At 68.6% G+C, this 109,418-nt stretch carries 112 protein-coding genes and 1 tRNA gene (2 of these 113 cut by a window edge); 55 read left to right on the top strand and 58 right to left on the bottom strand.

Going from position 1 to position 109,418, the window contains the following annotated elements:
• On the bottom strand, positions 1-2,035 hold the 5' portion of the coding sequence (locus tag ACIQTU_RS01575; protein WP_400541320.1) for a M13 family metallopeptidase. The gene continues 104 nt to the left of window position 1, outside the view; 2,035 of the gene's 2,139 nt are visible here — the first part of the coding sequence; it begins with the start codon at positions 2,033-2,035; its stop codon lies off the left edge, out of view.
• Positions 2,036-2,187: 152 nt separating this feature from the next.
• On the opposite strand from ACIQTU_RS01575, the gene ACIQTU_RS01570 reads away from it, so the two are divergent.
• Positions 2,188-4,059 (top strand): cation:proton antiporter, encoded by a 1,872-nt coding sequence (locus ACIQTU_RS01570; RefSeq protein WP_400541317.1) that lies wholly within the window; start codon positions 2,188-2,190, stop codon positions 4,057-4,059.
• A gap of 228 nt (positions 4,060-4,287) precedes the next feature.
• Complete coding sequence (locus ACIQTU_RS01565; RefSeq protein ID WP_400541314.1) at positions 4,288-4,947, top strand: TetR/AcrR family transcriptional regulator; 660 nt, start codon at positions 4,288-4,290, stop codon at positions 4,945-4,947.
• A 119-nt stretch (positions 4,948-5,066) separates the two neighbouring features.
• Here ACIQTU_RS01565 and ACIQTU_RS01560 read toward each other — a convergent pair whose 3' ends face one another.
• A complete protein-coding gene (locus ACIQTU_RS01560) occupies positions 5,067-6,182 on the bottom strand; it encodes a Rieske 2Fe-2S domain-containing protein (RefSeq protein WP_400541311.1) in 1,116 nt (371 codons plus the stop codon).
• 96 nt (positions 6,183-6,278) lie between these two features.
• Between ACIQTU_RS01560 and ACIQTU_RS01555 the strand changes: the two genes are divergently transcribed.
• Positions 6,279-7,232 carry an alpha/beta fold hydrolase gene (locus ACIQTU_RS01555; protein WP_400541308.1) on the top strand — a complete coding sequence of 318 codons (954 nt, stop codon included), beginning with the start codon at positions 6,279-6,281 and terminating at the stop codon, positions 7,230-7,232.
• Positions 7,233-7,318: 86 nt separating this feature from the next.
• Entirely contained in the window at positions 7,319-9,397 is a 2,079-nt protein-coding gene (locus tag ACIQTU_RS01550) for a transglycosylase domain-containing protein (RefSeq protein ID WP_400541305.1), read from the top strand.
• Between the two features lie 9 nt (positions 9,398-9,406).
• Here ACIQTU_RS01550 and ACIQTU_RS01545 read toward each other — a convergent pair whose 3' ends face one another.
• The 3 genes from ACIQTU_RS01545 to ACIQTU_RS01535 form a co-directional block, all read right to left on the bottom strand.
• Positions 9,407-10,120, bottom strand: a complete 714-nt coding sequence (locus ACIQTU_RS01545) for a M48 family metallopeptidase (RefSeq protein ID WP_400541302.1) — start codon at positions 10,118-10,120, stop codon at positions 9,407-9,409.
• Entirely contained in the window at positions 10,086-11,366 is a 1,281-nt protein-coding gene (locus ACIQTU_RS01540) for a polyhydroxyalkanoate depolymerase (protein WP_400541299.1), read from the bottom strand. Before ACIQTU_RS01540 ends, ACIQTU_RS01545 begins: the two co-directional genes overlap by 35 nt.
• 110 nt (positions 11,367-11,476) lie before the next feature.
• On the bottom strand, positions 11,477-12,097 hold the full coding sequence (locus ACIQTU_RS01535; RefSeq protein WP_400541296.1) for an SCO family protein: 621 nt from the start codon (positions 12,095-12,097) through the stop codon (positions 11,477-11,479).
• A gap of 64 nt (positions 12,098-12,161) precedes the next feature.
• Between ACIQTU_RS01535 and ACIQTU_RS01530 the strand changes: the two genes are divergently transcribed.
• Together ACIQTU_RS01530 and ACIQTU_RS01525 are read left to right on the top strand one after the other, a co-directional pair.
• Complete coding sequence (locus ACIQTU_RS01530) at positions 12,162-13,673, top strand: ActS/PrrB/RegB family redox-sensitive histidine kinase (protein ID WP_400541293.1); 1,512 nt, start codon at positions 12,162-12,164, stop codon at positions 13,671-13,673.
• 69 nt (positions 13,674-13,742) lie between these two features.
• Positions 13,743-14,297 carry an ActR/PrrA/RegA family redox response regulator transcription factor gene (locus tag ACIQTU_RS01525; RefSeq protein ID WP_400541290.1) on the top strand — a complete coding sequence of 185 codons (555 nt, stop codon included), beginning with the start codon at positions 13,743-13,745 and terminating at the stop codon, positions 14,295-14,297.
• 60 nt (positions 14,298-14,357) lie between these two features.
• On the opposite strand, the gene mmcB is transcribed toward ACIQTU_RS01525, so the two are convergent.
• The 3 genes from mmcB to thpR are packed head-to-tail and all read right to left on the bottom strand — an operon-like array spanning position 14,358 to position 15,933.
• Entirely contained in the window at positions 14,358-14,804 is a 447-nt protein-coding gene (gene mmcB, locus ACIQTU_RS01520) for a DNA repair putative endonuclease MmcB (RefSeq protein ID WP_400541287.1), read from the bottom strand.
• A 26-nt stretch (positions 14,805-14,830) separates the two neighbouring features.
• A complete protein-coding gene (locus ACIQTU_RS01515; RefSeq protein ID WP_400541284.1) occupies positions 14,831-15,397 on the bottom strand; it encodes a GNAT family N-acetyltransferase in 567 nt (188 codons plus the stop codon).
• Positions 15,394-15,933 (bottom strand): RNA 2',3'-cyclic phosphodiesterase, encoded by a 540-nt coding sequence (gene thpR / locus ACIQTU_RS01510; protein ID WP_400541281.1) that lies wholly within the window; start codon positions 15,931-15,933, stop codon positions 15,394-15,396. Before thpR ends, ACIQTU_RS01515 begins: the two co-directional genes overlap by 4 nt.
• 125 nt (positions 15,934-16,058) lie before the next feature.
• On the opposite strand from thpR, the gene ACIQTU_RS01505 reads away from it, so the two are divergent.
• The gene (locus ACIQTU_RS01505; RefSeq protein ID WP_400541278.1) at positions 16,059-16,808 is read left to right on the top strand and encodes a Bax inhibitor-1/YccA family protein; all 750 of its coding nucleotides are present in this window, start codon (positions 16,059-16,061) and stop codon (positions 16,806-16,808) included.
• Between the two features lie 117 nt (positions 16,809-16,925).
• Here the strand turns inward: ACIQTU_RS01505 and ACIQTU_RS01500 are convergent, their stop codons facing one another.
• Positions 16,926-17,264, bottom strand: coding sequence for a DUF2794 domain-containing protein (locus ACIQTU_RS01500; protein WP_400541275.1), 339 nt, complete (start codon positions 17,262-17,264; stop codon positions 16,926-16,928).
• 133 nt (positions 17,265-17,397) lie between these two features.
• On the opposite strand from ACIQTU_RS01500, the gene ACIQTU_RS01495 reads away from it, so the two are divergent.
• From ACIQTU_RS01495 to ACIQTU_RS01485, 3 genes are all read left to right on the top strand, one after another.
• Positions 17,398-18,195 carry an enoyl-ACP reductase gene (locus ACIQTU_RS01495; RefSeq protein ID WP_162200520.1) on the top strand — a complete coding sequence of 266 codons (798 nt, stop codon included), beginning with the start codon at positions 17,398-17,400 and terminating at the stop codon, positions 18,193-18,195.
• Between the two features lie 93 nt (positions 18,196-18,288).
• On the top strand, positions 18,289-19,461 hold the full coding sequence (locus tag ACIQTU_RS01490; RefSeq protein ID WP_400541272.1) for a benzoate/H(+) symporter BenE family transporter: 1,173 nt from the start codon (positions 18,289-18,291) through the stop codon (positions 19,459-19,461).
• 89 nt (positions 19,462-19,550) lie between these two features.
• Entirely contained in the window at positions 19,551-19,724 is a 174-nt protein-coding gene (locus ACIQTU_RS01485) for a DUF1508 domain-containing protein (RefSeq protein WP_114817138.1), read from the top strand.
• 45 nt (positions 19,725-19,769) lie between these two features.
• Here ACIQTU_RS01485 and ACIQTU_RS01480 read toward each other — a convergent pair whose 3' ends face one another.
• The 4 genes from ACIQTU_RS01480 to ffh all read right to left on the bottom strand — a co-directional run bounded on the left by ACIQTU_RS01480 (position 19,770) and on the right by ffh (position 23,300).
• On the bottom strand, positions 19,770-20,474 hold the full coding sequence (locus tag ACIQTU_RS01480; protein ID WP_400541268.1) for a glutathione binding-like protein: 705 nt from the start codon (positions 20,472-20,474) through the stop codon (positions 19,770-19,772).
• Positions 20,475-20,555: 81 nt separating this feature from the next.
• Positions 20,556-21,089 (bottom strand): ribosome maturation factor RimM, encoded by a 534-nt coding sequence (gene rimM, locus ACIQTU_RS01475; RefSeq protein WP_400543720.1) that lies wholly within the window; start codon positions 21,087-21,089, stop codon positions 20,556-20,558.
• 105 nt (positions 21,090-21,194) lie between these two features.
• A complete protein-coding gene (gene rpsP / locus ACIQTU_RS01470; RefSeq protein ID WP_400541265.1) occupies positions 21,195-21,725 on the bottom strand; it encodes a 30S ribosomal protein S16 in 531 nt (176 codons plus the stop codon).
• Between the two features lie 27 nt (positions 21,726-21,752).
• Positions 21,753-23,300: a signal recognition particle protein gene (ffh, locus tag ACIQTU_RS01465; RefSeq protein WP_400541262.1), complete on the bottom strand. Its 1,548-nt coding sequence runs from the start codon at positions 23,298-23,300 to the stop codon at positions 21,753-21,755.
• A 383-nt stretch (positions 23,301-23,683) separates the two neighbouring features.
• Between ffh and ppc the strand changes: the two genes are divergently transcribed.
• Entirely contained in the window at positions 23,684-26,380 is a 2,697-nt protein-coding gene (gene ppc / locus ACIQTU_RS01460; RefSeq protein ID WP_400541260.1) for a phosphoenolpyruvate carboxylase, read from the top strand.
• Here the strand turns inward: ppc and ACIQTU_RS01455 are convergent, their stop codons facing one another.
• Together ACIQTU_RS01455 and ACIQTU_RS01450 are read right to left on the bottom strand one after the other, a co-directional pair.
• Positions 26,381-27,346 (bottom strand): magnesium and cobalt transport protein CorA, encoded by a 966-nt coding sequence (locus ACIQTU_RS01455; protein WP_400541257.1) that lies wholly within the window; start codon positions 27,344-27,346, stop codon positions 26,381-26,383. It lies immediately after the preceding gene.
• 284 nt (positions 27,347-27,630) lie between these two features.
• Positions 27,631-29,817, bottom strand: a complete 2,187-nt coding sequence (locus tag ACIQTU_RS01450) for a M3 family metallopeptidase (RefSeq protein WP_400541254.1) — start codon at positions 29,815-29,817, stop codon at positions 27,631-27,633.
• A gap of 120 nt (positions 29,818-29,937) precedes the next feature.
• Between ACIQTU_RS01450 and ACIQTU_RS01445 the strand changes: the two genes are divergently transcribed.
• Complete coding sequence (locus ACIQTU_RS01445) at positions 29,938-30,795, top strand: glutamate racemase (protein WP_400541251.1); 858 nt, start codon at positions 29,938-29,940, stop codon at positions 30,793-30,795.
• Here the strand turns inward: ACIQTU_RS01445 and ACIQTU_RS01440 are convergent, their stop codons facing one another.
• Complete coding sequence (locus ACIQTU_RS01440; RefSeq protein ID WP_400541248.1) at positions 30,796-31,293, bottom strand: S-type pyocin family protein; 498 nt, start codon at positions 31,291-31,293, stop codon at positions 30,796-30,798.
• A gap of 133 nt (positions 31,294-31,426) precedes the next feature.
• Here ACIQTU_RS01440 and coaBC point away from each other — a divergent pair, with 133 nt between their 5' ends.
• Both coaBC and dut read left to right on the top strand, forming a co-directional pair.
• Entirely contained in the window at positions 31,427-32,650 is a 1,224-nt protein-coding gene (coaBC, locus tag ACIQTU_RS01435; RefSeq protein ID WP_400541245.1) for a bifunctional phosphopantothenoylcysteine decarboxylase/phosphopantothenate--cysteine ligase CoaBC, read from the top strand.
• Between the two features lie 9 nt (positions 32,651-32,659).
• Positions 32,660-33,109, top strand: a complete 450-nt coding sequence (gene dut, locus ACIQTU_RS01430) for a dUTP diphosphatase (protein WP_400541242.1) — start codon at positions 32,660-32,662, stop codon at positions 33,107-33,109.
• 8 nt (positions 33,110-33,117) lie between these two features.
• Here the strand turns inward: dut and ACIQTU_RS01425 are convergent, their stop codons facing one another.
• The 4 genes from ACIQTU_RS01425 to dnaK all read right to left on the bottom strand — a co-directional run bounded on the left by ACIQTU_RS01425 (position 33,118) and on the right by dnaK (position 38,081).
• Entirely contained in the window at positions 33,118-34,029 is a 912-nt protein-coding gene (locus ACIQTU_RS01425) for a DMT family transporter (protein ID WP_400541239.1), read from the bottom strand.
• 8 nt (positions 34,030-34,037) lie between these two features.
• Positions 34,038-34,787: a 4-hydroxy-tetrahydrodipicolinate reductase gene (gene dapB, locus ACIQTU_RS01420; RefSeq protein WP_400541236.1), complete on the bottom strand. Its 750-nt coding sequence runs from the start codon at positions 34,785-34,787 to the stop codon at positions 34,038-34,040.
• A complete protein-coding gene (dnaJ, locus tag ACIQTU_RS01415) occupies positions 34,784-35,989 on the bottom strand; it encodes a molecular chaperone DnaJ (RefSeq protein ID WP_400541233.1) in 1,206 nt (401 codons plus the stop codon). Before dnaJ ends, dapB begins: the two co-directional genes overlap by 4 nt.
• 184 nt (positions 35,990-36,173) lie before the next feature.
• On the bottom strand, positions 36,174-38,081 hold the full coding sequence (gene dnaK, locus ACIQTU_RS01410; protein ID WP_400541230.1) for a molecular chaperone DnaK: 1,908 nt from the start codon (positions 38,079-38,081) through the stop codon (positions 36,174-36,176).
• 269 nt (positions 38,082-38,350) lie between these two features.
• Here dnaK and ACIQTU_RS01405 point away from each other — a divergent pair, with 269 nt between their 5' ends.
• Together ACIQTU_RS01405 and ACIQTU_RS01400 are read left to right on the top strand one after the other, a co-directional pair.
• Positions 38,351-38,974, top strand: coding sequence for an alpha-ketoglutarate-dependent dioxygenase AlkB (locus ACIQTU_RS01405; protein WP_400541227.1), 624 nt, complete (start codon positions 38,351-38,353; stop codon positions 38,972-38,974).
• Between the two features lie 66 nt (positions 38,975-39,040).
• On the top strand, positions 39,041-39,940 hold the full coding sequence (locus tag ACIQTU_RS01400) for a dienelactone hydrolase family protein (RefSeq protein ID WP_400541224.1): 900 nt from the start codon (positions 39,041-39,043) through the stop codon (positions 39,938-39,940).
• Positions 39,941-40,054: 114 nt separating this feature from the next.
• Here ACIQTU_RS01400 and grpE read toward each other — a convergent pair whose 3' ends face one another.
• Both grpE and hrcA read right to left on the bottom strand, forming a co-directional pair.
• Entirely contained in the window at positions 40,055-40,636 is a 582-nt protein-coding gene (gene grpE, locus ACIQTU_RS01395; protein ID WP_400543717.1) for a nucleotide exchange factor GrpE, read from the bottom strand.
• 41 nt (positions 40,637-40,677) lie between these two features.
• Complete coding sequence (hrcA, locus tag ACIQTU_RS01390; RefSeq protein ID WP_400543714.1) at positions 40,678-41,766, bottom strand: heat-inducible transcriptional repressor HrcA; 1,089 nt, start codon at positions 41,764-41,766, stop codon at positions 40,678-40,680.
• A gap of 50 nt (positions 41,767-41,816) precedes the next feature.
• On the opposite strand from hrcA, the gene rph reads away from it, so the two are divergent.
• Positions 41,817-42,533: a ribonuclease PH gene (rph, locus tag ACIQTU_RS01385; protein WP_400541221.1), complete on the top strand. Its 717-nt coding sequence runs from the start codon at positions 41,817-41,819 to the stop codon at positions 42,531-42,533.
• 81 nt (positions 42,534-42,614) lie between these two features.
• Positions 42,615-43,070: a hypothetical protein gene (locus ACIQTU_RS01380; RefSeq protein ID WP_400541218.1), complete on the top strand. Its 456-nt coding sequence runs from the start codon at positions 42,615-42,617 to the stop codon at positions 43,068-43,070.
• Positions 43,071-43,317: 247 nt separating this feature from the next.
• On the opposite strand, the gene pnp is transcribed toward ACIQTU_RS01380, so the two are convergent.
• The 13 genes from pnp to htpX form a co-directional block, all read right to left on the bottom strand.
• Entirely contained in the window at positions 43,318-45,552 is a 2,235-nt protein-coding gene (gene pnp, locus ACIQTU_RS01375; protein WP_400541215.1) for a polyribonucleotide nucleotidyltransferase, read from the bottom strand.
• Between the two features lie 297 nt (positions 45,553-45,849).
• The gene (gene rpsO / locus ACIQTU_RS01370; protein ID WP_400541211.1) at positions 45,850-46,119 is read right to left on the bottom strand and encodes a 30S ribosomal protein S15; all 270 of its coding nucleotides are present in this window, start codon (positions 46,117-46,119) and stop codon (positions 45,850-45,852) included.
• A gap of 47 nt (positions 46,120-46,166) precedes the next feature.
• Positions 46,167-47,099, bottom strand: a complete 933-nt coding sequence (truB, locus tag ACIQTU_RS01365) for a tRNA pseudouridine(55) synthase TruB (RefSeq protein WP_400541208.1) — start codon at positions 47,097-47,099, stop codon at positions 46,167-46,169.
• Positions 47,099-47,554, bottom strand: coding sequence for a 30S ribosome-binding factor RbfA (gene rbfA, locus ACIQTU_RS01360; protein ID WP_400541205.1), 456 nt, complete (start codon positions 47,552-47,554; stop codon positions 47,099-47,101). Before rbfA ends, truB begins: the two co-directional genes overlap by 1 nt.
• Positions 47,555-47,616: 62 nt before the next feature.
• Entirely contained in the window at positions 47,617-48,321 is a 705-nt protein-coding gene (locus tag ACIQTU_RS01355; RefSeq protein WP_400541202.1) for a DUF2459 domain-containing protein, read from the bottom strand.
• A gap of 7 nt (positions 48,322-48,328) precedes the next feature.
• Positions 48,329-48,853, bottom strand: a complete 525-nt coding sequence (locus tag ACIQTU_RS01350; RefSeq protein ID WP_400541199.1) for a hypothetical protein — start codon at positions 48,851-48,853, stop codon at positions 48,329-48,331.
• Positions 48,854-48,994: 141 nt separating this feature from the next.
• Positions 48,995-52,030, bottom strand: coding sequence for a translation initiation factor IF-2 (infB, locus tag ACIQTU_RS01345; protein WP_400541196.1), 3,036 nt, complete (start codon positions 52,028-52,030; stop codon positions 48,995-48,997).
• Between the two features lie 79 nt (positions 52,031-52,109).
• Entirely contained in the window at positions 52,110-52,814 is a 705-nt protein-coding gene (locus ACIQTU_RS01340; protein ID WP_400541193.1) for an RNA-binding protein, read from the bottom strand.
• Between the two features lie 18 nt (positions 52,815-52,832).
• Positions 52,833-54,557, bottom strand: coding sequence for a transcription termination factor NusA (gene nusA, locus ACIQTU_RS01335; RefSeq protein WP_400541190.1), 1,725 nt, complete (start codon positions 54,555-54,557; stop codon positions 52,833-52,835).
• A complete protein-coding gene (gene rimP, locus ACIQTU_RS01330) occupies positions 54,557-55,153 on the bottom strand; it encodes a ribosome maturation factor RimP (RefSeq protein ID WP_400541187.1) in 597 nt (198 codons plus the stop codon). The genes nusA and rimP overlap by 1 nt, the downstream gene beginning before the upstream one ends.
• A 139-nt stretch (positions 55,154-55,292) precedes the next feature.
• Positions 55,293-57,227: a methyl-accepting chemotaxis protein gene (locus tag ACIQTU_RS01325; RefSeq protein ID WP_400541184.1), complete on the bottom strand. Its 1,935-nt coding sequence runs from the start codon at positions 57,225-57,227 to the stop codon at positions 55,293-55,295.
• 334 nt (positions 57,228-57,561) lie between these two features.
• Complete coding sequence (gene trmB, locus ACIQTU_RS01320) at positions 57,562-58,311, bottom strand: tRNA (guanosine(46)-N7)-methyltransferase TrmB (protein WP_400541181.1); 750 nt, start codon at positions 58,309-58,311, stop codon at positions 57,562-57,564.
• Between the two features lie 53 nt (positions 58,312-58,364).
• A complete protein-coding gene (gene htpX, locus ACIQTU_RS01315) occupies positions 58,365-59,348 on the bottom strand; it encodes a zinc metalloprotease HtpX (protein ID WP_400541178.1) in 984 nt (327 codons plus the stop codon).
• A gap of 85 nt (positions 59,349-59,433) precedes the next feature.
• Between htpX and ACIQTU_RS01310 the strand changes: the two genes are divergently transcribed.
• Positions 59,434-59,694: a DUF1674 domain-containing protein gene (locus tag ACIQTU_RS01310; protein ID WP_400541175.1), complete on the top strand. Its 261-nt coding sequence runs from the start codon at positions 59,434-59,436 to the stop codon at positions 59,692-59,694.
• A gap of 84 nt (positions 59,695-59,778) precedes the next feature.
• A complete protein-coding gene (locus ACIQTU_RS01305) occupies positions 59,779-60,525 on the top strand; it encodes a hypothetical protein (RefSeq protein ID WP_400541172.1) in 747 nt (248 codons plus the stop codon).
• A 71-nt stretch (positions 60,526-60,596) separates the two neighbouring features.
• Here ACIQTU_RS01305 and pyrF read toward each other — a convergent pair whose 3' ends face one another.
• Positions 60,597-61,331: an orotidine-5'-phosphate decarboxylase gene (gene pyrF, locus ACIQTU_RS01300; RefSeq protein ID WP_400541169.1), complete on the bottom strand. Its 735-nt coding sequence runs from the start codon at positions 61,329-61,331 to the stop codon at positions 60,597-60,599.
• Between the two features lie 99 nt (positions 61,332-61,430).
• On the opposite strand from pyrF, the gene ACIQTU_RS01295 reads away from it, so the two are divergent.
• A complete protein-coding gene (locus tag ACIQTU_RS01295) occupies positions 61,431-62,129 on the top strand; it encodes a MarC family protein (RefSeq protein ID WP_400541166.1) in 699 nt (232 codons plus the stop codon).
• Between the two features lie 3 nt (positions 62,130-62,132).
• Here the strand turns inward: ACIQTU_RS01295 and ACIQTU_RS01290 are convergent, their stop codons facing one another.
• The 4 genes from ACIQTU_RS01290 to glpK form a co-directional block, all read right to left on the bottom strand.
• Entirely contained in the window at positions 62,133-62,915 is a 783-nt protein-coding gene (locus ACIQTU_RS01290) for an SDR family NAD(P)-dependent oxidoreductase (RefSeq protein WP_400541163.1), read from the bottom strand.
• Between the two features lie 34 nt (positions 62,916-62,949).
• Positions 62,950-63,423 carry an Rrf2 family transcriptional regulator gene (locus ACIQTU_RS01285; RefSeq protein ID WP_400541160.1) on the bottom strand — a complete coding sequence of 158 codons (474 nt, stop codon included), beginning with the start codon at positions 63,421-63,423 and terminating at the stop codon, positions 62,950-62,952.
• A 91-nt stretch (positions 63,424-63,514) separates the two neighbouring features.
• Positions 63,515-64,588: a phosphotransferase family protein gene (locus ACIQTU_RS01280; protein WP_400541157.1), complete on the bottom strand. Its 1,074-nt coding sequence runs from the start codon at positions 64,586-64,588 to the stop codon at positions 63,515-63,517.
• A complete protein-coding gene (glpK, locus tag ACIQTU_RS01275) occupies positions 64,585-66,081 on the bottom strand; it encodes a glycerol kinase GlpK (RefSeq protein ID WP_400541154.1) in 1,497 nt (498 codons plus the stop codon). Before glpK ends, ACIQTU_RS01280 begins: the two co-directional genes overlap by 4 nt.
• A gap of 57 nt (positions 66,082-66,138) precedes the next feature.
• Here glpK and ACIQTU_RS01270 point away from each other — a divergent pair, with 57 nt between their 5' ends.
• From ACIQTU_RS01270 to ACIQTU_RS01260, 3 genes are all read left to right on the top strand, one after another.
• Positions 66,139-67,113 carry a threonine/serine dehydratase gene (locus ACIQTU_RS01270; protein ID WP_400541151.1) on the top strand — a complete coding sequence of 325 codons (975 nt, stop codon included), beginning with the start codon at positions 66,139-66,141 and terminating at the stop codon, positions 67,111-67,113.
• A gap of 57 nt (positions 67,114-67,170) precedes the next feature.
• Entirely contained in the window at positions 67,171-67,638 is a 468-nt protein-coding gene (locus ACIQTU_RS01265; RefSeq protein ID WP_400541148.1) for a MaoC family dehydratase, read from the top strand.
• A 91-nt stretch (positions 67,639-67,729) separates the two neighbouring features.
• Positions 67,730-69,403, top strand: a complete 1,674-nt coding sequence (locus ACIQTU_RS01260) for an MHYT domain-containing protein (protein WP_400541145.1) — start codon at positions 67,730-67,732, stop codon at positions 69,401-69,403.
• Here ACIQTU_RS01260 and ACIQTU_RS01255 read toward each other — a convergent pair.
• Together ACIQTU_RS01255 and ACIQTU_RS01250 are read right to left on the bottom strand one after the other, a co-directional pair.
• Positions 69,400-70,332, bottom strand: a complete 933-nt coding sequence (locus ACIQTU_RS01255; RefSeq protein WP_400541142.1) for a Gfo/Idh/MocA family oxidoreductase — start codon at positions 70,330-70,332, stop codon at positions 69,400-69,402. The two genes, ACIQTU_RS01260 and ACIQTU_RS01255, sit on opposite strands and share 4 nt — an antisense overlap.
• Before the next feature lie 5 nt (positions 70,333-70,337).
• Positions 70,338-71,498 (bottom strand): DegT/DnrJ/EryC1/StrS family aminotransferase, encoded by a 1,161-nt coding sequence (locus ACIQTU_RS01250; RefSeq protein ID WP_400541139.1) that lies wholly within the window; start codon positions 71,496-71,498, stop codon positions 70,338-70,340.
• Between the two features lie 200 nt (positions 71,499-71,698).
• Here ACIQTU_RS01250 and ACIQTU_RS01245 point away from each other — a divergent pair, with 200 nt between their 5' ends.
• The 3 genes from ACIQTU_RS01245 (at position 71,699) to ACIQTU_RS01235 (ending at position 74,248) form a co-directional block, all read left to right on the top strand.
• Positions 71,699-72,805 (top strand): AGE family epimerase/isomerase, encoded by a 1,107-nt coding sequence (locus ACIQTU_RS01245; protein ID WP_400541136.1) that lies wholly within the window; start codon positions 71,699-71,701, stop codon positions 72,803-72,805.
• Positions 72,802-73,311 (top strand): D-glycero-alpha-D-manno-heptose-1,7-bisphosphate 7-phosphatase, encoded by a 510-nt coding sequence (locus ACIQTU_RS01240; protein ID WP_400541133.1) that lies wholly within the window; start codon positions 72,802-72,804, stop codon positions 73,309-73,311. The genes ACIQTU_RS01245 and ACIQTU_RS01240 overlap by 4 nt, the downstream gene beginning before the upstream one ends.
• A 67-nt stretch (positions 73,312-73,378) precedes the next feature.
• Positions 73,379-74,248 carry an alpha/beta fold hydrolase gene (locus ACIQTU_RS01235; protein ID WP_400541131.1) on the top strand — a complete coding sequence of 290 codons (870 nt, stop codon included), beginning with the start codon at positions 73,379-73,381 and terminating at the stop codon, positions 74,246-74,248.
• A 124-nt stretch (positions 74,249-74,372) separates the two neighbouring features.
• On the opposite strand, the gene ACIQTU_RS01230 is transcribed toward ACIQTU_RS01235, so the two are convergent.
• Together ACIQTU_RS01230 and ACIQTU_RS01225 are read right to left on the bottom strand one after the other, a co-directional pair.
• Positions 74,373-74,597, bottom strand: a complete 225-nt coding sequence (locus tag ACIQTU_RS01230; RefSeq protein ID WP_207824154.1) for an alkylphosphonate utilization protein — start codon at positions 74,595-74,597, stop codon at positions 74,373-74,375.
• A gap of 50 nt (positions 74,598-74,647) precedes the next feature.
• The gene (locus ACIQTU_RS01225; protein WP_400541129.1) at positions 74,648-76,696 is read right to left on the bottom strand and encodes an NAD(+) synthase; all 2,049 of its coding nucleotides are present in this window, start codon (positions 76,694-76,696) and stop codon (positions 74,648-74,650) included.
• A 134-nt stretch (positions 76,697-76,830) separates the two neighbouring features.
• On the opposite strand from ACIQTU_RS01225, the gene ftsY reads away from it, so the two are divergent.
• The 3 genes from ftsY (at position 76,831) to ACIQTU_RS01210 (ending at position 79,295) form a co-directional block, all read left to right on the top strand.
• Complete coding sequence (gene ftsY, locus ACIQTU_RS01220; protein ID WP_400541126.1) at positions 76,831-77,766, top strand: signal recognition particle-docking protein FtsY; 936 nt, start codon at positions 76,831-76,833, stop codon at positions 77,764-77,766.
• A gap of 5 nt (positions 77,767-77,771) precedes the next feature.
• A complete protein-coding gene (locus tag ACIQTU_RS01215) occupies positions 77,772-78,416 on the top strand; it encodes an inner membrane-spanning protein YciB (protein WP_400541123.1) in 645 nt (214 codons plus the stop codon).
• Positions 78,417-78,647: 231 nt separating this feature from the next.
• Positions 78,648-79,295, top strand: coding sequence for a MarR family winged helix-turn-helix transcriptional regulator (locus ACIQTU_RS01210; RefSeq protein WP_400543711.1), 648 nt, complete (start codon positions 78,648-78,650; stop codon positions 79,293-79,295).
• On the opposite strand, the gene ACIQTU_RS01205 is transcribed toward ACIQTU_RS01210, so the two are convergent.
• The 5 genes from ACIQTU_RS01205 to ACIQTU_RS01185 form a co-directional block, all read right to left on the bottom strand.
• Positions 79,292-79,531, bottom strand: coding sequence for a hypothetical protein (locus tag ACIQTU_RS01205; RefSeq protein WP_400541120.1), 240 nt, complete (start codon positions 79,529-79,531; stop codon positions 79,292-79,294). The two genes, ACIQTU_RS01210 and ACIQTU_RS01205, sit on opposite strands and share 4 nt — an antisense overlap.
• Before the next feature lie 72 nt (positions 79,532-79,603).
• A complete protein-coding gene (locus tag ACIQTU_RS01200; protein ID WP_400541117.1) occupies positions 79,604-80,164 on the bottom strand; it encodes a DsbE family thiol:disulfide interchange protein in 561 nt (186 codons plus the stop codon).
• Complete coding sequence (gene ccmD / locus ACIQTU_RS01195) at positions 80,161-80,313, bottom strand: heme exporter protein CcmD (RefSeq protein ID WP_400541114.1); 153 nt, start codon at positions 80,311-80,313, stop codon at positions 80,161-80,163. Before ccmD ends, ACIQTU_RS01200 begins: the two co-directional genes overlap by 4 nt.
• Positions 80,314-80,334: 21 nt before the next feature.
• Entirely contained in the window at positions 80,335-81,054 is a 720-nt protein-coding gene (locus ACIQTU_RS01190; RefSeq protein WP_400541111.1) for a heme ABC transporter permease, read from the bottom strand.
• 84 nt (positions 81,055-81,138) lie between these two features.
• Positions 81,139-82,164, bottom strand: coding sequence for an adenosine kinase (locus ACIQTU_RS01185; RefSeq protein ID WP_400541108.1), 1,026 nt, complete (start codon positions 82,162-82,164; stop codon positions 81,139-81,141).
• A 97-nt stretch (positions 82,165-82,261) separates the two neighbouring features.
• Between ACIQTU_RS01185 and ACIQTU_RS01180 the strand changes: the two genes are divergently transcribed.
• The gene (locus ACIQTU_RS01180) at positions 82,262-83,152 is read left to right on the top strand and encodes a RimK family alpha-L-glutamate ligase (protein ID WP_400541105.1); all 891 of its coding nucleotides are present in this window, start codon (positions 82,262-82,264) and stop codon (positions 83,150-83,152) included.
• Here the strand turns inward: ACIQTU_RS01180 and nth are convergent.
• Complete coding sequence (gene nth / locus ACIQTU_RS01175) at positions 83,149-83,904, bottom strand: endonuclease III (protein WP_400541102.1); 756 nt, start codon at positions 83,902-83,904, stop codon at positions 83,149-83,151. The genes ACIQTU_RS01180 and nth overlap by 4 nt on opposite strands.
• Positions 83,905-84,007: 103 nt before the next feature.
• Between nth and ACIQTU_RS01170 the strand changes: the two genes are divergently transcribed.
• From ACIQTU_RS01170 to ACIQTU_RS01140, 7 genes are all read left to right on the top strand, one after another.
• Entirely contained in the window at positions 84,008-85,405 is a 1,398-nt protein-coding gene (locus ACIQTU_RS01170; RefSeq protein ID WP_400541099.1) for an amidohydrolase family protein, read from the top strand.
• A gap of 109 nt (positions 85,406-85,514) precedes the next feature.
• The gene (locus ACIQTU_RS01165) at positions 85,515-86,627 is read left to right on the top strand and encodes an HlyD family secretion protein (RefSeq protein WP_400541096.1); all 1,113 of its coding nucleotides are present in this window, start codon (positions 85,515-85,517) and stop codon (positions 86,625-86,627) included.
• Complete coding sequence (locus ACIQTU_RS01160) at positions 86,624-88,225, top strand: DHA2 family efflux MFS transporter permease subunit (protein ID WP_400541093.1); 1,602 nt, start codon at positions 86,624-86,626, stop codon at positions 88,223-88,225. Before ACIQTU_RS01165 ends, ACIQTU_RS01160 begins: the two co-directional genes overlap by 4 nt.
• Positions 88,225-88,824, top strand: coding sequence for a TetR/AcrR family transcriptional regulator (locus ACIQTU_RS01155; protein WP_400541090.1), 600 nt, complete (start codon positions 88,225-88,227; stop codon positions 88,822-88,824). The genes ACIQTU_RS01160 and ACIQTU_RS01155 overlap by 1 nt, the downstream gene beginning before the upstream one ends.
• Before the next feature lie 88 nt (positions 88,825-88,912).
• Positions 88,913-89,674 carry a creatininase family protein gene (locus tag ACIQTU_RS01150; protein ID WP_400541087.1) on the top strand — a complete coding sequence of 254 codons (762 nt, stop codon included), beginning with the start codon at positions 88,913-88,915 and terminating at the stop codon, positions 89,672-89,674.
• A 58-nt stretch (positions 89,675-89,732) separates the two neighbouring features.
• Complete coding sequence (locus ACIQTU_RS01145) at positions 89,733-90,194, top strand: phasin family protein (protein WP_400541084.1); 462 nt, start codon at positions 89,733-89,735, stop codon at positions 90,192-90,194.
• 73 nt (positions 90,195-90,267) lie between these two features.
• Positions 90,268-90,429 carry a hypothetical protein gene (locus ACIQTU_RS01140; RefSeq protein ID WP_300197888.1) on the top strand — a complete coding sequence of 54 codons (162 nt, stop codon included), beginning with the start codon at positions 90,268-90,270 and terminating at the stop codon, positions 90,427-90,429.
• 6 nt (positions 90,430-90,435) lie between these two features.
• Here the strand turns inward: ACIQTU_RS01140 and ACIQTU_RS01135 are convergent, their stop codons facing one another.
• The 3 genes from ACIQTU_RS01135 to tsaD are packed head-to-tail and all read right to left on the bottom strand — an operon-like array spanning position 90,436 to position 93,031.
• Positions 90,436-90,822, bottom strand: a complete 387-nt coding sequence (locus ACIQTU_RS01135; RefSeq protein WP_400541081.1) for a Rieske (2Fe-2S) protein — start codon at positions 90,820-90,822, stop codon at positions 90,436-90,438.
• The gene (locus ACIQTU_RS01130; RefSeq protein ID WP_400541078.1) at positions 90,822-91,820 is read right to left on the bottom strand and encodes an NAD(P)H-dependent glycerol-3-phosphate dehydrogenase; all 999 of its coding nucleotides are present in this window, start codon (positions 91,818-91,820) and stop codon (positions 90,822-90,824) included. The genes ACIQTU_RS01135 and ACIQTU_RS01130 overlap by 1 nt, the downstream gene beginning before the upstream one ends.
• A gap of 41 nt (positions 91,821-91,861) precedes the next feature.
• The gene (tsaD, locus tag ACIQTU_RS01125; protein ID WP_400541075.1) at positions 91,862-93,031 is read right to left on the bottom strand and encodes a tRNA (adenosine(37)-N6)-threonylcarbamoyltransferase complex transferase subunit TsaD; all 1,170 of its coding nucleotides are present in this window, start codon (positions 93,029-93,031) and stop codon (positions 91,862-91,864) included.
• 50 nt (positions 93,032-93,081) lie between these two features.
• Here tsaD and hemC point away from each other — a divergent pair, with 50 nt between their 5' ends.
• The 5 genes from hemC (at position 93,082) to ACIQTU_RS01100 (ending at position 97,611) form a co-directional block, all read left to right on the top strand.
• Positions 93,082-94,023 (top strand): hydroxymethylbilane synthase, encoded by a 942-nt coding sequence (gene hemC, locus ACIQTU_RS01120; RefSeq protein ID WP_400541072.1) that lies wholly within the window; start codon positions 93,082-93,084, stop codon positions 94,021-94,023.
• Positions 94,024-94,026: 3 nt separating this feature from the next.
• A complete protein-coding gene (locus ACIQTU_RS01115; protein ID WP_400541069.1) occupies positions 94,027-94,722 on the top strand; it encodes a uroporphyrinogen-III synthase in 696 nt (231 codons plus the stop codon).
• 50 nt (positions 94,723-94,772) lie between these two features.
• Positions 94,773-94,848: transfer RNA gene (locus tag ACIQTU_RS01110), tRNA-Thr, on the top strand.
• A 172-nt stretch (positions 94,849-95,020) separates the two neighbouring features.
• Complete coding sequence (metK, locus tag ACIQTU_RS01105; RefSeq protein WP_400541066.1) at positions 95,021-96,217, top strand: methionine adenosyltransferase; 1,197 nt, start codon at positions 95,021-95,023, stop codon at positions 96,215-96,217.
• 161 nt (positions 96,218-96,378) lie between these two features.
• A complete protein-coding gene (locus ACIQTU_RS01100) occupies positions 96,379-97,611 on the top strand; it encodes an argininosuccinate synthase (RefSeq protein WP_400541063.1) in 1,233 nt (410 codons plus the stop codon).
• A gap of 10 nt (positions 97,612-97,621) precedes the next feature.
• Here the strand turns inward: ACIQTU_RS01100 and ACIQTU_RS01095 are convergent, their stop codons facing one another.
• Positions 97,622-98,917, bottom strand: a complete 1,296-nt coding sequence (locus ACIQTU_RS01095; protein ID WP_400541060.1) for a PQQ-dependent sugar dehydrogenase — start codon at positions 98,915-98,917, stop codon at positions 97,622-97,624.
• A 123-nt stretch (positions 98,918-99,040) separates the two neighbouring features.
• Between ACIQTU_RS01095 and ACIQTU_RS01090 the strand changes: the two genes are divergently transcribed.
• The 4 genes from ACIQTU_RS01090 (at position 99,041) to ACIQTU_RS01075 (ending at position 101,476) form a co-directional block, all read left to right on the top strand.
• On the top strand, positions 99,041-99,517 hold the full coding sequence (locus ACIQTU_RS01090; protein ID WP_400541057.1) for a translation initiation factor IF-2: 477 nt from the start codon (positions 99,041-99,043) through the stop codon (positions 99,515-99,517).
• A 91-nt stretch (positions 99,518-99,608) separates the two neighbouring features.
• Positions 99,609-100,139 carry a hypothetical protein gene (locus ACIQTU_RS01085; protein WP_400541054.1) on the top strand — a complete coding sequence of 177 codons (531 nt, stop codon included), beginning with the start codon at positions 99,609-99,611 and terminating at the stop codon, positions 100,137-100,139.
• Between the two features lie 53 nt (positions 100,140-100,192).
• On the top strand, positions 100,193-100,831 hold the full coding sequence (locus tag ACIQTU_RS01080; protein ID WP_400541051.1) for a LysE family translocator: 639 nt from the start codon (positions 100,193-100,195) through the stop codon (positions 100,829-100,831).
• A gap of 87 nt (positions 100,832-100,918) precedes the next feature.
• Positions 100,919-101,476 (top strand): CC0125/CC1285 family lipoprotein, encoded by a 558-nt coding sequence (locus tag ACIQTU_RS01075; RefSeq protein WP_400541048.1) that lies wholly within the window; start codon positions 100,919-100,921, stop codon positions 101,474-101,476.
• Positions 101,477-101,676: 200 nt separating this feature from the next.
• Here the strand turns inward: ACIQTU_RS01075 and ACIQTU_RS01070 are convergent, their stop codons facing one another.
• The gene (locus ACIQTU_RS01070; RefSeq protein WP_400541045.1) at positions 101,677-102,417 is read right to left on the bottom strand and encodes a DUF6065 family protein; all 741 of its coding nucleotides are present in this window, start codon (positions 102,415-102,417) and stop codon (positions 101,677-101,679) included.
• 86 nt (positions 102,418-102,503) lie between these two features.
• On the opposite strand from ACIQTU_RS01070, the gene ACIQTU_RS01065 reads away from it, so the two are divergent.
• On the top strand, positions 102,504-103,046 hold the full coding sequence (locus tag ACIQTU_RS01065) for a prolyl-tRNA synthetase associated domain-containing protein (protein WP_400541042.1): 543 nt from the start codon (positions 102,504-102,506) through the stop codon (positions 103,044-103,046).
• Here the strand turns inward: ACIQTU_RS01065 and ACIQTU_RS01060 are convergent.
• Positions 103,043-104,170, bottom strand: coding sequence for an FUSC family protein (locus tag ACIQTU_RS01060; RefSeq protein WP_400541039.1), 1,128 nt, complete (start codon positions 104,168-104,170; stop codon positions 103,043-103,045). The two genes, ACIQTU_RS01065 and ACIQTU_RS01060, sit on opposite strands and share 4 nt — an antisense overlap.
• The gene (locus tag ACIQTU_RS01055) at positions 104,167-104,637 is read right to left on the bottom strand and encodes a MarR family winged helix-turn-helix transcriptional regulator (protein ID WP_400541036.1); all 471 of its coding nucleotides are present in this window, start codon (positions 104,635-104,637) and stop codon (positions 104,167-104,169) included. The genes ACIQTU_RS01060 and ACIQTU_RS01055 overlap by 4 nt, the downstream gene beginning before the upstream one ends.
• A 178-nt stretch (positions 104,638-104,815) precedes the next feature.
• On the opposite strand from ACIQTU_RS01055, the gene ACIQTU_RS01050 reads away from it, so the two are divergent.
• From ACIQTU_RS01050 to ACIQTU_RS01020, 7 genes are all read left to right on the top strand, one after another.
• Positions 104,816-106,579, top strand: coding sequence for a tetratricopeptide repeat protein (locus ACIQTU_RS01050; RefSeq protein WP_400541033.1), 1,764 nt, complete (start codon positions 104,816-104,818; stop codon positions 106,577-106,579).
• 229 nt (positions 106,580-106,808) lie between these two features.
• A complete protein-coding gene (locus tag ACIQTU_RS01045) occupies positions 106,809-107,702 on the top strand; it encodes a tetratricopeptide repeat protein (RefSeq protein WP_400541030.1) in 894 nt (297 codons plus the stop codon).
• A 13-nt stretch (positions 107,703-107,715) separates the two neighbouring features.
• The gene (locus ACIQTU_RS01040) at positions 107,716-108,375 is read left to right on the top strand and encodes an LON peptidase substrate-binding domain-containing protein (protein ID WP_400541027.1); all 660 of its coding nucleotides are present in this window, start codon (positions 107,716-107,718) and stop codon (positions 108,373-108,375) included.
• 112 nt (positions 108,376-108,487) lie between these two features.
• Positions 108,488-108,682, top strand: a complete 195-nt coding sequence (locus ACIQTU_RS01035) for a Trm112 family protein (RefSeq protein WP_003166576.1) — start codon at positions 108,488-108,490, stop codon at positions 108,680-108,682.
• A 105-nt stretch (positions 108,683-108,787) separates the two neighbouring features.
• The gene (locus ACIQTU_RS01030; protein WP_400541023.1) at positions 108,788-108,916 is read left to right on the top strand and encodes a hypothetical protein; all 129 of its coding nucleotides are present in this window, start codon (positions 108,788-108,790) and stop codon (positions 108,914-108,916) included.
• On the top strand, positions 108,916-109,116 hold the full coding sequence (locus tag ACIQTU_RS01025) for a hypothetical protein (protein WP_400541020.1): 201 nt from the start codon (positions 108,916-108,918) through the stop codon (positions 109,114-109,116). Before ACIQTU_RS01030 ends, ACIQTU_RS01025 begins: the two co-directional genes overlap by 1 nt.
• Complete coding sequence (locus tag ACIQTU_RS01020; RefSeq protein ID WP_400541017.1) at positions 109,113-109,289, top strand: hypothetical protein; 177 nt, start codon at positions 109,113-109,115, stop codon at positions 109,287-109,289. The genes ACIQTU_RS01025 and ACIQTU_RS01020 overlap by 4 nt, the downstream gene beginning before the upstream one ends.
• Positions 109,290-109,341: 52 nt before the next feature.
• On the opposite strand, the gene ACIQTU_RS01015 is transcribed toward ACIQTU_RS01020, so the two are convergent.
• Positions 109,342-109,418, bottom strand: partial view of a UbiH/UbiF/VisC/COQ6 family ubiquinone biosynthesis hydroxylase gene (locus tag ACIQTU_RS01015; protein ID WP_400541014.1) — the 3' portion only. Its footprint extends 1,174 nt past the window's final position; the window shows 77 of its 1,251 coding nt (coding positions 1,175-1,251); its start codon lies off the right edge, out of view; its stop codon occupies positions 109,342-109,344.

The following is a 109,418-nucleotide window of genomic DNA, read 5'->3' as shown; positions in this document are numbered from 1 at the left end:
CGCGGAACTCGGCCGGGCTGTGCGGATCGGTGGCGATCTGCTGCTTCAGCGCCTCTTCGCGGTACTTCGACTGCCAGACCTGGGCCCAGCCGTAGAAGAAGCGCTGGTCGCCGGTCGTGCCGTCGATCACCGGCGCCGGCTGGCCGTTCAGCGACAGGTGATAGGCCTCCAGACCCACCGCCGTGCCGGCGGCGTCGCCGATGTTTTCGCCCATGGTCAGACCGCCCTGGACCGGGTGGCCCGGCAGAGGTTCGAACTGGTCGTACTGGGCGCCCAGGCGGGTGGTCAGGGCCTGGAAGTTGGCCTTGTCCGCATCGGTCCACCAGTTGCGCAGCACGCCGTCGCCGTCGGACTTGGAGCCCTGGTCGTCGAAACCGTGGCCGATCTCGTGACCGATGACGCCGCCGATGCCTCCGTAGTTGACGGCCGGATCGGCGTTCGGATCGAAGAAGGGCGGCTGCAGGATGGCGGCCGGGAAGACGATCTCGTTATTGGCGGAGTTGTAGTAGGCGTTGACCGTTTGCGGCGTCATTCCCCACTCGGCCTTGTCGACCGGCTGGTTCAGGCGGTTCAGCTGATAGTTCCACTGGAACTGGCCCAGACGCTGGCTGTTGCCGAACAGGTCGTCGGCGCGGACCTCCAGGGCGGAATAGTCGCGCCACTTGTCGGGATAGCCGATCTTGACGGTGAACTTGCGCAGCTTCTCCTGCGCCGCCGCCTTGGTCTCCGCGCCCATCCAGGTCAGGTTGTCGATGCGGTGCGACAGGGCGATGCGAAGGTTGGCGACCAGCTCTTCCATCTTGGCCTTGGACTCGGCCGGGAAGTACTCGGCGACGTACAGGCGACCGGCGGCTTCGCCCAGCGAGCCCTCGGCGAAGCTAATGGCGCGCTTCTCGCGAGTGCGCTGCTCGGGCTGACCCGACAGGTCGCGCGAACGGAACTCCCACTGAGCGTCCGAAAAACGCTTCGACAGGGTCGAGGCGGCGTCATCGGTCGTGTGGAAGGCCTGCCAGGCCTGCAGGGTGTCGATCGGCGCCTCGGCGAAGATCGCGGCGATCTTGGGCATGGCCGTGTTCTGGCGCACGATCAGGCGGTCGATCGAGCCCAGGCCGGCGGCGTTGAAATAGCCGGTCCAGTCAAAGCCGGGCGCCTCGGCGGCCAGGGTCTGGATGGTGTATTCGTTATAGGTCTTGTCGCGGTTGCGATTTTCGATCGGGGTCCAGTGAGCCTCGGCGATCTTGGTCTCCAGGGCGACGATCGCTGCGGCGTGGCCAGCCGGATCGGCCCAGCCGATGTTGGTCAACATCCGCTCGATATAGGCCTGGTACTTCTCTTTCTTGTCCGCGAAGCGGGCGTCCAGATAGTAGTCGCGGTTCGGCAGGCCGATGCCCGACTGGCCCGTCGTGACGGCGTAGCGGGTCGGCTGCTTCTGATCGATGGTGATGCCGGTGCCGAAGAAGGAAGAACCGACGCGGCCCTGGGTCTGACCCATGTAGGCGGCGATCTTTTCGTGCGTGTCGGCCGCGCGGATGGCGGCCAGGAAGGGCTGCAGCGGCTGGGCGTCCAGCGCCTCGATGCGCGCCTCGTCCATATAGCTGCGATAGGCGTCGGCCACCTTGGCTTCGTCAGAGCCCGGCGTCAGATCGGTGCGCGCGGCCAGGCCCTGAACCAGGGCCTTCATGCGGTTGTCCGACAGTTCGCGCAGCAGGGCGAAGGAGCCATAGGACGTACGGTCAGACGGGATCTCCAGCTTGTCGAAGGCCGCGCCGTTGGCGTAGCGGAAGAAGCTGTCGCCCGGCGACACCGAGGTGTCCCGACCCGACAGGTCGAAGCCCCAGGTTCCGTACTTGGGAGCATCGGTACCCGACCAGCCGGCCGTCGCCGCACCGCCCTCAGGCGCCGCGACGCCGTGGAACAATTCCATGACGGTGCAGGTTTCATCGACGCAGGCGTGGTCGTGACCATCTTGTGCGGCCGCGATGCTCGCGGGCAACAACAGGGCGCCAACGGCGGCCCCGATCAGCAATTTCTTCATAAGCATTCCCTCGACTGACCCGTGCTCAGGTTCGGCGCGGACCCTAATCCCGCCGTGAGCGCCGAAGCGTCTTAAAAAAAGTTCATGAAAGACGCGAGCGCTATCGCCAGAACGTGATCGTCTGCATCACAGTGCGGCGCTAGGGAGGATCGATGGGCGAAGGACATAGCGGCGAGTATCGGGATCTGGTGGTCTTTCTGGCCGCGGCGGGGGTCGTCGTTCCCCTGTTCAACCGCCTCAGGATCAGCCCCGTCCTCGGCTTTCTGGCCGCGGGCGTGCTGCTGGGGCCCGACGGCCTGGGCCGGTTCGCCCAAACGCATGGCTGGCTCAGCTGGCTGACCATCGGCGACCAGGCCCAGATCCGTCAGCTTTCGGAACTGGGCGTCGCCTTCCTGTTGTTCATGATCGGGCTGGAGCTGTCGTGGGAACGGCTGAAGGCCATGCGGCGGCTGGTCTTCGGCCTGGGGATGCTGCAGGTCGCGGTCTGCACTCTCGCCATCGCCGTCGTCTTCATGGCCCTGGGCCAGCCTCTGGCCGGGGCCGCTGTTCTGGGCATGGGCCTGGCCCTGTCCTCAACCGCCGTCGTCATGCCGGTGCTGGCGGCCCAGGGGCGGATCAATAGCGAAACGGGCCGCGCCACCTTCGCCGTCCTTCTGGCTCAGGACGTGGCCGTCGCCCCCATCCTCATCACTGTCACTGTCCTGGCGACCCTGGCCCAGGCGAGCGGAGCCGGCGGCGGCGTCGAGCCCGCCGCCCTCGGCCGCGCCCTGTTCACCCTGGTTCCGGCGGCGGGCGGCCTGTTCCTGATGGTGCTGCTGGGGCGACTGGTGCTGCGCCCCATGTTCCGCTCGGTCGCGCGCGCCCAGCATCGCGGCGAGGGCCGCGAACTGTTCGTCGCCGCCTGCCTCCTGGTCGTGGTCGTTTCCGGCCTGACCGCCCAGGCGGTCGGCCTGTCGATGAGCCTGGGGGCCCTGGTCGCCGGCGTCCTGCTGGCCGAGACCGAGTTCCGACGCGAAGTCGAAGTGGCGATCGATCCCTTCAAGGGCCTGCTGCTCGGCGTCTTCTTCATCGGCGTCGGCATCGGCCTGGATGTGGACGCCGTCGCCGCCGATCCAGTGACGGTGCTGGGTCTGGCCGGCGGCCTGATCCTGCTGAAGGCCCTCATTATCTTCATCCTGGCCCGCGCCTGGGGTTTGGCGGCGCGGTCGGCCATAGAGGCCGCCCTCGTGCTGGGCCCTGCGGGCGAGTTCGCCTTCGTCGTCCTGACGACCGGCATGGTCGAGGGGCTGGCGTCGCCCGATCTGACCCGCAAGGCCATGCTAGCCGCCACCCTCAGCATGTTCGCCGTGCCCGTCCTGGCGGTGCTGGCGCGCGTGCTGACAAAGCGCGCCACCCTTCCAGCGGAGGTCGAACCCAAAGGCCTGTCGCCCGACACCGCAGTCCTGTCGCCAGACGGCGCCGTTCTGGTCGTCGGGTTCGGCCGGGTCGGGCGTCTGGTCGGCGAACTGCTGGCCGAGCACGATCAGCGCTTCATCGCCCTGGACGCTGACCCCGTCTCGGTCCGCGCGGGCCGCGCCGAGGGCTTCGAAGTCTATTACGGCGACGCCGCCCGGCCCGAGATGCTGACCGCCTGCGGTCTGGAATCAGCCCGCGCCCTGATCGTCACCATGGATAGCCCGACCAAAGTCGATGAGGTGGTGAAGGCCGCCCGCGCCTTGCGGCCCGACCTGATCCTGATCGCCCGCGCGCGCGACGATCATCACGCGGCGCGTCTTTACGCCCTGGGCGTCACCGACGCCGTGCCCGAGACCACCGAGGCCAGTCTGCAGTTGGCCGAAAACACCCTGGTCGACCTCGGCGTGCCCATGGGGCTTGTGCTGGCCTCGATCCACGAGCGTCGCGACGGGTTTCGCAAGGCTTTTCAGGCGGCGGCGCCGGACGGTCGCGGCGCCCGACCCGCACGTGCCTTCCGCACCGCGCGTCAGGTTGCTCAGCCTTCACCGCCACGGCCAGAAAGTACGTAGAAACCCCTAGCTTTATTGACCTTACGGCCAAGGTTAAGCAAGATTCGAGACTGGATCATGACCCATTTTGGTCAATGTTCGGTGATGAAAGTTCGCCTCCCCCCACGGGACGTCCGCTGTCGTCTTATCGTGGTCCACGCCGAGGCGGCGTCGGATCCGATCTGACGCAACTAGCGTCCTTCACGACCGGCGGGCGTTAAGCCCTTCCCGAGCCAGAGTATTTACCTGATGCGTGAGACTACAACGTCCGCCCCCGAGACTGTCGAAACCGAGGGCCAACCCCGTCTGAACCGTCGTCAGGCGGCCAAGATCCGCACCCGCCAGAAGGTGCTGGACGCTGCGCGCGCCCTGTTCGCCGAGCGTGGCTACGACGCGGCCACCATCCGCGACATCGCCAAGGGCGCCGGAATGTCGACGGGCGCGGTCTTCGCCAACTTCCAGGACAAGGCGGAACTCTTCGAGTGCGTCTTCGCCGAGGAAATGGCTGGCCTGCTGCAAGACATCCAGACCGCCGCCGGCCATGAAGGTCGTGTCGCCGAGCGTCTGGCCGAGGGCCTGACCGCCGGCTACCACCGCTCGCTGGAGCACCTGCCGCTGATGCAGGCGATGATCGCCCGCTCGTGGTTCCAGCCCGAAGCCGCCGATGTGCGTTCGCGCACCTTCGTCAAGCCGATCGTGGAAGCCATCATCGCCGTCCTGCAAGGCGGCATCCGCGAAGGCGAACTGCGTCAGGACCTGGACCAGCTTCTGATGGCCCGCATGATCTGGGACGTCTTCATCGCCAACTTCCGCTACGCCGCCTACGACCAGTGGGGCATCGAGGAACTGACGCCGCACATCCGCAAGCAGCTGGACCTGATCCTGTCCAGCCAGCTGTCGCGTCAATAAGCGGCGGGGGCCGACGCCGCCCCTTCTCACCAAAAACAAAAAGGCCTCTCCCCGGCGCGGGGAGAGGCCTTTTTCTTGGCCTCAGACTCGGAACCGGTTGACCCTGGCCAGCCCTGCGATCAGCTCTTCCAGCGCAGAACCACTTCCTTGATCGGGTTGACGAAGGCGCGGTCCTCAGCGCGGCTCCTGGTCCATTCGCGCTTGAGCTGCTGGTACCACTTGGCCTGCTTGTCGGCGTCGTCGATCCAGATCAGGGCCGGGTCGTACTTCAGCCCTTCGTTCTGCAGGTTCACCATGCCGCCGTCCTGTTTCAGGAAGGCGACCACGCCCATACGCAAGAAGGGCTTGGCGATGGCGAACACCCAGTGGTCGGACCAGAAGATCTGGGTGATGCGGGTCTTGTTTTCCGTCACCGGCGTCAGGCAGGTCAGGGCCAGCACCTGTTTGGCGCCCACCTGGATATGTTCCCAGCGATAGCCCGGCAGACGGAAGGTGATCTCGGTCGCCGGCGCCCCGCCCAGGACCTTGTAGAGACGGCTGTTCGACGAGGGAGCGTGGCGCACCATGGCCCAGCCATAGTCGCGCGGCGCAAAGGTCTTGGCCTTCTCGTGCATCGAGTGTTCGGAACGCCACCACCATTGCTGGTGGACGAAGGGACCGTGGGCCGGGTCCATCAGGCCGATGACGGCGTGGTCGATATGGCTGTCGAAATCCATGGCCTCGACCAGCTTGGCCTCACCCTCGGCGCCGGGGAAGAGCGGCGGCTCGTGGTCCGGTTCCGACGGGGTCCGCGCGTCCGACGCCATCCAGACGAAGACCAGACCCTGGCTCTCGCGCACCGGATAGGACCGCACCTTGATACGGTTCGCCTCGAAGGCCTGATCCTCGACCAGGGAGGGAATAGCGGCGCAGACGCCGTCGGGACGGAAACGCCAGCCGTGATAGGGACATTCAATCGTCTCGCCCTCGCCCGGCTTGTCCACCAGACGCCCGGCCGACAGGGGCGCGGCGCGGTGCGGACAGATGTCGCGCATGGCGTAGACCTCGCCCGCGCGCGTCCGACCGATCAGCACCGGCTCGTCCATCACCTCGTAGCGCTTCAGGCTGGCCACCGGCACGTCGCGCGCCAGGGCGACGAAATACCAGGCGTCGCGCACGAAGCCCTTGCCGAAGGCGGTCGGCGGAGCCTTGGCCTCGGGAGCGGTCGAAGAGGAAGGAGCAGCGTCAGCAGTCATGGCCGCTATCTAGCAGCAGGGACCGCCGCCCGTCCAAAGCCCATTCCCTTCTGCAACCGATGAATTAATCTGGGTCAAAATCCGGGAGAGACGCCTTTGATCCGCACCGCCTCCATTTTCGCTTCCGGGGCCGCCGCCCTTCTGCTGGCCGCCGCCCAGCCCGCCCTGGCCCAGGACGGCCATGTGAACCACGCCGAGGGCCACGCCGCTCATGGCCATGCCCACGCCGCCTTCGCCTCGGACCGCCTGCACGTTCGCGTCGACGGCCCTGAAGGCGCACCTGACCTGATCCTCATCCCCGGCCTGTCGTCCTCGCCCGAGATCTGGCAGGGCGTGGTCGATCATCTGGGGGACCGCTACCGTGTCCACCGCATCCATGTTCAAGGCTTCGCCGGCGCCCCGGCCGAAGGCAATGCGAGCGGCCCGGTCGCCGCCCCGGTGGCCGAGGAGATCGCCCGCTACATTCGTGAACAGGGCCTGCGAAAACCCGCCGTCGTCGGCCACTCCATGGGCGGCACCATGGGCATGATGCTGGCCGCCCGGCATCCCGATCTGGTCGGCAAGCTGATGGTCGTGGACATGATCCCCTTCATGGGCGCCATGTTCGGCCCGCCCGGAACCACGGCCGAGAGCATCGCCCCCGTCGCCGATCAGGTCTTCACCGCCCAGTCGACCGCGCCCCGCGACCAGTATCTGATCCAGGCCAAGGCCTCGGTTACCGGCATGATCAAGACCGAAGCCGCGCGCCCCGGCCCGCTGGGTGATGTCGAAACCAGCGACCAGCAGGTCTCGGCCGCCGCCTTCCGCGAACTGATCCTCACCGATCTGCGCCCGGAACTGGGCAAGATCACCGCCCCGACCGAGGTCCTCTATGTGAAGTTCAACGACCCGCGCATGACCGACGCCATCACCGACACCATCTATCAGATGTCGTTCGCCAACCTGCCGGGCGCCAAGCTGAAGCGCATCGACGACAGCGCCCACTTCATCATGCTGGACCAGCCGACGGCCTTCTACGGCGATCTGGACGCCTTTCTTTCGGCGAAATAAGTCCTCACGCTCCTGTGATTAGAGACGACGGCGTTTTCTGCGGCGGCGTGACCCGCTAGGGTCGCCTCGCTGCAAGAGGGACTTTCATGGCGCGTAAAGACGGCGGACCGGACCGCAATGAGCAGGGCGGCGGCAAGAAGCCGCGCCGGTCCTTCCTCGGCAACCTCTTTTACTGGGGCGCGGTGCTGGCCGTCTGGGGCCTGATCTTCGCGGTCGTCTTCTTCGCCGTCTTCGCGCGCGACCTGCCCGACACTTCGACCCTGTATGATGTCGAGCGCCAGCCCTCGATCACCTATCTGGACCGTTCCGGCGCCCTGATCGCGGTTCGCGGCACCCAGATGGCCCCGCCGGTCGATCTGGACGCTTTGCCCGACTATGTCCCCGCCGCCTTCGTGGCCATCGAGGACCGCCGCTTCTATCACCACCCCGGCTTCGACCCCATCGGCATGAGCCGGGCCATGGCGCTGAACCTCAAGGCCGGGCGCGTGGTCCAGGGCGGTTCGACCATCACCCAGCAGCTGGCGAAGAACCTGTTCCTGACGCCCGATCAGAACATGAAGCGCAAGGTCCAGGAGCTGATGCTGGCCGTCTGGCTGGAGATGAAGTTCACCAAGAAAGAGATCCTCGCCCTCTATCTGAACCGCGTCTATTTCGGCGCCGGTGCCTATGGCATCGAGGCGGCCTCGCAGCGCTATTTCGACAAGAGCGCCGACAAGCTGACGGTCGGCGAATCCGCCCTGCTGGCCGGCCTGCTCAAGGCCCCGTCGCGCTATTCGCCGGTGTCCGAGAGCGAGCGCGCCGCCACCCGCGCCACCGTGGTCCTCAATGAAATGGTCGAGGCCGGCGTCATCACCCCGGCCCAGCGCGACGCCGCCGTGGCCGAGCCGGTCCGCGTCTCGCGCACCCTGGCCAGCCAGCACGCCCAGTACTTCATCGACTGGCTGGACAAGCAGATCCGCGGCCTGGTCGGCGAGCCCACCGAGGACATGGTGGTCGAGACCACCCTGGACCTGACCCTGCAGACCGACGCCGAGCGCGCCGTGCGCCGCATCCTCGACCGCGACAAGGGCCGGGGCGTCGAACAGGCGGCTCTGGTGGCGCTGGACGGCGAAGGCCGGGTCCGCGCCATGATCGGCGGCGCCTCCTACGCCGACAGCCAGTTCAACCGCGCGACCGACGCCCGCCGTCAGGCCGGCTCGGCGTGGAAGCCCTTCGTCTATCTGGCGGCGGTCGAGGCCGGTTACACGCCGGCGACCCCCGTCGTGGACCAGCCCGTGACCATCGGCGGCTGGTCGCCGAAGAACTACTCGGGCAATTTCTCGGGTCAGATGACCCTGGCCCAGGCCGTGGCCCAGTCGACCAATACGGTCGCCGCCTATGTCGCCGATCAGGTCGGACGCGACGCCGTGGCCCGCGCCGCGCGCCGCCTCGGCATCACCAGCGAGATCGGCCTGCAGCCCTCCATGGCGCTCGGCGCCGTCGAGGTCAGCCCGCTGGAGATGGCCCAGGCCTATGACGCCTTCGCCAACGGCGGCAAGCGGGTCGAGGCCTATGGCATCAGTCGCATCCGCACCCCCTCGGGCCGCGTCATCTACAGCCACGGCACGGGCGAGAACGGTCAGGCCATCAACAACCCGCCGCTCTACTACATGAACCAGATGCTGCGCGGGGTGATCACCTCGGGCAGCGGGCGCTCCGCCGCCATCGGCGGGCGCGACATCGCCGGCAAGACCGGCACCACCTCGGACTACAAGGACGCCTGGTTCGTCGGCTACACCGGCGGCTTCGTCGCCGCCGTCTGGGTCGGCAAGGACGACAACAAGGCCATGCGCGGCGTGACCGGCGGCTCCTCGCCCGCCGCCATCTGGCGCGGCTTCATGGAGGCCGCCCTGCCCAAGCTGGCGGTCCAGCCCATTCCCAACGGCCCGCCCCTGCCCGAAGGCTGGGTCGCGCCCGATCCCGTCGGCGACATGATGGGTCAGGTTCAGGACCCCTACGCCCAACCCACGGACGGCGAACCCGGCCCGGCCATCGTCGACGGCCAGCCGGTCCCGACGCCCGCGCCCCTGCCCAATGATCAGCCGGTCGTCCGCCCCACCTCGCCCCAGCCGTCGGCCAAGGAGGCCCCGCGCAGCGAGAAGAAGCCCGAGGCCGTCTTCTTCTAGAGGGTAACCTCAGCGCCCCACGGCGTGCAGCGCCGCGCCGTGGTCGCGCAGCCACTGACGATAGGGCCGATGGTCGCCGACCAGGCGATGCACCACCGCCCAGTAGGCCGGGCTGTGGTCGGCGTGGACCAGGTGGGCGACCTCGTGCGCGGCCAGGTAGTCGGCCACCTCGGGCGGGGCCATGATCACGCGCCACGAATAGCGGATCGACCGGTTGTGCGGGCTGCATGAACCCCAGCGCGAGCGGGTGTCGACGATCGACACCTTTACCGGCTTTTGTCCGAGTGACTTCAGGTGAACCTCGGTGCGGGCGAGCAGAAACTCTCGCGCGGCCCGCTTGAACCAGTTCTCGACCCGGCGCGAAAAGGCCTCGCCCTCGCCGCCCGAACGGATCACCGGCCCGTCCGTCGTCTCGACCAGACGCGCTGCGCCCGCCCCGCCGACCGCTTCCAGCCGCACGGTTCGGCCCAGCCAGGACACCGCGCCGCCGGGTTCAAGCGGCCTTCCCGCGACCCGCGCCGCCAGCCGGTCGGCGATCCATCCGGACCTGGTGCGGGCGAAGGCCACGACCTCGCCCAGACGCCGTTCAGAGGGCGCCACGGCCACGGCCTCGCCGGCGCGGGCGTCGATGCGGATCGACAGCCGTCGCGCACGAGGGTTCACCGACAGGCGAAGGGCGCCCCCGCCCTCAAGCGGCAGCCGCTGGCCGTTCCGGTACTGCACTCAGGGACTCGTTCTGGGCGATGAAGTCGCGCACGCGCGGATAGATCTCGTCGCGGAAGCGGCGGCCGTTGAAGACGCCGTAGTGGCCCACGCCGGGCTGGACATAGAGCAGGCGGCGGTCATCAGGGATATGGGGCGTCAGACCGTGCGCGGCCTGGGTCTGGCCCACGCCCGAGATATCGTCCTTCTCGCCCTCGACCGTGGCCAGGCCGATGTCGGTAATCGCCGTCAGATCGACCGTCTGTCCGCGATGTTCCAGCAGGCCGCGCGCCAGCAGGTGCTGCTGGAAGACGATGTCGATGGTCTGGAGATAGAACTCTTCGGTCAGGTCCAGCACCGACAGGTATTCGTCGTAGAACTGCTCGTGCTTCTCGACGCCGTCGCCGTCGCCGTCGACGAGGCTCTCGAAATAGCGGCGGTGGGCGTCGATGTGCTTGTCCTCGTTCATCGACATGAAGCTGTAGAGCTGGACAAAGCCCGGATAGACCCTTCGTCCAAACCCTGGATAGGGCCAGGGCACAGTGTGGATCATGTTCGACTTGAACCAGGTGAAAGGCTTTTCCTCGGCCAGTTGGTTGGTCACCGTCGGCGACAACCGGGCGTCGATGGGCGAGCCCATGAAGGTCATGGAGGCGGGCCGGTTGGGGTCCTTCTCGGCAGCCATGACGGCGCAGGCCGCCAGCACCGGCGGTCCCGGCTGACAGACGCCGACGACGTGGGCGCGCGGGCCGATGGCCGTCAGCATGGCGCGGACGTGGTCGATGTAGTCGTTGAAGTCGAAGCGGCCTTCCAGCACCGGCACCTGGCGGGCGTTCTCCCAGTCGCTGACATAGACGTCGTGGTCCTGAAGGAAGCCCTCGACCGTGCCGCGCAGCAGGGTGGCGTAGTGACCCGACAGGGGCGCCACGATCAGGACGGCCGGCGCATCAACGGGCTTGCCCGCCTTCTTCAGATCGCCCGCGTCGCGCTGGAAGCGCACCAGCCTGCACCAGGGCGAGGACCAGACGACCTGCTCGGTCGTGCGCACCGCGTGGCCGTCGATGTCGAGGGTCTCAAGCCCCCAGGCGGGCTTTCCATAGCGGCGAGTCAGACTCTCGAACACCTCGGCCGAGGCGTAGGCGGTGCGGCCAATGGCCGTGTCCGAGACCGGATTGAAGGGCGACGTCCAGAACTGACGGGCCATCTGGGCCCCGATCCGGAACGGCGTCGCTGAATGATAGGCAAGCTCGTGAAATGCGTAGAGCATGAAACCCCGACTGCGGCCCCCGCCGATGCGGCAGTGCAGCATAGAAGCTTTCCGGACGCAAAGAAGCCCGCGGCGCCCCCAATCAGGGAAAGGTGATCAGCGAAAGGTGATCAGCCCCGCTCCATCGCCCGTTCGATCAGCTTGGCGGTCTTGTCCGGACCCAGGTCGTGGGCCACGGCGCTGCGGAACTGGCCGTCCGGCCCCATCAGATAAACGGTCAGGCTGTGGTTCATCGTATAGCCCTCACCCTCGCCGACCTTCTGGTAGAAGGCGCGATATTCTTTCGCCACCTGGGCCGTCTGCTCGGGCGTACCGGTCAGACCGATGACGCCGGTGGGGAAGCCGTCCGACGACAGATAGTCCTTCAGCAGCTTGGGCGTGTCGCGCTCGGGGTCGATGCTGATGAAGACGATCTGCAGGTCCCTGGCCTTGTCGCCCATGCGTTCCTGCACCGCGTTCAGCACGCCCAGCGTCGTCGGGCAGTAGTCAGGACAGTAGGTGAAGCCGAAGAAGACCAGGGTCCACTTGTCCTTCAGGATCGACTGGTCGACCACCTGTCCGTTTTGATTGGTCAGGGTGAAGGGACCGCCGACCGTGGGCTGGCCCGTGCCCGTTTCCGCAACCTGGGCCGACTGCTCGCGTCCCTTGACCACGACCATGGTGATCAGGCCCAGGGCCAGGGCGATGACCGCACAGGCGGCGGCGAACAGAATGACGGGACGACGCGGCATCGACTTCTCCTCAGGGCCCGGCGACGGGTGTGCAGCCGCCAGCGTCGCGGTCTATAGAAGAGGCGTGAGCAGCACAGAAGCCCCCACCCTGTCGCAGGCCGTCAAGGTCGCCGCCGGTCCTTCCGGTTCGATGGAGGCCCTGCGCGAGCGGCCCCGGCGCGGGCGCGGCCTGTCGCTGCGGACCCTGATCGTGCTGCGCTGGCTGGCCGTCTTCGGCCAGACCTGCGCCATCCTGACCGCCTATTTCGCCCTGCACTTCCCCCTGCCTTTGTGGGAATGCCTGCTGACCATCGGCGCCGGGGTGGTGATGAACCTGGCCACCATGGCGCGGGCGCGGCGCATCGACGGCAGCCTGCCCAACGGCCCGCAGACGGCGGCCCAGCTGGGCTTCGACATCCTGCAACTGGCCACCCTGCTGGCCCTGACCGGCGGCCTCGACAACCCCTTCTGTCTGCTGCTGGTCGCGCCGGTGACCATTGCGGCGGCCTCCCTGCCCTCGCGTCAGGCCCTGGTGCTGGGGGTCATGGCCCTGATCGCCCTGGCCGTCCTCTTCTCCTGGTCCCTGCCCCTGCCGTGGCGCCTGCATGAGCATCTGGTCCTGCCGCCCCTCTATCGCTTCGGCATGGGTCTGGCCCTCGCCACCGGCGTCCTCTTCACCTCCGGCTACGCCTGGAAGGTGGCCGCCGACGCCGAGAAGCTGGAGCTGGCCCTGGCCACCACCCAGGACGTGCTGCAACGCGAGCAGAGGCTGGCGGCGCTCGGCGGTCTGGCCGCCGCCGCCGCGCATGAGCTGGGCACCCCGCTGGCGACCATCCAGGTGGTGGCCAAGGAGTTGCTGCGCGCCTCGCCGCCCGGCAGCCCGACCGCCGAAGACGCGGCCCTGATGCTGCAACAGGCGGAGCGCTGCCGCGACATCCTGAAACAGCTGTCGGCCCAGCCCGAGGATGGCGACCCCCTCTACGCCGACGTCGACCTGAAAGCCCTGCTGGAAGAGGTGGTCGAGCCGCATCGGGGCTTTGATCTGGACTTCCAGACTGCGGTGAAGGCCCCGCCCGGCCAGCCCCTGCCGCGTGTCCACCGCCTACCCGAGGTCATCCACGGTCTGTCGACCCTGATCGAGAACGCCGCCGACTTCGCCAACAGCCGGGTGCGGGTGACGGCCATCGTCGACGCCGGCTGGATCGAGATCGACATCGTCGACGACGGCCCCGGCTTCGCCTCCGAAATCCTGCCGCGACTGGGCGAGCCCTATGTCACCAGCCGCCCCCAGGCCAAGGCGCGCCGGGCGCTCGCGGCCCAGATCGCCGCCGCCTCGAACGCCCCGCGCAAGGCGGGCCGCAAGGCCGCCGCCCCGCCGCCGATCACCGCCCCCATCGCCCCCAGCCAGGGCGGCATGGGGCTGGGCTTCTTCATCGCCCGCACCCTGCTGGAACGCAGCGGCGGCAAGGTCTCGGTCGGATCCGGCGACGGCGAGAAGGGCCAGCCCAGGGGCGCGCGCGTCACCGTCCGTTGGCCGCGACAGGCGCTGGAAGTCGCCGATCCCGCCCTGGAACCCCACGCCGCAGATGGAACCTGATGTCGCAGTCGGGAGCTAAAACCTTGACCATGCGGCGCAGACGCACGACCTGAGCATCAGGAGAACCGAATGTCCGAACTCGAAGCCCGCATCGCCACCCTGGCCGACAAGACCCTGCTGTTGCTCGACGACGACGCGGCGCTGCGCACGCGGATGGGCCGGGCGCTGGAAGCGCGCGGCTTCGACGTCACCCTGGCCGGTTCCGTGGCCGAGGCCGGCGACGCCCTGCGCGTCTCCGTCCCCGCCTTCGCCGTGCTGGACATGCGGCTGGAGGACGGCAACGGCCTGAAGGTGGTCGAAGCCATCCGTGAGCGCCGCGAGGATGCCCGCATCGTCATGCTGACCGGCTATGGCGCCATCGCCACGGCGGTCGCGGCGGTCAAGGCCGGCGCCGTCGACTATATGCAGAAGCCCGCCGATGCCGACGACGTGGTCAAGGCCCTGCTCTCGGTCGGCGAAGCCCCCGAACCGCCGGAAAACCCGATGAGCGCCGACCGGGTGCGTTGGGAGCATATCCAGCGCGTCTATGAGCTGTGCGACCACAATGTCTCGGAAACCGCCCGTCGCCTGGGCATGCATCGCCGGACCCTGCAGCGCATCCTGGCGAAAAGAGCGCCGAAATAGGCTTCGCCGATTTGGTCTTTGCTGGGGCCTATCGCGCTTCGCGCTGCTTGAGGCCCGCGTCTAGTCCCGCATCATCCTGAGCGCGCCCAGCCTTGCAAACGCCAGGGTCAGCGCCTTCCTGCGCGCCGGGGCCAGCGGCGTGACGGCGGCCTCGCGCACCACCGCCCCGCCGAAGCCGTCGGCGACGATCAGACCGGGCTCGTCCGGCAGCACGTCTTGCGGAAACTCCGGCGCGACGGCGAAGTAGAAGGCGTCGCAGAAGGGCCCGTACTCCTGCCATTTGCGGTCGACGCGATAGTCGTCGATCCCCGACTTCACCTCGCAGATGACCACGTCGCCCTTGGGCCCCAGGGCCATGACGTCGGCGCGCCGCCCATTGGGCAGGCAGACCTCCAGCAGCGGCGCATAGCCCAGGTCCCGCATCAGCCGCGCCGCTCCGCGCGTCACCGACAGCGTCGTCTCCGGGCGACTGAAGACCAGTTCGAGATGGAGCGAAGCGGCGGCCATGCCGCCTTTATGTTCCGCCTATGTTCCTATCGCAAGCGCAGCCGGTTGGTGCGCCATTCATCGCGCGTCTGGCCCCACAGATTGACGACGTGATCCTGGAAGGGCGGCGGGATCCGGCCAAGCCCGCGATTGCGCGACCCCAGCCGCTCAGCCACCTTTTCCGAGGCGCGATTTTCGGGGTCGATGCAGTGGATGATATCGGGCCAGTCCAGCACGTCGAAGGCGTAGTCCATGGTCGCGACGGCGGCCTCGACAGCATAGCCCTTGCCCGTGGCGTCGCGGTGCAGGCTCCAGCCCACCTCGCGGCCGGGCCAGTCATAGGGATGCAGAGGGCCGATGCGGCCCATCCAGTTTCCGGTGGCCTTCTCGATCAGCGAGAACATGCCCTCGCCCTGCAGGGCCCACATGCCGGCGACCGCGGCCATGCCGCGCCAGACCTCATGCTTCGACTGCACCCCGCCGATGAAGCGGGTCGTTTCAGCGTCGCTCATGAAGTCGGCCCAGCGGGGAAAATCATCGTGGGTCGGCGGGCGCAGGAACAGGCGCTCGGTCTCCAGGGTGGGGCCCAGCGGCGAGGTCGGACGTTCGATCACAACAGATACTCCCGCTCGAGGCTGTAGACGCTGCCGTCCCCGGTCAGGACGCTGGAATAGAGGCCGAAGCGGTCCACCCGGATGGGCGGCGATTTCAACAGGTTATGGCCAGTGATCCAGGCCCCGATGCGGTCCGGGTTCGCCTGGGGCTTCAGATAGGCCAGGGTGACGTGGGGCCGGTATTCCCGCTTCTCCGGCGGCACGCCCGCCCGCTCGCCCGCCGAGCGACAGCGCCCGGCCAGGACGTTCAGCGACTCCGACCTTTCCAGCCCGGCCCAAAGGGTATGGGTACGGTGCGCGTCGCCGAAGGCCCCGACGCCGTTCAGCGTGATTTCGAAAGCCCCGCCGCCCTCGGCCCGGCTCAGCTCAGAGGCCAGGTCGTCAGCGGTCCGTTCGGACGCCTCGCCATAGAAGGCCAGGGTGACGTGCAGGGCGTCCAGCGGTCGCCAGCGCGCGCCGGGCAGGCCGGATTGACGGCGTTGAAGCGTCTCGGCGACGTCTTCCGGGATCGAAATGGCGGTGAACAGGCGCAGCATGCGACCCTTGGTAGCGGGCGGAACGCGCGTCCGGAAGACGGGTTTTCCTTGCAAGGCGGGCCGTCCGTCCCGATATTTCCCGTCAAGGTCGGCATTTGCCGTCCACTCAGGAGACTTCTTTCGCGATGAGCGACTTCAACAACGGTTATGCGCGCCCGCTTCCGCAGTCGGCGGACATGTCCGTCGACGCCGGTCTGCGCGCCTTCATGCTCGGCGTCTACAACAAGCTGGCTCTCGGCCTCGTGGTCGCCGGCGCCCTCGCCTATGTCACCGGCAATGTGCCCGCCGTGCAGCAACTGCTGTTCGCCCGCACCGATGACGGCCGCATCGGCCTGACCCTGCTGGGGATGATCATCCAGTTCTCGCCGCTGGTCATGCTGTTCGGCTCGATGTTCTTCATGAAGAACCCGACGGCCAAGGGCGTGAACATGCTCTACTGGGCCGTGGTGTCGACCATCGGCGCCGGTCTGGGCATTCTGTTCCTGCGCTACACCGGCGGCTCGCTGGCTTCGACCTTCTTCGTCACGGCGGCCGCCTTCGGCGGTCTCAGCCTGGTCGGCTACACGACCAAGAAGGACCTGACGGCCATGGGCAGCTTCCTGATCATGGGCGTGATCGGCCTGGTCATCGCCTCGATCGTCAACATCTTCATGCAGTCGGGTACGATGTACCTGATCATCTCGGGCCTCGGCGTGCTGATCTTCTCGGGTCTGATCGCCTATGACACCCAGCGCCTGAAGATGACCTACTACGCGCTCGGCGGTAATCAGGAAGCCATGGGCGTGGCTACAGGCTTCGGCGCCCTGAGCCTGTTCATCAACTTCATCAACCTGTTCCAGTTCCTGCTGGCCTTCATGGGCGGCAGCCGGGAATAAAGGCCTCAAGAGCGCGCAAGCGCGATAGGCTCAAGAAATGAAGGCCCCGGCGGAAACGTCGGGGCCTTTTCTTTGGCAACGCCACAACTCCATCCCCGAACGGAGTCGGGGAAGCCCCTACTCCACCACGCTGAACTTGCGGCTGTCGAACACGCGCAGCACCTGGGCCAGGTCGCGCCCGCGTTTCAGCACATGGCCGCCCTCGCCGATCACGGCCCACTGGCCCTGCTTCAGACGCAGCGCCGGGCGCTTCTCGATCCGATAGAGCGGCGCGTCGCCCGAGCGGCGGAAGACGGCGAACTCGGCCACCTCCTTGTGGCCGATCATGGCGTAGTCGCGCCATTCCCCGGCGGCGACCATGCGGCCATAGACCCGCAGCATCAGCCCCAGCTCCTGCCGATCAAAGAAGACCGGACCGGGCTGCGCGGCGTCGGAACTGTACGGATCGAGGCTCATTGTTTTCCAACTTAGGAGGCTCCGCGCCGAACGCCAGCGGCGCCGCGACTTGTCACCCGCTCGCCACGCGTCCAAAAGGCGGGTCAAGTTCAGATACGGAGACGAACCCATGGCGACGAGCGAAGGCTGGGATATGCCCACCGGCGACCTGATGAAGGGCAAGAAGGGCCTGATCATGGGGGTGGCCAACTCCAGTTCCATCGCCTGGGGCATCGCCTCGCAGCTGGCCGCCCAGGGCGCCGAACTGGCCTTCACCTACCTCGGCGAGGGTCTTGAGCGCCGCGTGCGCCCCCTGGCCGAAAGCGTCGGCGCCAAGCTGCTGATCCAGGCCGACGTCACCGACGACGCCTCGATGGACGCCGCCTTCGCCGAGCTGGAAAAGGAATTCGGCACAATCGACTTCGTCGTCCATTCGGTGGCCTTCGCCAACAAGGACGAGCTGAAGGGCTCCTTCGTCGACAACACCACCCGCGACAGCTTCCTGCTGGCCATGAACATCTCGGCCTTCAGCTTCGTCGACGTGGCCAAGCGTTCGGCCAGGCTGATGCCCAACGGCGGCTCGATGATCACCCTGACCTATCTCGGGTCAGAACGCGTCATCCCCAACTACAACACCATGGGCGTGGCCAAGGCCGCCCTGGAAGCCGCGACCCGCTACATCGCGCGCGACCTGGGTCCGAAGAACATCCGCGTCAACGCCATCTCGGCGGGCGCGATGCGCACCCTGTCGCTGGCCGGCATCTCGGGCGGGCGCGGCCTGCACTCCAAGTCGGCGCAGTTCTCGCTGATCAAGGAAGAGACCTCAATGGAAGGCGTCGCCGGCGCCGCCCTGTGGCTGTGCTCGGACCTGGGCCGCTCGACCACGGGCGAAGTCGTCCACGTCGACGCCGGCTTCCACGCCGTCGGCCTGCCGGACGACATGGAGGGCTGATCTCTCCGGGCTCAGAACAAGATCAAGGGCCGCCGGGCGCACCGGCGGCCCTTTTTGCTTTCAGGGTGCCGTCGCCCAGCCTAGCCTGACCATATGAGTTCGTCGCGCCTGCCGCCCCCCGCCAGCTTCTCCGCCGCCGCCGTGGCGACCGTCATCGGTTTCGGCGGCACGGTGGCCCTGATCGTTCAGGCGGGTCAGACGCTGGGCGCCTCGCCCGCGCAGATCATCTCCATGGTTACGGCGCTGTGCCTCGGCATCGGCCTGCCGGGCGCGGTGTTGAGCTGGCGGCTGAAGATACCGGTCGTCCTGGCCTGGTCGACGCCGGGCGCGGCCCTGCTGGCGGCCTCGACGCTCGGCCTCGGCTGGTCCACCGCCGTCGGGGCCTTCGTCATCGCCGGCCTGCTGATGGTGCTGACCGGCCTGGTCCCGGCCCTGGGGCGGCTGGCTGAGCGCATCCCGGCAGCCGTCGCCTCGGCCATGCTGGCCGGGGTGCTGCTGCCCTTCTGTCTGAAGCTGTTTCTGGTCTTCCCGAGCGACATGGGGCTGGCGGCGGGCCTGCTGGCCGTCTTCCTGATCATGCGACGGGTCGCCGCCGCCTGGGCCCTGCCGGCGGTTCTGGTCGCGGCCTTCGCGGTTCTGGCCCTGCGCGGTCAGGTCGGCCTGCCCGCCGGGACCGGCCTGTTCGGCGAGTTGTCGCCGGTCATGCCCGCCTTTGACTGGAAGGCGGCGATCAGCCTGGCCCTGCCCCTCTATCTGGTGACCCTGGCCTCGCAGAACCTGCCCGGTCTGGTGGTGCTGCGGGCCGCAGGCTACGCGCCGCCCGCCGGCAAGCTGATCTTCTGGGGCGGGCTGACCAGCACGGTCCTGGCCCCCTTCGGCGCCCACGGCGTCAACCTGGCCGCCATCACGGCCGCCATCTGCACCGGTCCCGAGGCCCATCCCGATCAGGAGCGACGCTGGACCGTCGGCGTCATCTACGGCCTGATCTATCTGATTGTGGCCCTGTTCGCGGCGCCGCTGGCGGGCCTGTTCATCGCCATGCCGACGGGGGCGCTGGCGGTGATCACCGGCCTGGCCCTGATCGCGCCGCTGACGGGCTCCCTGACCGGCATGATGAGCGTGGTCGAGGATCGCGAGGCGGCGGTGCTGACCTTCGCCGCCACGGCGTCGGGCGTGGCCCTGTTCGGGGTCGGCTCGGCGTTCTGGGGGCTGGCGGTCGGCTTCGTCGCCCTGGCGGCGCGCCGCTGGATCAAGACCCGCGCCTGAACTGGTTTTACATTCACGCCCTTCCGTCCCCAGCGGGACTGTGAGAGCCTGCCCCCCGGCCGACTGGCGGCCGTCTGAGCGAGGCGATCATGGCGCACAAGTTCGAAGTCTATCAGGACAAGGCCGGCGAGTTCCGCGTCCGGTTCAAGTACAACTCCGAGATCATCTTCTCGACCGAAGGCTATTCCGACAAGTCGGGCGCCAAGCGCGCGATCGAGTCGATCAAGAAGCACGTCGGCGACGCCCCGACCGAAGAAGTCTGAGTTTCGCGGGGGCGCGGCCCTTTCACCCGCCCCCGCACCCTCGCCTTAAGGCCGCGCCGGGATGGTCAGACCCCGCTGCACCGCCGGCCGCGCCAGACCCCGCTCCAGCCAGGCGGCTACGTACGGGAAGTCGGCAAACCCGACCAGATCGCCCGCCTCATAGAAGCCGATCAGGTTGCGCACCCAGCCCAGGCTGGCGATGTCGGCGATGGTGTAGTCCTCGCCCATGATCCAGTCCCTGCCTTCCAAACGCCCTTCCAGCACCCCCAGCAGACGTCGGGACTCGGCGACGTAGCGGTCGCGCGGACGCTTGTCCTCATACTCGCGCCCGGCGAACTTGTGGAAGAAGCCGACCTGGCCGAACATCGGGCCGATTGAGGCCATCTGGAAGAAGACCCACTGCAGGGTCTCGTAGCGCGCCGCCGGATCGGCCGGCAGGAAGCGCCCGGTCTTCTCGGCCAGATAGACCAGGATGGCGCCGGATTCGAACAGGGGCAGGGGTTTGCCGCCGGGACCGTCGGGATCGATGATGGCCGGGATCTTGCCGTTGGGGTTCAGCGACAGATAGTCGGGCGTCCAGGTCTCGTTCTTGCCGATGTCCACCAGATGCGGCTCATAGGCCAGACCCAGCTCCTCCAGCAGGATGGAGATCTTCACGCCATTCGGCGTCGGCAGGGAATAGAGCTGCAGCCGGTCGGGATGGGCCGGCGGATACTGGCGGGTGATCGGGAAGGCGGACAGGTCGGCCATGGGGCGCTCCGGGCGGGTTGAACCTCCCATGTTGGAAGCCTTCCCCTCCGCCGCAATAGCCACCGCGTCGGTGGCGGTCGGTCAGGCCTCGTCGCGCTCGTCCACCTCGGTCGGGCGCACGATGCGAAGCCAGCCCTCGGTGATGTGCAGGTCCGGCGCGGCCTCGCGGGTGAAGGGCAGGTACCAGGTCGGACCGCCTTCCTTCGGGCTGATCTCCAGCATGTCCGAGGCGCCGAAATTCTGCACAGACTTGACCGTGCCGACGACGGCGTCGTCCAGATCACGGGCCTGCAGACCGACCAGATCGGTCAGATAGAACTCGTCCTCGTCCGGCTCGGGCAGGCGGTCGCGCGGCACGAACAGCTTTTGCCCGCGCATGGCGTCGGCCTGTTCCTTGGTGGCGATCTCCTTGACCCGGGCCACCACGCCCGCCTTGTCCGGCCGCGCCGAGAGCAGGGTCAGGGCCGGGGTTCCGTCCGCCTTCAGCAGGGGCTGATAGGTCATCAGGGCCATGGGGTCGGCGGTGAAGGCGGTGATGCGCACCTCGCCCTTCACGCCGAAGGCGCCGCCGATCTGGGCGACGAGGATCATCTTGTTTTCGTCGCTCATCGACAGGCTCCGTTTCGCAATTCCATGCGCCAGATAGCAGAAAAGCAGCGCCCGGGATCGGACGCTGCTTTCCATTTCCGCATCCCGGCCGAAACCGGGAAACCGAAGGGTTTAGCCCTCGGCGTTTTCTTCGGCGGCCGGAGCTTCTTCAGCAGCGGCTTCGACCGGGGCTTCTTCAGCAGCCGGAGCGTTCTTGGCGGCTTCAGCAGCAGCGGCCGCTTCCTCCTTGGCGCGGGCGGCGGCTTCGGCAGCCTCGACCTTGGCGGCGGCTTCGGCTTCCAGACGGTCGGCTTCGCGCTGGGCGCGTTCGGCGGCGCGTTCCTGGGCCTTCTTGCCCGGCGTGCCCTTGTTCGGGTTGTTCGACTGGGTCCACTTGACCTTGCCGACCAGAACTTCGTCTTGCGACTGGCTGATGAAGCGGGCGACGCGGTCGGTCGGCTGGGCGCCCTTGCCCAGCCACTCGGCGATGCGGTCGGCCTTCAGGGTGACGCGCGGCTGGGCGCTGTCCTTGGGCAGCATGGGGTTGTACGAACCCACGCGCTCCAGGAACTTGCCGTCGCGCGGAGCGTGCGAGTCAGCAACGACGATGTAGTAGTAGGGACGCTTCTTGGCGCCGCCGCGGGCCAGACGAATCTTCAGCATTTTCAGTCTCTTTCTAGAAAATCGAAATCAGTTCTTTTTCGGGAAGCCCGGCAGGCCCGGAAGGCCCCCCGGAAGTTGTCCGCCGCCCAGTCCGGCGAGCCGGTCCTGAATGGCTTTCATTTCGTCGGCGCTGGGTTCGGCCATCTTGCCGCCGCCCAGAGCCTTGAGGCGGGCCATGTCGGGGCCGCCCATGCCGGGAAGGCCCGGCATGCCGCCGCCGCCTCCGCCGAGACCGCCCATCATGGCGGCCATCTTCTGCAGGTTCTTGCCGCCGCCCTTGGACAGGGACTTGACCATGTCGGCCATCTGCCGGTGCTGTTTCAGCAGGCGGTTGATGTCCTGGACCTCGACGCCGGCGCCGGCGGCGACGCGCTTCTTGCGGCTGGCGTTGAGCAGGTCGGGCTTCTTGCGCTCGGCCTTGGTCATGGAGCTGATGATGGCTTCCTGACGGGCGATCATCTTGTCGTTGACATTGCTGTCGGCCATCTGGGCCTTCAGCTTGGCCACGCCGGGCAGCATGCCCATGATGCCCTGAAGCCCGCCCATCTTCTTCATCTGCTGCAGCTGGGCGGCCAGATCGTCCAGATCAAACTGACCCTTGGCCAGTTTGCGGGCCATCTTCTCGGCCTTGGCCTGGTCCAGCTCGGTCGCGGCCTTTTCGACCAGGGCGACGATGTCGCCCTGACCCAGGATGCGGCCGGCGACGCGGCGGGCGTCGAAGACGTCGAGGGCGTCGACCTTTTCACCGGCGCCCAGATACTTGATCGGCAGGCCCGTGACGGCGCGCATCGACAGCATGGCGCCGCCGCGACCGTCGCCGTCAGCGCGGGTCAGCACCAGACCGGTCAACGGCAGACGCTCGTGGAAGGCGGCGGCGGTGCGAACCGCGTCCTGACCCGTCAGGCTGTCGGCGACCAGCAGGGTCTCGACCGGTTTGGCGATCGAGGCGACCTCGGCCACCTCGTTCATCAGGGCTTCGTCCAGCGTGATGCGGCCGGCGGTGTCGAGGATCAGGACGTCGAAGCCCTGCAGCTTGGCCGACTGAAGCGCGCGGCGGGTGATCTGGACCGCGCTCTCGCCCGCCACGATGGGCAAGGTCGCGACCTCGATCTGCTGACCCAGGGTCGCCAACTGCTCCATGGCCGCCGGACGACGCGTGTCCAGCGAGGCCATCATGACCTTCTTGCGGTCGAACTTGGTCAGACGCAGCGCCAGCTTGGCCGAGGTCGTGGTCTTGCCCGAGCCCTGCAGGCCGGCCATCAGGATCACGGCGGGCGGCGTGGCGTTGGTGTTCAGCGGAACCGGCTCTTCGCCGCCCAGCATCTCGACCAGACCGTCATAAACGATCTTGACCACCTGATCGGCCGGCTTGACCGAACGGATGACCTCTTCGCCGGTCGCCTGTTCCTTCGCGCGGCTGATGAAGTCCTTGACCACCGGCAGGGCGACGTCGGCCTCGAGCAGGGCGACGCGGACTTCGCGCAGCGCTTCCTCGACATCCTTTTCGGACAGGGCGCCGCGGCCGGTGATCCGGTCGAATACGCCTGTCAGCCGCTCGTTCAGAGCCTCGAACATTCAAAACCTTTCATGCGCGAACCCTGACCTCCATAGAGAAACGGCCTCTGGCGACGATCACGTCGGCAGAGGGTCCTCGCCATCCTCGTTCTTTTTTGGGGCTATCGGCCGGTCAGCCTACTTGAGCCCGAAGGGACTGTGCTCAAGTAGCGCTCAGCGCGGTAGCACGACCAAGAAAGCTGTCGTGATGGAGGAGGCGCAGGTTCAATTGCGCCGGAAGCGGCGGCTTATGCCTCATCGGCAAGCCAGAGTCGATAGTTTGTTGAAAGCCGCTCGACACATGCCAACCACACAAAGGGTTTCAGCGTTGTGCATGGGGCTGGCCGGTTCGGATTCCGCTGATACGGTTCCGCTTCCAGCCCCCCCCGCTGAAGGACAATGCGATGATCCAGGCCGCCGACGACCGACTGCGCGACGAGGTTCGCCTGCTGGGCGCCCTGCTCGGCGAGGTGATCCGCGACGAGGGCGGTCAGGAACTCTACGACCGGATCGAGGCGGTGCGTCAGGCCTCCGTGGCCTATCACCGCGACCCGGCCTCGCACGACGCCGACGAACTGGAAGGTCTGCTGAAGGACCTGTCGCTGGATCAGGCCATCGGCCTGACTCACGGCTTCGCCGCCTTCTCCTTGCTGGCCAATGTCGCCGAGGACCGGGCAGGCAAACGCCGCGCCCGCGAACAGGCCGAGGCCGGCGAACGCGCCGATACGCCCGAGGGCGCGCTGAAGCGGCTGGATGCGGCAGGGGTGGACCGGGCGGCGGTGCGCGACCTGCTGAGCCAGGCCCTGATCTCACCCGTCCTGACCGCTCACCCTTCCGAGGTGCGCAGGAAGAGCGTCATCGACCGCATCGCCGCCGTCGGCGCCCTGCTGGACAGCTGCGACCGCGACGGGATCGCCTGTTCGCCGACGGCGCTGAAGGCCGGTCTGCGGCGTCAGATCGTCATCCTCTGGGCCACACGCCTGACGCGGGCCTCAGGACTGGTGGTTCAGGACGAGATCAACACCGTCACCGACTGGCTGCAGCGCATCTTCCTGCACGTCGCCCCGGCCCAGCTGGCCGAGTGGCGCGCCCTGCTGGACGCGCCCGACCTGCCGCCCTTCCTGCGCATCGGCACCTGGGTCGGCGGCGACCGCGACGGCAATCCCAATGTCGACGCCACGGTGATGAGCGCCGCCTTCCGCACCCAGACGCGCGCCGTGCTTCGCTTCTATCTGGAGGAGACGAACGGGCTCGGCGAAGAGCTCAGTCTGTCCGCAGACCTGACCACCGTCACGCCCGAGCTGGCGGCTCTGGCAGCGACCTCGGGCGACGCCTCGATCCAGCGCGCGGACGAGCCCTATCGCCGGGCGCTGAGCCAGATCTACGCCCGACTGTCGGCGACCCATCTGGCCCTGACCGGCGGCCCCGCCCCCCTGCCGGCGTCGTTCGAGGCCCCGGTCTATGAAGGCCCTGACGCCTTCCGCGCCGATCTGGCCGTGCTGCATGACAGCCTGATCCGCACCCACGGCGCCGTCTTCGCCGATGACCGGCTGGCGCGGCTGATCACGGCGGCCGACGTCTTCGGCTTCCACATGGCGACCCTGGACCTGCGCCAGAACTCCGACGTGCACGAAAGGGTCGTGGCCGACCTGCTGAAGGTCGCCGACGTCTGTCCCGACTACGCCGCCCTGAACGAGGAGGCGCGCCTGACCCTGCTGGCCCGCGAGCTGGCCAATCCCCGCCCATTGTTCTCGCCCTACGCCGACTATGCCCCCGAGACCCTGAAGGAGCGCGCCATCCTGCAGGCGGCGGCGAGTGCTTTGGCCGCCTTCGGCCCCCAGGCCATCCGCACCCATATCGTCTCCAAGACCGATGCGGCCTCGGACATGCTGGAGGTCTATCTGCTGCTCAAGGAGGTCGGCCTCTACGACCCCGCCGATCCCGCCGCCTGCCCCATCCAGGCCGCCCCCCTGTTCGAGACCATCGACGACCTGCGCGCCTCGCAGCCGACGCTGGAACGGGTGCTGGCCGAGCCCTCGGCCCGCGCCGTGGCGACCGCGCGCGGGGTGCAGGAGGTGATGATCGGCTATTCGGACAGCAACAAGGACGGCTCCTACCTGACCTCGGGCTGGGAACTGCACGAGGCCTCGCGCGCCCTGCTGGAGGTGACCCGCGCGGCGGGGGTGCGGCTGCAACTGTTCCATGGTCGCGGCGGCGCCGTGGGGCGCGGCGGCGGCTCATCCTTCTCGGCGGTGCTGGGCCAGCCGGCGGGCACCGTCGCGGGCCGCATCCGCGTCACCGAACAGGGCGAGGTCATCGCCAACAAATACGGCGAGCCCGAAGTGGCGCAGCGCAACCTCGACGCCCTGACCTGCGGCGCCCTGCTGGCCTCGCTGGGGCCGCAGACCGACAGCGGCTACAGCGCCGAACACGGCGCCACGGCGGCACGCCTGTCGGCGGCCTCGATGAAGGCCTATCGCGCCCTGGTCTATGAGACGCCCGGCTTCGTCGACTATTTCCGCGCCGCCACCCCCATCGCCGAGATCGCCGACCTGAAGATCGGCTCACGCCCGGCCAGCCGCTCGACCTCGACCGCCATCGAGGACCTGCGCGCCATTCCCTGGGTGTTCAGTTGGTCGCAGTCGCGGGTCATGCTGCCCGGCTGGTTCGGCTTCGGCTCGGCGGTCCAGGGCGAGGACACGGACGAACTGCGCGACATGGCCGCCGCCTGGCCCTTCTTCCGCACCGTGGTCCAGAACATGGAGATGGTGATGGCCAAGGCCGACATGGCCATCGCGCGGCGCTACGCCGGGCTGGTCCCCGACACGGCCCTGGCCGAGCGCATCTACGGCGCCATCCTTGAGGAGTGGCGGCGCACCAAGGCTGCCGTCCTGTCGATCACCGGCCACGACGACCTGCTGGGCGGCCAGCCAGAACTGGACCGGCTGATCCGTCAGCGCATGCCCTATGTCGAGCCGCTGAACCACGTCCAGATCGAGCTGATCCGCCGCCGCCGCGCCGGCGACGACGACCCGCGCGTGAGCAACGGCATCCTTCTGGCCATCAACGGCGTGGCGGCGGGCCTCCGAAACAGCGGCTGATCACAGCCACCTGGTCCGCTTGAAGGTGACGTAAAGGCCCAGGCAGATGGCGACGATCAGCCCCATCACAGCCGGATAGCCGTAGACCCAGCGCAGCTCCGGCATGTGGTCGAAATTCATGCCGTAGATGCCGGCCACCGCCGTCGGCGTCGCCAGGATGGCGGCCCAGGCGGCCAGCTTGCGGGTGATGACGCCCTGACGCTGTTGCTCCAGCAGGTTAGAGACTTCGAACACCGACGACAGGATGTCGCGCAGCGCCGCCGCCCGGCTGGAGACCCGCCGCACATGGTCGGCCACGTCGCGGAAATAGGGACGGACCTCGCGGTCGATGCAGGGCAGGTCCAGCGACTGTAGCTTGACCGCCACCTCCTCCATCGGGCCCAGCACCCGGCTGAACTTGAGCAGTTCGCGGCGCAGCTGGAACAGGCGCTTGATGTCGGCGCGTGACAGGAAGCTGTCCAGCGCCCGCTGCTCCATCTCCAGCACGCTGTCCTCGATCTCATCGACGATGGGCACATAGCCGTCGACGATGAAGTCCAGCACCCCGTGCAGAATGAAGTCGGCGCCGTGCCGCAGCTGCAGCGGGGAGGCTTCCAGCTGGGCGCGCAGCTGGGTGTGCGCCCGGGCCGAGCCATGGCGGATGGTGATGACGTAGCGCGGCCCGACGAAGACGTGAGTCTCGCCGTAGAGGATGGCGTCATCCACTGCCTGGGCCGTGCGGGCGACGATGAAGAGCTCGGAGCCATAGACCTCGATCTTGGGCATCTGGTGCGCCGACAGCGCATCCTCGACGGCCAGGGGGTGCAGACGAAAGCGCCGCACCAGTCCCTCGAACTCCTCGTCCGTCGGTTCGTAGAGGCCGATCCACAGGTACTCGCCCGGCTTGAGCCGCAGCCCCGCGTCGGTCAGCGGCGCCTCACGCACGCGCTTGCCGTCCTTGTAGACATAGGAGGCGACGACCGACATCCGAACCTCATTCCTGTTGGGCCGCGGTCAGAAGGCTCCGCCTTCTCGACCCGACGCAGACTTCATTCTTGTTGGGCCGCGGTCAGAAGGCTCCGCCTTCTCGACCCGACGCGACCCGCGACACAGCCAAGGCTTACGCCACATCGCGCTCGAAGCCAAAGGACTGGATCCCGGCCTCCGCCAGGATGAGCGGGAAAGAAAAAGGCCCGGCGGATCGCTCCACCGGGCCCTCTCAACTTTCATCGCCTAACGGGCCTCAAGTAGGCCGAAGGCCGATAGGCCCCTCAGGAAACCGGGAACCCGCGCACCTTCAGCAGGGCCGCCACGTCGGGGTTGCGGCCGCGGAACTGGCGATAGGCGTCGCCGCGGTCCGTGGTGTTGCCCGGGGCCAGGATAATCGACTTGAAGCGGCCGCCGATGTCCGGGTTGAAGACGTCGCCCGACTCCTCGAAGTAGGCCCAGGTGTCGGCGTCCATCACTTCCGACCACAGGTAGGAATAGTAGCCGGCCGAGTAGGCGTCCGAGGTGAAGAGGTGGTTGAACTGCGGCAGGCGGTGCCGCATCACGATCTCCTTCGGCATGCCCAGACGGTCCAGCGAAGCCTTCTCGAAGGCCGCGATGTCGGTCGGCGGCGTGGCCTGGGTGTGCAGGTCCATGTCGACCAGGGCCGACGACAGGTAGCTGACGGTGGCGTAGCCCTGGTTGAAGGTCGAGGAGGCCTCGATCTTGTCCACCAGCGCCTGCGGCATCGGCTGGCCGGTCTCGACGTGCTTCATGTAGCCGTCGAGGATCGGGCGGCTCAGCACCCAGTGCTCGTGCACCTGCGACGGATATTCCACGAAGTCACGCGGCGTATTGCCGAACGACGGATAGGTCACCACCGACGAGAAGTAGTGCAGGGCGTGGCCGAACTCGTGGAACAGGGTCTCGGCGTCGTCCAGCGAGATCAGCAGGGGTTGACCGGCCTCGGCCTTGACGAAGTTGTTGTTGTTCGAGGCCAGGATCGGCTTCGAACCCGTCAGTTGCGAGAAGGACCGGTAGGTGGTCATCCAGGCGCCCGAACGCTTGCCCGGACGGGCGAAGTCGTCGGCGTAGTAGAGGCCGATCAGCTTGCCGGTGGCCTTGTCGGTGACCTCATAGGTGGTCACGTCCGGCTCGAAGGTCGAGACCGTGCCCTTGGGCAGTTGCTTGAAGACGAAGCCGTACAGGCGCTCGGCCATGTAGAAGGACGCCGCGCGCACCGCGTGCAGTTCGAAGTAGGGCTTCAGCTCGTTCTGATCGAGGTCGTACTTGGCCTTGCGGACCTTCTCGGCGAAGTAGAGGTAGTCCCAGGGCTCGATGTCGAAGCCGGCGATCGCCTTCATGTCGGCGACCTCTTCGGCCACACGGGCCTTGGCCGGGGCCCAGACGCGCATCATCAGTTCGGACGCGGCGGCCGGGGTCTTGGCCATGGTGTCCTGCATGCGCCATTCGGCGTGGTTGCCGAAGCCGAGCAGCCTGGCGCGCTGCTGACGCAGGGCGACGATCTGGGCGATGGTCGACTTGGTGTCGTTGGCGTCGTTGTTGTCGCCGCGCTTGACGAACTTCTTCCACACCTGCTCACGCAGGGCGCGGTCGTCAGCGAAGGTCAGGAAGGGATCAACGCTGGAGCGTGTGTTGACGATGGCCCAGCCCTGGACGTTGCGCGCGCGGGCGGCGGCGGCGGCGGCGGCCTTGTTGGAGGCGGGCAGGCCCTTCAGGCCGGCTTCGCTCGAGATGACGGTCCAGGTGTTCTCGTCGGCCACCACCTTCTGGCCGAAGCCGGTGAAGGCGTTCGACAGGGCGGTGTTGATGCGGCCCAGTTCGGCCTTGCCGGCGGCGTCCAGGGCGGCGCCGTTGCGCACGAAGGCGTCGCGGCTGCGCTCGGCCAGACGGGTCTGCTGGGCGTTAAGGCCGCTGGTCTCGGCGCCGTCGGCCACGGCCTTGATGCGCTGGAACAGCTTCTCGTTGAAGGTGATCTCGTCCGAGGCGGCCGACAGGATCGGCGACAGCTCGGTCTCCAGCGCGTCCCATTCGTCACCGCCGATGTTCGACGTCATGACGCTGAAGACGTTCATGGCGCGGTCCAGCGGCTCGCCAATCAGCTCCATCGCCACCAGGGTGTTGGCGAAGGTCGGGGCGTCCGGGCTATTGGCGATCGCGGCCACGTCGGCGCGTTGCAGTTCGATGCCTTCCAGGATGGCGTCACGCATCTTGGGCGCGGTCACCTTGTCCCACGGCGGCACGCCTTCATAGGGACCGGTCCAGGGCTGCAGCAGCTCGGCGCGCGGCGCAGTCGTCGGCAGGACGGCGCGGGCGATGCGGGCTTCATCGGCGGTCGAAAGCGAGGCGGCGGTCGGTCCCGTCATTCCGTTCTCCAGAGCGCCGGCGGAGGCGCAGCCCGTCAGGGCGAAGAGGCTCGCGCCCCCGATGAGAAGATGGCGTCTGTGCATCCAGGTCTCCCAACCATAGCTGTTTCGGACTTCCCCCGGCGTGCTCGCCCGGACCGTCGCATGCGTCGATGTAATCCTAACTATTGGACGACGGAACCCCACGGGTCTAAAGGCCGCTGCATGGCGATAGGCGTTTTCGACTCCGGCGTGGGCGGGCTGACGGTCCACCGCGAACTTGTGGCCCGCTTTCCGACGCGGGACTTCATCTACCTGGGCGACCAGGGACACGCCCCCTATGGCGGGCGCGGCGGCGAGGACATCGTCGAACTGACGCGCGCCGGGTGCGAGCGCCTGTTCGAGGCGGGCGCCTCGGTCGTCGTCCTGGCCTGCAACACGGCCTCGGCCATCGCGCTGCGCCGTCTGCAGCAGACCTGGATTCCGGCGATGCGCGAGAAGCTGGGCCGTCCGGTCAACGTCCTGGGCATCATCGTGCCGACCATCGAGGCGGCCACCGGCCTGCCCTGGTCCTATGAGCACAACGGTCGCCTGGAAGGCCAGAAGAAGGAGGCGATCGACATCACCGGCGTCTTCTGCACCGCCGCCACCGCCATGAGCCGGGTCTACGAGATCGAGATCGACAAGCGCCGCGAGGACCTGGCCGTCTTCACCGAAGCCTGTCCCGGCCTGGCCGGTCTGATCGAACTGGGCGCCCCGGCCGAGGAGCTGAAGGTGGTGGTCGACGACCACGTCGACGCCCTGCGCCGCCGCATCGGCCGTCACCCGGACAAGGCCATCCTGGGCTGCACCCACTACGAGATCGTCGCCGACCTGTTCGCCGCCGCCCTGCCTGCCGGGGTCCAGGTGATCAGCCAGCCAGCCGCCGTGGCCGACTCGCTGGAGCGCTATTTCGCGCGCCATCCTGAATACGAACTCGGGAACTCGGCCCGCCGCGACTTCCTGACCACCGGCACACCCGGTCCGCAATCGGACCTGGTGGCACGGTTCTGGGGCGCGCCCCTGACCTTCGTCGCCGCCTGATTACTCGGACGACGCCGAGCGGCGCTGGCCGAAGGTCGGCGCCCGCTCCTTCTGCTGCGCCCAGTAGGCCGGACCGTCATCCGGCTTGAACATGGTGCGCGGCACGCCGTTGCGGTCCACCACCGCGAAAGTGTTGGTCGAGGCCTGATAATAGAGGGTGTCGCCGTTCGGGCGTTTGACCGTCTCTGTCCCCTTCGGCGTCGTCTCGGTGAAAGCCCGCACCTTCTGCAGGTATTCGTCCGCCGACTTCGCCCCGAAGGCCGCGCCGTTGCGTTCATAGAGCCGCTGCACCTTGGCGTCAGCGGTTTCACGCCGGTTGGCCGTGACCGGCGGCTTGGCCTCGGGGGTCGCCCCCATTTCGCCCTCCGGCGCCGCCGTCGAGATCAGGGCCGCCGGCTCGGCCGCCGCCCGTTCGCGCGTTTCGACCGCCGAGCCGCCGCTGTCGCACGCTCCCAGAACCAGCGCCGTGAACGCCGCCGCCGCCACCTGAATCCGCATGGGTCGTCCTCCCTGAAGCACCCGTCGAACGCAGGTATGCACAGAGCAAACGTTCGCGCAATGTTCTTACTGACATTTATGTTTGAATTGAGCTTGTCTCGACGCCGTCATGCGGCCCCGCTAGAGATTCCCCATGACCGCATCCTCGCTTTCGGGCCGCAAGGTCCTGCTGATCGTCGGCGGCGGCATCGCCGCCTACAAGGCGCTGGAGCTGACGCGCCTACTGAAGAAGGCCGGGGCCGAGGTGATGAGCCTGCTGACCCCCGCCGGGGCCGAGTTCGTCACCCCCATGTCTCTGGCGGCCCTGACCGGCCATCCGGTGCGCCAGGCCCTGTTCATGCCCGAGGACGAGACGGCCATGGGCCATATCGAGCTGTCGCGCTGGGCCGATCTGGTGGTGGTGGCGCCGGCGACCGCGGGCCTGATCGCCAAAGCCGCCAATGGTCTGGCCGACGACCTGGCCTCGACCACGCTGCTGGCCACCGACAAGAAGGTGCTGCTGGCCCCGGCCATGAACGTGCGCATGTGGCTGCACCCGGCGGTTCAGGCCAATGTCGCGCGGCTCAAGGGCTTTGACGGCTTCCACGGCGTGGCCGTGGTCGGGCCTGATGAGGGCGAGATGGCCTGCGGCGAGTTCGGTCCCGGCCGCATGGCCGAGCCCGCCGTCATCTTCGACGAGATCGCCCGCCTGCTGACTGGCCCTGACGGTCGCCCCCTGACCGGCAAGACCGCCGTTGTCACCGCCGGGCCGACCTTCGAGCCCATTGACCCGGTGCGCGGCCTGACCAACCGGTCCAGCGGCAAGCAGGGCTACGCCATCGCCGCCGCCCTGGCTGATCTGGGAGCGGATGTGACCCTGATCTCCGGCCCCGTGGCCCTGGACGCCCCCGTCGGCGTAAGCCGCGTCTGGGTCGAGGCGGCGACCGAAATGAAGGCCGCCGTGGAGGCCCGTCTGCCCGCCGACATCGCCGTCATGAGCGCCGCCGTCGCCGACTGGCGCGTGGACGGCGTGGCCTCGGGCAAGATCAAGAAGAAGCCGGGCGGCCCGCCGTCCCTGGCCCTGATCGAGAACCCCGACATCCTGGCCGGCGTCTCCGCGCCCGGCCCGAAGCGCCCGAAACTGGTGGTCGGCTTCGCCGCCGAGACCAGCGACCTGGAGGCCAACGCCCGCGCCAAGCTGTCGCGCAAGGGCTGCGACTGGATCGTCGGCAATGACGTGTCCAGCGAGGTCTTCGGCTCCGACGGCAACGCCGTGACCCTGTTCACCCGCAACGGCGCCGAGCCCTGGCCGCGCCAGTCCAAGACCGAGGTGGCGAGGAAGCTCGCCGCCCGCATCGCCGATCACTTCAAGGCCTGAGAGAACTTCATGACCACCGTCCGCGTCGAACGCCTGCCCCACGCCGAGGGCCTGGCCCTGCCCGCCTATGAGACGACGGGCTCGGCGGGCATGGACCTGCGCGCCGCTCTGCCGGCGTTCGAGCCGGTCGTGCTGCATCCCGGCGAGCGCAAGCTGATCCCGACCGGCCTGAAGATCGCGCTGGAGCCCGGCTATGAGGCCCAGGTCCGCCCCCGTTCGGGTCTGGCCCTGAAGCACGGCGTCACCTGCCTGAACTCGCCCGGCACCATCGACAGCGACTATCGCGGCGAGGTCGGGGTCATCCTGATCAACCATGGCCAGCTGGCCTTCGAGATCAACCGCGGCGAGCGCATCGCCCAGATGGTCATTGCGCCCTACGCCCAGGCCGTCATGGCCGAGGTCGAAGCCCTGGATGAGACCGCGCGCGGCGCCGGCGGCTTCGGCTCGACGGGGAAATAGACCGGGAGTCAGACCGTCGAACTGGGCGACGGCGGGGTGATCTCGCGCCTCAGCACGCGCTCGCGCCAGGCGGTGTAGAGGCCGCTGCCGGCGATCAGGGCGGCCCCGATCAGGGTCGCCCCCGTCGGCGCGTCGTTCATCAGCAGCCAGCCCAGGACGACCGCGCCGACCATCTGCAGATAGTCCAGCGGGGCCAGAACCGAGACCGGGGCGTGCTGCAGCGAACTGGTCATCAGCAGTTGCGCCAGCCCTCCCGCCAGTCCGCCCGCCGCCAGCACGGCCAGCACCGGCCAGCTGTGACCATGGCCGTCCATCAGGGCCAGCGCCCCGCCCACCAGGGCGCAGGCGACGAAGAACCAGAAGACGATGGCGGTCGCCGATTCCGTCTTGCCCAGTTGGCGCAGGGTGACGGTGACGGAGGCCGCAATGAAAGCCCCGCCGAGCGCAAACAGCAGCCCGCCCAGCGGCGGCGCGCCCTCGGCGCCGGGGCGCACCAGGACCAGAACACCGACGAAGCCCAGGATGACCGCCGTCCAGCGGTGGCGCCCCACCTTCTCCTTCAGAACGAGGATGGACAGCAGTGTGGCGAAGATGGGGGCGGTGAAGCCGATGGTGGTGGCGTCGGCCAGGGGCAGCAACCTCAGCCCCTGGAAGATCAGCAGGATACCCGTCACCCCCAGGGCGCAGCGCCAGACGTGAACCATGGGCCGCCGGGTCGAGATCGCGGCCAGTCCCCCGCCGCTGTTCAGCACCCAGAACAGCACCACCGGCAGGCCGAAGATCGAGCGGTAGAAGACCATCTCGCCGGCCGAGACGGGCTCCAGCGTCGCCGCCCACTTCATCAGGGCGTACATCAGGGAGAAGCTGAGGGCGGCGGCCGCCCGTAGCATCATGCCGTAGCTGGTCCCCTGCCGGCTCATCCGCCGCGTCAGGCCTGACGGAAGCCGAGCACGTCCTGCATGTCGTAGAGGCCGGGGCGGCGATTACGCACCCAGGCGGCGGCGGCCACGGCGCCCTTGGCGAACAGGGAGCGGTCGATGGCCGAATGCGACAGGGTCAGCAGTTCATCGTCCGACCCGAACAGCACCGTATGCTCGCCGATGACGCCGCCGGCGCGCAGGGAGGCGAAGCCGATCTTGCCAGGTTCGCGCGGGCCGGTGATGCCGTCGTAAGGGGGGGTCTTCAGATCTTCCAGATCGCGGCCCCGGCCGTTGGCGGCGGCTTCGCCCAGCATCAGGGCGGTGCCCGACGGCGCGTCCACCTTGCGCCGATGATGGGTCTCCAGCACCTCGATGTCCCAGTCGCGGCCGTCCAGACGCTGGGCGGCGTGCTCAACCAGACCAATCAGGATGTTGAGGCCCAGCGAGAAGTTGCCGCTGCGGACGATGGCGATCTTCTCCGCCGCCGCCTCAAGCTCCGCGTCCTGCTCCGGCGACAGGCCGGTGGAGCCGATGACCAGGGCCGGACCGCCGCGCGCGGCGCAGGCCCTGGCCAGGTCGACCGAGGCCTCGGGCGTCGAGAAGTCGATGATGACGTCGCACAGGTTCAGGTCGGGCGTCTCGCCCCGGTCGAAACGGGCGGCGACCACCACATCCTCGCGGGCGTCCAGAACCTGTGAAACGGCGCGGCCCATGCGGCCCCGGGCGCCGGAGATGCCGGCGTGGAAGATGTCGCTCACGCGGTCTCTTTCGGATTGTCGGCGTCGCCGCCCAGGATGTCGGCCCAGAAGCGCTTGGCCTTGCCGGCGAAGCTGGTGTTGCGCGGGGTCTGGGTCTCGCCCAGCGACGCGGCCAGCTCGGTCAGCAGTTCCTTCTGACGCGGGGTCAGATCGGTCGGGGTCTCGACGAACAGCTCGACCACCAGATCGCCGCGCTGGCGGCCGTTCAGGTGGGGCATGCCCTTGCCCTTGATGCGGACGGTCTTGCCGGTCTGGGCGCCGGCCGGCACCTCGACCGAAGCCTTGCACTTGCCGTCGCAGGCGTCGGAGACCAGGCAGGGGGCGTCGACGATGCCGCCCAGCGCCGCCACCGTCATCGGCACCGGCACCGTGACCAGCAGGTCCAGGTTGTCGCGCTCGAACAGTTCGTGGTCATGCACCGACAGGAAGACATAGAGGTCGCCGCGCGGGCCGCCGCGCTGACCGGCCTCGCCCTCGCCCGACAGGCGGATGCGCGAGCCGTCGTCGACGCCGGCCGGGATCTTGAGGCTGAGCTGGCGGTTCTTGCGGACCTGGCCGTGGCCGTGGCACGTCCCGCAGGGGTCGGCGATCATCTCGCCCGAGCCGCCGCAGCGGGGGCAGGTGCGCTCGACCTGGAAGAAGCCGTTGGCCTGGCGCACGCGCCCGGCGCCGCCGCAGGTCGAGCAGATGGTCGGCTTGGTCCCGGCCTTGGCGCCCGACCCGTCGCAGACCTCGCAGGTCATGGTGGTGGGGACCGAGATCTCGACCTCGGCGCCCTTGTAGGCCTGCTCAAGGGTGATCTCGAGGTCGTAGCGCAGGTCCGAGCCGCGACGCGGGCCGCCCTGCTGCTGACGTCCGCCCCGGCCGCCGAACGCATCGCCAAAGGCGTCGCCGAAGACCTGGGAGAAGATGTCGTTGATGTCGTGGAAGCCCTGGCCGCCGCCGCGTCCGAACGGGTCGCCGCCGCCGGCGCCGCCGTTCACGCCCGCATGACCGAACCGGTCATAGGCCGCGCGCTTCTGATCGTCCGACAGCACGGTATAGGCCTCGGAGATTTCCTTGAACTTGGCGAGGGATTCCTCCGAGCCGCCGTTGCGGTCGGGGTGGTGGGTCATGGCCAGCTTGCGATAGGCCGACTTCAGGCCCGCGGCGTCGATGGTCCGCTCGACCCCCAGAATTTCGTAATAGTCACGCTGCGCCATCAGGCGTTCGTCCTCTTACTTTCTCGCTGCGCCCGCCGTCCCGGTTGAGCCGAGGATCGTGCGTTCGCGGATGACCATTGACCATGCCTGCTGACATGGGCGCCCGGTCGAATGATGCAAGTTTTATGAAACGGCCCCGCCTGCCGTCTGGCAAGCGGGGCCGATCGTCTTCAGTCGCGTTTCGTTACGCGTTCTTCTTGTCGTCTTCGTCCGAGACTTCCTCGAACTCGGCGTCGACCACGCCGTCGTCGGCCGGAGCCTCCGACGCGCCGTCTTCACCGGCGCCCTGCTGGGCGGCGTACATGGCCTCGCCCAGCTTCATCGAAGCCTGGGCCAGGGTGTTGGTCTTCTCGCGGATGGCCTCGGGGTCCGTGCCGTCCTTGGCCGATTTCAGGTCGTCCAGAGCCGACTGGATGGCCGACTTGGTGGCCTCGTCGATCTTGTCGCCGTGCTCCGACAGGGCCTTCTCGGTCGAGTGGATCAGGCTGTCGGCGCCGTTCTGGGCCTCGACCAGGTCCTTGCGGGCCTTGTCGGCGGCGGCATTGGCCTCGGCTTCCTTGACCATCTTGTCGATGTCCGCGTCCGACAGGCCGCCGTTGGCCTGGATGCGGATCGACTGCTCCTTGTTGGTCGCCTTGTCCTTGGCGGTGACGTGGACGATGCCGTTGGCGTCGATGTCGAAGGCGACCTCGATCTGCGGCATGCCGCGCGGCGCCGGCGGGATGCCCATCAGGTCGAACTGACCCAGGACCTTGTTGTCGGCGGCCATCGGACGCTCGCCCTGGAAGACCCGGATCGTCACGGCCGACTGGTTGTCGTCGGCGGTCGAGAAGACCTGGCTCTTCTTGGTCGGGATGGTAGTGTTGCGCTCGATCAGCGGTGTGAAGACGCCGCCCAGGGTTTCGATGCCCAGGGTCAGCGGGGTCACGTCCAGCAGCAGCACGTCCTTGACGTCGCCTTGCAGAACGCCGGCCTGAACGGCGGCGCCCAGGGCCACGACTTCGTCAGGGTTCACGCCCTTGTGCGGCTCCTTGCCGAAGAAGGCCTTCACGGCTTCCACGACCTTGGGCATGCGGGTCATGCCGCCGACCAGGACGACCTCGTCGATGTCGCCGGCCTTCAGACCGGCGTCGGCCAGGGCCTTCTTGCAGGGCTCGATCGTGCGCTGGATCAGATCATCGACCAGAGCTTCCAGCTTGGCGCGCGATAGCTTGATGTTCAGGTGCAGCGGGCCCGAGGCGTTCATGGTGATGAACGGCAGGTTGACCTCGTACTGCGACGTCGAGGACAGCTCCTTCTTGGCCTTTTCGGCCTCTTCCTTCAGGCGCTGCAGGGCCAGCTTGTCGGTCCGCAGATCGACGCCCTGTTCCTTCTTGAACTCGTCGGCCAGGTAGTCGACCAGACGCAGGTCGAAGTCCTCGCCGCCCAGGAAGGTGTCGCCGTTGGTCGACTTCACCTCGAAGACGCCGTCGCCGATCTCCAGGATCGAGACGTCGAAGGTGCCGCCGCCCAGGTCATAGACAGCGATCTTCTGGCCTTCGTTCTTCTCCAGGCCATAGGCCAGAGCAGCGGCGGTCGGCTCGTTGATGATGCGCAGGACTTCCAGGCCGGCGATCTTGCCGGCGTCCTTGGTGGCCTGACGCTGGGCGTCGTTGAAGTAGGCCGGAACGGTGATGACGGCCTGGGTCACGGTCTCGCCGAGGTAGGCCTCCGCGGCCTCCTTCATCTTGCCGAGGGTGAAGGCCGAGACCTGCTGGGGCGAATAGTCCTTGCCGTGGGCGCGCACCCAGGCGTCGCCGTTCGGGCCCTTGACGATCTCATAGGGCACCATGCCCTTGTCCTTGGCCACCACCGGGTCATCGAAGTTGCGGCCGATCAGGCGCTTGATGGCGAAGAAGGTGTTGGTCGGGTTGGTGACCGCCTGGCGACGCGCAGGCTGGCCGACGAGCACTTCGCCGCTGTCCTGGATCGCCACGACCGACGGGGTCGTGCGGTTGCCTTCGGCGTTTTCGATGACCTTGGGGTTCTTGCCGTCCATGACGGCGACGCACGAGTTGGTCGTGCCGAGGTCGATGCCGATGATCTTGGCCATGAGCTTGTCTTTTCACTCCTTGCGGCGGGCGATGCGGCGGCCTTCGAAAAGCGCCGCGCGTGACCGCCCCCAGTTGGGCTGAAAGCCGTTCCGGTCGTCCGGTCGGGCGGGTTGAATGGTTGCGGTCGAAAGCCCCAGGAACTTCGGGGTTTCTTCCAGACTGGCCCGGATATGGGAAAGACCGCAGGGGCTGCAAGGGTTTCGTGCGGTTCGGGCCGGATTCGGTCGAGTTTCGTGACGCTCAAGGCGCGAAGGGCTAGATCAGGGCCATGAACCGCCCTGTCTTTCGCGAAACCCCGACCGGCCTGCCCGGCTTTCGCCTGTGGCCCGGTGCCTTGGACGCAGCGACGCAGACGGCCCTGCTGGATCAAGTTCTGGCTGCAGCGGAACACGCCCCCTTCTATCGCCCGATGACGCCGGGCGGTCGGCCCTTTTCGGTCGAGATGACGGGGCTGGGGCCTCTGGCCTGGGTCTCGGACCGGGCGGGCTATCGCTATCAGCCGACGCATCCCATGACCGGCCAGCCTTGGCCGTCCATGCCCCAGACCCTGCTCGACCTGTGGGACGCCCTAACCGATTGGCCCGCCCGGCCCGACGCCTGCCTGGTCAACCTCTATCGCCATGAGGCGAAGATGGGTCTGCATCAGGATCGCGACGAAGCCGACCTGACCGCCCCGGTCCTGTCGGTGTCGCTGGGGGACACGGCGGTCTTCCGCATCGGCGCGGCCGAGGGCGGCAGGACCCACAGCCTGAAACTGGCCTCCGGCGACGTCTGCGCCCTGACCGGACCGGCCCGGCTGGCGCGGCACGGGATCGACCGGCTGTTGGCCGGCTCGTCGCAGCTGGTTCCGGGTGGCGGGCGGATCAATCTGACGCTGCGGCGCGCTCGCTGATCGAGACTCGACGAAACCGTAAAAGCCGGGCCACAGTCACGCCTTCAAACCTGTCGGAGAGCCTTGATGACCCTGATCACCCGGCCCGAGGGCCTGAGCGCCGACCAGATCGCCCCCAGCCGCCGCAGCCTTGGAGTCGCAGCCCTCGGCGGCGTCGCCTTCGCCGCCTACGCCCCCGCCGCCCTCAGTCAGGCCGCCAGCCCGATCACCACCGACAGCGCCGGACTGATCGCCCACACCGTCTCCTTCCCTTCGCCCGACGGCTTCGAACTGCCCGCCTATGTGGCCCGGCCCGAGGGCGACGGCCCCTTTCCCGTGGTCATCGTCGTGTCCGAGATCTTCGGCGTGCACGAATACATCCGCGACGTCTGCCGCCGTCTGGCCAAGGCCGGTTACGCCGCCGTCGCCCCCGCCTTCTTCGTCCGCGTCGAGGACCCGGCTCCGCTCAGCGACATGACGCGCATCCAGCAGATCGTCGCCGCCGCCAAGTACGAACAGGTCATGGGCGACATCGCCGCCACGCTGGAGTGGATCGGTCTTCAGTCCTGGGCCAACCCAGACAAGGTCGGCATCACCGGCTTCTGCTGGGGCGGCAAGGTGGTGTGGCAGGCCTGCGCCCGCTTCCCCTCCCTGGACGCCGGTGTGGCCTGGTACGGCCGCCTGGCCCCCGCCGCCAACGCCACCGACGAGCAAAAGACGGCGGGCCGCCCCTGGCCGGTCGATCTGGCGCCTGATCTGAAAGCCCCGGTGCTGGGCCTCTACGGCGGACAGGACGGCGGCATCCCGGTCGCCAGCGTCGAGGCCATGCGCGCCGCCCTGGCCGGTACGACCGGCAGCGAGATCATCCTCTACGACGACGCCCCGCACGGCTTCCACGCCGACTACCGCGCCAGCTACCGCGAGGCCGACGCCAGGGACGGTTGGCGGCGGCTGCTGGGCTTCTTCGAGGCCCGTCTGAAACACTAACCTAAAGCCCGCTCATCCCGGCGGACGCCGGGGTGAGCGGGAAATGAGAAACGCCCAAATGAAAAAGGCCCGGAGCGTCTGCCCCGGGCCTTTCCAATTCTCAATCAGTCGACCTCACGCCTTGGCGTCGAAATTCCCGCCGGTCGTATTGGCTTCCGAATAGGCGCCGCCCGCCGGGCCTGAGCCCTTGGCCGCGACCACCACCATGGCGGCGCGCACCGTGCGGCCGAAAAGGGCGTAGCCCGGTTGCAGGGTCTGGATCACCGTGCCGCCCGGCACCGTGTCCGAGGGCTGTTCCATCATGGCCTGATGCAGATGCGGATCGAAGGCGTCGCCCGGCGCCGGGTCGACACGCGTCAGCCCGTTGGATTCAAAGGCCGACAGCAGCGACTTCTGCGTCAGCTCAAGACCCGTCACCATGGCGGCGGCGGGGCCCTCGGCGTCCTTGGGCGCTGTCGCCAGGCCGCGCTCCAGGGTGTCGGCCACGCTCAGCAGGTCCTTGGCGAAGCGCTGGATGGCGTAGGCGCGGGCGTCGTTGGCCTGGGTCTCGGCGCGGCGCTTGACGTTCTCCGTCTCGGCCACGGCGCGCAGGGCGCGATCCTTCCACTGGTCGCGCTCGGCGATCAGGGCGTCGACCACGGCCATGTCGCCGTCTTCGGCGGCTTCCTGTGCGGCGTCGATGGCGGCCTCTCCCATGTCCTGTTCGAGTTGGTCCCGGGTCTCGTCGTTGATGTCGTTCACGTCTCTTGTCCGTCCAGAATCCGGCCCAGCACCCGGGCGGTATAGTCCACCAACGGGATGACACGGGCATAGTTCAGTCTTGCAGGGCCGATGACGCCGATGGCGCCCAGCACTCGCTGCCGGCCCGTCATATAGGGCGCCGCGATCACGGCGGAACCCGAAAGCGAAAACAAGCGTGTTTCGGCGCCGATGAAGATGCGCACCCCCTGCGCCGCCCCGACCCCGTCGAGCAGGCCGATCAGCTGTTCCTTCTGCTCCAGATCGTCGAACAGGACGCGCACCCGCTCCAGATCCTCGACTGCCTGGGCGTCCTGCAACAGGTTGGCCCGGCCCCGCACGATCAGGGCCCGGTCGCGCTCGCCCCCGCCGGACCAGGCGGCCAGGCCGTCCTCGACCAGACGGGCAGCGGCGGCGTCCAGCTCGCGCCGGGCGTCGGCCAGTTCGGCGCTCATCTCGGTGCGCGCCTCAGCCAGAGGACGACCCTTGAGCCGGGCGTTGAGGAAGTTGGAAGCCTCAGACAGCGTCGAGGGCGTCACCCCCGCCGACAGCGGCATCAGCCGGTTCTCGACCGTGCCGTCGTCGCCGACCAGCACCGCCAGGGCCTGATCGTGGCCCAGGGCCACGAACTCGACGTGCTTGACGCCCGCGTCGCGCACCGGGCTGGCGACGATGCCCGCGCCGCCCGCCAGACCCGATAGCAGGTTGGTGGCGGCGTCCAGCGCCTCTTCGAAATTGCGCCCCTTTCCGGCGAGCCTTGCGTCGATCTCGCGCCGCTCGTCCTGACCGATATCGCCGACCTCCAGCAGGCCGTCGACGAACAGACGCAGGCCCGCATGGGTCGGCACCCTTCCTGCCGAGGTGTGCGGCGAGGCCAGCAGACCCGCCAGCGTCAAGTCCTGCATGGTGTTGCGGATCGAGGCCGGCGACAGGGCCAGCCCCCCGCGCGAGATGGTGCGCGACCCGACCGGCTCGCCCGTCTCCAGATAGGTCTCGACAATGCGACGGAAGATGTCGCGCGCGCGCGCGTCCAGCGTCCCCAGGCCAGCGGGGGCGCTTCCGAACGGCGACGGATGGGGGGCATACAGGCTCACGCTTTCAGGATAAGCACGCCCCACCCAGGTTCCAAGGAAATCCCATGCGCCCGTCTGAACGCACCCCCGAACAACTCCGCGCCGTCACGCTGGAGACCGGCGTCAACCGCTACGCCGAGGGCTCGTGCCTGGTCAGCTTCGGCCACACCAAGGTCCTGTGCACCGCCTCGGTCGAGGAAAAGGTGCCGGGCTGGATGCGCAACACCGGCCAGGGCTGGGTTACCGCCGAATACGGCATGCTGCCGCGCGCCACCCACACGCGCGGCCGTCGTGAAGCCGCCGCCGGCAAGCAGTCGGGCCGCACGCAAGAGATTCAGCGCCTGATCGGCCGCAGCCTGCGCGCCGTGGTCGACCTCAAAGCCCTGGGAGAGCGTCAGGTCCTGATCGACTGCGACGTCATCCAGGCCGACGGCGGCACCCGCACCGCCTCGATCACCGGCGCCTGGGTGGCCATGGCCACGGCCCTCAACTACCTGACCGACGAAGGCGTGCTGAAGACCAACCCGATCATCGATCAGGTCGCGGCTGTTTCGTGCGGCATCTTCAACGACCTGCCGGTGCTGGACCTCGACTATGAGGAAGACTCCACCGCCGAGGCCGATTCCAACTTCGTCCTGACCGGCGCCGGCGGCATCGTCGAGATCCAGGCCACGGGCGAGAAGCGCGGCTTCTCGCGCCCCGAGTTCGACCGCCTGTTCGAACTGGCCGGCATCGGCTGCGGCGAACTGTTCGCCCTGCAGCGCGCGGCGCTTGCCAAGTAACCTAGGCCGCTAAACACCAAAGACTAGGCCGCGAGGGCCGATCGGGGCATGGTGGCGTCTTCTGCGAACGGAGACTGCCTCATGCGCCCCGCCCTCGCCGCCTCGCTTCTGGCCCTGACGGCCGCCCTGCTGACCGGATGCGGCCAACCGCAGTCCGCGCCCGTCGAGACCCCGCCTGCAGGCGTCAACACGCCTCTGACGCAAGAACCGATCGACGCCGTGCCGCTGAAAGACGCGCCCGTCGCGCCGCCCAAGCCCAAGACCGAGCCCAAGCCCAAGCCTGAAGCCGTCGCGTCCGAACCCGAAGCCCCCGCGGTCGAGCCCGCCGTCACACCCGTCGGCGACCCCGGCTCCTGCCTGGCCGAGATCGGCGAGGCCCGATCCAAACGTCTGGTCGAGCGCTGTATCAAGGTCAGCCCGGCCACCCGCCCGCCCTGCAACAGCGCCAACCCCTGCGAGATGATCCAGGGCGAAATCGACCGGTCGTGCGCCATGTACGGCCCGGACGAGGCCAAGCCCAAGGAATGCGCGGCCTGACCTACTCACTCCCCTTCATGGGGAGGGTGGTCGCGCAGCGACCGGGTGGGGCAGGCGTCGTGATGCTGGGAGCCGCGCTTGAACCGCTAAGCGCCCCCACCTGCCTCGCCCTCCGGGCTCAGCCACCCTCCCCACAAGGGGGAGGGAGCAGCCATGCTCAAGCGACCCGCGATAGCGCCCCAAAAGAAAAAAGCCCCGGCGGATCACTCCGCCGGGGCCTTCTTCATTTCAGCCGTAAGGCCGTAGCTTAGTCGCGACGACGACGGCCGCGATCGCCACCGCGATCACCGCCTTCGCGCTTCGGACGGCCGCCGGTGTCTTCCGACAGCGGGGCTTCACCGCGTTCAGCGCGCTCGGCGTTGATCTTGTCGGTGATGTCTTCGCCCGTGGCCTGATCAACGACCTTCATCGACAGCTTGGTCTTGCCGCGATCGTCGAAGCCCAGGAACTTGACCTTGACCTCCTGGCCTTCCGACAGGACGTCGGCCGGGTTGGCGACGCGTTCCAGAGCGATCTGGGACACGTGGACCAGGCCGTCCTTGGCGCCGAAGAAGTTCACGAAGGCGCCGAAGTCGACGACCTTGACCACCTTGCCGGTGTAGATCGCGCCCATTTCCGGCTCAGCGGCGATGGAGTTGATCCAGTTCTTGGCGGCGTCGATCTTCTCCTGGTCGTTGGCGGCGACCTTGATGGTGCCGTCATCGCCGATGTCGATCTTGGCGCCGGTCTTCTCGACGATCTCGCGGATCACCTTGCCGCCCGAACCGATCACTTCACGGATCTTGTCGACCGGGATCTTGATGGTTTCGATCTTCGGCGCGTGCTCGCCGAGTTCGGCGCGCGGGGCGTCCATGGCCTTCGACATTTCGTCGAGGATGTGCAGACGACCGGCCGAAGCCTGGGTCAGGGCCTGCTCCATGATCTCCTTGGTGATGCCGGCGACCTTGATGTCCATCTGAAGGCTGGTGATGCCTTCCGAGGTGCCCGCGACCTTGAAGTCCATGTCGCCCAGGTGGTCTTCGTCACCCAGGATGTCCGACAGGATGGCGAACTCGCCCGACGGCTCCAGGATCAGACCCATGGCGATGCCCGAGACCGGACGGACCAGCGGCACGCCGGCGTCCATCAGGGCCAGCGACGAACCGCAGACCGTGGCCATCGAGGACGAGCCGTTGGACTCGGTGATCTCGGAGACCAGACGGATGGTGTAGGGGAAGTCTTCCTTGGTCGGCAGCATCGGACGGATCGCGCGCCAGGCCAGCTTGCCGTGACCGATTTCGCGACGGCCGGGCGAACCCATGCGGCCGGCTTCACCCACCGAATAGGGGGGGAAGTTGTAGTGCAGCAGGAAGGACTCTTTGTACGTGCCCTGCAGGCTGTCGATGTACTGCTCGTCCTCGCCGGTGCCGAGCGTGGCGACGACCAGGGCCTGGGTTTCGCCGCGCGTGAACAGCGACGAGCCGTGGGTGCGCGGCAGGACGCCGACTTCCGAGACGATGGCGCGGACCTTGTCGAGGGCGCGGCCGTCGACGCGGTGAGCGTTCTCGATGATGTCGCGACGCAGGACGTCGGCTTCGCATTCCTTGAAGGCGGCCGAGAACTTGGAGCTGTCGACGCCTTCGGGGTTCTCGTCGGTCTTCACCAGGGCGGCGGCGGCGGTCTTCTTGGCCGCGTCGACGCCCGAACGGCGCTCATACTTGCCCGGATGGGCGTAGGCGGCCTTGATGTCCTCGCCGACCAGCTTCTTGATCGAGGCGACCACGTCCGAGTGATCCTCGGCCTGGAAGTCGAACGGCTCCTTGGCGGCGTGCTCGGCCAGATCGATGATGGCGTCGATGACCGGCTGCATGCCCGCGTGCGCGAACATCAGGGCCTCGAGCATCCTCTCTTCCGACAGCTCCTTGGCTTCGGATTCAACCATCATCAGGGCGTCTTGCGTGCCGGCGACGACCAGGTCCAGGGCGCTTTCGCCCATCTGGTCGATAGCCGGGTTCAGCACCAGCTCGCCGTCGATCATGCCGACGCGGGCGGCGCCGATCGGGCCCATGAAGGGCACGCCCGAGATGGTCAGGGCGGCCGAGGCGGCGACCATGCCCAGGACGTCCGGGTCGTTCTCCATGTCGTGCTGCAGCACGGTGATGACGACCTGAGTCTCGTTCTTGAAGCCCTTGACGAACAGGGGGCGGATCGGACGGTCGATCAGGCGCGAGACCAGAGTCTCTTTTTCCGACGGACGGCCTTCACGCTTGAAGTAGCCGCCCGGGATCTTGCCGGCGGCGAACGTCTTCTCTTGGTAGTTGACGGTCAGCGGGAAGAAATCCAGGCCCGGCTTGGGCTGGCGGCCATAGACGACGGTGGCCAGGACCACGGTCTCGCCGTAGGTCGCCAGAACGGCGCCGTCAGCCTGACGGGCGATGCGGCCGGTTTCCAGCGTCAGCGGGCGGCCGGCCCACTCGATCGTCTTGCGTTTAATGTCGAACATTTTTCTTCTTTCGTCTCCCGCGGGCGTATTCCCGGCGGGGGTGTGTGGAGCCTCGGGCTGTTCAGTCCCTCGGTCCCCGAGAACCCGGTCGCGCCATCGCGTCCGGGCGGATGGAGCAAGGACCGTCCTGGCCCTCGCGTCTGCGTCGATGAAGACCTGCGACGCGCAGGAAGCTCACTGTCGGCAGTTCCGGAAGCGAACGACAGCCGCTCCGTCAGGAAATGCTCTAGGTGCGGAACGAGGCGCGGACGTGTCCGCCCGCGCCTCGAGAATTCTTTCCGCTGCTGGTCGGCCGCCTTAGCGACGCAGGCCCAGCTTGGTGATCAGAGCGACATAACGCTCGCGATCGGTCTTGATCAGGTGGTCAAGAAGACGACGACGCTGCGAGACCATCTTCAGAAGGCCGCGACGCGAGTGGTTGTCTTTCTTGTGGGTCTTGAAGTGCTCGGTCAGGTTGGCGATGCGTTCCGAGAGGATCGCGACCTGGACCTCGGCCGAGCCGGTGTCTGCAGCCGAACGAGCGTTGTCAGCGATGACTTCGCCCTTGCGTTGAGCCGTAATCGACATCGAGAGTCTCCATGTTGGAGCCCTGTCGCGCCGTCCGAAAACGAGCGCTAGGGGAGATTGAAAACGCGGTCGGGTTCTAGCCGACCGGCCCGCAGGGTGCAGAGGGCGACCAGGGTCTCTCCCACGAAGGCCGACACCGTGCGCGAACCGGCGGAAAGCTGGCTCTTCAAGGTCTCAACCTGACGGGGGAGCAGAACGATCGGCCGTCCCTGCCTCAGCGAGAAGGCGTCCTGTTCCGTGACGGCCAGATCCGGGATGTCGTCCAGAGCGGTCGAAACGGGCAGCAAGCCCTCCAAGGCGGCGCCCTTATGCGCCAGATCGGCGAGAAAATCCAGAGTGACGGCGTTCTCGGTCGAGAACGGCCCCACCCGCTCGCGCCGCAGGGCCGAAACGTGTCCCTCGGCGCCCAGCATGGCGGCCAGGTCGCGCGCCAGCGAGCGGACATAGACGCCCTTGCCGGTCCGCATGGTGATTTCGACGTGGTCGGCGTCCGGGGCGTCGGTCACCGCCGCCTCATGGATCATGACCTTGCGGGCTTCCAGCTCGAACTCGGCGCCGTCACGCGCCAGATCATAGGCGCGCTCGCCGTTGACGCGGATGGCCGAGAACTGGGGCGGGACCTGATCGATCTCGCCGACGAAGGCCGGCAGGGCCGCCTTCACCGCCTCGACCGAGGGCCGCACGTCCGAGCGGGCGATGATCTCGCCCTCACGGTCGATGCTGTCGGTCGAGATACCCCAGTGGATGGTGAAGCGATAGACCTTCTCGGCGTCCATCATGAAGGGCACGGTCTTGGTCGCCTCGCCCAGCGCGATGGGCAGGATGCCCGAGGCCAGGGGGTCCAAGGTCCCGGCGTGGCCGGCCTTCTGGGCGTCGAACAGGCGGCGGACCTTGGTCACCGCCTCGGTCGAGCCCATCTCATAGGCCTTGTCCAGGCAGACCCAGCCGTTGACGATCTCGCCCTTCTTGCGGCGGCCCATCAGGCCTGACCTTCGTCTTCGTCCGCACGTTCAACGTCGGCGCGGACGCGCGGATCGTCCATCAACCGATCCATGTAGCTGGCCGCCTCGAAGCTCTCGTCGTGGCGGAACTTCAGGTCCGGCGTGTACTTCATGTCAATGTGGCGTCCCAACTGGCCGCGCAGGAATTTGGCGTGGGTGTTCAGCGCCTTGATGATGGTCGACTCCTGCCCCGCCGTCACGGCCGCCTCGACGCCCGCGCCCAGGGGCTCGACGAAGCAGGTAGCGTGGCGCAGGTCCGGCGACAGCCGCACCTCGGTCACGGTGATCGACACGCCCAGCAGGGCTTCGTCGTGGATCTCCTGCTCGCGCAGCACGTCGACCAGGGCGTGGCGGATCAGTTCGCCGGCGCGCAGTTGGCGCTGCGACGGGCCCATCGGTCCGGTGGCGTTGCGGGTATGTTGTTTGCGGCTCATGGCGCGCCTCCCTTGTCGCTCGCCGGGGATCGGACGCCGGCTGAAAAAGCGAAGGGCGCGGTCTAGTCGCGGACGGGCTGCAAGTCCAGCTTGGCCGCATCGGCCTGACCGCGGGCGGCGGTCCGCATCACCTCGCCCGAGGTCACCGCGCGGAAGGGTCGGACCGGCAGTCCCGCGGCCGACAGCAGCTCCGCCGTCCAGTGGTTGCACAGGTGGCCGATCCAGAAGGTCTCGCGGCTCTTGAAGAAGCGGGCGTCGTCGCCGGGCCGGGCCGCCGCCAGGATCGGACGCCCCGTCGCGTCCCTCTCCAGCGAGACCTCGACCCGCGTTCGAAGCGCCGCCATGCCCGCCGCCGACAACCTCAGCGCCTGCCGGTCCTCAGGTCGGAACCGCCGCGTCGGATCGCGCGCCTCGGGGTCCAGCATGACGACCGAGGCGTTGCCCGGCGCAAAGAAGGCGCGAGCGCCATCGGCCAGCCGGCCCGGGATCGGGCTCTGATCGACATAGAAGGTCGCGTCGCCCCAGCCGACCAGAACCCAGTCGCCGGGGGCCAGACCCGCCGTCGCTGCGGCCAGGGCCCCTCCCCCGTCCATCAGGGCCGCGCGCGGCACGGCCAGGTCGGTGTGGAAACCGTTGTCGAGCAGATAGACGGTTACGCCCGGCTCGCCCGGCGCCCCAGGGAAAAGAGCCGGATCGCCGGGCCGTGTCAGCGTCCACAGGGCGGCGATCAGGCCGATCAGGGCCGCGATCAAAAACCGGCCCGGCACGCGATCTTCAGTTCGGGCCAAAGGCCAGGGGGGCGTCCTTGGCCGGGCCGGCCCCCTGCTGCGTCGCCCATTCGCCGCGATAGTCGTAATTCAGTTGAACGCAGTGGCGGTACTGACCGTCGCTCCAACGTCCCACGGCGTGCATGGTCATGGGGCGGCCGGCCTTGACCCGCCCGATCACGACCCAGCTTTCATCCGCGCCAGGGCACAGGGCGCGGGCCAGGCCCCGACCGTCGCCTTCCTGCACGATGGCATAGACGCCGCTCTCGCTGGCCCCCGCCGGCAAGGCGCGTCGCACGGCGTCGGGTCCGCCCCGCTCGAACCGCGCCGACCCGCGAGAGGTGCTGGAAAACAGATTGCGCACCGCCACGGCCCCGAACAGGCCCCGCTCGACCTCCAGGGTCACGCCGCGCGTCAGAGCCTGGGTCGTGCGGTCGCGCGCGTCAAAAGCCAGAAAGCGGGTGTCGGCGGCGGCCGCGCCAGAGACGGCGGAGGCGGCGACAAGCACCAAGATCAGGATGTGGCGGCGCATGGCGACCCTTGCTTGAACGCCCCCCGGCGACGCCGCGACCCTAAAGGCCTCCGCGCTCGCCGTGAAGCCTTGGCGCCAAAAGACAAAGGGCGCGGTCCCTTTCGAGACCGCGCCCTGACGCCTTGAGCGAACTCAGACGTATTAGTCGAGGGTGCGCTTGACCGATTCCACGGTGAAGCACTCGATGTAGTCACCTTCCTTGATGTCCTGGAAGCCCTGGAACTGCATGCCGCATTCCTGGCCCGAGGGCACCTCGTTGACCTCGTCCTTGAAGCGCTTGAGCGTGTTGAGAACGCCCAGTTCCAGCACCACCACGTCGTCGCGGATGATGCGGACGCGCGCGCCCTTGCGGACCACGCCTTCCGACACCCGGCAGCCGGCGATCTTGCCGACCTTGGTGATGTCGAAGACCTGCAGCACCTTGGCGTTGCCGAGGAAGGTTTCGCGCTGGAGCGGCGCCAGCATGCCCGAGAGCACGCCCTTAATGTCATCCAGCAGGTCGTAGATGATCGAGTAGTAGCGGATTTCGACGCCTTCGCGGTCGGCCAGTTCGCGCGCCTGCTTGGACGCACGAACGTTGAAGCCAAGGATCGGCGCCCCGGCCGACTTGGCCAGGTTGACGTCGCTCTCGGTGATGCCGCCGGCGCCCGTATAGACGACACGGGCGCGCACTTCCTCGTTGCCCATCTTCTCCAGCGAGGCCGAGATGGCCTCGCCCGAACCCTGGACGTCCGACTTGATGACGACCGGCAGCTCGTTGACCTTCTTGGACTGGAGCTTGGACATCATGTCGGCCAGCGACAGGCTGCCGCCCGAGACCTGGGCCTTTTCGCGCTTCACGCGCTCACGGTATTCCGTCAGCTCGCGGGCGCGGGCCTCGCTCTCCACCACGGCGAAGACGTCGCCCGGCGAGGGCGCTTCCGACAGGCCGAGGATCTCGACCGGCACGGACGGACCGGCTTCGGTCAGTTGCGTGTTGCGTTCGTCCAGCAGGGCGCGCGCCTTACCCCAGGCGGAGCCGGCCACGACGATGTCGCCACGCTTCAGCGTGCCGCGCTTGACCAGGACGGTGGCGACCGGGCCGCGGCCCTTGTCCAGCTTGGCCTCGATGACCACGCCTTCGGCCGAACGGTCCGGGTTGGCGCGAAGGTCCATGACCTCGGCCTGCAGCAGGATGGCATTGATCAGACCGTCAAGATTGATGCGGTTCTTGGCCGACACCTCGATGATCTGGGTGTCGCCGCCCAGGCTTTCGGCGATGACCTCGTGCTGCAGCAGCTCGTTGACCACCTTCTGGGAGTTGGCCTCGGGCTTGTCGATCTTGTTGACCGCGACGATCAGGGGCGCGTTGGCCGCCTTGGCGTGACGGATGGCTTCGATCGTCTGCGGCATGACGCCGTCGTCGGCGGCCACGACCAGGACCACGATGTCGGTGACGTTGGCGCCGCGCGCCCGCATCGCCGAGAAGGCGGCGTGGCCCGGAGTGTCAAGGAAGGTGACGCGTTGGCCGTCTTCCAGACGCACCTGATAGGCGCCGATGTGCTGGGTGATGCCGCCGGCTTCACCGCCGGCGACGTCGGTCGTCCGCAGTGCGTCCAGCAGCGAGGTCTTGCCGTGGTCGACGTGGCCCATGATGGCCACGACCGGGGCGCGCAGCGTGGTGGCTTCCTCGTCGTCGGCCTCGGCGATGAAGCCGGTTTCGACGTCGGATTCCGACACGCGCTTGACCGTCATGCCGAACTCTTCGGCCACCAGTTCGGCGGTGTCGGAGTCGATCACGTCGTTGATCTTCATCATCATGCCCTGACGCATCAGGAACTTGATGATGTCGACGCCGCGGACGGCCATCCGGTTGGACAGCTCCTGCACGGTGATGACGTCGGGGATGACCACTTCGCGCGCCGTGCGCGGCTCGTCCGTGGACCCGCCCTTGCGCTTTTCCTTCTCGCGTTCGCGCGCCCGGCGGACCGAGGCCAGCGAGCGCATACGCTCGGCGGTGTCGCCGTCGCCGGCGACCGACTGAATGGTCAGGCGGCCTTCACGGCGCTTCGGCTCGCCACGGGTGCGGCTGACCGCCTTGCCGGCGTCCGAGAAACGCTTGTCACGATCATCGTCACGACCGACCGGACGACCGAAGCCGACGCCCGGAGCGCGGCTGGGACGGGCGACGTCGGGCGTGGCGGGCGGAGCGTTCGGAGCCGGACGGCCGCCGGGGCCGGTGCGGGCGGCGCCAGGACGAGCGGCGCCGGGCGCCGGTTTCGGGTTCAGGGCCGAATAGCGGACGGTCTGGCTGGCGGCCGGACGGGCGCCCTGCGGACGATCACCCTGGGGGCGACCGCCTTGCGGACGATCCGAAGCCTGCGAACGGTCGGATTGCGGACGATCGCCGTCGCCCATGGCCTGTTCGCGGGCCGAGCGGCCGCCGAAGGCGGGACGCTCGATCGGCGCACGACCGGTCGGGATCTTGGGGGCGCGTTGGCCGAAGTTGACCACCGGACGCGCAGGCGCTGCCGGACGCGGGGCCGGCGCGGCCGGAGCCGGGGTCGGCGCGGGCGTCGGGGCCGGCACGATCGGCTTGGGCAGCTCGACCTTGGGCAGTTCAACCCTGGGCGCGGCAGGCTTGACCGGAGCGGCCGGCGGCGCGGCGGCCGTCAGCTTGGCCGCTTCGGCGCGGGCGGCGTCGGCAGCAGCCTTGGCGGCGGCGGCTTCGGCGCGGGCGGCTTCCGCGGCCTTCTCGGCGGCGGCGGCCTGATCGCGCTGGGCGGCTTCGCGCGCGGCCTTTTCAGCCACGGCGGCGCGTTCGCGCTCAGCCTGAGCCTGGGTGGCCAGGGCGATGGCGCGGCGACGGGCCTCCTGTTCCTCGACCGACAGGGCGCCGCCGGCCGGACCGCCGCGAGGCGCATTGCCGCGCGGCGCGTTGGAACCGCCCTGATCGGCGCGCGGACGCGACACGTCGAAGCCCTGCGGACGCTGATGTCCGGGAGCAGCGCCGGCGCGACGCTTCGTCTCGACGACCACGGTCTTGGACCGTCCATGGCTGAAGCTCTGCTTCACGGTGCCGGTCGAGACCGATCCCGCGGCGCGCGGCTTCAGGCTCAGCGGAGCGCGCGGCCCCGTTTGAGAAGGCGCGTTGGCAGGGGTCTTACCGTCTTCGGTCTTGTCGTTTTCGTCGCTCATCCGGTCGCTTTACTCGGGGCGGAGAATTCCGCCATCGTCTCGTCAAACACCCATAGCCGGGCGTGGTCCCGCTCCCTGGTCAGGAAACAGGTCCTCGCCCGCCAAAAGCCTCAGGCTCTCGTTCCGGGGTCTCGCCCCGGTCGTCCTCGGCGCCGTCGCCGGGACCGTCCCGGCGCCAGCTCTCTGGACGCAGAGGCCGAAATCCCGCCAATCGCTCGACCTCGATGGTCCAGCGATCGGCTCGCCCGCCTTTCAGCAGGACGGCGTGTATCGCATTTTCCAGCCCAAGGGCCAAACTCAAATCGTCCGCGCTGAAAGCACCGCAAATTTTGGGCGCCGGGGACGGATGTTTCGCCAAGGCCAGAAGCTTGCCCCGACCGTCGGCGGCGCCGTCAGCGGCCTCGATGACCCAAGCGGCGCGTCCGCCACGAATGGCGGCGGCGCTCTTTTCAAAGCCAGAGATAAGCACGCCTTCGCGCCGGGCAAGGCCCAGTTGGTCGAGACAGCGCCGAACCAGCAGCTTCTCGACCATGTCGGCCAGGTCCGGGGCGGGTTTCAGCGGCGCCTTGGCCGACCGCGCGAACAGGTTCTTCTTCACCGCCGTCTCGACCGAAGCCCGCGAGGCTTCGACCCAGAGGCCGCGGCCCGGCAGCTTGCGCGCCAGGTCGGGAGCGACCGAGCCGTCCGGCGCCGGCACGAAGCGGATCAGGCGAGATTCATCGAGAACCTGGCGGGTCACCAGGTCCTGACGGTCTCTATCGATCAGCGCCTCGGTCGAAGTCATGGACGGCTGCGGCTCCCATCAGTCTTGCGAAGGCTCGAGGTCTTCAGCGAAGACCTCCGCATCGACATCAACGGCTTCAGCCTCGTACTCGGCGCCGTCTTCACCGGCTTCGGCGAAGATTTCTTCCTCGTACTCGGGCTCTTCGACCTGCGGCAGCTCCGAGGCGTCGATCCAGCCGGCGGCCACGCGGGCCTGCAGGATCAGCAGCTCGGCGTCCTGCTGCGACAGGTTGAAGCTCTCCAGAACGCCCGGAACCTTCACGCGCTCACCGTTGCGGACTTCATAGCCCCCGCGGATCTCGTCGGTGGCCAGGTCGGCCAGGTCCTCGACCGTCTTCACCCCGCCTTCGCCCAGGGCGACGGCGATGGCGCCGGTGACGCCCGGCACGTCCAGAACCGCATCCTCGACGCCCAGGGCGACGCGCTTGGCGTCCAGCTCGGCGGCCTTGCGGTCCAGGTATTCGCGGGCGCGGGTCTGCAGCTCTTCTGCGGTGTCCTCGTCGAAGCCTTCGATCTCGGCGACTTCGTAGGATTCCACGAAGGCAAGGTCTTCGATGGTGGCGAAGCCTTCAGTGACCAGCAACTGGGCGATGGTTTCGTCGACGTCCAGGGCTTCCTGGAACAGGGCGGTCCGCTCGGCGAACTCCTTCTGGCGACGCTCCGAGTCCTGCGACTCGGTGATGATGTCGATCTGCCAGCCGGTCAGCTGCGAGGCCAGGCGCACGTTCTGGCCGCGACGGCCGATGGCCAGCGACAGTTGCTCGTCCGGCACCACGACTTCAACGCGGTCAGCGTCTTCGTCCATGACCACCTTGGCCACTTCGGCCGGGGCCAGGGCGTTGACGATGAAGGTGGGCTCGTCGTCGTTCCACTGGATGATGTCGATCTTCTCGCCCTGCAGTTCGGCGACGACCGCCTGAACGCGCGAGCCGCGCATGCCGACGCAGGCGCCGACGGGGTCGATCGAGCTGTCGTTCGACAGGACGGCCATCTTGGCGCGCGAACCGGCGTCGCGGGCGGCGGCGCGGATCTCGATCACGCCGTCATAGACTTCCGGCACTTCCTGGGCGAACAGCTTGGCCATGAAGCCCGGGTGGGCGCGCGACAGCATGACCTGCGGGCCCTTGGCCTCGGGACGCACGTCGTAGATGTAGGTGCGGACGCGGTCGCCGACGTTGAACACTTCGCGCGGGATCGACTGATCGCGACGCATAATGCCTTCGCCACGGCCCAGGTCGACGATGGTGTTGCCGTATTCGACGCGCTTGACCGTGCCGTTGACGATCTCGCCGACGCGATCCTTGAATTCTTCGTACTGGTTGGCGCGCTCGGCCTCGCGGACCTTGCCGGTCACGACCTGGCGGGCCATCTGGGTCTGGACGCGGCCGAACTCGAACGGCGGCAAGACCTCGACGTATTCCTTGCCGACCTCGGCTTCCGGGTCGCGCTTGGAGGCGTCGCGCAGGCGCACCATGGCGCTGTCGTTGAACTCTTCCAGCTCGTCTTCCGGCTGCCAGTCGTCCGGTACGATGGTGACGTGGCGGGTCAGCGACAGTTCGCCGGTCTTGTGGTCGATCTTGGCGCGGATGTCGTGATGGGCGCCGTAACGCGACTTGGCGCCCTTCTGGATCGCCTCCTCGATCGCCTCGATGACGATTTCCTTGTCGATGTTCTTCTCACGCGCGACGGCGTCGGCGATCGAGAGCAGTTCGAGACGGTTGGCGGAAATACCGGTGACGGCCATCAGGCGTTGTCCTTGGTCGAGGTCGGGGTGGTTTGTTCGTCTTCAGCCGCGCCTTCCGGCAGGCCGTCGTCTTCGGGTTCGCCGCGCGCCGCGCGCAGGGCCGCGCCCCGCTTCAGCAGCTCGTCGGTGAGCACCAGCTTGGCGTCCGCGATCCACTCGAAGGGGATCAGGGCCGTGTCTTCCTCGCCGTCCAGATCGATGGCGACGTTGTCGCCCTCGGTCCCGGCCAGGATTCCCTTGAAGCGCTTGCGCCCCTCGACCATGCGGTCGGTTTCAAGGCGGGCCTCATAGCCTTCGAAAAGGTCGAAATCGATCAGTCGGGTCAGCGGCCGGTCGATGCCGGGCGACGAGACTTCCAGCAGGTATTCGCCGCTGATGGGGTCGGCGGCGTCGAACACTTCCGACACGGCGCGCGACAGACGGGCGCATTCCTCGACCGAGATGTCGTGGTCAGTCACGCGCTCGGCCATGATCTGCAGGCGACGACGCAGGGTGCCGCCCATCAGGCGCACGCGCACGACGGCCAGCCCCAGGCTCTCGGCCACGGGGTCGATCATCTCCAGCAGGGCGCGGTCTTCAGCGGTCTTGGCGCGCAAGGGTCAGGTCCAAATACAAAAGCGGCGGTCCGTCCGGGCCGCCGCTTGAAACGACGCCGTTGGACGCCGGTCTAACGATGTGAGCGGTCATATAGGCGAAAGCGGGGGCCGTGTCAGCCCCCGCCGTCGTCAGACCCGATCAGAACTCCTCCCAGCCGTCGGTGACCACCGCCAGGGCGGGCTTGCGGGCGGCGCCGCCGGCGCGCAGGGCAGCGACCGTCTGGGCCACTGGCTGCGGCGCGCGAACTGGCGCCGAAGCCGGCTTCTTCACAGCGACCGGGGCCGCGGCATGGCCGGTGCGGAAGCGCGACACCGAGGCGGCCAGGACGTCGGCCTCCTGCGACAGCGAGTGGCTGGCGGCGGTCGACTGCTCGACCATCGCCGCGTTCTGCTGGGTCACCTGATCCATCTGGTTCACGGCGGTGTTGACCTGTTGCAGGCCGGTGGCCTGTTCCTGGGCCGAGGCCGAGATTTCCGAGACCAGGCCGTCGATTTCGGCCACGCGGCTGACGATGCGCTGCAGGGCCTCGCCCGTCTGGCCGACCAGGCTGACGCCCGCGCCGACCTGCTGGCCCGAGGCCGAGATCAGGGTCTTGATCTCCTTGGCGGCTTCGGCCGAGCGCTGGGCCAGGGCCCGGACTTCCGAGGCGACCACGGCGAAGCCGCGACCGGCGTCGCCCGCACGGGCGGCCTCGACCCCGGCGTTCAGGGCCAGAAGATTGGTCTGGAAGGCGATCTCGTCGATGACGCCGATGATGTTGCCGATCTGGGCCGAGGACTGCTCGATGGCGTTCATGGCCTCGACGGCGTCGCGGACGATGACGCCGCTCTTCTCGGCGTCGCCGCGCGCGGACTGGACCACGCCCGAAGCTTGCCGTGCGCCGTCGGCGGTGCGGTTCACCGTGGCGGTGATCTCGTCCAGGGCGGCGGCGGTTTCCTCAAGACTGGCGGCTTGCTGCTCGGTGCGGCGCGACAGGTCGTCGGAGGCCTGGCTGATCTCGCTGGAGCCCGAACGGATGGCGGCGACGTTGTCGACGACCACGGCGACCGCCTGCTCCAGCTGTGCGATGGCGGTGTTGAAGTCGGTCTTCAACTGTTCCGAACGCGCAGCCACCTGGGCCGTCATGCGGTGCGTCAGGTCGCCATTGGCCATGGCCTGCAGGCCCTGCCCCAGAGCCGTCACAGCGATACGGTCTTCCTCGGCGGTGCGGGCCTTCTCGGCCTCGACGCGGGCGCGTTCTTCCTCGGCGGCGGCGCGCTGGGCGGCGGCCTCGGCTTCCAGTCGCTCATTGGCGATGGCGGCGTCCTTGAAGGCCAGCAGGGCGCTCGCCATCTCGCCAACCTCGTCCTTGCGGCCCACGGCGGGCACCACGATGGTCTTGTCGCCGCCGGCCAGACGACGCATGGCCGAGGTCATGGCGGCGATCGGCGCAGCGATCATCCGGGCCAGTCCAAAGCCGAACAGAATCGACAGGCCGAGTGCAGCCAGAACGCCGACGCCGAGGGCGATCTTGGTGGTGGCGAAGGCCTGGCTCTGATCCTCGACAGCCGCCGCCTTGCGAGCGGCCTGGGCCTGAACAATCGTATCGAAAGCGGCGTCGATCGGCTCCATCATCTGGGTCGGAATATTGCTTTCCGTCAGGGCCAGGGCCTCGGCACGGGTTGCAGGATTGCCGGCCAGACGGATTTCGGGATCAATGACGGCGTCCTGATAGGCCTTCACGGCCACCTCCAGGGCGTCGATACGCGTGCCAGCCCCATCGATATGGGCCGTCAGCGCCCTCATCTCGGCTATGCCGTCACGGAACAACGCCTTATGCGCCTCGACCCGCTGCAGATGCTCGGGCTTGGCGGTCAGGAGATAGGCGCGCACCCGGCTTTCCTGCTGGTCCACCGACCGCTTCAGCTGGCTGGTCTTGGCCGTGACGGTCTCGGCCAGGGCGACCGTTTCCTTGGCCTTCTCCAACTCGCGGACCTGCATGAAGACCACCGCGCCCAAGGCGACGATCACCGCCACGATCAGGGCGAAGGCGCCGGCCAGCTTTCGAGAAATTCGTACGTTGTCCAAGTTCACCGGGGGGAGGTCCTGTTACTGCAGTCGACGCACGCCGGCGAAACCGGCGCGAAATCAGGCATGGGGGTGGAAGGGGATCAGGCGGATCGACGGCCGGGGTCGGCGACGGATCTCACGGGACCCTGGACATGCGTGATCGACGGCGCAGTCGCCGCCTCCAGAGACGACGGCCGGTTCAACCCGCCGCCGATCATCTTCATCCGCATCACCGCGCACCCCTCGAGAAATCGAGGGGAAAATCCTTGATACGGGTAAACGTCAGGCGAAGCGCCGCCTGCGGACAATTCCTGAGCGTAATTACACGTAACGCCGGAACCTCACGACGCCCCTGACCCTAGGCGTCGCGCGCGAACTCCAGGAAGATCGGCGTGGTGTCGCCCAGCTTCTTTTCCTCATAGCGGGTGACGACGTGGTCGGCTGGGACGACGAACCAGTCTTCGCCCTCGGCCATGATGCGCGTCAGGCCCGGCGTGCGCGCCAGCCGCTCCAGCGCCCACTCGGCGTAGTCCAGCCAGTCGGTGACGAAGCGCACCCGGCCGCCCGGCTTCAACAGGCGGGCGATCTCGACCGCCGTCTCGTCCTGAAGCAGGCGGCGCTTGTTATGGCGGGCCTTGTGCCAGGGGTCGGGGAAGAGGATCATCACCCGGTCCAGCGAGGCGTCCGGCAGAGCCGCCATCACGGCGCGGGCGTCGTCGGCGTGCAGGCGCACGTTCTTCAGATCGCCCTCCTCGACATGGCGCAGAGCCGAGGCCACGCCGTTAAGGAAGGGCTCGCAGCCGATCATCAGGGCGTCGGGGTTGCGCGTCGCCTGTTCGGCCAGATGCTCGCCGCCGCCGAAGCCGATTTCGAGCCAGACCTCCCTGGCCTCGGGCATCAGGGCCAAGGGATCGATCGGACCCTTGCTCGGGTCCGGCACGGCGATCTGGGGCATCAGGGTGTCGAACAGGGCCGCCTGACGCGCCTTGATCGGCCGCGACTTGATCCGTCCGAACGAGCGCAGCGGGCCGTGGGCCTGGGCCCACTCGGGGCGGTCCTGATCAAAAGCGGGCTGATCGGCGGGCGGAAAGTCGGACTTGTCGGTCATGGCGCGCGCTCTAACCCCTTAAGGCCGCGCACGCAAAGGCGATCCGTGTGAGATCAACCCCAGGGGCCTCGCGGAGCGCTCGGCGCCGAAGGCGTCGTCGGCACGCTGGTCCGGGGCGCACTCGCGGTCGGAGCCGGCGCGGGCGCCACAGGGATAGAGGCCGCAGGTCGGCTCATGCCCATGCTTGCCCCCAGCTCCATCAGGGCGCGGACGCGATTACCCGTCGCCGGATGGGTCGAGAACAGGTTGTCGGCCCCCCTCCCGTTCAGCGGATTGATGATGAACATATGGGCCGTGGCCGGATTGCGCTCGGCCGGGGCGTTCACAGCCCCCCGGGCATAGGCCTCGATCTTCTGCAGGGCCGAGGCCAGGGCGTGGGGGTCCTTGGCGATCTCGGCGCCGACGCGGTCCGCCTCGTATTCGCGGGCGCGGCTGATGGCCATCTGCACCAGACCCGCCGCCATGGGCGCCAACAGCATCAGGGCGATGGTCCCGATCATGCCGCCCGGCCGCTCGCGGTCGTCGCCGCCGCCGCCGAAGAACATGGCGAAGTTGGCCAGCATGGCGATGGCGCCGGCCACCGTGGCCGTCACCGTCATGGTCAGGGTGTCGCGGTTCTTCACATGGGCCAGTTCGTGCGCCATCACCCCGCGCACCTCCTCGCGCGTCAGCATGTCCAGCAGGCCGCTGGTGGCGGCCACGGCGGCGTTCTGCGGATTGCGGCCGGTGGCGAAGGCGTTGGGCTGGTCGTTGGGGATGATGGTGATGGTCGGCAGGGGCAGACCCGCATCGCTCGCCATCTGCTTGACGTCGGCGACATAGGCCCGGACCACGGCGTTGGGGTGGGTCTCGTCCACCACCTGGGCCTTGTACATCTTCAGCACGATCTTGTCGGCGTTCCAGTAGCTGAACAGGTTCATCCCCGCCGCCACGAGCAGGGCGATCACCATGCCGGTCGCGCCGCCGATCAGATAGCCGATCCCCATGAACAGGGCGGTCATCACGGCCAGCAGGGCGAAGGTCTTGAGGTGGTTCATCGGGTCCGGGCGTCGTCAGGGGTGGCGAAGAAGTCCTGAACGTCTATGTGAGGCCCCGTATCCCCGCCCTCAAGGCAGTCCCCCTGTGACCGAACAGCCCACCCCGCCCCCCGCTGACGATGTAGACGGCGCCGCCGAACAGGCCCCCGCCTTCAACGCCGACGTGCCCCACGCGACGCCGGAGCGCCCCCTGAGCGAGGTCGCGCGCCGCGCCCTGCTGGAAGCGGCCGAACGTCGCAAGGCGAGCGAGGACCCGGTTCTGGACGCGGAGCACGGCGGTCCGCGCGGCCCCGAACCGACCCGCTACGGCGATTGGGAGAAGAAGGGCCTAGCCGTCGACTTCTGAGCGCGCCATTCGCGCAACGGGAGAAAATTGAACGCTTGCACCGAAACCGCATTAACCTTTGCGGCTGAAAAAAGGAGCGCGACCATGAAGGCTGTTCTGTCCATCGCTATCGGCGCGGCCTTGCTCGCCGCCGGAACCGCCGAGGCGCAAACGCGCCATGTCCGCCACAACGCCGCCTCCGGCCACGCCCGACAGGTCCATGTCGCGCGCGGCCCCATGGTCGAGAGCCGGGTCCAGACCTGGTACAGCGACACCGGCTGGCAGGGCGGTTACGGCCCGGTCGAGGCCTATGGCTATGGCTACGGTTACGGCGGCGCCGGTCAGCGCCCGCCCGTCGTGGTCGTCGCCCCGCAAGAGCCGATCCGTTCCGGATACAGCTACGGCGTCACCCGCTCCATGCCCTTCGGCTATGTCGTCGACGGCTATGGCCGCTATCCCTGGGCGCGCGGCTACGGATACGGCCAATACCCGCAGGGCCAGTATCAACAGGGCTATTATCAGGGCGGCTATGCTGCCGCGCCTCAACCGACCTACTACCAACCGGCTCCCGTCCATGTGAGCCAGCCCCCGGTCTATGTCTCGCAGCCGCCCATCTACGTGGCGCCACCGCCGGTCTATGTGCAGCCCGCCGAGGTCCGCGTTGCGCCCCCGCAGGTGAACGTGGCCCCGCCCCAGGTCTATGTCGAACCGCCGCGTGTCGAGACGGCGCCGCCGCAGGTGCATTTCGAACAGGGCTACTACGCCATGCCCGACGCGCCCCCTCCCCCGCCGCCGGCGCCGCGCTCGCCGACCGAGCGGCCTTATCTGCAGGAGCCGGGCGAGCGGGGCTGATCAGGACAAAGGGCGGTCCGCGCAAGGAGATCGCCCTTGTTGTTTCACGTGGATCAAAGGCTTGAGGGCGCTCAGATCAGGGCGATCTCCGCCGAGATCGCTTGCGCCGCCGCGCGCGGATCGGCCGAGGCGGTGATCGGACGGCCGATCACCAGATGGGTCGCGCCCGACTGCAGGGCGCTGGCCGGGGTCGCCGCGCGCGCTTGATCGTCCAGGGCCGCGCCCGTGGGCCTGACGCCCGGAGTCACGATCAGGAAGTCGTCGCGGCCCGCCGCCAGGGCGATCTCGCGCACGCGGCCCGCCTCATGCGGGCTGGAGACCACCCCGTGGATGCCGGCGTCCAGCGCCTGACGCACCCGCAGCTCGACCAGATCCGCCGCCGACAGGCTGTGATCGTCTGCCTTCAGATCATCTTCGGTCAGACTGGTCAGGACGGTGACGCCCAGAATCTTCAGGTCCGAACCCGCCGCGCCGCGCGCCGCCGCCGCCATGACCTGGGGCCGGGCGTGGACGGTCAGCAGGTCGCAGCCCGCATGGGCCAGCACCGCCGTCGCCTTCTCCACCGTCGCGCCGATGTCGTGCAGCTTCCAGTCCAGAAACACCTGATGGCCCGCCGCCTTCAGTTCGCGCGCCAGCCCCATGCCGTCGGAGGCGAACAGCTGCAGCCCGACCTTGTAGAAGCCGACCGCGTCGCCGATCCGCTCGACCAGAGCCCGCGCCTCGTCGGTCGTCGGCACGTCCAGGGCGCAGATGACGCGCGGATCAAACGGGCGATTGGCCAGGTCAATTGGATGGGCTTCGGACATTTCCGGCTCTCGGCGGGTTGCAGGCGCGCGCGGATGCCCCGATAGGTGGGACCAAGGGTCGCGGGGTCGCGCGGCGGGTTTTAAGGGCGGGACGAAGCAATGAACGCGGTCGATCTGGGGGTCAACCTGTTCGTGGCGCTGTTCGCGCTGCTGGACCCCATCGGCAATGTGCCGATCTTCGCCGCCGCCACCGCCGGGGCCTCGCTGCGTCAGCGCATCACGGTCTCGGCCATGATCTGCGGTTTTGCGGTCGCCTTCCTGGCCTTCTTCTTCTTCACCGGCCTGGGCCTGCTGCAGTTCTTCGGCATCTCCCTGGCCGCCTTCCGCATCGCCGGCGGCATCCTGCTGCTGCTACTGGGCCTGGACATGGCGCGCGAGGACTTCCTCAAGATCTTCGCCGACGCCGACGCCGTGACCGACGCCAAGGACGTGCGCGGCTACGCCAAGCGCCGCTTCAAGCGCCTGATCGTGCCCTTCGCCATCCCCCTGATGATCGGCCCCGGCGCCATCTCGGCCATCATCATCAACGCCGGCGAGGCCCAGAAGCTGGGCGCCGCGGGCTCGGCCGCCTCGTTGACCGCCATGGTCGCCGCCTGCGTCGTCACCTTCCTCTGCTTCGCCGCCACCGGCCCGATCAGCCGCATTCTCGGCGACGTCGGCATGGCCATCGTGGTCCGGGTTCTCGGCCTGATCCTGTGCGCCCTGGCCATCCAGTTCATCATCGCCGGCCTGGGCGAGGCCATCCCCGGCATGTTCAGCAGCGTCGTCACCGCCCCCTACCCCGCCGGCGGCCACTAGGTCCTAGAGGCGGTCCAGCCGTTTGGCGTGACCGCCGACCATCTTCAGCGCCAGGCTGTCGGGCAGCATCCCGCCCAGGGCCGCCAGCACATTATTGGCTGCGCCCGGCGTGACGCGCGGCCGGTTGGCCTCGACCGCCGCCCAGCCGATGCGGGCCACACGGTCGGCCTCCATCCACATCCATTTCGGATAGGCGCTCGACACCTGCTCGCGCGAGCCATTGACGTCGTGGAACTCGGTATATGTGTAGCCGGGGCACAGGGCGGTGACGTGGACGCCCGTCCCCTGGGTCTCCAGCCACAGGCCCTGCGAGGCCTTGATCAGGAAGCTCTTGATCGGCCCGTACAGGGTGTCGCCGCCGGTCGCGGGCATCTGTCCGGCCAGCGAGGCCACGTTCAGCACCCGACCCCAGCCGCGCGCCACCATGCCGGGCAGCAGCAGACGCGACAGCTCGACCGGCGCGGTCAGCATGACGCGAATCATGGCGGCGTGGTCGGCGGGATCGGTGGCGAGAAAGCCCGTGGTGCGGCTGAAGCCCGCATTGTTGATCAAGCCGTCGGCCTTGAGGCCTCGCGCGGTGATCGCCTCAAGCAGAGCGGCGGGCGCGCCCGGTTCGGCCAAATCGGCGACGACGACGCTGACCACAACGCCATGCTGCGCCGTCAACTCTTCCGCCAGGGCCGTCAGCGGCCCTTCGCGCCGCGCGGTCAGGATCAGGTCATGGCCCCGCCCCGCGCATTCGCGCGCCAAGGCCGCGCCGATGCCGGCGCTGGCCCCCGTGATCAAAATGGTCCTGCGGTGCTCCCCCAAGCGACGTCCGTCAGGCGGCGACGCTGGGACAGGCGGGGTGCGGCGCGAAATCGCGCAGCGAGACCGGATCGGCCTCCAGCAGGTCGGCGATGGTGATCTTGGCCAGGGCCGCGCCTGCGGCCTGATCGGCGGCGGTCAGGGCCTTGGCCACCTGACGCGGGATGTGCTCGCCGACGGGGCAGCCCTTGGCTCCGGCGGGGGTCGAACCCAGGTGGGCGCAACCGTTCACCGCCTTCAGCACCTCGTCCAGACGAATGGTCTCGGGCTGACGCAGCAGCCAGGACCCGCCCGAGGCGCCGGGGCGCGTGGCGATCAGTCCCGCCTTGGCCAGCAGGGCCGTCACCCGGCGGATGACCACCGGATTGGTCGGCACCGAGGCGGCCAGAACGGCACTGGGCGCGGCGTCGGCGGCCGAATAGGCGCCCTTGTGGGCCAGATAGGCCAGGGCGTGGGCGGCGACGGGGAATCTTTGGCTGTCAGACATCTTGATCAATGCTCCAGACTGGAAGGTAGGGCTTCCGGCGCCGTTTCACAAATCCATCCGCAACAAAAACTGTTTTAATTATCGCCAAGCTTCACGCCCCGGCCTGTTTGGCGAAGCTCCAGGCCGCGTCCGACAGGGGTCCGATCTGGGCCGCCATGGTCTTGGCGTGGGCGCTGGCGGCGGTGCCGTCGCGCACCCGACCGGCGATTCCCTGACAGATGGCCGCCAGCCGGAACAGGTTGTAGGCGAACAGCCAGTCCAGGTTCTGCGGCGCCGCCGTGCCGGTCTTTTCGGCGTACCGCGCGACCGCCTCCTCGACCGAGGGAATGCCCAGGGCCTTCAGGTCCGCCCCCGCCAGACCGTTGCGCAAGGACGCCGGAATGACCCAGGCGATCAGCAGATAGGAGAAATCGGCCATGGGATCGCCCAGCGTCGACAGCTCCCAGTCCAGCACCGCCCTCACCTTCGCCTCATCGGGCGCGAGGATCATGTTGTCGAGGCGGAAATCGCCGTGAACGATCCGCGTCGGCCCCTCCGGCGGCAGGCTGTCCGGCAGAAAGGCGATCAGGCGGTCCATGGCCGGGATCGGCTCGATCTCCGAGGCGCGATACTGCTTGGTCCAGCGCCCGACCTGACGGCCGAAATAATTGCCCGGCTTGCCGTAGTCGCCCAACCCGATGGCGGCGGGATCAAAGGCGTGCAGAGCCGCCAGCGTGTCCGTCTGCGCCTCATAGATGGCGCGGCGCTCTGCCGGAGCCAGACCCGGCAGCTTCAGGTCCCAGAAGACCCGGCCCTCGACCTTGTCCATGACATAGAAGATCGAACCGATGACGCCTTCGTCTGTACACAGAGCATGGGGCCGCGCCACCGGAAAGCCGTGGGCGTGCAGGGCCGAGATGACGGTGAATTCGCGGTCCACGGCGTGGGCGCTGGCCAGCAGGACCCCCGGCGGCTTGCGACGCAGGACATAGGTCCGACCCGGCGTGGTCAGCTCATAGGTGGGGTTGGACTGGCCGCCCTTGAACTGGCGGATCGTCAGCGGCCCGGCGTAGCCCTCAACATGGGCCGACAGCCAGACGTCCAGCGCCGCCTCGTCCAGCCGATAGCGTTCATCCACCTCGCGCGTGCCGGAAAAGGCGGATTGCGCGTCCAGAGTGTCGGTCATGTCTCGTCTCCCCCAGCGGCGATGATGGCGGCCTTCACCGCCCCGCGCCAGCCTTTCAGCAGCCGCGCCCGCTCCTCGTCCCCCATGTGCGGACGCCAGACGGCGGGAGCCTCAGCCGGGGCGGTCCACAGTTCCGGCGTCAGGCCGACGCCGAAGGCCGCCAGGCGCGCCGCGCCCATGGCCGTCATCTCCTGGAAGGCCGGGCGCTCGACCTCGACCTCGCAGATGTCGGCGACGAACTGCATGGCGAAGGCGTTGGCGGTGACCCCACCGTCGACCTTCAACCGCGTCAGCGCCGGCGCCCCGTCCTTCTTCAGGGCGTCGAGCAGATCGCGGGTCTGATAGGCCAGGCTCTCCAGCGCCGCGCGGACGAAGTGGGCCGGGCCGCTGTCGCGGGTCAGGCCGATGACCGTCCCCCTCGCCTCGGGCTGCCACCAGGGCGCGCCCAGACCGGTGAAGCCCGGCACCAGATAGACCCCGCCATTGTCCTTGAGCGTCTGGGCCATGGCCTCGGATTGGCGCGAATCCGAGACGACCTTCAACCCGTCGCGCAGCCACTGGATCGCCGACCCGGCCGAGAAGATCGACCCCTCCAGTGCATAGGCGACCTGACCATCCGCGGCATAGCCGAGCGTCCCCAGCAGCCGCGAGGTCGAGGCCACCGGTTGATGCCCGACATTGGCGACCAGAAAGGCCCCGGTGCCATAGGTGATCTTGGCGTCGCCCGCCGCCAGCGCCCCATGCCCGACCAGAGCCGCCTGCTGGTCCCCCGCCGCGCCGTGAATCGGCAAGGCCCGCCCGAACAGGCTGGCGTCGCAGTCGCCCAGATGATCGGCGCAGCCCCGGATCTCGGGCAGGGCCTTCATCGGCACATTAAACAGCTCGCACAGGTCCTCGCGCCATTGCAGCGTCTTCAGGTCCATCAGACTGGTGCGGCTGGCGTTGGTGGCGTCGGTGACGTGGCTCTGCCCGCCCGTCAGCTTCCAGATCAGCCAGGCGTCGATGGTGCCCAGCTTGACCTCGCCCCTGGCCGCCCGCTCGCGCGCTCCCGGCGCCGCGTCCAGCAGCCAGGCGTATTTCGAGGCCGAGAAATAGGGGTCGAGGATCAGGCCGGTCGCGCCCTGCACCATGGCCTCATGCCCGTCCGCCGCCAGCCGTGCGGTCACGTCCGAGGTGCGCCGGTCCTGCCAGACGATGGCGCGATGCAAGGGCTCGCCGGTCGTCGCGTCCCACAGCACCGAGGTCTCGCGCTGGTTGGTGATGCCCACGGCGGCGAAGCGGCCGACGCCCCCCGCCTTTCGCACCACCTCGCGACAGGTCTGCAGGGTCGCGCGCCAGACCTCGGCCGCGTCATGCTCGACCCAGCCCGACTGCGGGAAGTGCTGCGCCAGCTCGATCTGGCTGACGGCGACGGAATGGAACGCCCCCTCGGGCGACACCTCGAACGCGATGGCCCGCGTCGAAGTGGTGCCCTGGTCGATGGCGAGGATCATGTTCGCTTGCATGATGGGAGTTATGCAGAGCCCGCGCCCGCGCGTAAGAGGGAACCTATGCATACGCCCAGCTTCGAAGGCGTCCTCGACGCCGCCCGCCAGATCGCCCCCGCCGCCGTCCGCACGCCGCTGATCGAGCATCCAGCCCTGAACGAGGCCGTCGGCGGGCGCGTCCTGATGAAGGCCGAGACCCTGCAGGTGGCGGGCGCCTTCAAGTTTCGCGGGGCCTACAACCGCATCAGCCGCCTGAGCGCCGACGAGAAGACGCGCGGCGTGGTGGCCTATTCCTCGGGCAATCACGCGCAAGGCGTGGCGGCGGCGGCGCAGGCCGTGGGAACCCGCGCCCTGATCGTCATGCCCTCGGACAGCCCGGCGGTGAAGGTCGAGGGCGTGCGCGCCTTCGGCGGCGAAGTGCGCTTCTATGACCGCTGGAGCGAGAGCCGCGAGGCCATCGGCGCCGAGATCGCCGCCGAGCGCGGCTCCATCCTGGTCCCGCCCTTCGACGATCCCTTCATCATCGAGGGCCAGGGCACGGTCGGCCTGGAGATGCTGGAGCAGGCCGGCATCGAAATGGACCAGCTGCTGTGCGGCGCCTCGGGCGGCGGCCTGATCGCCGGGCTCAATCTGGTCATGGCCGAACAGAGCCCCGAGACCCGCGTCATCGTCGTCGAGCCCGAGGCCTTCGACGACACCCGCCGCTCGCTGGAAGCCGGGGAACGCACGGCCCATCCGCAGGGCGCCCCGTCCATCTGCGACGCCCTGATGTCGCCCATGCCGGGCGAGATCACCTGGCCGATCAACCGACGGCTGTCGGGCGCCGCGACCGTCACCGACGCCGAGGTCGCCGACGCCATGCGCTTCGCCTTCCGCTGGCTGAAGCTGGTGATCGAACCCGGCGGCGCCGTGTCCCTGGCCGCGCTTCTGTCCGGCAAGGTCGCGGCCAAGGGCCTGACCACGGGCGTCGTCCTGTCGGGCGGCAATGTCGATCCGGGCCTGTTCAGCGCCATCATTGAAGGGCGGTTCGCGGCCTGACCGCCTCTTGCGCCCACCCGCGACGCACGCAAGGCTGCGTCAAACGGAGGGGCCCCGATGACGAAACCGAGCGATCTGCCATCCCTGATCGGACAGGAGGTCGGCGTCAGCCGCTGGATCACGGTCGACCAGGCCCGCATCGACACCTTCGCCCGCACCACCGAAGACGAACAGTTCATCCACGTCGATCCCGAAGCGGCCAAGGCAACCCCCTTCGGCGGGACCATCGCGCATGGATTCCTGACCCTCAGCCTGGCCTCGGCCATGAGCTATGACGCCCTGCCCCCGCTGGACGGCGTGGTGATGGGGGTCAACTACGGCTTCGACAAGCTGCGATTCCTCGCCCCGGTTCCGGCCGGATCGAAAGTGCGCGGCCGCTTCAAGCTGCTATCCGCCGAGGCCAAGGGCGCCGAGGGCGGCGTGACCCGCTGGCTGCTGAAGCACGAACTGACCGTCGAGATCGAGGGCGCCGACAAGCCGGCCCTGATCGCCGAATGGCTGACGATGCAGATGGTGAAGGCCTGAGCCTCACCCGTTTCCGGTGCTGGACAAGAACGAGATAACGGCGCTCCAGTAACCATAGTCCGCGCACGGTCAGATCGAGGGAGGCTGGACAGTGCACCTACACGCCGTTTCCATCTTCGACGGCCTGTCCTTTCTGGTGGCGGTCTTCGCGGCCTGGACGGCGCTGGACCTGTTCCAGCAGGTGCGGTCCCATCAGGGCGGCGCGCGTCTGGCCTGGCTGGCCACGGCGGCGACGGCCATGGGCGGCGGCATATGGTCGATGCATTTCATCGCCATGCTGGGTTTCGATCCCGGCGCGCCGTTTCGCTATGACCTGGCCCTGACCATCGCCTCCTTCCTGCTGGCGGCGGCCGGGTCCAGCCTCGCCTTCCTGATCGCCGCGGGGCGGACAAGCCGCCGTCGGTTGATCCTGGCCGGCCTCGTCATGGGCCTCGGCATCTGCGCCATGCATTATGTCGGCATGGCCGCGCTGAAGACCTCGGCAAGCCTGACCTATGCGCCCGGACTGGTGCTCCTGTCAGCGGCGGTCGCCCTGTTCGCCTCGATCGCCGCCCTGTTCGCGGTCAATCAGGATCGCTCGCCCTTGTGGCGGCTGACGGCGGCCCTGGTCCTGGGGCTGGCCGTGGTCGGCATGCATCATATCGCCATGGCGGCGCTGACGGTCACGCCGATCCAGACCGCCGCGGCTCTGGACCCGCCCGGCGCCCCGCCGCTGATGCTGGCCGTCGCCGTCGCCGGCGTGACCGTCCTCATCCTGTTTCTGGCCCTGGCCGTCGCCATGGTGGACCAGCGCGACAAGCTGATCGCCATCATCGACGCGGGCGGGGTCGGCTACTGGGAGCTGGCTCTTCCGGGGCAGGATCTCTGGCTATCCGGTCGCGCGCGCAAATACCTCGGCCTGGCCCGCGGCGAGCCCTTCGCCGCCCGCGACCTGGCCCGCAAGCTGAAGCCCGAAGACATGGCCCGGCGAACAGAGACCCTGGAGCGCGCCCTCAGGGGCGACGGCGACTACGCCGCCGAATATCAGATCCGCGACAGCGGCCGCTGGCTGCAGGTGCGCGGCCGGCTGATCCGCTCGCGATCGGGCAAGCCGATCAAGCTGGCGGGCGTCATCACCGACGTGACCGACCGGCATCAGGCCTTCTCCGCCCTGGCCACCAGCGAGCACCGCCAGCGCCTGCTGATCAATGAGCTGAACCACCGGGTGAAGAACACCCTGGCCACCATCCAGTCGATCGCCGCCCTGACGGCGCGACGGTCAAGCAGTGTCGCGGACTTCATGCGCCTGTTCGAGGCGCGGCTGATCGCCCTGTCCGACACCCACAATCTGCTGACCGCCAACGGCTGGGAGCGCGCACGGCTACGCGATCTGGTGCTGCAGGAGTTCCGTCCCTACGCCGAGGATCAGTTGCGGATGCAGGGCCCTGAGGTAACGCTGGAGGCCGAGCAGGCCCTGTCCATGGGGCTGATCCTGCACGAACTGGTCACCAACGCCGCCAAGTACGGCGCCCTGAGCAACCCGGATGGCGCCGGCGGTCAGGTGGACGTGACCTGGAGCGGAGTCAGCGACGACGGCCTGGTCGTGCTCGACTGGATCGAACACGGCGGCCCGATGGTCTCCGCCCCGACCCAGTCCGGCTTCGGCTCACGCCTGATCGACACCAGCGTGCGCGGCACCCTGAGAGGAACGGCGACCATGGACTACGCCCAGGGCCGCCTGCATTGCCAGCTGGAGTTCAGGCCCGGCGCCGCGTCGAAGACCTAGGGCTCGCCCAGGCAGCGCAGGGCGACTTCCAGATTGCGCAGACCGTCTTCGCCCGACACCGCCGCCGTTTCGCCGGTTCGGATGGCGTGGACGAAGGCCTCGTGCTCCTTCTTGAGCGGCTCGGCCGGCCAGGAGTTGAGCATCCGCGTGGAGTAGGAGCCGTCCGGCTGCTGGCCGAAATACTCGGTCACCTGGCGGGTGATCAGGTCGGCGACGATGAAGCGGTTCTTGGTGGCGACCTGCAGGGTGCGGGTCTTGTATGGCGTGACCCAGTTGGTGGTGATGTGGGCGATCACGTCATTGGCCATGCGGAACTGCAGCAGGGCCGAATCCTCGCGCGAGGCGTGGGTGTGACCCAACAGCGACTGGACCTCGACGACCTCGGAGCCCGTCAGGTGACGGATGATGTCGATGTCGTGCACCGCCAGGTCGATGACCACCCCGACCTCGCCCATGCGCGGCGGGAAAGGGCCGACGCGGGTGATCTGGATGGAGATGATCTCGTCGCCGTCGATGGCGCGCTTGACCGTGTCCACCGCCGGGTTGAAACGCTCGACGTGGCCGACCATGAGCACCCGGTTGTTGGCCTTGGCGGCGTCGATCATGGCCTGGGCGTCGGCGGTCGTGGCCGCGATCGGCTTCTCCACCAGCACATGGACGCCCGCGTTCAGCAGGGCCACGCCCAGCTCGGCGTGGAAGCGGTTCGGCGTGGCGATGACGGCGGCGTCGAGGCCGGCGGCGACAAAGGCCTGGGCCGTGGTCACAGCGGTCGCGCCGTAAGCCTCAGCCACGCCCTCGGCCGTCACGGCGTCAGGATCGAACACCGACGTCAACTCGACGTCGCGCAGTTCGGACAGGACGCGGGCGTGGTTGCGGCCCATGACGCCGGCGCCGGCGACGCCGATCTTGAGGGGAATGTGCTGGGTCATGAAGATCAGGCCTTGAAGCTGGCGACGGCGGCGATGATGCGGTCCTGGGTGGCCGCGTCCAGATCCGAATGCATCGGCAGGCTGATGACCCGTTCCATCAGGCGCTCGGTCACCGGCAGACCCTGCGGCCCGCGCGGATAGTGGGCGTAGGCGGGCTGCAGGTGCAGCGGGATCGGATAATAGACCGCCGTAGGGATGCCCTCAGCCTTCAGGTGCGCGGCCAGACCGTCGCGGTCCTCATGCTCGATGGTGTATTGCGCCCAGTTCGAGATGTTGCCCGCCGGCACATCCGGCACGGCGGCGACGTGAGGGCGCAGACCTTCATTGTAGCGGGCGGCGGCGGCGTTGCGCCATTCGATCTCCTGGCCAAAGACCTTCAGCTTCTCGATCAGGACGGCGGCCTGGATGGTGTCCAGACGGCTATTCAGGCCGATGCGCATGTTCAGGTATTTCGGGTCGTGGTCGAAGGTCTTGTCCTTCAGGTCGACCGCCACCGCCTTGCCATGCACACGGATGGAATCGATCAGTTGCGCCAGTTCGTCGTCATTGGTCAGCACCGCGCCGCCGTCGCCGTAGCAACCCAGCGGCTTGGCCGGGAAGAAGCTGGTGGTGGTGATGTCGGCCCACTTCAGCGGATGCTCGCCGTCGATGGTGCAGCCGAAGCCCTGGGCCGAGTCCGAGATCAGCTTCAGGCCATACTTGTCGCAGATGGCCTTGATGGCCGGATAGTCGGCGGGCTGGCCGAACAGGTCGACGGCGATGACCACGCGCGGCTGCAGACGGCCTTCCTTCAGCGTCGCCTCGACGGCGGCCTCCAGATGGGCCGGGCTCATGTTGTAGGTCTTTTCGTCCACGTCGATGAAGACCGGCTCGGCATCGAACCACGGCACCACCTCGGCGGTGGCGGCGAAGGTGAAGCTGGGCACGAAGACCGCGTCGCCGCGTCCGATGCCCCAAGCCATCAGCGGCAGGGCCAGGGCGTCGGTGCCGTTGGCGCAGCCCAGGGCGTGCTTCGCCTGACCAAAGGCGGCCAGATCGGCCTCGAACTGGCGCACCTGCGGGCCCATGACCCAGGCGCCGCCGACGACGGCCTCCTGGACGGCGGCCTCGATCTTGCCGCCGAGGCGAAGGCGCTGGGCCTGAAGGTCGATGAAGGGAATGGTCATGAGGGGTCGCTCTCTCGGTGGGGGGCCACGCAGGCGGAACACAGTTCGGCGCGCGGACGCGAAGGCGGATCAACTATCTTGAGCGCCTCCTACCAAAGCCCGGGGCCAGTCGACAAACCCGCGAGAGTCACTTCGCGTTGCCGGTTGCAACGAAAGCCATGCTTGGCAAAGCCCGCAAGCCTGCCTAAGCCCGGCTGACCATGACGCTTTCGACGATGCAGATCCGGGTCCGCGACTGGCTGTTCCGCCAGGCCTTGCCGCTGTGGGCGCAGGCCGGGATCGACGCCGACGGCCGCTTCTTCGAAAAGCTGGACTTCGACGGTCGCCCCCTCACCGGCCGCCCCCGCCGCACGCGGGTCCAGGCCCGTCAGCTCTATGTCTTCTGCGAAGCCGCCGCCCTGGGCTGGGCGGAAGGCGAGGCCGTCGCCCGTCGCGCGCTGGACGTCCTGATCCGCGACTATCGCCGGGACGACGGGCTGTGGATCCGCGCGACCGATGACGCGAGCGCCGTGATCGACGCCACGCCCGACCTCTACGACCTGGCCTTCGTCCTCTTCGCCCTCGCCGCCGCCCATCGGGTGCTGCAGGACGACCGCGCCCGACCGCTGGCGCAAACGACCCTGGCCGCCATCGAGGCGCAGATGGCCGATCCGGTCCACGGCGGCTGGCAGGAGGCCCTGCCCCCCGTCCTGCCCCGCCGCCAGAACCCGCACATGCACATGCTGGAGGCCCTGCTGGCCTGGCAGGGCATCGCCCCCGATCCGGCCTTCGAGGCGGCAGCCCGATCAGTGCTGGACCTGTTCAACCGGCGTTTCTTCGACCGCGAACACCTGATGCTGGGCGAGTTCTTCACCGCGGACTGGACCGTCGCCCCCGGCGGCGCCGGACAGGTCGTCGAGCCCGGCCATCACATGGAATGGATCTGGCTGCTGGACCAGGCCGGCCGCCTCGGCCTCGACGGCCATGAGCGACAGGCCCAGGCCCTGTTCGCCTCGGCCCTGACCAACGGCGTCGGCGCCCGGGGGCTGATGGTCCGCGAAATCGACCGCATCGGCGTGGTCCGCGACGGGGGCGCTCGTCTGTGGGGCCAGACCGAGGCCCTCCGCACCCTGCTGCTGCGCGGCCGGGCCGAACAGGCCCTCAGCCTGACCGACGCCCTGTTCGCCACCCATCTGGCCACCGCCACGCGCGGCCTGTGGATCGACAATTTCGACGCCAAGGGCGCCCCCCAGGACGCCGACGTCCCCGCCTCCAGCCTCTATCACCTGATGACCGCCTTCTCGGCCCTGCTGACGGAACCAACATGAGCCGCCCTGCCGCCTTTCTCGACCGCGACGGCGTCCTCATCGTCGACTGCGGCTATCCGCACCGTCCCGACCAGCTGGTGCTGATCCCCGGCGCCGCCGAGGCCGTGAAGCGACTGAACGAGGCGGGCTATGTCACCGTCATCGTCACCAACCAGTCAGGCGTGGCGCGCGGCCTGTTCAGCGAAGAGACCATGCACGGCTTCAACGCCCTGCTGGTCGAGCGTCTGGCCGAAAGCGGCGCCCGCATCGACGCCGTCTACGCCGCCCCGCACCACGCCGAGGCCGTGGACGAACGCTACCGCCACCCCAACCACCCGGACCGCAAACCCAATCCCGGCATGTTGCATCGCGCCATCGCCGAACACGACCTGGACCCCGCCCGCTCGCTGATGATCGGCGACCAGCCCTCGGACATGGAGGCGGCCCGGCGCGCGGGCGTGACCGGCCATCGCTTCCCCGAAGGCGGCGACCTCGATCAATTCGTCGCAGCCATCCTCTCGACCTGATCGCAATTCTTCATCCGGTGAATTACTCTACCCGCAACGCTGGAGACACAGCCGGGAGACACGCCTGATGACCTACGCCGAACGCCGCTGGACCTCGCCCGACGGGTTGAGCCTCTACGCCCGCGACTACGTCCCCGCCGACGGCCCGGCGCGCCTGCCGGTCATCGCCATCCACGGCCTGACCCGCAACAGCGCCGACTTCGCCGTCATCGCCGGCCTGATCGCCGCGAGCGGCCGCCGCATTCTGGCGGTGGATGTGCGCGGACGCGGCAAGTCGGACCGCGCCTCCGATCCCACGACCTACACGCCCGACGTCTATGCCCGCGACGTCATCGCCCTGATGGAGCAGGCCGGCATCGAGAAGGCCGTCTTTCTCGGCACCTCCATGGGCGGGTTGATCACCATGGCCCTGACCGCGATCAGGCCCCAGGCCGTCGCCGCCGCCGTTCTCAACGACATCGGCCCCGAGGTGGCGCCCGAGGGTCTGGCCCGCATCGCCGAATACACCGGCCGCAAGATCGAAATTCGCAACTGGTCGGACGCCGCCGCCTACGCCCGCGACATCAACGCCGTCGCCTTCCCCCTCTACGGCGACGCCGACTGGGACGCCTTCGCCCGCCGCATCTTCCGCGAGGGCGAGGACGGCAAACCGATGCTCAACTACGATCCCGACATCTCGGTTCCGATCCGGGCGGCGGGGGCCTCGGCCCTGGTCCCCGACCTGTGGCCGGCCTTCACGGCCCTGGCCGGCGAACGGCCCAGCCTGCTGGTGCGCGGCGGAACCTCGGACCTGCTCAGCGCGGACATCGCCAGCCGGATGCGCGCGGCGGCGCCATCCATGGCCTATGTGGAGGTTCCCGGGATCGGCCACGCCCCCATGCTGGACGAACCCGCAGCCCGCGCCGGCGTCCTGGACTTCCTGACAGGGGTCAGCTGACTTTCGTCATCCCGGCCGAAGCGCAGCGCAGAGCCGGGACCGCCGGAAGCACGATCGTTTGAAAGTCGCGCCTGTCGCGGTCCCGGATAGCGGCTCACGCCGCTTCCGGGATGACAGATGGACCCTAGGCCTTCTTCACGAACTCGGTCCGCAGGACCAGGCCGCGCACCTTCTCGACATTGGCCTCGATCTCGTCGGGGTCGCCGGTCAGGCGGATGTTCTTGACCATGGTGCCGCGCTTCAGCGTCACCCCGCCCGAGCCCTTGACCTTCAGGTCCTTGATCAGGGTCACGCTGTCGCCGTCGGCCAGGATGTTGCCGTTGGAGTCCTTGGTCACGTCGTCGGTCATGGTCGTCTCTTTCTCGTCATCCCGGCCGAAAGCCGGGGCGACGGTCCTACTCAATCCGGAACATTGTTGTCGAGTTCATCCAGCCAGACGCGCGCGCTGCTGTCCGACGGCGCCCGCCAGTCGCCGCGCGGCGACAGCGACCCGCCGGTGACCACCTTGGGCCCGTTGGGCACGGCGGAACGCTTGAACTGGCTGGTCTGGAAGAAGCGGATCAGGAACTTGCGCAGCCAGGCCTTGATGGTGGGCAGGTCATAGGCGACCCGCTCCGCCTCCGGCAGACCGGCGGGCCAGTTCCCCGTCGTCGCATCGCCCCAGGCCTGATGCGCCAGATAGGCGACCTTGGACGGCTTCAGGCCGAAACGGCTGATGTAGAAGAGGAAGAAGTCGTTCAGCGCATAGGGGCCGACGATGGACTGGGTCGACTGGATCGCCCCGTCAGCGCCCGCCGGCACCAGTTCGGGCGAAATCTCGGTGGCCAGGATGGCGGCCAACGTCGGGTTCGCCGCCTCGCCCACTAGCCCACGCTCGGCCACCCAGCGGATCAGGTGCTGGATCAGGGTTTTCGCCACCCCGCCGTTGACGTTGTAGTGGCTCATGTGGTCGCCGACGCCATAGGTGCACCAGCCCAGCGCCAGTTCCGACAAGTCGCCGGTGCCCAGGACGAAGCCGTGATTCTGATTGGCCAGTCGGAACAGATAGTCGGTGCGCAGACCCGCCTGAACATTCTCGAAGGTGATGTCGTGGACCGGCTCGCCGTCGGCGAAGGCATGGCCGATGTCGCGCAGCATCTGTTCGGCGGCCGGCCGGATGTCGATCTCGGCCCCCGTCACCTGCAGCGCCTGCATCAGCTTCCAGGCGTTGGACTTGGTGCCCTCCGAGGTGGCGAACCCCGGCATCGTAAAGGCCAGAATCCCCGTACGCGGCAGCGCCAGCCGGTCGAAGGCGCGACAGGCCACCAGCAGGGCCTGGGTCGAATCCAGCCCGCCCGAGACGCCCATGACCAGGGTCCTGGATCCCGTCGCCGTCATCCGACGCATCAGGCCCTGAACCTGGATGTTGAAGGCCTCGAAGCAGTCCTGATCCAGACGCGCCGCGTCGTCCGGCACGAAGGGGAAGCGGTCCAGCGGACGGATCAGGGCGTCGCTCGGCCCCTGCCCCGCCTCGAACGGGACCACGGTCGCAGCCTCGCCTTCCAGCCGGGCGCAGTCGGCGAAGGTGCCGTTGCGCAGCCGGTCCAGACCGATGCGGTCCACATCCACGTCGGCGACCGTCAGATGGCCCTCCAGCGCGAACCGTTCGCCCTCGGCGATCCGGGCGCCCAGTTCGTGGATGGTGGCCTGACCGTCCCAGGCCAGATCGGTCGTGCTCTCGCCCCAACCCGAGGCGGCGAAGACATAGGCCGACAGGGTGCGGGCCGACTGGCTGGCGCACAGCAGGGCCCGCTCGTCCGCCTTGCCGATGACGATGTTGGAGGCCGACAGGTTGCACAGGATGCGCGCCCCCGCGAGCGCCGCGCGCGTCGACGGCGGCTGCGGCGCCCAGAAGTCCTCGCAGATCTCGACCGCGAAGACGAAGCCGGGCCGATTGCTTGCCTCGAACACCAGACCCGGCGCGAAATCGACGCTCGTACCGTTGAGGACCAGGCTGTCCTCGGACCGGCTGGCGGCCGGCGCGAACCAACGCTTCTCGTAATACTCACGGTAGTTGGGCAGATAGGTCTTGGGCACGACGCCCAGCACCTCGCCCCCGCCCAGCACCACGGCGCAGTTGAACAGGGCGTCGCCGTTGCGGATCGGCGCGCCGATGACCGCAATCACGCCCGCCGCGTCCGCGACCTCGGCCAGCCGCGCCACCTGGCGCTCGACCTCTTCCAGCAAGGCCGCCTGCATGTGCAGGTCGTCGATGGCGTAGGCGCTCAGCGACAGCTCGGGGAAGACCAGCAGGTCCACGCCCTGCTCGCCCGCCTGACGTATCAGCCGCTCATGTTCGTCCGCATTGGCGGCCGGGTCGGCGACATGAACCACCGGCGTCGCGGCGGCGACGCGCACGAAGCCGTGGGCGCGCGGGGCGTGGAAGGGATGCGTCTCGGACTTCGCCATCAATCTTTCCGCTCATCCCGCGATGCGGGCTCCAGAACCCTAGGGCTAACCGATCAATATAGGGTTGCGCGGTGAAGCCAAAGGACTAGCGGTTTGTAGTGACCTGCGAACCGGCGTCGGCTAAGGCTCGAACCATGAGCGATACGCCCAAAAAAGGCTGGTTCCAGCGACTGAGCGCGGGTCTGTCCCGGTCCTCCAAGCAGATGACCGAACAGGTCGTCTCGACCTTCGTGAAAGAGCCCCTGTCCGAAGAGGCGCTGGAGCGCCTGGAAGAGCACCTGATCGAGAGCGACCTGGGCCCCGCCGCCTCGGCCCGCATCGTCGAACGCTTCCGCGAGCTACGCTTCGGCAAGAGCTCCGACGAGCGCGAGATCAAGGAGGCCCTGGCCGAGGCCGTGGCCGCCGAGCTCCTGCCGCGTCAGGCGACCTTTGATCCCCTCAGCGGACCCAAGCCCTATGTGGTCCTGTTCGTGGGCGTGAACGGCTCGGGCAAGACCACGACGCTTGGCAAGATCGCCTCGGACCTGACGGCCAGGGGCGCCAAGGTCATGATCGTCGCCGGCGACACCTTCCGCGCCGCCGCCCGCGAACAGCTCAAGGTCTGGGCCGAACGCGCCGGGGCCGACTTCGAGAGCCGCCGCGACGGCGCCGACGCCGCCGGGCTGGCCTTCGACGCCTATACGAAAGCGAAAGCCGAGGGCTACGACGTGGTCCTGATCGACACCGCCGGTCGCCTGCAGAACAAGTCCGCCCTGATGGACGAACTGCTGAAGATCGTGCGCGTGCTCAAGAAGGTCGATGCGGACGCCCCGCACGAGACCCTGCTGGTTCTCGACGCCACCGTGGGCCGCAACGCCCTGGAGCAGGAAAAGATCTTCGGCCGCACCGCCTATGTCTCGGGCGTGGTCATGACCAAGCTGGACGGCACCGCTCGTGGCGGGGTCCTGGTCCCCGTGGCCCAGGCCTCGGACGCCCCGATCAAGCTGATCGGCGTCGGCGAGGGCGTCGACGACCTGCAACCCTTCGACGCGCGCGCGTTTTCCCGATCACTGGTCGGGCTTGAGGACTAAAGCGTATGAGTGAAGCCGTCGAAACCAAACGCCCGCAGTGGATTCGCCAGGCCGTCGATTTCGGCGCCCTGATCGCCTTCATGGCCGCCTATTTCATCACCCGCGACATGATCAAGGCGACCTGGGTCCTGGTCATCGCCTCGGTGATCGCCCTTGCCGTCGGCTTCATCATCGAGCGGCGCCTGGCCCCCATGCCCCTGATCACCGGCGGCTTCGCCCTGGTCTTCGGCGCCTTGACCATCCTCACCGACGACGACCTGTTCGTGAAGCTGAAGCTGACGGTGCAGAACGGTCTGCTGGCCGCCGTCCTGCTGGGCTCGATCCCGCTGAAGAAGTCGCCATTCAAGGCCCTGCTGGGCTCGGCCATCAAGGTGACGGATCAGGCCTGGCGCACCCTGACCTTCCGCTACGGTCTCTACTTCCTGGCTGTCGCCGTCGCCAACGAGATCTTCCGCAGCCCCGCCGCCGTGACCGCCATCTGGTCGGCGCTGAACCTGGGCACGCCCGACCCCAACGGCGTCTGGACCGCCTTCCGCGGCGTCCTGTGGATCGCCGCCTCCATCTTCGGCCTGTGCCAGGTGCCGCTGATCATGAAGAACATGATCAAGGACGAAGAGCCCGGCCCCATCTCGCCCGACACCGGCCTTTAGGGAACCGTCCGCGTTCTGACGGACTGATATTTGAGGCCCACGCTGATCCAAACGGGCCTCAAGCAGCGCGAAGCGCGGTAGGCCCCAGAACAATGGCCCGTGAGGGCGGTAGGCCCCCAGACAAAATGTCTTCAAACCGTCAGGCTTTCCGTCGTCAAAGCGTAAAGCGCGGCTGTTAGCTGTCACGCCATGTCCGGCCCTCTCCTCGCGGCCGGAACGGGGATCAAGACGATGGTCAAGTCAGGCAAGCAGGCGAAGATCAAGGGCGGGCTGGCGGAGTCGCCTAGCCACCTGATGCACCGGGTGCTGCAGTTGGCGCTGGACATCTACGCCGAGGAGGCCGGCCCCGACGGCCTGACCCAGCGTCAGTTCGCGGTGCTGGAGGCGGTCTCGGTACGCTCGGGCCTGACCCAGACCGATCTGGTCAAGGCCACCGGCATCGACCGCTCGACCCTGGCCGATCTGGTCGCCCGCATGACGACCAAGGGCCTGCTGGAACGCGAACGCTCGGCGCTGGACGCCCGCGCCAAGGCCGTGCGCCTCTCTGAGCGCGGTCAGGCCGCGCTGGAGGCCGCCCGCCCCCGCGTCGCCGCCGCCGACAAGCGCATCCTGGCCCTCCTGCCCAAGGCCCGCCGCGAGGGCTTCCTCGACCTGCTGACCAGCCTGACCGACGCCGCCGACGCCGCCCCCGAACAGGCCAGGGCCGAAGCCAAGATCGCCAAGAAGGCGGCCAAGGAGGCCCGCAAGGCCGAAAAGGCGGCCAAGAAGGCGCTGGAGGGCGCCAAGCCGAAAAAGAAGAAGAAGGTCGTCGAACCAGCGGCTGACGCGGTCACGACCGACGCGGTCGTCATCCCGCTCAAGGATGTGGCGAAAGCCTAGACCCGGATATCCAGCAAGGAGCCCGGCCGCTGATAGCGCGCGGTCGAGGGCGCTTCCTGCGTCTGAACCGATCGCACCGGCGTGTCCGTCCGCGTCTCGACCGGAGCCGCCGCGGGCGTCGGCGCGCTCACGCCCATGGCCGCGCGGAAGAAGGCGGACTGGGAGGTTCTCAGCGCATGGGCCGCGCCGCCTGCGGGAGGCGGGAAGGCCGGACGGTCTGAAGGAATCGCGGACATGGGCCGACGATCCGCTCAAAGGCTCTAGATATGGTTAATGCGCGATTCACCGTGTTTCGCGCGGGCGGCGGCCTAACGAACCGGCGCCTTCAGCGCATCGACCAACTTCTGCAGATCGGCGTCGGTCAGCACCGGTCCGGAGGACTTGGCGACGATGGCGCCATAGGCGTCCACGGCGAAGCTCTCCGGCACGCCCGAGACGCCGAGATCCAGCCCCGCCCGCCCCTCGCGATCCACCAGCACCAGGGCGTAGGGATCGCCCAGCTCGTCGAGGAAGGCGCGGGTGGCGATGGGGTCGTCCTTGTAGGCCACGCCGACGACGTTGATGCCCTCGGCCTTCAGCTTCATCAGCTGCGGGTGCTCCAGTCGGCAGGGCGCGCACCAGCTGGCGAACAGGTTGACGATCATCGGCTTGCCGACGCCCGCCGTCTTCAGGTCCAGACGCTGATTGGTCTCGACGTCGCCTTGCAGGATGGGCAGGACGGTCTCGGGAATGGGCTGGCCGACCAGGGCGTCGGGCTTGTATTCGCGGCCCTCGCCCGGCGCGCCGGACAGGTGGCCCAACTGGATCATCATGAAGACGCCCAGCGCGGCCAGGGCCGCGATCGGGATCAGGGCGAACCAGCGGTTCATTTGCGGGTCTCTTCCAGACGGGTCAGCTCGCGCTTCCAGCGCCGGGCGGCGATCAGGGCGCGGAGCGAAATGGCGGCCAGGGCCACGGCGCTGATCGCCCAGGACGACCATACGAAGACGCCGTAGGGGCTCATGTCGAGATCCAGCATGGCGGCTCCTTACGCTTCCAATCAGGCTTCTTGGGCCGCGCGGGCGCGCAGCGTCAGCACGCGGCGACGACGCACCTCGGTGCGGATCGACGTCAGCCAGATGGCCCCGAACAGCATGCCATAGGCCGCCATCATGGTCAGCAGAGGCGCCAGATAGGCCGGGTCCAGACTGGTTCCGCCCGCGCGCAGCAGCGAGGCCGGCTGATGCAGGGTGTTCCACCAGTCGACCGAGAACTTGACGATAGGCAGGTTGATCAGCCCGACCAGACCCAGGACCGCGGCGGCGCGTCCGGCCTTTTGCTCGTCGTCGATCGAGGCGCGCAGGGCCATGTAGCCGAGGTAGAAGAGGAACAGCACCAGCACGCTGGTCAGACGCGCGTCCCACACCCACCAGGTGCCCCACATGGGCTGCCCCCACAGCGAGCCGGTGATCAGGGCCAGACCCGTCAGCACCGCGCCCGGAAGGGCGGCCGCGCGGGCGGCGGCGTCAGCCAGAGGGTGGCGAAACACCAGGGCGAAGAAGCTGGAGACGCCCAGCGCCGCATAGGCGCCGAGGCCAAGCGTCGCGGCGGGCACATGGATGAACATGATCCGCACCGTGTCGCCCTGCTGATAATCGGCGGGCGCGGTGAAGCTGAGCCAGGTCCCGGCCGCCAGCAGGACAAGCGCCAGCCCCCACAGCACCGGCGTGAGCGGGCGGGTGAAGCGCATGAAGCGGTCGGGATTGGCGAGGCCGAACATGGTCCGCCGATTACGCGGCGCGACGGGGAACGGCAAGCGCCCCCCGCGCGTGGCCCTTGGTTGCTATAAGAGCTTGGGTCGCGATCAGAGCTTGAGCCCGTGCTCGGCGGCCAGGGCCTCCAGCTTGACCATCGGACGCGGCCCCCAGTGGGCGATCACTTCCGAGGCCGCCAGCGAACCGAGCGCCCCGGCTTCAGCCAGCGACAGGCCGCGCGCCAGACCCAGAAGCACGCCGGCGGCGTACTGGTCGCCCGCGCCCGTGGTGTCGACCACCTTGTCGACCGGGAAGGCGGCGATCTCGACCCGCTCGTCGCCGCGGAAGATGACCGAACCGGCGGCCCCGCGCGTCACGGCGGCCACCTCGACGATGCGGCCCAGGTGGGCGGCGGCGTGGTCGAAGTCCTCGGTCTCGAACAGGGCGTGCAGTTCGGACTCATTGGCCAGGACGATGTCGGCCGAGGCCTCGATGAAGGCCAGCAGCTCGGCGCGCCAGCGATGCACGACGAAGGCGTCCGACAGGGTGATGGCCACCTTGCGGCCCGCCGCGTGGGCGGCGGCGGCTGCGGCCTCAAAGGCGGCGCGGGCCGGGGCCGGGTCGAACAGATAGCCTTCCAGATAGACGATCTCGCTGGCGCCGATCAGGTCGGCGTCGATGTCGGCCGTGGTCAACTGGTTGGCGGCGCCGAGGAAGGTGCACATGGTGCGCTGGCCGTCGGGCGTGACGTTGATCAGGCAGCGCCCGGTGCCGAAGCCCGAGCCCGCGCCGCCTTCCAGCACCGGGGTGTCGAAGTGGACGTGGGCAGCGCGGATGTCGTGGCTGAAGACCTCGCCCAGGGTGTCCTGGGCCACCTTGCCGATATAGGCCGCGCGGCCGCCGAACGAGCCCACGCCCGCCACGGTGTTGCCGGCCGAACCGCCGGAGGCCTCGACCCCCGCCGCCATGGCGTCATAGAGGGCCGCGCTCTGATCCTCGTCGACCAGTTGCATCGAGCCGGGAACCAGCTTGTGCGCCTCCAGGAAGGCGGGCTCGCACGGGCTCAGCACATCGACGATGGCGTTGCCGACGGCGCAGACGTCGAAGCGGGCGGTAGAGATGGCGGTCTGGGTCATGCGCGCCCCATAGCGGGACAAGCGCCCCGACGCCAGCGCCGGGCTTTTCGCCTCCGCCGAAAACAGCCTATGCAGTTCCCGTCCGAGGAGTAGTCGCATGACCGAAGTCGCCGTCCTGACCCCCGATCCCGCCGACCCGACCTATGCCGGGCAATGGCCGGGCGTGCTGGACCGTCTGGCGGCGGCCCTGGCCACGGCGGGGATCAAGGCTCGACCGACGCCGTGGACCGATCACGTCGAGAGCGCCCACGGCCTGATGGAGTTTCCCCTTGTCCTGCCGCTGATCGTCTGGGGCTACCACAGCGACCACGACCGCTGGCTGCAGGCCTGCGCGACCTGGGCCGAGGCGGACGCGCCCATGGCCAACCCCGCCGAGGTGCTGCGCTGGAACTCCGACAAACGCTATCTGTCCCGGCTGGCGGAAAAGGGCGTGGCCATCCCCCCGACCATCTGGACCGACCACGCCAGCCCCGCCGTGGTCGAGGCCGCCTTCGCCGCCACCGGAGCCGAGCAGTTGATCGTCAAGCCGACCGTGTCCGGCGGTGCCTGGCGCACCCTGAAGGTTGCGGCGGGGGACCTGCTGGAAGAGGTGCTGGCCGACGCACCTGTCGGCGGGGCCATGATCCAGCCCTTCCTGCCCACCATCGCCACGGCGGGCGAGACTTCCCTGCTCTTCTTCGGCGGCGAACTGAGCCACGTCGTCAACAAGCGCCCCGGCCATGCCGACGAGTTTCGCATCCAGGTCCAGTACGGCGGCCAGTACCGGCGGCTGGATCAGGCCCCCGAGGGCGCCCTGGCCCTGGCCGAACGCACGCTGGCCGCCATCGACGAGCCCCTGCTCTACGCCCGCATCGACATGGTCCCCGACGCCGACGGCCAGTGGCTGCTGATGGAGGCGGAACTGATCGAGCCCGACTTCTATCTCGGCGCCGCCCCCGAGGCCGGCGCCCGCTTCGGCCGGGCGGTGGCGGAGCGGTTGGGCCTCTAGACCCCGACGAAGCTCGCCCGCGACGGACACAGGTCCGCGATCACGCAGGCCAGACATTTGGGCCGCTGCGCCAGGCAGGTGTAGCGGCCATGCAGGATCAGCCAGTGGTGAGCCTTGGGCAGCCAGGCTTCAGACACCACCTTGTGCAGTTGCACCTCCACCTTGTCCGGGGTCGCGGCGTTGGCCAGCCCCAGCCGGTGCGAGACGCGGAAGACGTGGGTGTCCACCGCGATGGCCGGCTCGATGCCCAGTTCGTTCAGCACCACGCTGGCCGTCTTGCGCCCCACGCCAGGCAGGGCCTGCAGGTCGGCGCGGTTCAGCGGCACCTCGCCGCCGTGCTTTTCGACCAGCATCCGCGCCGCGGCGATGACGTTCCTCGCCTTGGTGCGATAGAGGCCGATGGAGGAAATCAGCGGGATCAGCCCCTCCTCGCCCAGGGCCAGCATCTTCTGCGGCGTGTCGGCCACGGCGAACAGCGCCTTGGTCGCCTTGTTGACCCCCACGTCGGTCGCCTGGGCCGACAGGGCCACGGCCACGACCAGGGTGTAGGGATTGACGAAGTCCAGCTCGGTCTTGGGGTCCGGCATGACCCCCGACAGGCGGACGAAGATTTCCTCGACCCGATCCTCGTCCGGCGGCCAGCCGATCACGGCCCCGACCGGCGCCTTCTTCGGCGCGCGCGACCGCTTGCCGTTGGGCGGGCTGAGTGCGGCGCGGGCGGCCTTGGACGGAGGACGTTGGCGAACGGTCATGCCCTCGCTTCGCCTTCCCCGCGTGCGGCGTCAACGCCTTCCCGCTTGCTCCCCAGCGATCCTTGACCCAAACCGGATGGCGACGCTCGGGGGAGACGCAGACATGACGACCATCAGGACCTGGCTCGCCGGCGCCGCTGTGGCGGCTCTGGCGACGACGCTGACCGCAGGCGCGGCCGTCGCCCATGATCCCTTCGCCGCCTGGCACAGCGCCCCGACGTCCTCTTCAACCACGCCCGCCGAGCCGAAGACCGTCGCCTATCGCGGCGCCGTCCTGTTCGACGGAACGGGGGCGCCTTCGCGGTCCGGCCTGACCCTCATCACCCGCGGCGAGCGGATCCTGGCCATCCAGCCTGACCGCGATCCCCTGCCCCCTGCCGCCGAGACGGTCGATGTCACGGGCCTCTATGTCCTGCCTGGCCTGATCGACACCCATGTCCATGTCGCCACCCCGCCCGACGCCGCCGCCGCGCGGGTGCAGATGCGACGCTGGCTCTATTCAGGCGTCACCGCCGTGCGCGGCATGGCCGACGACCTGCGCTCGGTCGGCGAGCTGGCGCGCCAGGCCCGTGTCGGCGAAATCCCCTCGCCCGACATCTACTACGCCGCCCTGATGGCGGGCGAAGGCTTCTTCAAGGACCCCCGCACCCAGGCCGTCAGCGCCGGAGCGGTCGCGGGCCGGACGCCGTGGATGCAGGCCATCACCGCCGACACCGACCTGCCTCTGGCCGTCGCCATGGCGCGCGGAACCTCGGCGGCCGGCATCAAGATCTACGCTGACCTGCCCGCTGCCCTGGTCGCCCGGATCACCCTCGAGGCCCATCGCCAGGGCGTGCCGGTCTGGACCCACGCCATGGTCTATCCGGCCACCCCGCAGGAGGTGATCGCCGCCGGCCCAGACGTCATGTCCCACGCCTGCATCCTGGCCCATCAGGCCCAGGCCCCGGCGGATCGTCCGATCAGCTACGCCAGCCGCACCCCCATCGACCGCGCCCCCTTCCTCAACGGCGACAACCCCGTGGTGCAGAACCTGCTGGAACAGATGCACGACAAGGGGATCATTCTGGACGCCACGGTCCGGGTCTATGCCGAACAGGATCGCGCCGCCGCCTCGCCCGATGCGCGTCAACCGATCTGTTCCGGCCCCATGGTCTTCGCCCTGACCCGTCAGGCCTACCGCGCCGGGGTGGCCATTTCGGCCGGCACCGACGTTGAGACGCCCGACCGCGATCCCTGGCCCGCCCTGATCGAGGAGATGGAGCTGCTTCAGAACGCCGTCGGCATGACGCCCGCCGACGTCCTCGTCGCCGCCACCCGGACCGCCGCCCGCGCCGTGAACCAGGCCGACGACATGGGAACCCTCGAAGCCGGCAAGCTGGCCAACTTCATCTTCGTCACCGCCGACCCCGCAGCTGACGTCGCCAACTTGCGACAGCTGGCCTTCACCGTGAAGCGCGGCGAGCCCTTCCAGCGCGCCGCATTCCAGACCTCTGCGGACTAGCCGCGCGCGGCGCCGAGGCCACGCCTGCGACGAAATCGCGCAGGCGCCTCTTGATTTATGGACGCTCCTGTCCATTTTACGCGCCGAAATCGAAGCGAGCTGTCTCCCCATGGCCCTCCCCGCCACTTTCAAGAAACGCCTGCCCCTGATCGTCGGCGGCGTCGTCGGCCTAGCCCTCATCGCCGGCGGCGTGGTCTGGTGGCAGGGCAAGCAGCGCTGGGAAGGCACCGACAACGCCTTCGTCCAGGCCGACACCGTCGCGGTCAGCCCGCGCATCAGCGGCTCGGTCATCGAGGTCCTGGTCAGGGACAACCAGCGCGTCGAGGCCGGGCAGGTCCTGGCCCGTCTGGACGACGCCGACGCCAGGGCCGCCCTGGCCCAGGCCCAGGCCAATCTGTCGGCCCTGACCGCCGCCGTGGCTAATGTCGACGCCCGCGCCGAGCAGGAACAGGCCAATATCGCCGCCCGCGCCGCCGCCGTGACCCAGGCCCAGGCCCAGGCCGGTCTGGCCCGCGCCGAGGTCGATCGCTACGGCAAGCTGGCCGAGCAGGGCTGGGTGTCGCAGCAGCGCATCGAGACCCAGCGCGCCACCGCCGCCACCGCCCACGCCTCGGTCGCCCAGGCCCAGGCCGCCCTGACCGCCGAACAGCGTACCGCCGCCGTCCTCGGCTCGACCCGCAACCAGAGCGTCGCCGCCGTCGAGCAGGCCAAAGCCCTGGTCGAGCAGGCCCAACTGACCCTGGACCGCACCGTCATCCGCGCGCCCGTCGCCGGGGTCGTCGGCGCCCGCGGCGTCCGCGTTGGCCAGGTGGTGCAGGCCGGCGGACAGATGATGTCCATCGTGCCGGTGCAGGACACCTATGTGGTCGCCAATTTCAAGGAGACCCAGGTCGGCCGCATGCGTCTGGGCCAGACGGTCGAGATCAAGGCCGACGCCTTCCCGGGCCAGGCCATCGTCGGCCGCGTCGACAGCTTCGCCCCGGCCACGGGCTCGGAGTTCGCCCTGATCCCGGTCGAGAACGCCACCGGCAACTTCACCAAGATCACCCAGCGCGTCCCGGTCCGCATCGTCGTCGACCGCCGCGCCTCGGGCGAGCCCATCACCCTGCGCCCCGGCCTGTCGGTCGAGGTCAAGGTCGACCTGAAGAGCCAGGGCGGCGCCGCCTTCGCCGACGCCCATCTGGGCGAGGTCGAAACCGCGGCTCTGGAAACGGGCCGGTGAGAGACGGCGTCCTCCCGGCCGACGGCGTCGCGGAGGTCCAGCCCGAGACCGCCAAGCCGGAGATCAACTGGACCGTCCTCCTGCTCGGCTTCGCCGGCATGGTCATCGGCCAGTTCATGGCCATTCTGGACATCCAGATCGTCGCCGCCTCCCTGCCGCAGATCCAGGCCGGGGTCGGTGCCTCGGCCGATGAGATCAGCTGGATCCAGACCGCCTATCTGATCCCCGAGGTCGTGATGATCCCCCTGTCGGGATACCTGTCGCGGCTGTGGGGCACGCAGAAGCTGTTCCTGGCCTCCTGCGTCGGCTTCCTCATCATGAGCGTGGCCGTCGGCCTGTCGTCGTCGGTCGAGATGATGATCTTCTTCCGGGCGCTGCAGGGCTTCCTCGGCGGGGCCATGATCCCGACCGTCTTCGCCGTGGCCTTCACCGCCTTCCCGCCCGAGAAGCGCGTCACCGCCAGCGTCATCATGGGCCTGATCGTGACCCTGGCCCCCACGGTCGGTCCGACCCTGGGCGGTCACCTGACGGAGTGGCTCAGCTGGCGCTGGCTCTTCTTCATCAACATCTTCCCCGGCGTGGTCGTCCTCTTCCTGGTCGGCCGCTACGCCCACTTCGACAAGGGCGACGCCAGCCTGGCCAAGGGCTTCGACTGGTGGGGCCTGGGCCTGATGGCCGCCTTTCTGATGAGCCTGCAGTTCGTGCTGGAGGAAGGCGCCAAGAACGACTGGTTCGCCGACGACCACATCCTGCTGCTCGGCCTGGTGGCCCTGATCTGCGGCCCGGCCTTCATCTGGCGCTCGCTGGTCTACTACAACCCGATCGTCGAGCTGCGCGCCTTCGCCAACCGCAACTTCGTGGTCGGGGTCGTCATGACCTTCATCGTCGGCGCGGCACTGTTCGGCGGCACCTTCCTGCTGCCCCTCTTCCTCGGCCGCGTGCGCGACTATTCGGCGGCCGAGGTCGGCACCACCATGGTGGTCTCGGGCCTGGCCATGTTCGCCACAGCGCCCTTTGCCGGGCGACTGGTGCGCAAGCTGGACCCGCGCATCCTGATGTTCCTCGGCTTCGGCCTGTGCGCCTGGGGCATGTGGGACGCCCGCGCCGTCACCGGCGACTGGGGCTTCTGGGAGTTCGCCGGGGTTCAGGCCGTGCGCGGCTGCGGCGTCATGATCGCCATGATCGCCTCGCAGCAGGTGACCATGTCCACCCTGCCGCCGCACATGGTCAAGAACGCCTCGGGACTGGTGAACCTCAGCCGGAACGTCGGCGGCGCCTTCGGCCTCGCCATCCTCAACACCTCCCTGACCCAGAACACCGCCCTGCACATGGTCGAACTGACCAGCGCCATCAGCCAGTCGGACACGGCGGTCAAAGCCATGATCGCCGGCATGGCCCAGCGCTTCTCGGAGTCCATCGACCCCCAGGCCGCGGCGATGAAGGCCTTCTACGGCATGCTGCAGAAGCAGGCGACGATCCTGGCCTTTGGCGACGCCTTCGCCCTGCTGGCCGTAGCCTGCGCCTGCGCCGCCTTCGTCACCCTCCTGTCCAAGCCAGGCAAGGCCGATCCGTCGGCCGGCCCGTCCGAGGTCCACTGATGCCCCGCGCCCCCGGTCAGGTCGACGAGCACAAGAGCGCCGCCATTCTTCAGGCCGCCTCGGACCTGTTCGTGGACAAGGGCGCAGGCGCCTCGATGACCGAGATCGCCCGGCGCGCGGGGGTGTCGAAACAGACCCTTTACAACCGCTTTCCGACCAAGATCGACATCGCCCGGGCCCTGGCCGCCCAGCGGTCGGACGCCATCACCGAGCCGCTGAAATCCGGGGCCGCGCCGGAAGAGGTGCTGGCCGCGATCGCCGAGACCCTGATCAGCAAGATCTGCCGCGAGGGCAAGGGCGCCTCCCTGCGCGGCGTGGCCCTGATCTCGCCGGAAGCCCCGGAACTGGCCCGCGCCATCTATGACGCCGGACCGGGCGAAAGCGTGCGCCGCATCGCCGCCTGGCTGGCTGAGCAGGATCGGCTGGGCCTGCTGTCCGTGCCCGACCCCATGTCCGCCGCCGAGATGTTCGCCGGCATGGCCCTGGGCCACGGCCATCTGCGCTCTGTCCTGGGCCTGCCCCACCCCGACGTCGATCACGCCGCCGCCCGCGCCCGCGAGACGGCCCGTCGCTTCATCCGCGCCTTCGCCCCGACCTAGGCGCTCCGCCAGAGCGCTCGCGTTTGGCCCTTTGGCCGGATCGGCGTAAAGCGCAGGCGTCTTTCTGCCCCCCCTCGCGGAGTTCCCCATGCTGATCCACCTGTCGTCCTGGCCCGAAATCGACGCGCGCCTGAAGGACGGCGCCGCCCTGTCCAAGACGGTCATCGTGCCGATCGGTTCGAACGAGCAGCACGGCCCGACCGGCCTGCTGGGCACGGACTGGCTCTGCCCCGAGATCATCGCCCACACCGCCGAGAAGGGCGACGAGCGCCTGATCATCGCCCCGACCTTCAACATCGGCATGGCACAGCATCACCTGGCCTTCCCGGGCACCATCTCCCTGCGCCCCTCGACCTTCATGGCCGCCATCACCGACTGGGTGTCGTCGCTGGCCCGTCACGGCTTCGAGCGCATCTATTTCCTCAACGGCCACGGCGGCAACATCGCCACCATCGAGGCCACCTTCTCGGAAATCTACGCCGAGTGGTCGTTCGTCGAAGACCAGCCGCCCTTCGTGCTGAAGCTGCGCAACTGGTGGGACCTGCCCGGCGTGCACAAGCTGTGCGAGGAGATCTTCCCCGTCGGTCACGGCAGCCACGCCACACCGTCCGAGATCGCCGTCACCCAGGCCGGCTATCCCGACCGCATCAAGACCGCCGACTACAGCCCCACGATCGCGCCCAACGGCCCGATCCGCGACGCCCTGGACTACCGCGCCCGCTTCCCCGACGGCCGCATCGGTTCGGACCCGGCCCAGGCCAGCCCGGAAAAAGGCCAGCGCATCATCGACGCTTCGATTCCGGCGCTGATCCAAGACGTCTCGGCCTTCGCCGCCGAAGTCCTGCCCTGAGACTGAAACCGGGCCTGATCCGCTTGCCCGGCAGGCGGAACAGGCCCAGGCTCCTCGCATGAACCCCATTGATCGCGCCGCCCGCACCGCCCGCGCCGGACAGGAGACCGCCGAGGCCTCGGCCCAGGTCATCGCCCGGCGTCTGGCCGTCCTGGGCGAGGCCTTGGCCGATCCCCTGAACGCGGATCACGCCGAGCTGGGGCGAATGGGGACGGAAAAGGTCGAGGCTTTCACGGCCTCCGCCGGGGCAGTGGCGGCCGGCGCGCTCGATCTGGCTGATCAGGGCCGCCGTATCGCCGACCGCGAGGGCCTCGAGGCCTCGGCCCATATGACGCGGCTGGCCGGCGCCGACAGCCTGGCGGGCGCCGCGGCCCTGCAGGCGGCCTGGGGCATGGGGGTCTGGTCACGGGCCATGGCCGACGGCTGGGGTCTGGGCGAGGCCATGCTGAAGCTGCAGGCCGAGGCCCTGTCGCCCATCCACGCCGCCGCCGTGGCCAACGCCGAGCGTCTAAAGCGCTAGTTCAAGAATGGACGGCGCGATGGAACGCCGTCTGCCGGACGGTGTTGCTTGCTGTGACAGCAAGGAGCCCGACATGGCCGAAGACCCCAAGAAGACCGATCCCCATCCCGGCATGATGGGCGACGGCACCGAAGAGCAGAACCTCAACCAGCCCGGCGACCCGTCCAAGCGGATCACCGAGGAAGAGGTCGACGACGCCTTCACCAAGGACCCGAAGATCGTCCCGAAGAAGTAGCGCGCCTTAGGCCGTTCGGATGATCCCGCCCCTGGCCTCGACCGGCCAGGGCGTCAGCTTGCCGCCCGCGCAAGGGCCGCCGACGCAGGCGCCCGACAGCGGCTCGAACACCGCCCCGTGCCAACCGCACATGATCAGCGACCCGTCCGGCGTCAGATAGCGGTCCAGCTCCATGGCGATGGGAAAGCCCGCGTGCGGGCAGCGATCGACCCAACCGGCCACCGCGCCGTCCTTCTTGACCACGAAGCCGTGGAAGAAGGCCTCGCCGATCTGCAGCACGAAACCACGCGAGCCGGGGTCGGCGATGTCGGCCTCGGCGCACAGGGGCACGTTCGGCGGCGTCTTCCAGACGCGCTTGCGCTCTTCCGGCGCGGCTTCCTCGGCTTCAGACACTATTCGCGTTCGGGCTTGAGCGGCCGGGTCAGCAGGGCCTCGATGGCGGCGTCCACCGTGGTCTCGCCCGCCAGGACGGCGGCGACGGCTTCGCAGATGGGGGTCTCGACGCCCAGCTTGCGGGTCAGTTCGCGCACCGCGGGCGCGCTCTCATAGCCCTCGGCCACCGAGCGCTTGCCGGCCAGGGCCTGCTCCACGCTCATGCCCTGACCCAGGGCCAGACCCAGGCTCATGTTGCGCGACTGCGGGCTGGAGCAGGTCAGGACCAGATCGCCCAGACCGCACAGGCCGGCGACCGTCTCGGCCTTGCCGCCCAGGGCCTGGGCCACGCGGACGATCTCGGCGAAGCCGCGGGTGATGACGGCGGCGTGGGCGCTGCGGCCCAGTTCGCGGCCCTCGACGATGCCGCAGGCGATAGCCAGAACATTTTTCAGCGCCCCGCCCGTCTCGGCCCCGATCAGGTCGTCGGCCAGATAGGGGCGGAAGACCGGCCCCGACAGGGCCGTGGCCAGGGCGACCGCCATGGCCTCGTCCTCGCAGGCGATGGTCACGGCGCTGGGCAGGCCGCGCGCCACCTCGGCGGCGAAGCTGGGCCCCGACAGGACGGCGGGCATGGCCGAGGGAATGGTCTCGGCCAGCACTTCGGTCATCAGCTTCAGCGAGCCGCGCTCGATGCCCTTGGAGCACAGGACGATGGGCAGGCCGGGCCGGGCGTAGGGCGCGAAGGCCGTCAGGGTCGCCCGCATGTGCTGGGCGGGCGGCACCGCCAGAATCAGGTCGCAGTCGGCCAGGTGAGCCAGGTCCGAGGTGACGTTGATGGCCGAGTCCAGCTCGATCCCCGGCAGGAAGGCGTCGTTCATCCGCCGCGTGCGGATGCTGTCGATGACCTCGGGCTCGCGCGCCTGCAAAACGACCGCCAGGCCCGCCGCCGCCGCGCTCTGCGCCAGGGCCGTGCCCCATGCGCCGCCGCCAATTACGCCTGCCGTGTGAAATTCCATGTCTTCTCCGGTCCCCCGACCACCGCTCAAGCCCAGGCTCATCAAGCCTTGGCGCCCTTGCGGCCCGTTTTCTTGTGCACAGGATCGGCGTTCGCGCGCGCCTCGTCCAGAGGCCATCGCGGCCGGGCGGCGACATCGATGTCGGACGTCAGGCCTTTTTCCAGCCGCTCCGCCCCCGCAAGCGCGATCATGGCGGCGTTGTCGGTGCAGTAGACCATCGGCGGCGCGAGGAAAGAAAAGCCGTGCCTGGTCGCCAGATCCTCCAGCGTGCGCCGGATCGTCTTGTTGGCCGCCACGCCGCCGGCCACCACGAAATTACGCGTCTCATGCGCCTCGGCATAGGCCGTCATGGCCCGCTCGGTCCGCTCCGACAGCTGGCGCGCGATCGCCTTCTGCACCGCGTCGGCCAGATCGGCCCGGTCCTGCTCGCTCTCGCAGGTCTGGGCCAGCCGCGAGGCCGCCGTCTTCAGACCCGAGAAGGAGAAGTCGCAGTCCTTGCGCCCCAGCAGGGCGCGCGGCAGGTCGAAACGCGACCCGTCGCCGGACGCCGCCAAGCGCTCAAGCGCCGGCCCGCCCGGATAGCCCAGCCCCATGGCCTTGGCGATCTTGTCGAAGGCCTCGCCCGCCGCGTCGTCAATGGTGGTGCCCAGCCGGCTCATGTCGCCGATGCCGCGCACCTCCAGCAGCTGACAGTGCCCGCCCGAGACCAGCAGCAGCAGGAAGGGATAGCGCGTCTCCGCCCCCAGCCGCGCCGACACCGCGTGGCCCTCCAGATGGTTGACCGCGATCAGCGGCAGGCCGCGCGCCAGGGCCACGGCCTTGCCGTAGCTCAGCCCCACCATGACCCCGCCGACCAGACCCGGACCTGCGGTGGCCGCCACCCCGTCGAGAGCTGCGTAGTCGATCCCGGCCTCGGCCATGGCCCGGCGGGCGACGCCGTCGATCATCTCAACATGGCTGCGAGCGGCGATTTCCGGCACCACGCCGCCAAAGGCGGCGTGTTCCTCGATCTGGCTGTGAATGACGCTGGACAGGACCTCGGCTCCGGCCGCCGACAGGCGTACCACCGAGGCGGCGGTCTCGTCGCAACTGGTCTCCAGACCCAGGACCGTCAGCCCGCCGCCGGGGGCGCGGCCTTCCGTCCCAGTGGGCCGGGCGGCGGGCTTGGTTGCCCCCGTGGTCCCGCTGCTATAGTCCGCGCCTGTGTTCATCGGGTCGAGGTAGCGGCCCGGTTCCCCTTTCGCAACGGCTGCGCGACCTCATGACCCCGCTTCTTCGCATCGGCACCCGCCGCTCCAGGCTGGCCCTGGCCCAGTCCGGCATGATGCAGCGCGCCATCGGCCGCGCCCTCGGCGTCGCCGACGACCAGATCGAACAGCTCGTGCCCCTGGTCGAGATCGTCACCACCGGCGACCGCATCCAGGACCGCCGCCTGCTGGAAGTCGGCGGCAAGGCCCTGTTCACCAAGGAGATCGAAGAGGCCCTGCTGGACGGCCGCGTCGACGTCGCCATCCACTCGATGAAGGACGTCCCCGCCGAACAGCCCGAGGGTCTGGCCATCGCCGCTGTACCGATGCGCGAAGACGCCCGCGACGGCTTCATCAGCGAGTATTTCGCCAGCTTCGCCGACCTGCCCCACGGCGCCCGCCTCGGCACCGCTTCGCTGCGTCGGCAAGCGCAAGCCCTGGCCCTGCGCCCCGACCTGCAGATCGAGATGCTGCGCGGCAATGTCGACACCCGGCTGAAGCGGCTCAAGGACGGCGACTTCGACGCCATCCTGCTGGCCTGCTCGGGCCTCAACCGTCTCGGCTTCTCCGAGGTGATCCGCGAGCGCCTGTCGCTGGACGCCTTCCTGCCCGCCCCGGGTCAGGGCGCCCTGGCCATCCAGACGCGCGAAGGCGACGCCTCGGCCGACTGGACCCGCGCCCTCAACCACGACCTGACGGCCCTGGCCGTCGCCGCCGAGCGCGGGGCCATGGCCGCGCTGGAAGGCTCGTGCCGCACCGCCATCGGCGCCTACGCCCATGTCGAGGGCAACCGCCTGCATCTCAGCACGGAAATGCTCAGCCCCGACGGCTCGGGCCGCTGGACCCGCGCTAGCGACATCGCCGCCGACGCCGGCCACGCCGCCGCCCGCGCGCTCGGCCTGCGTCTCGGCGGCGAGGTCCAGGCCGAAGCCGGCGACCAGAAGATCGCCCTCTAGCCCATGCGGCCGATCCGCCGCGTCTGGATCACCCGCGCCCAGCCCGGCGCCGCGCGCACCGCCGCGCGCCTCACCGCGCTGGGCTTCGAGCCCGTCGTCGCCCCTCTTCTGGCCATCCGCCCCCTGCCCGACGCCCTGGACCAGGCGCCAGACTTCGCCACGGTCGCCGCCCTGGCCTTCACCAGCCCCAACGGCGTCGCAGCCTTCGCCGCCCTGACGCCTGCTCTACGCGAGCGCCCGGTCTTCGCCGTCGGCGACGCCACCGCCGAGGCCGCCCGTGACGCCGGTTTCCACGACGCCCGCTCCGCCGCCGGCGACATCCACGCCCTGGCCCGTCTGATCGCCGCCACGACCATCAAGGGCCTGATCCTCGCCCCCGGCGCCCGCGAGCCCGCCGGCGACCTGCCCGCCTTGCTGCCTGACCACAAGGTCCAGCGCCTGCCCGTCTACGCCGCCGAGGAAACCGAGGCCGTCCCCCCCGCCGACTTCGACGCGGTCCTGCTCCACTCCCCCCGCGCCGCCCGCGCCCTGGCCGCCATCCTGCCGCCCGAGACCGCCGCAAACCGCCTCGCCGTCTGCATCTCCGCCGCCGCCTCGGTCCCGCTTCAGGCCCTCAGCTTCACCGAAATTCGCATCGCCGACGCCCCGGATGAAACATCCATGCTGACAGCGCTTGGCAAGTCCGCCGGACCCGTATAAAGACCCCACCTCGCGCGGCTCTCCGACACATGTCCGAGCCGCCGACCGGAGCCGCTTTAGCTCAGCCGGTAGAGCACATCATTCGTAATGATGGGGTCAGGTGTTCGAGTCACCTAAGCGGCACCACTTCTTTTCCGACATTGAAATCAGAAGAACCGGCCCCGGCCGCCTGTCCGTTCGCGCGCGATCCAGCGCCTGCGCGCCGCGTAGGATTCCGCGCTAGGTTTCTGGTCATCACTTGAACGTATAAGCATATCTTTATATGTCTGTCGGCCTCACCGTCTTGCAGGAGCCTGCCTTGGCCCGTTCGTCCTTCCTCTTCACGTCCGAGAGCGTCTCGGAAGGCCACCCCGACAAGGTCGCGGATCAGATCTCCGACTCCATCGTCGATCTCTTCCTGGCCAAGGACCCCGAGGCGCGCGTGGCGTGCGAGACCCTGACGACGACCAATCTGGTGGTGCTTGCCGGCGAGATCCGCGGCAAGGGCATCATGGACACGGCGGGCAACTGGGCTCCCGGCGTCGAACAGGAGATCGAGGACACGGTGCGCGGCGTGGTGCGCGACATCGGCTATGAGCAGGACGGCTTCCACTGGAAGACCTTCCGCTTCGAGAACAACCTGCACCCGCAATCAGCCCACATCGCCCAGGGCGTCGACGCCGGCGAGGACAAGGACGAAGGCGCCGGCGACCAGGGCATCATGTTCGGCTACGCCTCGAACGAAACGCCCGAGCTGATGCCGGCCACCCTGCAATACAGCCACAACATCCTGAAAGCCCTGTCCGAGGCCCGCCATTCGGGTCAGGAGCCGGGCCTGGAGCCTGACGCCAAGAGCCAGGTCACTCTCTTCTATCAGGACGGCCGCCCGGTGCGCGCCACCTCGATCGTCGTCTCGACCCAGCACAAGGCCGGTCTGAGCCAGGATCAGGTCGCGGCCATTGTTAAACCCTATGTCGAGAAGGTGCTGCCCGCCGGCTTCATCACCAACGAGACCGAGTGGCACATCAACCCGACCGGCACCTTCGTCATCGGCGGACCGGACGGCGACGCCGGCGTGACCGGGCGCAAGATCATCGTCGACACCTACGGCGGCGCGGCCCCGCACGGCGGCGGCGCCTTCTCGGGCAAGGACCCGACCAAGGTCGACCGTTCGGCCGCCTACGCCTGCCGCTACCTGGCCAAGAACGTCGTGGCCGCCGGCTTGGCCGACCGCTGCACCATCCAGATCTCCTACGCCATCGGCGTGTCCAAGCCCCTGTCGGTCCACGTCGACCTGCACGGCACGGGCAAGATCGACGAGGCGGTGCTGGAAGCGGAACTGCCCAGGCTGATCGGCGGCGCGTCGCCGCGCGCCATTCGCGAGCACCTGGGCCTGAACAAGCCCATCTATCGCCGCAGCGCCGCCTACGGCCACTTCGGCCGCGCCCCCGACGCGGACGGCGGCTTCAGCTGGGAAAAGACCGATCTGGTCGACCAGCTGAAGGCCCTCGTCTGAGGCCTGTGATCGCCTGAACAACCCAGGGCGTCGCGGCTTCGGTCGCGGCGCCTTTTTCATATCTGCAGGAGGCGACACAATCATGCCCTTGCATCAGGGGGCGTCTGGTCCTTTAAGCGCGCCAGACACGCCTCCCCCGGCCTGAAAGGATTTTTCGACCCATGACCTCGCCCGCCCCCAAGAAAGTCGTCCTCGCCTATTCGGGCGGGCTGGACACCTCGATCATCCTGAAGTGGCTGCAGGAGGAATACGGCGCCGAGGTCATCACCTTCACCGCCGACCTGGGCCAGGGCGAAGAACTGGCCCCTGCCAAGGAAAAGGCGCTGAAGCTGGGCATCAAGCCCGAGAACATCTTCATCGACGACCTGCGCGAAGAGTTCGTGCGCGACTTCGTCTTCCCGATGTTCCGCGCCAACGCCCTGTATGAAGGCCAGTATCTGCTCGGCACCTCGATCGCCCGTCCGCTGATCGCCAAGCGCCAGATCGAGATCGCCCGCCAGCTGGGCGCCGACGCCGTCTGCCACGGCGCCACCGGCAAGGGCAACGACCAGGTCCGCTTCGAGCTGGGCTACTACGCCCTGAACCCCGACATCCACGTCATCGCCCCCTGGCGCGAGTGGGAGTTCCGGTCGCGCGAGGCCCTGCTGGACTTCGCCGAGAAGCACCAGATCCCGATCTCCAAGGACAAGCGCGGCGAGGCCCCCTTCTCGGTCGACGCCAACCTTCTGCACTCCTCGTCTGAGGGCAAGGTGCTGGAAGACCCCGCCGTCGAGGCCCCCGAGTTCGTGCACCAGCGCACCATCTCGCCGGAAGCCGCCCCGGACGTGGCCACGGTCATCGAGATCGGCTTCGAGAAGGGCGACGCCGTCTCGATCAACGGCGAGGCCATGTCGCCCGCCACCCTGCTGACCGCGCTGAACCAGTACGGCCACGACAACGGCATCGGCCGTCTGGACCTGGTCGAAAACCGCTTCGTCGGCATGAAGTCGCGCGGCGTCTATGAAACCCCGGGCGGCACCATCCTGCTGGCCGCCCACCGCGGCATCGAGTCCATCACCCTGGACCGCGGCGCCATGCACCTGAAGGACGAACTGGCGGTCAAATACGCCCACCTCGTCTACAACGGCTTCTGGTTCTCGCCCGAGCGCGAGATGCTGCAGGCCGCCGTCGACAAGAGCCAGGAGAAGGTCTCGGGCACGGTCCGGGTCAAGCTCTACAAGGGCAACGCCACGGTCATCGGCCGCGAAAGCCCCTACAGCCTCTATGATCAGGACCTGGTGACCTTCGAGGAAGGCGTCCAGGCCTATGACCACAAGGACGCCGCCGGCTTCATCAAGCTGAATGCGCTCCGCCTGCGCGTCCTGGCCAAGCGCGACGCCCGCACCAAGGGCTAGACCCTAAACACTAGGGCCGGGCGATCCTGAGGATCGCCCGGCTGCGGTCGTCCGTGACCCAGATCGACCCGTCGGCGGCGACCGCCATGACCACCGGCGAGCCGCGCGGCTGACGTCCCGCCACGCGATCCCAGCCCGGCGTCAGCACCTTCCCCTTCACGCTCGGCGCCTCCGCCGGATAGGCCAGCGACCCGCGCGGATAGACGGCGTAACGCCCGCCGACGTCGGTCAGCGGCGCGCCCCGCCCATCCGTCTCCACCGCCGTGATCCGACCCGCCGTGCGCCGATAGCCGTGCCAGGTCATCAGCAGCCGACCGCGCAGCTCCGGGAACATCGCCCCCTCGTAATAGATCATGTCCAGCGGCGCCGCGTGCGGCGGCAGCAGGGCGACGGGCTGATCCCGCTCGCCGCAGCGCGCCTGACGCGCGGGCCAGCCGGGCAAGGGCGTCGACAGGTCCACGCAATAGGGCCAGCCGTAATGCCCGCCCTGACGCAGCACATTGACCTCGTCGAACGGATGCTCGGCCGTCGCCAGATCGACCGAATTCTCGGCCTGCAGCACCGTCCCCGACGCATGCCGCACCAGGGCGATGGAGTTCCTCAGGCCGCTGGCGAAGACGCTGCTGTCCTCGGCCCAGCGTCCGTTCCCCAGATAGGCGTGACGGCGCACCTGGGCCGTCGCGACGTCCTCGACACAGGCCCCGCGCGCGTCGACCTTCGGCTTGCCCGCCGCGTCCAGACAGCGATCGCTGGGCGCCCCGACATTGACCAGAAGGTCGCCGTTCCCGTCGAAGACAAAGCTCGACAGCGGGTGGCGGTTGTCGTGCAGCTGGTTGTCCGGCAGGTCGCCGATCACGGTCCGCACGCTGGCCGCTGGATCCGCCGCCTCGGGGTCCAGGGTCAGAATGCGGTTCATCTCGGACACAAAGACGCGTCCGTCCGGACCGCGCGCCACCGTGTGCGGCATCGACAACCCGCCCGCCAGCCGTCGCCAGCGCGGCGCGCCATTCTCGAACGACAGCCGCCACACCGCGCCCTTGCCCGCCTCCCAGCCGCCCAGGTCCGTCACCAGCCAGTCGCCGTCCGCCAGCGGCATCAACCCGCGCGGCATACGCGGGCCCTCGGGCCCCGCCCCCTGCCAGACCAGACCCAGGCACAGTCCCGGGGCCATCCGCACCGTCGTCGCGGGCCGGCCGCCGCAATCCCCGGATGCGGCATAGGCCCGCGCCTGCGCCTGCGCCGACGCGCCGCCCAGCAGAAGTCCGAACGCGGCGGTCAGGCCGAAAAGAACATGAGATCGCTTCATGTCCCCATGCTGACGCTTGCCCTTGAGCTCTGACAAGGCCAACCTTGCAATCATCGTCGATCCAAGCCGTCGATATTGTCCTGCGGCGAGTATCAAGCTCCCGCCCTGCCGGAGCCCTCCCCCATGTCCCTGCGCCTGACCCTCGCCGCCGCTGCGGCGACGCTCGCCTTCACCGCGCCCGCTTTCGCCCAGGAAGCCCCCGCCGCGCCCCAGGCGGCGACCGCCCCGACCGCCGCGCCCGCCATGTCGCCTGAGGAAGCCGCCTTTGAAGCCAAGGGCGAGGCCTTCCAGGCTGAAGCCGACCGCATGGGTCTGGAACTGCAGGCGGTGATGGAAGACGCCAGCCTCGACGCCGCCACCAAGAAGGCCCGCACCGACGCCATCCTGGATCAGTACGAGCCGAAGTTCACCGCTTTTGCTGCTGACCTCGCCGCCTTCCTGCGCGCCATGGCCGCCCTGCCCGAACGCGCCGCGCAGAAGGATCAACTGCTCGCCGCCGCCGACGCCGCCCCCGCGCAACTGCAAGCCGTCCCGGCCCAGATCCGCGCCAGCATCGCACAGGCCCTGGCCGCCCCGGCCCAGCCCGCCGCTCCGAACTGATCCGGGGAGTCTCGGCGCCTTACCGCGATTTCACTTGAGCGGACCCCTCCTTCGGCGGACCTTGCCGCGTCCGTCGAAGGAGAGATCGATCATGATCCGCGCCCTGTCGCTCGCCGCCGCCCTGGCCCTGCTGCCCGTCTCCGCCGCCGTGGCCCAGGAGCAGAAGACCGCCGCCGAGATCCAGCTGGAAGCCGCCGCCGCCAAGTTCGAGAAGAAGATGGAGGAGTTCGGCGAACGCGCCGAAGCCATCCAGGACGATGACGCCCTCGATGAAACCACCAAGGGTCTGCGCGTCGCCGCCCTGTGGTCCGAATATCAGCCGCACGTCGCCGCCTTCACCAGCATGGCGACGCAGCAGGCCGGCCAGATCGCCGAGCAGGCCCTGGCCGAGATCGACGTCGACGCCATCGTGGCCGAGGCCCTGGCCGACGTGGCTCCCATGGTTGAGGGCCTGGCGACCAACGGCGCATGGGCCCAGGCGGACCCCGATCAGATGGTCACCTACGGCCTGATGGCCGACTATGCTGTCGGCCAATCGATGGATGCCATCGAAGAGGTCAACGAGGCCTTCGCTGCGCCGCTCGCCCCGCCTGCGCCGCCCGCGCCGCCCGCCGAGGCCTGACCCCCGCCCGACAAGGCTTGACCTGACCGGTCCCCCGCCGGAAAGGGGATCGTATGGCCGCGCTTCCTGTCGATCCGCATCTTTACGCCGCCTTCCTGGGCGTCATGGCCGTCATGGCGATCACGCCCGGACCGGCCAACCTGTTCGCCGTGGCGACCGGCATGGAGAAGGGCCGCGCCTCGGCCCTGATCGGCGTGATCGGCATGAACGCCGCCACCCTGGTCTGGTTCGGCGCCGCGGCGCTCGGCCTCGGCGCCCTGGTCGCCGCCTTCCCCCAGGTCTTCCGCATCATCGCCGTCCTGGGCGCCCTCTATGTCGCCTGGCTGGGGATCAAGGCCTTGCGCGGCGCCTTCCAGACCGAGGCCCAGCCCGATCATGTCGAGGTCAGACCGGGACGCAGCGCACTGATCGACGGCTTCACGGTTCAGATCGCCAACCCCAAGGCCATTCTCTTCTTCACCGCCGTCCTGCCGCCCTTCCTCGACGTCAATCGTCCGGTCGCGCCCCAGCTGGCCCTGTTCGCCCTGGCCACCATCGGCATGGACCTGCTGTCGATGAGCGCCTACGGCCTCGGCGGCGCCGCCCTGGCCAACCGGATGAACCAGCCCCGTTTCAGGCGTGGCTTCGGTATCTTCGTCGGCGGCCTGCTGATCCTCGCCGCCCTGATGATCGTCGCCAGATTGCACGGTTAGGTCATCTGTGTTCGTTTCGCGGAACTTGGCCGTTCACGCCTCGTTCAGACCCACAGACGTTCAATGGACGTTCAAGGAGAACCTCCCATGAAACATCTTCGCAAAGCACCGGTTCTGCTCGCGGTCGCCGGCGCCCTGGCTCTGGGCGCCTGCGCCACCGCCACTCCCTATCAGCCGGCGGGCTACAACGGCGACCGCGGCGGCTACGCCGAGCAGCGCCTGGAAGCCAACCGCTACGCCGTCAGCTTCTCGGGCAACTCGGTCACCTCGCGCGACCAGGTCGAGATGTCGCTGCTGCTGCGCGCCGCTGAACTGACGGTTCAGAACGGCTACGACTGGTTCGCCACCGTCACCCGCGCCACCGACCGCGACACGCGTTTCTACACGACGCCGGATCCCTTCTACTATGACCGCTACGGTCCCTACTGGGGTCCGCAATGGCGCTTCTACCAGCGCGGCTACTGGAGCACGTGGGATCCCTACTGGGGTCGCGACCGCGACATCCGTCAGGTCGACCGCTACGAGGCCACGGCCGAGATCGTCATGGGCCGCGGACCCAAGCCCGCTGGCGACCCCAACGCCTTCGACGCCCGCGAGGTCATCAGCAACATCGGCCCGCGCGTGATGCGGCCGGCGTCCAAGTAAGGGCGCTGTCGCTCGCCGCGCGGCGGCTCGCTGCTTGAGCGCATTTTAGCGCGCAAAATAAAACGCCCGCCTCAGCGATGAGGCGGGCGTTTCTGTCTGTGGTCACGGCCTCAAGCAGCGCCAAGCGCGATAGGTCGCTTCAAACGACCTCAAGCAGCCCGAAGCGCGATAGGCCCCCTAAAAAGACCCCAGGGTCGGCTTCAGCCGACTCTGGGAGTCTTCAGACGCCGCTTGTTCGAGTGGGTCGCCGGCGCCGAGCCCAGGGCTTCGGGCACCTCGCCCTTGAAGTAGAAGCGCTGCCAGGCCTCCTTGGCGGCGTCGGGATCGCCCGAGGCCAGGCGGGTGTTGAAGTCGGTGCGCGCCCGGTTCCAGGCGTCGAACTGCCCTCTCATGCCGGGGTTGGACTCCAGCGAACGGATCACCGGCTCGAAGGCCTCCACCTTGCGGTGCTCGACCGGCAGGATGAAGCAGAAGGGCTCACCCTTCTCGAACCGGACCTTGCCCGGTCGCGTGAAGATCCAGTTCATCGTGAAGGGGAAGGGCAGCCAGTCGGTCTCGATCAGGCCGGTCAGCGGCTGGATGCCGTCCTTGACGTGGTTGGGCGAGCCCTGCGCCAGCATGCCCCAGCCCGGCGGCGTGCGGAACAGGTACTGCGGGTGCATGGTCAGCACTCCGCGCGAGAAGTGCGAGGTGACGAAGTGGTCCAGCTCTGGCTGATGCCGATCCGGCGTGATCTTGATGTCGGACTGGGCCGGGCCGCCGTTCCATTCAGCCGTAAAGCCGAACGGGACCAGGATCTCCCACCCCGTGGTGTTGGCCATGGTCAGCGGCAGGCAGCGGTAGGGGTGCCGGCTGGCGAAGGCGTCCATCCAGTTGCGCGACTGGCGGCCCGGCACCAGGTCGCACGGACGGGCGGTCATCGGATAGCATTCCAGTTCCAAGTCGCGGCTCCCAAACAGGTCGAACAGAGGCTAACGATAGTGTTCTCCTCCCCTATCGCCCCCGCCGCCCGCCCGACAAGGCCGAGATGACCGACACCGCTTCCGAACTGCCCGTCCAAGACGCTGTTCCCGCGTTCGACCGCGACCGCCTCCTCGTCTGGATGGCTGAAAACGGCGTCAAACAGACCACTCACGATCACCCCGCCGTCTTCCGCGTCGAGGAAGGCCTCGACCTCAAGGCCGACCTGCCCGGCCTCCACACCAAGAACCTCTTCCTCAAGGACAAGAAGGGCCGCTTGTGGCTGATCTCGGCGGCCCAGGACACGGTCATCGACCTGAAGCGCGCCCACAGGACGCTCGGCTCGGACCGCCTCTCCTTTGGCAATGAGACCCTGATGTGGGAGACCCTCGGCGTCCGCCCCGGCTCGGTCACGGCGCTCGGCCTGATCAACGACGTGGATCGTCGCGTGACCTTCGTGCTGGATCAGCGCCTGTGGGACGCCGACATCGTCAACTTCCACCCCCTGACCAACACCGCCACCACCGCCCTCGATCAGGCCGACTTCCGCCGCCTCCTGAGCCAGCTGGACCGTGAGCCCCTGGTGGTGGACTTCGACGCCCTGGACTAGGCGAGCCCGCCTGCGGAACCTCGGCGCCGTTCGGCCAGATGGCGGCGGTCGTCCAGGCTCGACAGGATCACCGACAGGGCCACGCCGACCGCCACGCCCACAAAGGTCTCGACGATCCGCTCCGGCGCCATCTCCGGCCCCAGGCGCCCGGCGGCGCCGAGCGAGGTCATCAGCAGGGCCATCGGCGTCACCAGCACCTGGCCGAAGCCGTAGTTCGTGCCGATCACCATCTCTGTCAGCAGTTGTAGCCCCGCCACCGCCAGGATCACCACCCCGATCGAGGGGTGCTGCGCCAACAGCAGCCAGGCCAGCAGGGCCCCGACCACGGTGCCGGCCATACGCTGCAGCGCACGGTTCATGACCATGTGCAGATGCGGCCCCTGCATGACCGCCAGGGCCCCCATGGCGGCCCAGGCCGGATGGCGGCCGTCGAGCGCCAGACTGACCAGGATGGCCGCTCCGGCGCCCGCGCTAATGCGAACCGCCGCGATCAGGCGATGGCCGAGCGGACGCAAGGCCTCTTGTGGAAAGGGGCGTGCGTCCGTGGATCTCTGGCGAATCGCCTCGGTCGCCGCGCAGAGACCCCAGGCCAGGGCGGAGACGATCGCCGTCGCGGCGGTCCGCTCGATCACCTGCTCCAGCGACAGGCTCGGCGCGATCGAGGCGCCCGCCGCAAAAACGAAGATCAGGGGCCCCGGCGGACCGAAGCGGCCGGCCGTGCATAGGAAAACCAGCACACCGCAGGACAGGGCCAGAAGGCCCAACTGCACCCCGACGGACGCGCCCATCCAGGCCGCCGTCGACATGATCAGGACCGCCGCGCTCTGCAGCAGGCCGCATTGCAGCAAAATCCGCCCGCGCCGGCCGGCCGGGGCGAACCGACCGAACAGGGCGACCAGCGCGCCCAGAGAGGCGAAGCCGATCAGATGCGGCCAGGGCGAGAGATGGACCAGCGGCAGGGCGATCGCCGCCACGACCGCCGCCTGCAGGCCCGCCAGGGTCGCGTTCCGCAGCGAGACCTGTCGGCTCAGCGTCAGACTGTCCTTCCATTGCCCCGGATGCAACAGATGACGCGCCGCGTCCCGCCGACGCGCGCCGAGCCCTTGCGGCGCCGCCGCGCTCACGCTTCGTCCTCGGGACGCGCGGCCCGCTCCAGATCCGACATGCGGCGATCCATGGTTTCAAAATGCCCCAGCAGGTCGCCCACCTCGGCGTCGGACAGGTCGGCCAGGAGCACGTCCTCGGCCTCGTCTAGAGCGGCGCGGATCACCGCCACCCTGTCCTCGCCCTTCGGCGTCAGGTCGATCAGCCGGGCGCGGCCGTCGCGTTCGTCGCGTCGCCGCGCGATCAGGCCCTCGCGCTCCAGAATGTCGAGCACGCGCACCAGGCTGGAGCCGTCGACCCCGACCAGGATTGCCAGGTCCTTCTGGCTGATGCCCCCGCCCGTCGCCTTCAGATGCACCAGGGGAATCCAGGTGGCGTCGGTCAGCCCCGAGGCCGCCAGATGCCTGTCGATCGCCCGCCGCCAACGGCGTGCGAGCAAGGAAAAGGTGATGCCGAAGCGGGCGCGGTCCTGTGTCGTGTCGATCATGATGTGGATCTAGGGAATATAATTTGAATTACAAATCAAATTAGATCCGTGAAAGGCGCGTTTCCCTCAATCGCCCTGTCCAGGCGACGCGACAGCCCATAATATCGCCGTTCTTCATCTCTGCGCCGGACGGCGCCGCGGGCGTTCATCGCGTCAGACCCTGACAGGGAGACGGTGCATGCGACTGTTGTGGAAAGCCCTGGCCGTGGGCGGCGCCGGTCTGGTCCTGACCGGCTCCAGCGCCCTGTCGCCCCTGCCCGCCTCGACGCCCGGCGCGCTCAATGCGCTCTGCGGTCCGGCGGCGGGGGGCGGCGGCCTGTTTCGCCAGCTTCTGATCGCCTCGGCGGTCGCGGCCCCGGCCAGCCAGGCCCGGCCCATTCCCCTCTACCCCGACCTGACCGCCTCGACCTTCAAGGCGAGCACCGACAATCCCCGCGCCCAGGCCTATTTCAGCCAGGGCCTGATGTTCGCCTACGGCTTCAACCACGCCGGCGCCGTGCGCTCCTTCCGCGAAGCGCAAGGCTTGGATCCCGACTGCGCCCTGTGCTGGTGGGGCGAGGCCATGGCCCTGGGCCCCAACATCAACGCCCCGATGGACGACCGCGACCGGGCCGCCGCGCTGAACGCCAGCGATCGGGCCATGGCCCTGCGCGAGCGCGCCAGCCCACGCGAGCAGGCCCTGATCGAAGCCCTGGCCCTGCGCTATTCCCGCGACCCCGCCGCCGACCGCGCCGCCCTGGACGCCGCCTACGCCGACGCCATGCTGGCCGTCGCCGCCCGCTTCCCCGAGGACGACGACATCGCCGTCCTGGCCGCCGAGGCGGCGATGGACACCACGCCCTGGAACTACTGGGAGGCCGACAAGCGCACCCCGATCGGCCGCAGCGGCGAGGCCGTGCGCCTGGTCGAGGGCGTCCTGGCCCGCAACCCCGGCCCCGATTCTGGCCATGTGCAGGCGGCCCATCTCTACATCCACCTGCTGGAGGCCGCCGATCCCCAGCGGGCCGAGACCGCGGCCGACCGTCTGGCCGCCGCCTCCATGCCCAGCGCCGGCCATCTCGTCCACATGCCGGGCCACATCTACATGCGGCGCGGGCGCTACGCCGACTCCATCCGCCTCAACGTGGCGGCGGCGCGGGCCGACGAGGCCTTCATCCGCGATGCGGGCGACGAAAGTCTGGTGCGCTACGGCTATTATCCGCACAACATCCATTTCATCGTCGCCTCGGCCCAGATGGCCGGCGACATGGACACGGCCCTGACCGAGGCGCAGCGGCTGAGGACCGTGCTGGATCCGGCGACCTCGGCGAAGATCGCCTGGATCCAGGTCATCGACGCCGCCCCCTATCAGGCCCTGGCCCAGTTCGCCGAGCCACGCGCCATACTGTCGGCCCCCGCCCCCGACGCCCGCCTGCCCTACGCCGTCGCCATGCGCCACTACGCCCGCGCCGTCGCCTACGCCCGACTGCGCGACCAGAGAGGGTTCGAGCGCGAGCTGGCGGCCCTGACCGCGCTGAAGACGTCGGACGCCTTCGCCGACATGGTCGCCCAGGGCGTCCCCGCCCCCGACCTGCTGAGCCTGGCCGAGGCCGTGGCGCGCGGACGGCTGGCGACGGCGCGCGGGCGCCACATCGAGGCCGTCGACCACTATCGCCGCGCCGCCGCGATCGAGGCGACCCTGCCCTATCAGGAGCCGCCCTACTGGTATTATCCGGTCAACCAGTCGCTGGGCGCGGCCCTCTATCAGGCCGGGCGTCCCGCCGAGGCCGCCGTCGCCTTCCGCTACGCCCTGGCCCAGACGCCCAACAACGGCTGGGCCCTCTACGGCCTGGCCCGCAGCGAGGCGGCGCAAGGGAACGCCGACGAGGCGCGCACCGCCGAAGCGTCTCTGCGCTCCGCCTGGCAGGGCGACCGCCGCTGGCTGCGCATGGACCGGCTCTGACCGCGCGCCACGACCCGATCTGTCGCAGCCGCCTGCTATGGCGACCTTCAAGCCCGGCCGCGCGGCGGTCGATTTCAGACGATTCAGACGAATTGGACTCTGTTTTTCGACGCCGGACCGGCGCCCCTTGCGGCCAGACGCCTCAGGCCCCTCACTTGGCGCTTGATGAGGAGGCATCCCGACGCCATCTGATCCGTTACGATTCTTCGATCCTGATGCGGACCCGATCATGACCTTCGCCGACCCCAAGCTTTCCGACGACCTGATCAAGGACGGCACCGACGCCAGCTTCATGACCGACGTGGTCGAGGCCTCGAAACATCAGCCGGTCATCGTCGACTTCTGGGCCACCTGGTGCGGCCCGTGCCGCACTCTCGGCCCGGCCTTGGAAAAGGCCGTACGCGGCGCCGCCGGCGCGGTGAAGATGGTCAAGATCGATGTCGACGCCAACCCGGCCTATGCGGGGCAGTTGCGGGTCCAGTCGATCCCGACCGTCTACGCCTTCGTCAACGGCCAGCCGGTCGACGGCTTCCAGGGCGCCATTCCCGACAGCCAGATCAAGGCCTTCATCGAAAAGCTGACCGGCGGCGCCGGGGTCAACACCGACGTCGAGCAACTGCTGTCGCTGGGCGAGGAATCCCTGTCGCTGAACGACCTCGGCGGCGCGGCCCAGGCCTTCGCCCATGTCCTGACCATGGAGCCGGACAACCAGAAGGCCATCGCCGGCATGGCCCGCGTCTATCTGGCCGAGGGCGACGCCGAGCAGGCCCGCCAGACCATCGCCATGGCCCCGGCCGACTCCACCGACCCCATGGTGCAGAGCGTGCGCGCCCAACTGGCCCTGGCCGCCTCGGCCCCGACCGGCGCCAACGCCGATCTGGAGGCGCAGATCGCCGCCGATCCGAACGACCATCAGGCCCGCTACGACCTGTCCCTGGCCCTGGCTTCGGCGGGCGACCTGAACGGCGCGGTCGATCAGTTGCTGGCCATCGTCAAGGCCGACCGCGAGTGGAACGACCAGGCGGCGCGCAAGCAACTTCTGACCGTGTTCGAGGCCGCCGGCGCGACCAGCGAGGTCGCCCGCGACGGTCGCCGCCGCCTGTCCTCCATCCTGTTCGCCTGATCGGAGACCGGCGATGGCCCAGGGCTATATCAAGGCGATCGAGCTGCCCCAGGTGATCCCGGTCTTCCCCCTGCCGGGGTCGATCCTGCTGTCGCGCGGCCAGCTGCCGCTGAACGTGTTCGAGCCGCGCTATCTGAACATGGTCGACGACGCCATGGCCGGGGACCGGATCATCGGCCTGATCCAGCCCCTGACCAGCGCGCTGGAGCCCCAGCCGCCTCTGGCCCGCGTCGGCTGCGCCGGGCGCATCACCAGCTTCAACGAGACCTCGGACGGGCGCTATCTGATCACCCTGACCGGGATCTGCCGCTTCAACGTGGCTGGCGAACTGCAGGTCAAGACCCCCTATCGTCAGGTCCGCGCCGACTTCGCCCCCTTCGAGGCCGACCTACGCGCGCCTGATCCGAGCACCGAGTTCGACCGCCACGGCTTCCTCGACGCCCTGCGCCCCTATCTGGAGCACCGCGGCCTGAACGTGGACTGGGACACCGCCGAAGCCGCGCCGCAGGAGGCCCTGATCAACAGCCTGGCCATGGCCCTGCCCTTCGAGCCGCCCGAGAAACAGGCCCTGCTGGAAGCCGACACCCTCGACGCCCGCGCCCAGGCCCTGACCGCCCTACTTCGCATCGAAGCCGCCGCCAGCGACGACGACGACGGCCCGGCGATGCAGTGAGTTGGCGCTGCCTCGACCTGGCGCTATGAACCGCAACCGCCTCTGGCGAACTAGTGGGCGACCGGCGCCCTCAAGCAGCGAGCCGCCGCGCGGCGAGCGATAGGGCACAATAATGAGCGACGCCTTCAACACCCCCGTCTCGGTCGATCCCCGCCTGCTGGAGGTCCTGGTCTGCCCGGTCACGCGCGGCCGACTGACCTATGACCGCGAGCGCAACGAACTGGTCTCGGCCGGCGCCAAGCTGGCCTTCCCCATCCGCGACGGCGTGCCGATCATGCTGGCCGAGGACGCCCGCCCGCTGGACTGATCTCCGGTCGGGCGGCCCTTACGCCGCGCTTAGGCGCCGGCCCGCTTTCCGCATCGCGCCCTTACGCCGCTTGGGCGTCTTCTTCGTGTCATGAAGGAGACCCCCATGAGCCGCCGCGCCTTGCTGAACCAGTCCCTGAGCCCCGCCGCTCCCCCGAGCGTCTGGCGCATGACCCAGACCCTGCTGACCCTCTATCTCGGCTGCACGCCCCGCGATCAGGGCCGCCCGCGATGATGAGCGGCTATCCCGACGCGCGGCCCGCTTCGCCCCACCGCTGCCGCGCCTATGGCGTCGTCGCCCGCGACGGCGGCTGGTGCGTCACCCTCGACGGCTGCGCCACCCGCCCCTTCAGGGATCGCGAAGCCGCCCTGCGCATCGCCCGCCAGTTGCAGCGCCAGGCCGACCGCCTGCACCACGCCGAGCCGCGCGCATGACCGCCGCCCCCGTCCTGTTCGAAATTCGCCGCCTGGGCCGGGTCTTGCGCCTGGCCTCCTCGGACGGCCTCTTCTTCGGCCTGTTCCAGACCCGCGCCTCCGCCCTGCGCTGCGCGGTGGAAGAAGCCGATCGCCGTGACAACGCCGACGTCCTGCTGCACACCCACGACTGATCGCCTACAGCGCCAAATGGCCTCAAGTAGCGCGAAGCGCGGTAGGCCCTTCTTACAAACTCTCACCTCGCAAGAGGCGCGGCAGGTCCCCTGTCGCGCCGCCTGCCTCGTGCATGAAGGCCCGGCGCA

Source organism: Brevundimonas sp. NPDC090276, from assembly GCF_044772165.1.
Taxonomy (GTDB): domain Bacteria; phylum Pseudomonadota; class Alphaproteobacteria; order Caulobacterales; family Caulobacteraceae; genus Brevundimonas.
Note: the sequence above shows the minus strand (reverse complement) of the source record. Positions and strands in the feature narration are given on the sequence as shown.

Excerpts from the sequence above, each read along its gene's own strand:
- ACIQTU_RS01570 (WP_400541317.1), top strand. The coding sequence starts at position 2,188 with ATGGGCGAAGGACATAGCGGCGAGTATCGGGATCTGGTGGTCTTTCTG.
- ACIQTU_RS01565 (WP_400541314.1), top strand. The coding sequence starts at position 4,288 with ATGCGTGAGACTACAACGTCCGCCCCCGAGACTGTCGAAACCGAGGGC.
- ACIQTU_RS01560 (WP_400541311.1), bottom strand. The coding sequence starts at position 6,182 with ATGACTGCTGACGCTGCTCCTTCCTCTTCGACCGCTCCCGAGGCCAAG.
- ACIQTU_RS01550 (WP_400541305.1), top strand. The coding sequence starts at position 7,319 with ATGGCGCGTAAAGACGGCGGACCGGACCGCAATGAGCAGGGCGGCGGC.
- ACIQTU_RS01540 (WP_400541299.1), bottom strand. The coding sequence starts at position 11,366 with ATGCTCTACGCATTTCACGAGCTTGCCTATCATTCAGCGACGCCGTTC.
- ACIQTU_RS01535 (WP_400541296.1), bottom strand. The coding sequence starts at position 12,097 with ATGCCGCGTCGTCCCGTCATTCTGTTCGCCGCCGCCTGTGCGGTCATC.
- ACIQTU_RS01525 (WP_400541290.1), top strand. The coding sequence starts at position 13,743 with ATGTCCGAACTCGAAGCCCGCATCGCCACCCTGGCCGACAAGACCCTG.
- mmcB (WP_400541287.1), bottom strand. The coding sequence starts at position 14,804 with ATGGCCGCCGCTTCGCTCCATCTCGAACTGGTCTTCAGTCGCCCGGAG.
- thpR (WP_400541281.1), bottom strand. The coding sequence starts at position 15,933 with ATGCTGCGCCTGTTCACCGCCATTTCGATCCCGGAAGACGTCGCCGAG.
- ACIQTU_RS01505 (WP_400541278.1), top strand. The coding sequence starts at position 16,059 with ATGAGCGACTTCAACAACGGTTATGCGCGCCCGCTTCCGCAGTCGGCG.
- ACIQTU_RS01500 (WP_400541275.1), bottom strand. The coding sequence starts at position 17,264 with ATGAGCCTCGATCCGTACAGTTCCGACGCCGCGCAGCCCGGTCCGGTC.
- ACIQTU_RS01495 (WP_162200520.1), top strand. The coding sequence starts at position 17,398 with ATGCCCACCGGCGACCTGATGAAGGGCAAGAAGGGCCTGATCATGGGG.
- ACIQTU_RS01490 (WP_400541272.1), top strand. The coding sequence starts at position 18,289 with ATGAGTTCGTCGCGCCTGCCGCCCCCCGCCAGCTTCTCCGCCGCCGCC.
- ACIQTU_RS01485 (WP_114817138.1), top strand. The coding sequence starts at position 19,551 with ATGGCGCACAAGTTCGAAGTCTATCAGGACAAGGCCGGCGAGTTCCGC.
- ACIQTU_RS01480 (WP_400541268.1), bottom strand. The coding sequence starts at position 20,474 with ATGGCCGACCTGTCCGCCTTCCCGATCACCCGCCAGTATCCGCCGGCC.
- rpsP (WP_400541265.1), bottom strand. The coding sequence starts at position 21,725 with ATGCTGAAGATTCGTCTGGCCCGCGGCGGCGCCAAGAAGCGTCCCTAC.
- ffh (WP_400541262.1), bottom strand. The coding sequence starts at position 23,300 with ATGTTCGAGGCTCTGAACGAGCGGCTGACAGGCGTATTCGACCGGATC.
- ppc (WP_400541260.1), top strand. The coding sequence starts at position 23,684 with ATGATCCAGGCCGCCGACGACCGACTGCGCGACGAGGTTCGCCTGCTG.
- ACIQTU_RS01455 (WP_400541257.1), bottom strand. The coding sequence starts at position 27,346 with ATGTCGGTCGTCGCCTCCTATGTCTACAAGGACGGCAAGCGCGTGCGT.
- ACIQTU_RS01450 (WP_400541254.1), bottom strand. The coding sequence starts at position 29,817 with ATGCACAGACGCCATCTTCTCATCGGGGGCGCGAGCCTCTTCGCCCTG.
- ACIQTU_RS01445 (WP_400541251.1), top strand. The coding sequence starts at position 29,938 with ATGGCGATAGGCGTTTTCGACTCCGGCGTGGGCGGGCTGACGGTCCAC.
- ACIQTU_RS01440 (WP_400541248.1), bottom strand. The coding sequence starts at position 31,293 with ATGCGGATTCAGGTGGCGGCGGCGGCGTTCACGGCGCTGGTTCTGGGA.
- coaBC (WP_400541245.1), top strand. The coding sequence starts at position 31,427 with ATGACCGCATCCTCGCTTTCGGGCCGCAAGGTCCTGCTGATCGTCGGC.
- dut (WP_400541242.1), top strand. The coding sequence starts at position 32,660 with ATGACCACCGTCCGCGTCGAACGCCTGCCCCACGCCGAGGGCCTGGCC.
- ACIQTU_RS01425 (WP_400541239.1), bottom strand. The coding sequence starts at position 34,029 with ATGAGCCGGCAGGGGACCAGCTACGGCATGATGCTACGGGCGGCCGCC.
- dnaJ (WP_400541233.1), bottom strand. The coding sequence starts at position 35,989 with ATGGCGCAGCGTGACTATTACGAAATTCTGGGGGTCGAGCGGACCATC.
- dnaK (WP_400541230.1), bottom strand. The coding sequence starts at position 38,081 with ATGGCCAAGATCATCGGCATCGACCTCGGCACGACCAACTCGTGCGTC.
- ACIQTU_RS01405 (WP_400541227.1), top strand. The coding sequence starts at position 38,351 with ATGAACCGCCCTGTCTTTCGCGAAACCCCGACCGGCCTGCCCGGCTTT.
- ACIQTU_RS01400 (WP_400541224.1), top strand. The coding sequence starts at position 39,041 with ATGACCCTGATCACCCGGCCCGAGGGCCTGAGCGCCGACCAGATCGCC.
- grpE (WP_400543717.1), bottom strand. The coding sequence starts at position 40,636 with ATGGGAGAGGCCGCCATCGACGCCGCACAGGAAGCCGCCGAAGACGGC.
- rph (WP_400541221.1), top strand. The coding sequence starts at position 41,817 with ATGCGCCCGTCTGAACGCACCCCCGAACAACTCCGCGCCGTCACGCTG.
- ACIQTU_RS01380 (WP_400541218.1), top strand. The coding sequence starts at position 42,615 with ATGCGCCCCGCCCTCGCCGCCTCGCTTCTGGCCCTGACGGCCGCCCTG.
- pnp (WP_400541215.1), bottom strand. The coding sequence starts at position 45,552 with ATGTTCGACATTAAACGCAAGACGATCGAGTGGGCCGGCCGCCCGCTG.
- rpsO (WP_400541211.1), bottom strand. The coding sequence starts at position 46,119 with ATGTCGATTACGGCTCAACGCAAGGGCGAAGTCATCGCTGACAACGCT.
- truB (WP_400541208.1), bottom strand. The coding sequence starts at position 47,099 with ATGGGCCGCCGCAAGAAGGGCGAGATCGTCAACGGCTGGGTCTGCCTG.
- rbfA (WP_400541205.1), bottom strand. The coding sequence starts at position 47,554 with ATGAGCCGCAAACAACATACCCGCAACGCCACCGGACCGATGGGCCCG.
- ACIQTU_RS01350 (WP_400541199.1), bottom strand. The coding sequence starts at position 48,853 with ATGCGCCGCCACATCCTGATCTTGGTGCTTGTCGCCGCCTCCGCCGTC.
- infB (WP_400541196.1), bottom strand. The coding sequence starts at position 52,030 with ATGAGCGACGAAAACGACAAGACCGAAGACGGTAAGACCCCTGCCAAC.
- ACIQTU_RS01340 (WP_400541193.1), bottom strand. The coding sequence starts at position 52,814 with ATGACTTCGACCGAGGCGCTGATCGATAGAGACCGTCAGGACCTGGTG.
- nusA (WP_400541190.1), bottom strand. The coding sequence starts at position 54,557 with ATGGCCGTCACCGGTATTTCCGCCAACCGTCTCGAACTGCTCTCGATC.
- trmB (WP_400541181.1), bottom strand. The coding sequence starts at position 58,311 with ATGACCGACAAGTCCGACTTTCCGCCCGCCGATCAGCCCGCTTTTGAT.
- htpX (WP_400541178.1), bottom strand. The coding sequence starts at position 59,348 with ATGAACCACCTCAAGACCTTCGCCCTGCTGGCCGTGATGACCGCCCTG.
- ACIQTU_RS01305 (WP_400541172.1), top strand. The coding sequence starts at position 59,779 with ATGAAGGCTGTTCTGTCCATCGCTATCGGCGCGGCCTTGCTCGCCGCC.
- pyrF (WP_400541169.1), bottom strand. The coding sequence starts at position 61,331 with ATGTCCGAAGCCCATCCAATTGACCTGGCCAATCGCCCGTTTGATCCG.
- ACIQTU_RS01295 (WP_400541166.1), top strand. The coding sequence starts at position 61,431 with ATGAACGCGGTCGATCTGGGGGTCAACCTGTTCGTGGCGCTGTTCGCG.
- ACIQTU_RS01285 (WP_400541160.1), bottom strand. The coding sequence starts at position 63,423 with ATGTCTGACAGCCAAAGATTCCCCGTCGCCGCCCACGCCCTGGCCTAT.
- ACIQTU_RS01280 (WP_400541157.1), bottom strand. The coding sequence starts at position 64,588 with ATGACCGACACTCTGGACGCGCAATCCGCCTTTTCCGGCACGCGCGAG.
- glpK (WP_400541154.1), bottom strand. The coding sequence starts at position 66,081 with ATGATCCTCGCCATCGACCAGGGCACCACTTCGACGCGGGCCATCGCG.
- ACIQTU_RS01270 (WP_400541151.1), top strand. The coding sequence starts at position 66,139 with ATGCATACGCCCAGCTTCGAAGGCGTCCTCGACGCCGCCCGCCAGATC.
- ACIQTU_RS01265 (WP_400541148.1), top strand. The coding sequence starts at position 67,171 with ATGACGAAACCGAGCGATCTGCCATCCCTGATCGGACAGGAGGTCGGC.
- ACIQTU_RS01255 (WP_400541142.1), bottom strand. The coding sequence starts at position 70,332 with ATGACCCAGCACATTCCCCTCAAGATCGGCGTCGCCGGCGCCGGCGTC.
- ACIQTU_RS01250 (WP_400541139.1), bottom strand. The coding sequence starts at position 71,498 with ATGACCATTCCCTTCATCGACCTTCAGGCCCAGCGCCTTCGCCTCGGC.
- ACIQTU_RS01245 (WP_400541136.1), top strand. The coding sequence starts at position 71,699 with ATGACGCTTTCGACGATGCAGATCCGGGTCCGCGACTGGCTGTTCCGC.
- ACIQTU_RS01240 (WP_400541133.1), top strand. The coding sequence starts at position 72,802 with ATGAGCCGCCCTGCCGCCTTTCTCGACCGCGACGGCGTCCTCATCGTC.
- ACIQTU_RS01235 (WP_400541131.1), top strand. The coding sequence starts at position 73,379 with ATGACCTACGCCGAACGCCGCTGGACCTCGCCCGACGGGTTGAGCCTC.
- ACIQTU_RS01230 (WP_207824154.1), bottom strand. The coding sequence starts at position 74,597 with ATGACCGACGACGTGACCAAGGACTCCAACGGCAACATCCTGGCCGAC.
- ACIQTU_RS01225 (WP_400541129.1), bottom strand. The coding sequence starts at position 76,696 with ATGGCGAAGTCCGAGACGCATCCCTTCCACGCCCCGCGCGCCCACGGC.
- ftsY (WP_400541126.1), top strand. The coding sequence starts at position 76,831 with ATGAGCGATACGCCCAAAAAAGGCTGGTTCCAGCGACTGAGCGCGGGT.
- ACIQTU_RS01215 (WP_400541123.1), top strand. The coding sequence starts at position 77,772 with ATGAGTGAAGCCGTCGAAACCAAACGCCCGCAGTGGATTCGCCAGGCC.
- ACIQTU_RS01210 (WP_400543711.1), top strand. The coding sequence starts at position 78,648 with ATGGTCAAGTCAGGCAAGCAGGCGAAGATCAAGGGCGGGCTGGCGGAG.
- ACIQTU_RS01205 (WP_400541120.1), bottom strand. The coding sequence starts at position 79,531 with ATGTCCGCGATTCCTTCAGACCGTCCGGCCTTCCCGCCTCCCGCAGGC.
- ACIQTU_RS01200 (WP_400541117.1), bottom strand. The coding sequence starts at position 80,164 with ATGAACCGCTGGTTCGCCCTGATCCCGATCGCGGCCCTGGCCGCGCTG.
- ccmD (WP_400541114.1), bottom strand. The coding sequence starts at position 80,313 with ATGCTGGATCTCGACATGAGCCCCTACGGCGTCTTCGTATGGTCGTCC.
- ACIQTU_RS01190 (WP_400541111.1), bottom strand. The coding sequence starts at position 81,054 with ATGTTCGGCCTCGCCAATCCCGACCGCTTCATGCGCTTCACCCGCCCG.
- ACIQTU_RS01185 (WP_400541108.1), bottom strand. The coding sequence starts at position 82,164 with ATGACCCAGACCGCCATCTCTACCGCCCGCTTCGACGTCTGCGCCGTC.
- ACIQTU_RS01180 (WP_400541105.1), top strand. The coding sequence starts at position 82,262 with ATGACCGAAGTCGCCGTCCTGACCCCCGATCCCGCCGACCCGACCTAT.
- nth (WP_400541102.1), bottom strand. The coding sequence starts at position 83,904 with ATGACCGTTCGCCAACGTCCTCCGTCCAAGGCCGCCCGCGCCGCACTC.
- ACIQTU_RS01170 (WP_400541099.1), top strand. The coding sequence starts at position 84,008 with ATGACGACCATCAGGACCTGGCTCGCCGGCGCCGCTGTGGCGGCTCTG.
- ACIQTU_RS01165 (WP_400541096.1), top strand. The coding sequence starts at position 85,515 with ATGGCCCTCCCCGCCACTTTCAAGAAACGCCTGCCCCTGATCGTCGGC.
- ACIQTU_RS01155 (WP_400541090.1), top strand. The coding sequence starts at position 88,225 with ATGCCCCGCGCCCCCGGTCAGGTCGACGAGCACAAGAGCGCCGCCATT.
- ACIQTU_RS01150 (WP_400541087.1), top strand. The coding sequence starts at position 88,913 with ATGCTGATCCACCTGTCGTCCTGGCCCGAAATCGACGCGCGCCTGAAG.
- ACIQTU_RS01145 (WP_400541084.1), top strand. The coding sequence starts at position 89,733 with ATGAACCCCATTGATCGCGCCGCCCGCACCGCCCGCGCCGGACAGGAG.
- ACIQTU_RS01140 (WP_300197888.1), top strand. The coding sequence starts at position 90,268 with ATGGCCGAAGACCCCAAGAAGACCGATCCCCATCCCGGCATGATGGGC.
- ACIQTU_RS01130 (WP_400541078.1), bottom strand. The coding sequence starts at position 91,820 with ATGGAATTTCACACGGCAGGCGTAATTGGCGGCGGCGCATGGGGCACG.
- tsaD (WP_400541075.1), bottom strand. The coding sequence starts at position 93,031 with ATGAACACAGGCGCGGACTATAGCAGCGGGACCACGGGGGCAACCAAG.
- hemC (WP_400541072.1), top strand. The coding sequence starts at position 93,082 with ATGACCCCGCTTCTTCGCATCGGCACCCGCCGCTCCAGGCTGGCCCTG.
- ACIQTU_RS01115 (WP_400541069.1), top strand. The coding sequence starts at position 94,027 with ATGCGGCCGATCCGCCGCGTCTGGATCACCCGCGCCCAGCCCGGCGCC.
- ACIQTU_RS01100 (WP_400541063.1), top strand. The coding sequence starts at position 96,379 with ATGACCTCGCCCGCCCCCAAGAAAGTCGTCCTCGCCTATTCGGGCGGG.
- ACIQTU_RS01095 (WP_400541060.1), bottom strand. The coding sequence starts at position 98,917 with ATGAAGCGATCTCATGTTCTTTTCGGCCTGACCGCCGCGTTCGGACTT.
- ACIQTU_RS01090 (WP_400541057.1), top strand. The coding sequence starts at position 99,041 with ATGTCCCTGCGCCTGACCCTCGCCGCCGCTGCGGCGACGCTCGCCTTC.
- ACIQTU_RS01085 (WP_400541054.1), top strand. The coding sequence starts at position 99,609 with ATGATCCGCGCCCTGTCGCTCGCCGCCGCCCTGGCCCTGCTGCCCGTC.
- ACIQTU_RS01080 (WP_400541051.1), top strand. The coding sequence starts at position 100,193 with ATGGCCGCGCTTCCTGTCGATCCGCATCTTTACGCCGCCTTCCTGGGC.
- ACIQTU_RS01075 (WP_400541048.1), top strand. The coding sequence starts at position 100,919 with ATGAAACATCTTCGCAAAGCACCGGTTCTGCTCGCGGTCGCCGGCGCC.
- ACIQTU_RS01065 (WP_400541042.1), top strand. The coding sequence starts at position 102,504 with ATGACCGACACCGCTTCCGAACTGCCCGTCCAAGACGCTGTTCCCGCG.
- ACIQTU_RS01055 (WP_400541036.1), bottom strand. The coding sequence starts at position 104,637 with ATGATCGACACGACACAGGACCGCGCCCGCTTCGGCATCACCTTTTCC.
- ACIQTU_RS01050 (WP_400541033.1), top strand. The coding sequence starts at position 104,816 with ATGCGACTGTTGTGGAAAGCCCTGGCCGTGGGCGGCGCCGGTCTGGTC.
- ACIQTU_RS01045 (WP_400541030.1), top strand. The coding sequence starts at position 106,809 with ATGACCTTCGCCGACCCCAAGCTTTCCGACGACCTGATCAAGGACGGC.
- ACIQTU_RS01040 (WP_400541027.1), top strand. The coding sequence starts at position 107,716 with ATGGCCCAGGGCTATATCAAGGCGATCGAGCTGCCCCAGGTGATCCCG.
- ACIQTU_RS01035 (WP_003166576.1), top strand. The coding sequence starts at position 108,488 with ATGAGCGACGCCTTCAACACCCCCGTCTCGGTCGATCCCCGCCTGCTG.
- ACIQTU_RS01030 (WP_400541023.1), top strand. The coding sequence starts at position 108,788 with ATGAGCCGCCGCGCCTTGCTGAACCAGTCCCTGAGCCCCGCCGCTCCC.
- ACIQTU_RS01025 (WP_400541020.1), top strand. The coding sequence starts at position 108,916 with ATGAGCGGCTATCCCGACGCGCGGCCCGCTTCGCCCCACCGCTGCCGC.
- ACIQTU_RS01020 (WP_400541017.1), top strand. The coding sequence starts at position 109,113 with ATGACCGCCGCCCCCGTCCTGTTCGAAATTCGCCGCCTGGGCCGGGTC.